This window comes from Bacillus sp. FSL M8-0025, assembly GCF_037975475.1.
Classification (GTDB): domain Bacteria; phylum Bacillota; class Bacilli; order Bacillales; family Bacillaceae; genus Bacillus; species Bacillus subtilis.
Window position 1 is genome coordinate 2,685,195 of sequence record NZ_CP150258.1, and the last position, 113,147, is coordinate 2,798,341.

Annotated in this window: 129 protein-coding genes, 1 tRNA gene, 3 pseudogenes, 1 riboswitch and 1 other annotated feature (2 of these 135 cut by a window edge); of the genes and pseudogenes, 16 read left to right on the plus strand and 117 right to left on the minus strand. The window is 44.0% G+C overall.

From position 1 onward, the window contains the following. From lon to ilvB, 12 genes are all read right to left on the minus strand, one after another. Positions 1 to 1,341: the 5' portion of an endopeptidase La gene (lon, locus tag MKX38_RS13870; RefSeq protein WP_003229618.1), read on the minus strand. It extends 984 nt beyond the left edge of the window; the window shows 1,341 of its 2,325 coding nt (coding positions 1–1,341); its start codon is at positions 1,339 to 1,341; its stop codon lies off the left edge, out of view. 180 nt (positions 1,342 to 1,521) lie between these two features. Next, entirely contained in the window at positions 1,522 to 3,180 is a 1,659-nt protein-coding gene (lonB, locus tag MKX38_RS13875; RefSeq protein WP_004398923.1) for an ATP-dependent protease LonB, read from the minus strand. Between the two features lie 151 nt (positions 3,181 to 3,331). Continuing rightward, positions 3,332 to 4,594, minus strand: a complete 1,263-nt coding sequence (clpX, locus tag MKX38_RS13880; protein ID WP_003229613.1) for an ATP-dependent protease ATP-binding subunit ClpX — start codon at positions 4,592 to 4,594, stop codon at positions 3,332 to 3,334. Between the two features lie 271 nt (positions 4,595 to 4,865). Continuing rightward, the gene (gene tig / locus MKX38_RS13885; RefSeq protein ID WP_014480469.1) at positions 4,866 to 6,140 is read right to left on the minus strand and encodes a trigger factor; all 1,275 of its coding nucleotides are present in this window, start codon (positions 6,138 to 6,140) and stop codon (positions 4,866 to 4,868) included. Between the two features lie 227 nt (positions 6,141 to 6,367). After that, entirely contained in the window at positions 6,368 to 7,372 is a 1,005-nt protein-coding gene (gene ddcA, locus MKX38_RS13890) for a DNA damage checkpoint antagonist DdcA (RefSeq protein ID WP_015483530.1), read from the minus strand. 118 nt (positions 7,373 to 7,490) lie between these two features. Then, the gene (leuD, locus tag MKX38_RS13895; RefSeq protein WP_339187436.1) at positions 7,491 to 8,090 is read right to left on the minus strand and encodes a 3-isopropylmalate dehydratase small subunit; all 600 of its coding nucleotides are present in this window, start codon (positions 8,088 to 8,090) and stop codon (positions 7,491 to 7,493) included. A 12-nt stretch (positions 8,091 to 8,102) separates the two neighbouring features. Next, positions 8,103 to 9,521, minus strand: a complete 1,419-nt coding sequence (gene leuC / locus MKX38_RS13900; RefSeq protein WP_003229604.1) for a 3-isopropylmalate dehydratase large subunit — start codon at positions 9,519 to 9,521, stop codon at positions 8,103 to 8,105. Between the two features lie 49 nt (positions 9,522 to 9,570). Further along, positions 9,571 to 10,668 carry a 3-isopropylmalate dehydrogenase gene (gene leuB, locus MKX38_RS13905; RefSeq protein ID WP_004399139.1) on the minus strand — a complete coding sequence of 366 codons (1,098 nt, stop codon included), beginning with the start codon at positions 10,666 to 10,668 and terminating at the stop codon, positions 9,571 to 9,573. Positions 10,669 to 10,688: 20 nt separating this feature from the next. Then, on the minus strand, positions 10,689 to 12,245 hold the full coding sequence (locus MKX38_RS13910) for a 2-isopropylmalate synthase (RefSeq protein ID WP_038427818.1): 1,557 nt from the start codon (positions 12,243 to 12,245) through the stop codon (positions 10,689 to 10,691). Further along, complete coding sequence (gene ilvC / locus MKX38_RS13915) at positions 12,232 to 13,260, minus strand: ketol-acid reductoisomerase (RefSeq protein WP_021480255.1); 1,029 nt, start codon at positions 13,258 to 13,260, stop codon at positions 12,232 to 12,234. Before ilvC ends, MKX38_RS13910 begins: the two co-directional genes overlap by 14 nt. A gap of 23 nt (positions 13,261 to 13,283) precedes the next feature. After that, positions 13,284 to 13,802: an acetolactate synthase small subunit gene (gene ilvN, locus MKX38_RS13920; RefSeq protein WP_004399096.1), complete on the minus strand. Its 519-nt coding sequence runs from the start codon at positions 13,800 to 13,802 to the stop codon at positions 13,284 to 13,286. After that, complete coding sequence (gene ilvB / locus MKX38_RS13925) at positions 13,799 to 15,523, minus strand: acetolactate synthase large subunit (RefSeq protein ID WP_004398643.1); 1,725 nt, start codon at positions 15,521 to 15,523, stop codon at positions 13,799 to 13,801. Before ilvB ends, ilvN begins: the two co-directional genes overlap by 4 nt. 121 nt (positions 15,524 to 15,644) lie before the next feature. Then, positions 15,645 to 15,891: a binding site (T-box leader), on the minus strand. Between the two features lie 447 nt (positions 15,892 to 16,338). Here ilvB and cotQ point away from each other — a divergent pair. Further along, positions 16,339 to 16,674 (plus strand): inner spore coat protein CotQ, encoded by a 336-nt coding sequence (gene cotQ, locus MKX38_RS13930; protein WP_004398743.1) that lies wholly within the window; start codon positions 16,339 to 16,341, stop codon positions 16,672 to 16,674. Positions 16,675 to 16,842: 168 nt separating this feature from the next. Further along, positions 16,843 to 17,298: a GNAT family N-acetyltransferase gene (locus MKX38_RS13935; protein ID WP_339187439.1), complete on the plus strand. Its 456-nt coding sequence runs from the start codon at positions 16,843 to 16,845 to the stop codon at positions 17,296 to 17,298. A 132-nt stretch (positions 17,299 to 17,430) separates the two neighbouring features. Here MKX38_RS13935 and MKX38_RS13940 read toward each other — a convergent pair whose 3' ends face one another. Then, the gene (locus tag MKX38_RS13940; protein WP_339187442.1) at positions 17,431 to 18,732 is read right to left on the minus strand and encodes a DUF1668 domain-containing protein; all 1,302 of its coding nucleotides are present in this window, start codon (positions 18,730 to 18,732) and stop codon (positions 17,431 to 17,433) included. Between the two features lie 217 nt (positions 18,733 to 18,949). On the opposite strand from MKX38_RS13940, the gene MKX38_RS13945 reads away from it, so the two are divergent. Continuing rightward, positions 18,950 to 19,771, plus strand: a complete 822-nt coding sequence (locus MKX38_RS13945; RefSeq protein WP_339187444.1) for a YsnF/AvaK domain-containing protein — start codon at positions 18,950 to 18,952, stop codon at positions 19,769 to 19,771. 63 nt (positions 19,772 to 19,834) lie between these two features. On the opposite strand, the gene MKX38_RS13950 is transcribed toward MKX38_RS13945, so the two are convergent. The 9 genes and pseudogenes from MKX38_RS13950 to MKX38_RS13990 all read right to left on the minus strand — a co-directional run bounded on the left by MKX38_RS13950 (position 19,835) and on the right by MKX38_RS13990 (position 26,385). After that, positions 19,835 to 19,908: transfer RNA gene (locus MKX38_RS13950), tRNA-Arg, on the minus strand. A gap of 129 nt (positions 19,909 to 20,037) precedes the next feature. Next, a complete protein-coding gene (locus tag MKX38_RS13955) occupies positions 20,038 to 20,547 on the minus strand; it encodes a metallophosphoesterase (RefSeq protein WP_015384295.1) in 510 nt (169 codons plus the stop codon). Positions 20,548 to 20,562: 15 nt separating this feature from the next. After that, positions 20,563 to 21,159, minus strand: a complete 597-nt coding sequence (locus tag MKX38_RS13960; RefSeq protein WP_015251523.1) for an XTP/dITP diphosphatase — start codon at positions 21,157 to 21,159, stop codon at positions 20,563 to 20,565. Positions 21,160 to 21,171: 12 nt separating this feature from the next. Next, positions 21,172 to 21,909 carry a ribonuclease PH gene (gene rph, locus MKX38_RS13965; RefSeq protein WP_003246039.1) on the minus strand — a complete coding sequence of 246 codons (738 nt, stop codon included), beginning with the start codon at positions 21,907 to 21,909 and terminating at the stop codon, positions 21,172 to 21,174. Between the two features lie 110 nt (positions 21,910 to 22,019). Beyond that, positions 22,020 to 23,120 carry a spore germination protein GerM gene (gene gerM / locus MKX38_RS13970; protein WP_021480263.1) on the minus strand — a complete coding sequence of 367 codons (1,101 nt, stop codon included), beginning with the start codon at positions 23,118 to 23,120 and terminating at the stop codon, positions 22,020 to 22,022. Between the two features lie 113 nt (positions 23,121 to 23,233). Beyond that, positions 23,234 to 24,052 carry a glutamate racemase gene (gene racE, locus MKX38_RS13975; protein ID WP_015251521.1) on the minus strand — a complete coding sequence of 273 codons (819 nt, stop codon included), beginning with the start codon at positions 24,050 to 24,052 and terminating at the stop codon, positions 23,234 to 23,236. Positions 24,053 to 24,059: 7 nt separating this feature from the next. Next, positions 24,060 to 24,500, minus strand: coding sequence for a MarR family transcriptional regulator (locus MKX38_RS13980; protein ID WP_003229573.1), 441 nt, complete (start codon positions 24,498 to 24,500; stop codon positions 24,060 to 24,062). 243 nt (positions 24,501 to 24,743) lie between these two features. Further along, a pseudogene (gene gerE / locus MKX38_RS13985) lies at positions 24,744 to 24,830 on the minus strand (spore germination transcription factor GerE); the annotation flags it as partial. Between the two features lie 31 nt (positions 24,831 to 24,861). Then, entirely contained in the window at positions 24,862 to 26,385 is a 1,524-nt protein-coding gene (locus tag MKX38_RS13990; protein WP_041339462.1) for a recombinase family protein, read from the minus strand. 132 nt (positions 26,386 to 26,517) lie between these two features. On the opposite strand from MKX38_RS13990, the gene MKX38_RS13995 reads away from it, so the two are divergent. Together MKX38_RS13995 and MKX38_RS14000 are read left to right on the plus strand one after the other, a co-directional pair. After that, positions 26,518 to 26,850, plus strand: a complete 333-nt coding sequence (locus MKX38_RS13995; RefSeq protein ID WP_339187448.1) for a YolD-like family protein — start codon at positions 26,518 to 26,520, stop codon at positions 26,848 to 26,850. 93 nt (positions 26,851 to 26,943) lie between these two features. Continuing rightward, positions 26,944 to 27,426 (plus strand): type II toxin-antitoxin system PemK/MazF family toxin, encoded by a 483-nt coding sequence (locus MKX38_RS14000; protein WP_250540607.1) that lies wholly within the window; start codon positions 26,944 to 26,946, stop codon positions 27,424 to 27,426. Positions 27,427 to 27,719: 293 nt separating this feature from the next. On the opposite strand, the gene MKX38_RS14005 is transcribed toward MKX38_RS14000, so the two are convergent. From MKX38_RS14005 to MKX38_RS14285, 57 genes are all read right to left on the minus strand, one after another. Continuing rightward, positions 27,720 to 28,541, minus strand: a complete 822-nt coding sequence (locus tag MKX38_RS14005) for an N-acetylmuramoyl-L-alanine amidase (protein WP_339187451.1) — start codon at positions 28,539 to 28,541, stop codon at positions 27,720 to 27,722. A gap of 45 nt (positions 28,542 to 28,586) precedes the next feature. Next, positions 28,587 to 29,006 carry a holin family protein gene (locus MKX38_RS14010; RefSeq protein ID WP_134983620.1) on the minus strand — a complete coding sequence of 140 codons (420 nt, stop codon included), beginning with the start codon at positions 29,004 to 29,006 and terminating at the stop codon, positions 28,587 to 28,589. A gap of 39 nt (positions 29,007 to 29,045) precedes the next feature. After that, positions 29,046 to 29,240 (minus strand): XkdX family protein, encoded by a 195-nt coding sequence (locus tag MKX38_RS14015; protein WP_213400007.1) that lies wholly within the window; start codon positions 29,238 to 29,240, stop codon positions 29,046 to 29,048. Then, the gene (locus MKX38_RS14020; protein ID WP_213400006.1) at positions 29,230 to 29,691 is read right to left on the minus strand and encodes a hypothetical protein; all 462 of its coding nucleotides are present in this window, start codon (positions 29,689 to 29,691) and stop codon (positions 29,230 to 29,232) included. The genes MKX38_RS14015 and MKX38_RS14020 overlap by 11 nt, the downstream gene beginning before the upstream one ends. A gap of 17 nt (positions 29,692 to 29,708) precedes the next feature. Further along, positions 29,709 to 30,950, minus strand: a complete 1,242-nt coding sequence (locus MKX38_RS14025) for a hypothetical protein (protein ID WP_339187456.1) — start codon at positions 30,948 to 30,950, stop codon at positions 29,709 to 29,711. 13 nt (positions 30,951 to 30,963) lie between these two features. Beyond that, positions 30,964 to 31,593 carry a hypothetical protein gene (locus tag MKX38_RS14030; RefSeq protein ID WP_339187458.1) on the minus strand — a complete coding sequence of 210 codons (630 nt, stop codon included), beginning with the start codon at positions 31,591 to 31,593 and terminating at the stop codon, positions 30,964 to 30,966. Further along, the gene (locus tag MKX38_RS14035) at positions 31,590 to 32,774 is read right to left on the minus strand and encodes a baseplate J/gp47 family protein (protein ID WP_339187461.1); all 1,185 of its coding nucleotides are present in this window, start codon (positions 32,772 to 32,774) and stop codon (positions 31,590 to 31,592) included. Before MKX38_RS14035 ends, MKX38_RS14030 begins: the two co-directional genes overlap by 4 nt. Then, complete coding sequence (locus tag MKX38_RS14040; RefSeq protein WP_169058002.1) at positions 32,758 to 33,114, minus strand: DUF2634 domain-containing protein; 357 nt, start codon at positions 33,112 to 33,114, stop codon at positions 32,758 to 32,760. Before MKX38_RS14040 ends, MKX38_RS14035 begins: the two co-directional genes overlap by 17 nt. After that, positions 33,111 to 33,458 carry a Gp138 family membrane-puncturing spike protein gene (locus MKX38_RS14045; protein WP_041339442.1) on the minus strand — a complete coding sequence of 116 codons (348 nt, stop codon included), beginning with the start codon at positions 33,456 to 33,458 and terminating at the stop codon, positions 33,111 to 33,113. The genes MKX38_RS14040 and MKX38_RS14045 overlap by 4 nt, the downstream gene beginning before the upstream one ends. Beyond that, a complete protein-coding gene (locus tag MKX38_RS14050; protein ID WP_041850224.1) occupies positions 33,458 to 34,423 on the minus strand; it encodes a hypothetical protein in 966 nt (321 codons plus the stop codon). The genes MKX38_RS14045 and MKX38_RS14050 overlap by 1 nt, the downstream gene beginning before the upstream one ends. After that, the gene (locus MKX38_RS14055; RefSeq protein ID WP_032722280.1) at positions 34,410 to 34,766 is read right to left on the minus strand and encodes a hypothetical protein; all 357 of its coding nucleotides are present in this window, start codon (positions 34,764 to 34,766) and stop codon (positions 34,410 to 34,412) included. Before MKX38_RS14055 ends, MKX38_RS14050 begins: the two co-directional genes overlap by 14 nt. Before the next feature lie 13 nt (positions 34,767 to 34,779). Then, complete coding sequence (locus MKX38_RS14060) at positions 34,780 to 35,334, minus strand: LysM domain-containing protein (RefSeq protein WP_015715399.1); 555 nt, start codon at positions 35,332 to 35,334, stop codon at positions 34,780 to 34,782. Further along, positions 35,335 to 39,993 carry a transglycosylase SLT domain-containing protein gene (locus MKX38_RS14065; protein WP_339187465.1) on the minus strand — a complete coding sequence of 1,553 codons (4,659 nt, stop codon included), beginning with the start codon at positions 39,991 to 39,993 and terminating at the stop codon, positions 35,335 to 35,337. A 158-nt stretch (positions 39,994 to 40,151) separates the two neighbouring features. After that, positions 40,152 to 40,448: a hypothetical protein gene (locus MKX38_RS14070; RefSeq protein ID WP_085186916.1), complete on the minus strand. Its 297-nt coding sequence runs from the start codon at positions 40,446 to 40,448 to the stop codon at positions 40,152 to 40,154. Positions 40,449 to 40,545: 97 nt separating this feature from the next. Beyond that, positions 40,546 to 40,941, minus strand: coding sequence for a DUF3277 domain-containing protein (locus MKX38_RS14075; protein WP_339187469.1), 396 nt, complete (start codon positions 40,939 to 40,941; stop codon positions 40,546 to 40,548). 14 nt (positions 40,942 to 40,955) lie between these two features. Next, positions 40,956 to 41,987, minus strand: coding sequence for a DUF3383 family protein (locus tag MKX38_RS14080; RefSeq protein WP_339187471.1), 1,032 nt, complete (start codon positions 41,985 to 41,987; stop codon positions 40,956 to 40,958). A 5-nt stretch (positions 41,988 to 41,992) separates the two neighbouring features. Next, positions 41,993 to 42,463, minus strand: a complete 471-nt coding sequence (locus MKX38_RS14085; protein WP_026113688.1) for a hypothetical protein — start codon at positions 42,461 to 42,463, stop codon at positions 41,993 to 41,995. Next, positions 42,420 to 42,809: a hypothetical protein gene (locus MKX38_RS14090; RefSeq protein ID WP_339187475.1), complete on the minus strand. Its 390-nt coding sequence runs from the start codon at positions 42,807 to 42,809 to the stop codon at positions 42,420 to 42,422. The genes MKX38_RS14085 and MKX38_RS14090 overlap by 44 nt, the downstream gene beginning before the upstream one ends. Then, the gene (locus MKX38_RS14095) at positions 42,809 to 43,312 is read right to left on the minus strand and encodes a hypothetical protein (RefSeq protein WP_339187478.1); all 504 of its coding nucleotides are present in this window, start codon (positions 43,310 to 43,312) and stop codon (positions 42,809 to 42,811) included. The genes MKX38_RS14090 and MKX38_RS14095 overlap by 1 nt, the downstream gene beginning before the upstream one ends. 4 nt (positions 43,313 to 43,316) lie before the next feature. Beyond that, positions 43,317 to 43,652 carry a phage head-tail connector protein gene (locus MKX38_RS14100; protein WP_144527349.1) on the minus strand — a complete coding sequence of 112 codons (336 nt, stop codon included), beginning with the start codon at positions 43,650 to 43,652 and terminating at the stop codon, positions 43,317 to 43,319. A 14-nt stretch (positions 43,653 to 43,666) separates the two neighbouring features. Continuing rightward, on the minus strand, positions 43,667 to 44,545 hold the full coding sequence (locus MKX38_RS14105; RefSeq protein WP_339187481.1) for a phage minor head protein: 879 nt from the start codon (positions 44,543 to 44,545) through the stop codon (positions 43,667 to 43,669). Positions 44,546 to 44,556: 11 nt separating this feature from the next. Beyond that, complete coding sequence (locus tag MKX38_RS14110) at positions 44,557 to 44,715, minus strand: hypothetical protein (RefSeq protein ID WP_339187484.1); 159 nt, start codon at positions 44,713 to 44,715, stop codon at positions 44,557 to 44,559. Next, complete coding sequence (locus MKX38_RS14115) at positions 44,715 to 45,638, minus strand: phage major capsid protein (protein ID WP_339187486.1); 924 nt, start codon at positions 45,636 to 45,638, stop codon at positions 44,715 to 44,717. The genes MKX38_RS14110 and MKX38_RS14115 overlap by 1 nt, the downstream gene beginning before the upstream one ends. A gap of 11 nt (positions 45,639 to 45,649) precedes the next feature. Beyond that, positions 45,650 to 46,228, minus strand: a complete 579-nt coding sequence (locus MKX38_RS14120) for a DUF4355 domain-containing protein (RefSeq protein WP_339187488.1) — start codon at positions 46,226 to 46,228, stop codon at positions 45,650 to 45,652. 75 nt (positions 46,229 to 46,303) lie between these two features. Further along, positions 46,304 to 47,695 carry a phage portal protein gene (locus tag MKX38_RS14125; RefSeq protein ID WP_339187492.1) on the minus strand — a complete coding sequence of 464 codons (1,392 nt, stop codon included), beginning with the start codon at positions 47,693 to 47,695 and terminating at the stop codon, positions 46,304 to 46,306. A gap of 11 nt (positions 47,696 to 47,706) precedes the next feature. Continuing rightward, positions 47,707 to 48,945 (minus strand): PBSX family phage terminase large subunit, encoded by a 1,239-nt coding sequence (locus MKX38_RS14130; protein WP_339187494.1) that lies wholly within the window; start codon positions 48,943 to 48,945, stop codon positions 47,707 to 47,709. Then, complete coding sequence (gene terS, locus MKX38_RS14135) at positions 48,938 to 49,630, minus strand: phage terminase small subunit (RefSeq protein ID WP_339187497.1); 693 nt, start codon at positions 49,628 to 49,630, stop codon at positions 48,938 to 48,940. The genes MKX38_RS14130 and terS overlap by 8 nt, the downstream gene beginning before the upstream one ends. A 45-nt stretch (positions 49,631 to 49,675) precedes the next feature. After that, complete coding sequence (locus MKX38_RS14140) at positions 49,676 to 49,906, minus strand: hypothetical protein (RefSeq protein WP_283933639.1); 231 nt, start codon at positions 49,904 to 49,906, stop codon at positions 49,676 to 49,678. Between the two features lie 252 nt (positions 49,907 to 50,158). Further along, positions 50,159 to 50,422 carry a hypothetical protein gene (locus tag MKX38_RS14145; RefSeq protein WP_268461418.1) on the minus strand — a complete coding sequence of 88 codons (264 nt, stop codon included), beginning with the start codon at positions 50,420 to 50,422 and terminating at the stop codon, positions 50,159 to 50,161. Positions 50,423 to 50,632: 210 nt separating this feature from the next. Next, the gene (locus tag MKX38_RS14150; RefSeq protein ID WP_339187503.1) at positions 50,633 to 51,319 is read right to left on the minus strand and encodes a hypothetical protein; all 687 of its coding nucleotides are present in this window, start codon (positions 51,317 to 51,319) and stop codon (positions 50,633 to 50,635) included. A gap of 129 nt (positions 51,320 to 51,448) precedes the next feature. Beyond that, positions 51,449 to 51,661 carry a transcriptional regulator gene (locus tag MKX38_RS14155; RefSeq protein WP_015715379.1) on the minus strand — a complete coding sequence of 71 codons (213 nt, stop codon included), beginning with the start codon at positions 51,659 to 51,661 and terminating at the stop codon, positions 51,449 to 51,451. A 261-nt stretch (positions 51,662 to 51,922) separates the two neighbouring features. Further along, the gene (locus MKX38_RS14160; RefSeq protein ID WP_339187506.1) at positions 51,923 to 52,069 is read right to left on the minus strand and encodes a hypothetical protein; all 147 of its coding nucleotides are present in this window, start codon (positions 52,067 to 52,069) and stop codon (positions 51,923 to 51,925) included. A 126-nt stretch (positions 52,070 to 52,195) separates the two neighbouring features. Beyond that, positions 52,196 to 52,711 carry a sigma-70 family RNA polymerase sigma factor gene (locus MKX38_RS14165; RefSeq protein WP_032722297.1) on the minus strand — a complete coding sequence of 172 codons (516 nt, stop codon included), beginning with the start codon at positions 52,709 to 52,711 and terminating at the stop codon, positions 52,196 to 52,198. Between the two features lie 13 nt (positions 52,712 to 52,724). Continuing rightward, positions 52,725 to 52,853 (minus strand): hypothetical protein, encoded by a 129-nt coding sequence (locus tag MKX38_RS14170; RefSeq protein WP_015715375.1) that lies wholly within the window; start codon positions 52,851 to 52,853, stop codon positions 52,725 to 52,727. Positions 52,854 to 52,964: 111 nt separating this feature from the next. After that, positions 52,965 to 53,273 carry a hypothetical protein gene (locus MKX38_RS14175; RefSeq protein ID WP_339187508.1) on the minus strand — a complete coding sequence of 103 codons (309 nt, stop codon included), beginning with the start codon at positions 53,271 to 53,273 and terminating at the stop codon, positions 52,965 to 52,967. Between the two features lie 184 nt (positions 53,274 to 53,457). Next, positions 53,458 to 53,667 carry a hypothetical protein gene (locus tag MKX38_RS14180; protein ID WP_339187511.1) on the minus strand — a complete coding sequence of 70 codons (210 nt, stop codon included), beginning with the start codon at positions 53,665 to 53,667 and terminating at the stop codon, positions 53,458 to 53,460. Beyond that, on the minus strand, positions 53,667 to 54,050 hold the full coding sequence (locus MKX38_RS14185) for a YopX family protein (RefSeq protein WP_339187513.1): 384 nt from the start codon (positions 54,048 to 54,050) through the stop codon (positions 53,667 to 53,669). The genes MKX38_RS14180 and MKX38_RS14185 overlap by 1 nt, the downstream gene beginning before the upstream one ends. Further along, positions 54,047 to 54,382, minus strand: coding sequence for a hypothetical protein (locus MKX38_RS14190; protein ID WP_164906408.1), 336 nt, complete (start codon positions 54,380 to 54,382; stop codon positions 54,047 to 54,049). The genes MKX38_RS14185 and MKX38_RS14190 overlap by 4 nt, the downstream gene beginning before the upstream one ends. Positions 54,383 to 54,722: 340 nt before the next feature. Next, a complete protein-coding gene (locus MKX38_RS14195; protein ID WP_010330964.1) occupies positions 54,723 to 54,971 on the minus strand; it encodes a hypothetical protein in 249 nt (82 codons plus the stop codon). Then, a complete protein-coding gene (locus tag MKX38_RS14200) occupies positions 54,968 to 55,474 on the minus strand; it encodes a hypothetical protein (protein ID WP_339187516.1) in 507 nt (168 codons plus the stop codon). Before MKX38_RS14200 ends, MKX38_RS14195 begins: the two co-directional genes overlap by 4 nt. 17 nt (positions 55,475 to 55,491) lie before the next feature. After that, positions 55,492 to 55,776: a hypothetical protein gene (locus MKX38_RS14205; RefSeq protein ID WP_339187519.1), complete on the minus strand. Its 285-nt coding sequence runs from the start codon at positions 55,774 to 55,776 to the stop codon at positions 55,492 to 55,494. Positions 55,777 to 55,807: 31 nt separating this feature from the next. Then, positions 55,808 to 56,014, minus strand: a complete 207-nt coding sequence (locus MKX38_RS14210; RefSeq protein WP_339187522.1) for an XtrA/YqaO family protein — start codon at positions 56,012 to 56,014, stop codon at positions 55,808 to 55,810. Between the two features lie 89 nt (positions 56,015 to 56,103). Then, positions 56,104 to 56,271: a hypothetical protein gene (locus MKX38_RS14215; RefSeq protein ID WP_164906330.1), complete on the minus strand. Its 168-nt coding sequence runs from the start codon at positions 56,269 to 56,271 to the stop codon at positions 56,104 to 56,106. Positions 56,272 to 56,390: 119 nt separating this feature from the next. Beyond that, positions 56,391 to 56,849 carry a DUF1064 domain-containing protein gene (locus MKX38_RS14220; RefSeq protein WP_032722306.1) on the minus strand — a complete coding sequence of 153 codons (459 nt, stop codon included), beginning with the start codon at positions 56,847 to 56,849 and terminating at the stop codon, positions 56,391 to 56,393. Beyond that, a complete protein-coding gene (locus MKX38_RS14225; RefSeq protein ID WP_339187526.1) occupies positions 56,836 to 57,135 on the minus strand; it encodes a hypothetical protein in 300 nt (99 codons plus the stop codon). The genes MKX38_RS14220 and MKX38_RS14225 overlap by 14 nt, the downstream gene beginning before the upstream one ends. Before the next feature lie 93 nt (positions 57,136 to 57,228). Further along, positions 57,229 to 57,342, minus strand: coding sequence for a hypothetical protein (locus tag MKX38_RS14230; protein WP_339189440.1), 114 nt, complete (start codon positions 57,340 to 57,342; stop codon positions 57,229 to 57,231). Positions 57,343 to 57,368: 26 nt separating this feature from the next. Next, positions 57,369 to 58,316, minus strand: coding sequence for an ATP-binding protein (locus MKX38_RS14235; protein WP_339187527.1), 948 nt, complete (start codon positions 58,314 to 58,316; stop codon positions 57,369 to 57,371). Beyond that, positions 58,201 to 58,899: a DnaD domain protein gene (locus MKX38_RS14240; RefSeq protein WP_339187528.1), complete on the minus strand. Its 699-nt coding sequence runs from the start codon at positions 58,897 to 58,899 to the stop codon at positions 58,201 to 58,203. Before MKX38_RS14240 ends, MKX38_RS14235 begins: the two co-directional genes overlap by 116 nt. A gap of 164 nt (positions 58,900 to 59,063) precedes the next feature. After that, the gene (gene recT / locus MKX38_RS14245; RefSeq protein ID WP_339187530.1) at positions 59,064 to 59,978 is read right to left on the minus strand and encodes a recombination protein RecT; all 915 of its coding nucleotides are present in this window, start codon (positions 59,976 to 59,978) and stop codon (positions 59,064 to 59,066) included. Beyond that, complete coding sequence (locus tag MKX38_RS14250) at positions 59,971 to 60,921, minus strand: YqaJ viral recombinase family protein (RefSeq protein ID WP_339187532.1); 951 nt, start codon at positions 60,919 to 60,921, stop codon at positions 59,971 to 59,973. The genes recT and MKX38_RS14250 overlap by 8 nt, the downstream gene beginning before the upstream one ends. Then, positions 60,921 to 61,109 carry a hypothetical protein gene (locus tag MKX38_RS14255; RefSeq protein WP_017696664.1) on the minus strand — a complete coding sequence of 63 codons (189 nt, stop codon included), beginning with the start codon at positions 61,107 to 61,109 and terminating at the stop codon, positions 60,921 to 60,923. Before MKX38_RS14255 ends, MKX38_RS14250 begins: the two co-directional genes overlap by 1 nt. Before the next feature lie 102 nt (positions 61,110 to 61,211). Beyond that, positions 61,212 to 61,415, minus strand: a complete 204-nt coding sequence (locus MKX38_RS14260) for a hypothetical protein (RefSeq protein WP_041351361.1) — start codon at positions 61,413 to 61,415, stop codon at positions 61,212 to 61,214. After that, complete coding sequence (locus MKX38_RS14265) at positions 61,375 to 61,593, minus strand: hypothetical protein (protein ID WP_339187535.1); 219 nt, start codon at positions 61,591 to 61,593, stop codon at positions 61,375 to 61,377. Before MKX38_RS14265 ends, MKX38_RS14260 begins: the two co-directional genes overlap by 41 nt. Next, on the minus strand, positions 61,590 to 61,847 hold the full coding sequence (locus tag MKX38_RS14270) for a YqaH family protein (RefSeq protein ID WP_339187538.1): 258 nt from the start codon (positions 61,845 to 61,847) through the stop codon (positions 61,590 to 61,592). The genes MKX38_RS14265 and MKX38_RS14270 overlap by 4 nt, the downstream gene beginning before the upstream one ends. Continuing rightward, a complete protein-coding gene (locus MKX38_RS14275) occupies positions 61,844 to 62,413 on the minus strand; it encodes a helix-turn-helix transcriptional regulator (RefSeq protein WP_043857004.1) in 570 nt (189 codons plus the stop codon). Before MKX38_RS14275 ends, MKX38_RS14270 begins: the two co-directional genes overlap by 4 nt. Positions 62,414 to 62,469: 56 nt before the next feature. After that, positions 62,470 to 63,198, minus strand: coding sequence for a phage regulatory protein/antirepressor Ant (locus tag MKX38_RS14280; protein ID WP_199680939.1), 729 nt, complete (start codon positions 63,196 to 63,198; stop codon positions 62,470 to 62,472). A gap of 46 nt (positions 63,199 to 63,244) precedes the next feature. Then, positions 63,245 to 63,385 carry a hypothetical protein gene (locus MKX38_RS14285; protein ID WP_017696669.1) on the minus strand — a complete coding sequence of 47 codons (141 nt, stop codon included), beginning with the start codon at positions 63,383 to 63,385 and terminating at the stop codon, positions 63,245 to 63,247. 123 nt (positions 63,386 to 63,508) lie between these two features. Here MKX38_RS14285 and MKX38_RS14290 point away from each other — a divergent pair, with 123 nt between their 5' ends. Continuing rightward, positions 63,509 to 63,751, plus strand: a complete 243-nt coding sequence (locus MKX38_RS14290) for a hypothetical protein (protein WP_257435909.1) — start codon at positions 63,509 to 63,511, stop codon at positions 63,749 to 63,751. On the opposite strand, the gene MKX38_RS14295 is transcribed toward MKX38_RS14290, so the two are convergent. Further along, the gene (locus tag MKX38_RS14295; protein ID WP_162835527.1) at positions 63,738 to 63,914 is read right to left on the minus strand and encodes a hypothetical protein; all 177 of its coding nucleotides are present in this window, start codon (positions 63,912 to 63,914) and stop codon (positions 63,738 to 63,740) included. The genes MKX38_RS14290 and MKX38_RS14295 overlap by 14 nt on opposite strands. A 10-nt stretch (positions 63,915 to 63,924) precedes the next feature. Then, positions 63,925 to 64,167: a helix-turn-helix transcriptional regulator gene (locus MKX38_RS14300; RefSeq protein WP_339187543.1), complete on the minus strand. Its 243-nt coding sequence runs from the start codon at positions 64,165 to 64,167 to the stop codon at positions 63,925 to 63,927. A gap of 142 nt (positions 64,168 to 64,309) precedes the next feature. Between MKX38_RS14300 and MKX38_RS14305 the strand changes: the two genes are divergently transcribed. From MKX38_RS14305 to MKX38_RS14315, 3 genes are all read left to right on the plus strand, one after another. Continuing rightward, positions 64,310 to 64,708: a helix-turn-helix domain-containing protein gene (locus MKX38_RS14305; RefSeq protein ID WP_339187546.1), complete on the plus strand. Its 399-nt coding sequence runs from the start codon at positions 64,310 to 64,312 to the stop codon at positions 64,706 to 64,708. A gap of 283 nt (positions 64,709 to 64,991) precedes the next feature. Then, positions 64,992 to 66,029 (plus strand): hypothetical protein, encoded by a 1,038-nt coding sequence (locus MKX38_RS14310; RefSeq protein ID WP_339187548.1) that lies wholly within the window; start codon positions 64,992 to 64,994, stop codon positions 66,027 to 66,029. 138 nt (positions 66,030 to 66,167) lie between these two features. Continuing rightward, positions 66,168 to 66,644: an ImmA/IrrE family metallo-endopeptidase gene (locus MKX38_RS14315; protein ID WP_041351351.1), complete on the plus strand. Its 477-nt coding sequence runs from the start codon at positions 66,168 to 66,170 to the stop codon at positions 66,642 to 66,644. A gap of 11 nt (positions 66,645 to 66,655) precedes the next feature. Here the strand turns inward: MKX38_RS14315 and MKX38_RS14320 are convergent, their stop codons facing one another. The 5 genes from MKX38_RS14320 to sdhC form a co-directional block, all read right to left on the minus strand. Beyond that, on the minus strand, positions 66,656 to 66,838 hold the full coding sequence (locus MKX38_RS14320) for a LuxR C-terminal-related transcriptional regulator (RefSeq protein ID WP_032722321.1): 183 nt from the start codon (positions 66,836 to 66,838) through the stop codon (positions 66,656 to 66,658). Positions 66,839 to 66,953: 115 nt separating this feature from the next. Further along, entirely contained in the window at positions 66,954 to 67,397 is a 444-nt protein-coding gene (locus MKX38_RS14325) for a thioesterase family protein (RefSeq protein ID WP_015251520.1), read from the minus strand. A gap of 60 nt (positions 67,398 to 67,457) precedes the next feature. Beyond that, on the minus strand, positions 67,458 to 68,219 hold the full coding sequence (gene sdhB / locus MKX38_RS14330; protein ID WP_003229569.1) for a succinate dehydrogenase iron-sulfur subunit: 762 nt from the start codon (positions 68,217 to 68,219) through the stop codon (positions 67,458 to 67,460). A gap of 2 nt (positions 68,220 to 68,221) precedes the next feature. After that, positions 68,222 to 69,982, minus strand: coding sequence for a succinate dehydrogenase flavoprotein subunit (gene sdhA / locus MKX38_RS14335; RefSeq protein WP_003229567.1), 1,761 nt, complete (start codon positions 69,980 to 69,982; stop codon positions 68,222 to 68,224). A 33-nt stretch (positions 69,983 to 70,015) separates the two neighbouring features. Then, positions 70,016 to 70,624 carry a succinate dehydrogenase cytochrome B558 gene (gene sdhC / locus MKX38_RS14340; protein WP_003222512.1) on the minus strand — a complete coding sequence of 203 codons (609 nt, stop codon included), beginning with the start codon at positions 70,622 to 70,624 and terminating at the stop codon, positions 70,016 to 70,018. 292 nt (positions 70,625 to 70,916) lie between these two features. Between sdhC and MKX38_RS14345 the strand changes: the two genes are divergently transcribed. Continuing rightward, on the plus strand, positions 70,917 to 71,363 hold the full coding sequence (locus MKX38_RS14345; protein ID WP_003222508.1) for a YslB family protein: 447 nt from the start codon (positions 70,917 to 70,919) through the stop codon (positions 71,361 to 71,363). A gap of 43 nt (positions 71,364 to 71,406) precedes the next feature. Here MKX38_RS14345 and MKX38_RS14350 read toward each other — a convergent pair whose 3' ends face one another. The 14 genes from MKX38_RS14350 to zapA form a co-directional block, all read right to left on the minus strand. Beyond that, positions 71,407 to 72,633 carry an aspartate kinase gene (locus MKX38_RS14350; protein ID WP_024572581.1) on the minus strand — a complete coding sequence of 409 codons (1,227 nt, stop codon included), beginning with the start codon at positions 72,631 to 72,633 and terminating at the stop codon, positions 71,407 to 71,409. A 125-nt stretch (positions 72,634 to 72,758) separates the two neighbouring features. Continuing rightward, positions 72,759 to 72,938: riboswitch (Lysine riboswitch) on the minus strand. A gap of 64 nt (positions 72,939 to 73,002) precedes the next feature. Continuing rightward, the gene (uvrC, locus tag MKX38_RS14355; RefSeq protein WP_032726341.1) at positions 73,003 to 74,775 is read right to left on the minus strand and encodes an excinuclease ABC subunit UvrC; all 1,773 of its coding nucleotides are present in this window, start codon (positions 74,773 to 74,775) and stop codon (positions 73,003 to 73,005) included. 135 nt (positions 74,776 to 74,910) lie between these two features. Continuing rightward, positions 74,911 to 75,225, minus strand: coding sequence for a thioredoxin (gene trxA / locus MKX38_RS14360; protein WP_003222500.1), 315 nt, complete (start codon positions 75,223 to 75,225; stop codon positions 74,911 to 74,913). Between the two features lie 322 nt (positions 75,226 to 75,547). Further along, complete coding sequence (gene abfB / locus MKX38_RS14365; protein WP_063335847.1) at positions 75,548 to 77,035, minus strand: alpha-L-arabinofuranosidase AbfB; 1,488 nt, start codon at positions 77,033 to 77,035, stop codon at positions 75,548 to 75,550. A 217-nt stretch (positions 77,036 to 77,252) separates the two neighbouring features. After that, positions 77,253 to 78,230: an electron transfer flavoprotein subunit alpha gene (etfA, locus tag MKX38_RS14370; RefSeq protein ID WP_004398999.1), complete on the minus strand. Its 978-nt coding sequence runs from the start codon at positions 78,228 to 78,230 to the stop codon at positions 77,253 to 77,255. A gap of 35 nt (positions 78,231 to 78,265) precedes the next feature. Continuing rightward, positions 78,266 to 79,039 (minus strand): electron transfer flavoprotein subunit beta, encoded by a 774-nt coding sequence (etfB, locus tag MKX38_RS14375; protein ID WP_014480500.1) that lies wholly within the window; start codon positions 79,037 to 79,039, stop codon positions 78,266 to 78,268. A gap of 14 nt (positions 79,040 to 79,053) precedes the next feature. Then, the gene (locus MKX38_RS14380; RefSeq protein WP_128993259.1) at positions 79,054 to 79,830 is read right to left on the minus strand and encodes an enoyl-CoA hydratase; all 777 of its coding nucleotides are present in this window, start codon (positions 79,828 to 79,830) and stop codon (positions 79,054 to 79,056) included. A gap of 14 nt (positions 79,831 to 79,844) precedes the next feature. Beyond that, entirely contained in the window at positions 79,845 to 80,429 is a 585-nt protein-coding gene (gene fadR, locus MKX38_RS14385; protein WP_003229547.1) for a fatty acid metabolism transcriptional regulator FadR, read from the minus strand. A 104-nt stretch (positions 80,430 to 80,533) separates the two neighbouring features. Then, a complete protein-coding gene (gene lcfA / locus MKX38_RS14390) occupies positions 80,534 to 82,216 on the minus strand; it encodes a long-chain-fatty-acid--CoA ligase LcfA (RefSeq protein WP_072175577.1) in 1,683 nt (560 codons plus the stop codon). 189 nt (positions 82,217 to 82,405) lie between these two features. Beyond that, positions 82,406 to 82,810, minus strand: coding sequence for a DUF350 domain-containing protein (locus tag MKX38_RS14395; RefSeq protein ID WP_003237674.1), 405 nt, complete (start codon positions 82,808 to 82,810; stop codon positions 82,406 to 82,408). Positions 82,811 to 82,824: 14 nt separating this feature from the next. Beyond that, a complete protein-coding gene (locus MKX38_RS14400) occupies positions 82,825 to 85,182 on the minus strand; it encodes an endonuclease MutS2 (protein ID WP_021480271.1) in 2,358 nt (785 codons plus the stop codon). A 20-nt stretch (positions 85,183 to 85,202) separates the two neighbouring features. Further along, positions 85,203 to 86,915, minus strand: coding sequence for a DNA polymerase/3'-5' exonuclease PolX (gene polX, locus MKX38_RS14405; RefSeq protein WP_015384310.1), 1,713 nt, complete (start codon positions 86,913 to 86,915; stop codon positions 85,203 to 85,205). 73 nt (positions 86,916 to 86,988) lie between these two features. Continuing rightward, the gene (locus MKX38_RS14410; protein WP_003229537.1) at positions 86,989 to 87,522 is read right to left on the minus strand and encodes a CvpA family protein; all 534 of its coding nucleotides are present in this window, start codon (positions 87,520 to 87,522) and stop codon (positions 86,989 to 86,991) included. Positions 87,523 to 87,528: 6 nt separating this feature from the next. Beyond that, positions 87,529 to 87,786 (minus strand): cell division protein ZapA, encoded by a 258-nt coding sequence (gene zapA / locus MKX38_RS14415; RefSeq protein ID WP_003229534.1) that lies wholly within the window; start codon positions 87,784 to 87,786, stop codon positions 87,529 to 87,531. Positions 87,787 to 87,919: 133 nt separating this feature from the next. On the opposite strand from zapA, the gene rnhC reads away from it, so the two are divergent. Next, on the plus strand, positions 87,920 to 88,858 hold the full coding sequence (rnhC, locus tag MKX38_RS14420; RefSeq protein ID WP_015251512.1) for a ribonuclease HIII: 939 nt from the start codon (positions 87,920 to 87,922) through the stop codon (positions 88,856 to 88,858). Positions 88,859 to 88,893: 35 nt separating this feature from the next. On the opposite strand, the gene pheT is transcribed toward rnhC, so the two are convergent. Both pheT and pheS read right to left on the minus strand, forming a co-directional pair. Further along, complete coding sequence (gene pheT / locus MKX38_RS14425) at positions 88,894 to 91,308, minus strand: phenylalanine--tRNA ligase subunit beta (protein ID WP_033882916.1); 2,415 nt, start codon at positions 91,306 to 91,308, stop codon at positions 88,894 to 88,896. A 15-nt stretch (positions 91,309 to 91,323) separates the two neighbouring features. Then, the gene (gene pheS, locus MKX38_RS14430; protein ID WP_004398818.1) at positions 91,324 to 92,358 is read right to left on the minus strand and encodes a phenylalanine--tRNA ligase subunit alpha; all 1,035 of its coding nucleotides are present in this window, start codon (positions 92,356 to 92,358) and stop codon (positions 91,324 to 91,326) included. Between the two features lie 81 nt (positions 92,359 to 92,439). On the opposite strand from pheS, the gene MKX38_RS14435 reads away from it, so the two are divergent. Beyond that, entirely contained in the window at positions 92,440 to 92,646 is a 207-nt protein-coding gene (locus tag MKX38_RS14435; protein ID WP_004398812.1) for a hypothetical protein, read from the plus strand. 66 nt (positions 92,647 to 92,712) lie between these two features. Here MKX38_RS14435 and MKX38_RS14440 read toward each other — a convergent pair whose 3' ends face one another. Then, a complete protein-coding gene (locus MKX38_RS14440; protein WP_015714484.1) occupies positions 92,713 to 93,459 on the minus strand; it encodes an RNA methyltransferase in 747 nt (248 codons plus the stop codon). A 118-nt stretch (positions 93,460 to 93,577) separates the two neighbouring features. Between MKX38_RS14440 and sspI the strand changes: the two genes are divergently transcribed. From sspI to MKX38_RS14460, 4 genes are all read left to right on the plus strand, one after another. Further along, positions 93,578 to 93,793: a small acid-soluble spore protein SspI gene (gene sspI / locus MKX38_RS14445; protein ID WP_021480275.1), complete on the plus strand. Its 216-nt coding sequence runs from the start codon at positions 93,578 to 93,580 to the stop codon at positions 93,791 to 93,793. A gap of 68 nt (positions 93,794 to 93,861) precedes the next feature. Next, on the plus strand, positions 93,862 to 94,968 hold the full coding sequence (locus tag MKX38_RS14450; RefSeq protein ID WP_339187554.1) for a CdaR family transcriptional regulator: 1,107 nt from the start codon (positions 93,862 to 93,864) through the stop codon (positions 94,966 to 94,968). 102 nt (positions 94,969 to 95,070) lie between these two features. Then, positions 95,071 to 96,483: a glycolate oxidase subunit GlcD gene (glcD, locus tag MKX38_RS14455; protein WP_339187557.1), complete on the plus strand. Its 1,413-nt coding sequence runs from the start codon at positions 95,071 to 95,073 to the stop codon at positions 96,481 to 96,483. Beyond that, positions 96,480 to 97,814, plus strand: a complete 1,335-nt coding sequence (locus MKX38_RS14460; protein ID WP_339187559.1) for a (Fe-S)-binding protein — start codon at positions 96,480 to 96,482, stop codon at positions 97,812 to 97,814. The genes glcD and MKX38_RS14460 overlap by 4 nt, the downstream gene beginning before the upstream one ends. A 38-nt stretch (positions 97,815 to 97,852) precedes the next feature. Here MKX38_RS14460 and MKX38_RS14465 read toward each other — a convergent pair whose 3' ends face one another. The 14 genes and pseudogenes from MKX38_RS14465 to MKX38_RS14530 form a co-directional block, all read right to left on the minus strand. After that, the gene (locus MKX38_RS14465; protein ID WP_339189443.1) at positions 97,853 to 98,221 is read right to left on the minus strand and encodes a VOC family protein; all 369 of its coding nucleotides are present in this window, start codon (positions 98,219 to 98,221) and stop codon (positions 97,853 to 97,855) included. Further along, a pseudogene (locus MKX38_RS14470) lies at positions 98,136 to 98,325 on the minus strand (hypothetical protein). The gene MKX38_RS14465 and the pseudogene MKX38_RS14470 overlap by 86 nt, the downstream one beginning before the upstream one ends. Further along, the gene (gene cstA / locus MKX38_RS14475) at positions 98,268 to 100,064 is read right to left on the minus strand and encodes a carbon starvation protein CstA (protein WP_014477607.1); all 1,797 of its coding nucleotides are present in this window, start codon (positions 100,062 to 100,064) and stop codon (positions 98,268 to 98,270) included. The pseudogene MKX38_RS14470 and the gene cstA overlap by 58 nt, the downstream one beginning before the upstream one ends. Before the next feature lie 152 nt (positions 100,065 to 100,216). After that, positions 100,217 to 101,719, minus strand: a complete 1,503-nt coding sequence (gene abfA, locus MKX38_RS14480) for an alpha-L-arabinofuranosidase AbfA (RefSeq protein ID WP_069322806.1) — start codon at positions 101,717 to 101,719, stop codon at positions 100,217 to 100,219. Positions 101,720 to 101,737: 18 nt separating this feature from the next. Then, on the minus strand, positions 101,738 to 102,583 hold the full coding sequence (gene araQ, locus MKX38_RS14485; protein ID WP_003229508.1) for an arabinose ABC transporter permease AraQ: 846 nt from the start codon (positions 102,581 to 102,583) through the stop codon (positions 101,738 to 101,740). Beyond that, positions 102,584 to 103,525 carry a sugar ABC transporter permease gene (locus MKX38_RS14490; RefSeq protein ID WP_003229507.1) on the minus strand — a complete coding sequence of 314 codons (942 nt, stop codon included), beginning with the start codon at positions 103,523 to 103,525 and terminating at the stop codon, positions 102,584 to 102,586. 35 nt (positions 103,526 to 103,560) lie between these two features. Then, complete coding sequence (locus tag MKX38_RS14495; protein WP_004399072.1) at positions 103,561 to 104,862, minus strand: ABC transporter substrate-binding protein; 1,302 nt, start codon at positions 104,860 to 104,862, stop codon at positions 103,561 to 103,563. A gap of 30 nt (positions 104,863 to 104,892) precedes the next feature. Further along, the gene (gene egsA / locus MKX38_RS14500) at positions 104,893 to 106,077 is read right to left on the minus strand and encodes a sn-glycerol-1-phosphate dehydrogenase (protein ID WP_003229504.1); all 1,185 of its coding nucleotides are present in this window, start codon (positions 106,075 to 106,077) and stop codon (positions 104,893 to 104,895) included. Continuing rightward, positions 106,074 to 106,892, minus strand: a complete 819-nt coding sequence (gene araL, locus MKX38_RS14505) for a sugar-phosphatase AraL (RefSeq protein ID WP_080348096.1) — start codon at positions 106,890 to 106,892, stop codon at positions 106,074 to 106,076. Before araL ends, egsA begins: the two co-directional genes overlap by 4 nt. Next, on the minus strand, positions 106,870 to 107,559 hold the full coding sequence (gene araD / locus MKX38_RS14510; protein WP_003229501.1) for an L-ribulose-5-phosphate 4-epimerase: 690 nt from the start codon (positions 107,557 to 107,559) through the stop codon (positions 106,870 to 106,872). Before araD ends, araL begins: the two co-directional genes overlap by 23 nt. Positions 107,560 to 107,575: 16 nt before the next feature. Beyond that, entirely contained in the window at positions 107,576 to 109,258 is a 1,683-nt protein-coding gene (gene araB, locus MKX38_RS14515) for a ribulokinase (RefSeq protein ID WP_003229500.1), read from the minus strand. Positions 109,259 to 109,271: 13 nt separating this feature from the next. Next, positions 109,272 to 110,762 (minus strand): L-arabinose isomerase, encoded by a 1,491-nt coding sequence (araA, locus tag MKX38_RS14520; protein WP_003229499.1) that lies wholly within the window; start codon positions 110,760 to 110,762, stop codon positions 109,272 to 109,274. A gap of 184 nt (positions 110,763 to 110,946) precedes the next feature. Beyond that, a pseudogene (gene abnA, locus MKX38_RS14525) lies at positions 110,947 to 111,912 on the minus strand (arabinan endo-1,5-alpha-L-arabinosidase AbnA); the annotation flags it as partial. A gap of 197 nt (positions 111,913 to 112,109) precedes the next feature. After that, positions 112,110 to 113,147: the 3' portion of a M42 family metallopeptidase gene (locus tag MKX38_RS14530; protein WP_003229495.1), read on the minus strand. 48 nt of this gene lie beyond the right edge of the window; the window shows 1,038 of its 1,086 coding nt (coding positions 49–1,086); its start codon lies off the right edge, out of view; the stop codon is at positions 112,110 to 112,112.

Genomic DNA, 113,147 nt, shown 5'->3' on the forward strand with positions numbered 1-113,147 from the left:
GTTTTGCTCTGGATCAAGCACTTCAAGCATAGCGGATGATGGGTCTCCTCTAAAATCAGATGACATTTTGTCAATTTCGTCTAATAAGAAGACCGGATTCAGCTTGCCCGCTTTTTTCATCCCTTGAATAATACGTCCAGGCATTGCTCCGACATAGGTCCGTCTGTGTCCGCGTATCTCTGATTCGTCCCGAACTCCTCCGAGTGAGATTCTGACGAATTTGCGTCCCAAGCTTTTTGCAATTGATTTGGCTAAAGACGTTTTTCCGACACCTGGAGGTCCTGCTAAACAGAGAATCGGGCCTTTCAGGGATTTTGTCAGCTTCTGGACAGCCAAATATTCTAAAATACGTTCTTTTACTTTTTCAAGCCCGTGGTGCTCTTCGTCCAAGAGACGTCCTGCTTCTTTCAAATCAAGCTTATCATCTGTTTCATCCGTCCACGGAAGAGCAACCAGCCAGTCGATATAGTTGCGGATCACAGAGCTTTCCGCAGAACTTGACGGAATTTTTTCATATCTGTTCAATTCTTTAAGCGCTGTTTCTTTCACATGATCAGGCATGCCTGCTTCTTCGATTTTTTCCGTCAGCGTCTGAACTTCGCCAGTTTTGCCTTCTTTATCGCCAAGCTCTTTTTGGATCGCCTTCATTTGTTCACGCAAGTAGTATTCCTTCTGCGTACGCTCCATCGAACGTTTGACGCGCTGGCCGATTTTTTTCTCAATCTCCAGCACTTCTTTTTCATTATTAATAAAATCAATGACCTTGTTCAGCCTGTCTTTGACATCAGCCGTTTCTAAAATATCCTGCTTATCCTTTAGTTTAAGGGGCAGATGAGAAGCAACGATGTCTGCCATTCTCCCCGGCTCTTCGATATCAGTAACCGCAGCGTACGTTTCGGCCGAGATTTTTTTAGAAATTTTTATGTACTGATCAAAGTGGTCTAGCAAAGTCCGCATCAATGCTTCGTCTTCTGTATCTTTTGAATCATCTTCATGAATAAGTTGAATGTCAACCGACGTGTAATCCTCGTGTTCATTGTATTTGACGATATGGGCGCGCTTGAGGCCCTCCACCAACACACGAATCGTACCGTTCGGAAGCTTCAGCATTTGCTTAATTTTTGTATAGGTGCCGACAGTGAAAATCTCGTCTTCACCAGGTTCGTCTATCGAAATATCCTGCTGAGTGGCTAAAAATATCATATGATCATGCATCATTGCCTGTTCAAGAGCCTGAACCGACTTGTCACGTCCTACATCTAAATGCAAAACCATCGTCGGGTACACTAATAAACCTCTTAAAGGGAGGAGCGGGATGCTGCGTTTTAATTCTTCTGCCATGTGACTGACACCTCCGTGACTTTAGTATGAACCATTATAATACAACTTTTTCATCCTTGTACAATAAACGGCATGGTTCCATTTTCTATAAAACAGTCTCCTCGTAGTATACCCTTTCTTTCTGATATGAAAAAGGAAAAGATGTCCTTCATGAAAAAAACCCTATTATCAAAATAGGGTTTAAACGGATTCTTTATTGATTTCGATATGAAACGGTTTTTGTTCCGTTGGCGGATTCACCAAAATTTCATCAAGCACTTCTTGGAACGTCTTCACTGCAATAATCTCGATCCCGTCAATCTGCTTTAAGATGGCCTGCTGATTTTCATATGGGATAATCACCTTTTTCGCACCGGACTGCTTGGCCGCTTTTATTTTCGGAATGACGCCTCCGATGGGTTTCACAAGACCGTTCAGGCTGATTTCGCCCGTCATCGCAACGGTATTGTCAATAGGAATTTTGTGTATCGCCGAGAAAATCCCCGCCGCCATCGCAATGCCTGCTGACGGCCCATCAATCGGAATCCCTCCTGGGAAATTGATGTGAATATCATAATCAGAAGGCTTCATTCCCATTGTCCGGAGCACGGTTAATACATTTTCAACCGAACCCTTCGCCATGCTTTTTCGCCTGATCGATTTTGATTGGCTGCCGATGCTTTCTTCTTCAGCTATTCCTGTGATGTTAATTGATCCTTTATCTTGAGCCGCGGTTACACTTACTTCGATTTCCAGAAGCGATCCGCTGTTAGGCCCATAGACTGCAAGCCCATTTACAATGCCAACCTGTGGTTCAACACCGATTTTTTGCTCGTGCTTTGGAGTAAGCTGACTGGAGTGAATGACCCATTCAATATCCTCAATCGTAATGTCCTTTCGATTCTCCGTTACAGCCATCCCCGCTGCGATTTGAATCATATTGACGGCTTCCCGCCCGTTCCGCGTGTAGCTGGTCAAAAGATCCAGTCCTTCTTCGGAGATATTTTTTTCAATTTTATCCGCTGCTGTTTTGGCAACCGTTTTCAACTCGTCCTTTTCAAGCTCGCGGAAAAAAACCTCCAAACAGCGGGACCGGATAGCTGGCGGAATTTCGTTTGGCATTCTCGTGGTCGCGCCAATCAAGCGAAAATCAGCCGGCAGCCCATTTTGAAAAATATCATGAATATGATTCGGAATTTGTGTATTTTCCTCACTGTAATACGCACTATCTAAAAAGACTTTTCTGTCCTCAAGCACCTTCAGCATTTTATTCATTTGAATAGGATGCAGCTCCCCTATTTCATCAATAAACAGCACACCGCCATGGGCATGGGTGACAGCTCCCTGCTTCGGCTGCGGAATCCCAGCCTGTCCCATCGCTCCGGCCCCTTGGTATATCGGGTCATGGACAGAGCCGATGAGCGGATCGGCAATTCCTCTTTCATCAAAACGGGCTGTTGTCGCATCGAGTTCCACAAAGACAGCCTGCTCTTTAAACGGTGATTGTTTATGTTTTTTTGCTTCTTCCAACACAAGCCGCGCAGCAGCCGTTTTCCCAACTCCCGGTGGCCCATAGACAATCACATGCTGAGGATTTGGCCCGCATAAAGCCGCCTTTAATGCTTTAATGCCGTCTTCCTGTCCGACGATATCTTTAAAGCTTTTGGGGCGGACCTTCTCAGATAATGGCTCGGACAAGCTGATAGCGCGCATTTTCCGAAGCTGCTCCATTTCCTTCTTTGATTCTTTATCTATCGTGACCTTTTGTGTCCTTTGATTTTTAAGCAAATTCCAAAAATACAAACCGATGATGATCCCAAAAAACAGCTGAATAAATAACGCGATCCCTGTCCAACTCATGGTGGTCCCTCCTGAAAAACAATTTATGTATCCAATTCATTCCTCTGATTGCTAGTATCTCCCATAGAAGACGGGAATAAACGTTTTTCCGGAAGAGTTGCATGCAAAAAAACCTCCTGAGTGTTACCACTCAGGAGGTTTGTGCTTATCTTTATGCAGATGTTTTATCTTGGCTTACCTCAGTGCCGTCTTTTAATAAGAGGCGAGGAGGCTCTCCGTGTGTCACAGTTGCCCCGGTGATTACACATTTTTCAATGTCATCACGAGAAGGCAGCTCAAACATCACATCAAGCATGATGCCTTCAATGATGGAACGGAGTCCGCGTGCTCCAGTCTTGCGTTCAATTGCTTTTTTAGCAATTTCAGAAAGCGCTTCTTCTTCAAACTCAAGCTCAACGTTGTCAAGCTCAAGCATTTTCTTGAATTGCTTAACTAGAGCGTTTTTCGGTTTTGTTAAGATCGCAACCAATGCTTCTTCGTCAAGCTTTTCAAGGCTTGCAATAACCGGAAGACGTCCGATAAATTCAGGAATTAACCCGAAACGGAGCAAATCTTCAGGAAGCACTTTTGAAAGAAGATCTTCTTTCTCAAGATCAGCAGCTTTATTGTCGGCACCGAATCCAATCACTTTTTGGCCTAAACGGCGTTTGATGATTTGTTCGATACCATCGAAAGCTCCGCCGCAAATGAACAAAATATTTGTTGTGTCAATTTGAATGAATTCTTGATGAGGATGCTTACGTCCACCTTGAGGCGGTACGCTTGCCACTGTACCCTCAAGAATTTTAAGCAATGCCTGCTGTACACCCTCACCTGACACATCACGTGTGATAGACGGGTTTTCAGATTTTCTAGCCACTTTATCGATTTCATCAATATAGATAATGCCTTTTTCGGCTTTTTCCACATCATAATCAGCAGCTTGGATGAGCTTCAAGAGAATATTCTCTACATCTTCACCCACGTATCCAGCTTCAGTCAAAGATGTAGCGTCCGCAATCGCAAACGGCACATTTAAAATGCGAGCCAATGTTTGCGCCAGAAGGGTTTTACCGCTTCCCGTAGGGCCGATTAATGAAATATTACTTTTTGAGAGCTCAACATCATCAACTTTGCTGTTAGAGTTAATGCGCTTATAGTGGTTATACACAGCAACAGCAAGTGATTTCTTCGCTTGATCTTGGCCGATGACATATTCATTCAAAATTTCACGAATTTCCTGAGGCTTTGGTACGTCTTTAAATTCTACTTCTTCTTCTGTTCCGAGTTCTTCCTCTACAATTTCAGTGCAGAGTTCGATACATTCGTCACATATATATACACCAGGTCCAGCTACAAGCTTACGAACCTGATCTTGTGTTTTTCCACAGAACGAGCATTTTAATTGTCCTTTTTCCTCGTTAAATTTAAACATTCTTTCACCCCTTAATCTTGTCTCACTTTTTCTTTTACCGGCAGAGCAAAAGAAAATGATTCTTGAAACGAACGAGTATGTATTGCATTTTACCATACTTTCCAAAAAGACGGTAACAATGTGTTTCTGACTTGCACATTCTATATGTATGACAAAAAGCAGCCCTGCATTAACTATATTGCCCCAAGAAAAAGAGATAACTCATAATTGTACAAAACAAGGCACGAATGATTCGCGCCCTGTTTTATTAGTACTATTATTATGCACCATATTAACGGTTTTCTACAAGAAAATCAATTGCTTTGCGAACTTTTAAATCTTCTTTCATCGCGTCAGTAGAACCGATGGCTTGTTTAATATTTTCAACAGGCATGTTGTATGCTTCAGCCATTTTAGTAAGCTCAGCATCAACTTCCTCATCTGATACTTCAAGGTTTTCCGCTTTCGCAATCGCCTCAAGAGTCAGGTTAGATTTTACGCGTTTTTCAGCATCTTCTTTCATTTGCTCTTTAAGCGCAGCTTCATCTTGACCTGAGAATTGAGTGTAAAGCTCAAGGTTCATGCCTTGCATTTGCAGACGCTGTTCGAATTCTTTCAGCATGCGGTCAAGCTCAGTGTCGACCATTGCTTGCGGAACATCGATTTCAGCATTTTCAGAAGCTTTCAGAACAAGCTCTTCACGCAATTTAGCGTCAGCTTCGTTTTCTTTTGCTTCTTCTAAACGTTTCTTAGTTTTTTCAGTTAATTCAGCGAGTGTTTCCACTTCTTCATCGATATCTTTTGCGAATTCATCGTCAAGCTCAGGAAGCTCTTTCGCTTTGATTTCGTGAATTTTCACTTTGAACACAGCTGGTTTGCCTGCAAGATCTTCAGCGTGGTACTCCTCAGGGAATGTCACTTCAACATCCTTCTCAGCACCTGCTTCAAGGCCAACTAATTGATCTTCGAAGCCAGGGATGAATGAACCAGAACCTACTTCTAGAGAGTAGTTTTCAGCTTTTCCGCCTTCGAATGCTTCGCCGTCAACGAATCCTTCGAAATCAAGAACAACTGTGTTTCCTTCTTCAACAGCGCCTTCTTCTTTTACAACAAGCTCAGCTTGACGCTCTTGAAGCGCTTTTAGTTCGTTTTGAACATCTTCGTCAGTTACAGTTGTGTCGTCTTTTTCAATGCCTAAGCCTTTGTAGTCGCCAAGCTTCACTTCAGGTTTTACTGTTACTTTCGCAGTGAAGATTAAGCTTTCGCCTTTTTCGATTTTTTCAACGTCGATTTCAGGACGGTCTACAGGCTCGATTCCAGCTTCTTCAACCGCTTTAGGGTATTCTACAGGAAGAAGAATATCCAAAGCATCTTGGTAAAGAGCTTCTACGCCAAAGCGCTGTTCGAATAATCCGCGAGGAATTTTACCTTTACGGAATCCAGGAATTGAAACCTGTTTAACTACTTTTTTAAATGCATCATCAAGTGCTGTTTTAAACGTTTCAGCATCAACTTCAACCGTTAAAACGCCTTCGTTGCCTTCTTGTTTTTCCCATTTTACAGACATGTGTTTCCCTCCAAAAATCTATTCAGGTTGTGTCGGTCTTCCATTCTAAAGCAATCATTCGGCTTCGTCCAACAAAAACAAAGCTGCCAAAGATCAGAATCATTATGTATAGATGTAAATAATGAACTGCAAAGCCTGTCCAACCGTATTTCTTATAACCCGTTATACACAAATACAACCACTATATTATAACATAACACATAGCGCTTTCAACTATATGGCGCGATTTACAAATAAGAAATTTCTTCAATATCTTTTAACATTGTGCAAGCTTCATCGAGTTCTCTGTCGGTAAATTCATACATCATATGAAGTTCTTCGCTTTCAATTTCAATCCCGTGCATCTCGTAACCGACTTTATGAAGGGCAGCCGCCCAAAGGTCAGCCGACAGCAATTTCGGCTGGAACGGATATAAAACGTACAAATGTCTTCTCCACAATTCTTCTACTGCTGCATATAAGGTTGGATTTTCATTTCCAAGTGTCTCATCCAGCACCCTGAGAACACGGTGCAGAATCGGCGCGGCATCAGGCGGAACAATCTCAGACGGTTCAATTGTCAACGACTCGCCAAATTTACTAATGTGTACAGGTTTACTGTACTCATGCTCAGCCAACAGCATGACAATCATCGTTTTGATAATCGGATGGGCTGAGGGGTCTTGAAGGATTGTTTTAAGCAATCCTGTATACTTTGCTACGTTACGGTCTTTCAAGGAATGAATGAGATTCATTTGCTCCTCAGGGCTTGCCAGCACTTTCTCAGTGTCAATTGTATCCTCATATTCTTCGGCCCAAGCCTCGTCCTCACGATCCGGATCGGTCATTTTCCGGCTGAAATCCAGCAGCTTATAAAATTGCTCGGCGCTTTCTGCCGGCAGCTGATTTTCTTCCAAAACGGCTTCAATGGTGCTTTTGACTTCTTCATATTTTTTGAGCTGAATTAAGATGGTCATGTACACCTGCAAAACCGTAAAATAATGGCCATAACCTTCTTTGAGCATCTTCTCGCACACGCTTTTTGCCTCTTCCAGCTCGCCCAGTTCTAAAAAGCAGATGGCCATCCCTAAGTGAAGATCGGATTCAGTATCATCATATTTCATCGCTTCTGAAAACAGTTCGAGCGCTTCTTGATACTTTTTTTCCTTTAGTGATGACATCCCTTTTTCCACAAGGCGGTCTTTCAGATGAGGAAAAGGAATAATTTTTGCGTTCTTCTTGTCATGCGTCATACCTATATTCCTTTCAGGCATTTATTTTGTTCAAGTGTATCAACACCTGTGAACAAACACAAGAAATGAAAGGTTTCACCAGGCAAAAAAAGCCGCCGGACAAATACCGGCCGCTTTTTCAGTCTTGAAGCCAAGAGCTTCTTTGTGATTCAAATTGCTTGATTTCATCTTCCAGCAGCAGCGTTAATGAAATTTCATCATATCCGTTGATCAGCATCTCTTTCCAATGTGAATCAACTTCAAATGAAATTTGATTGCCTTCACTGTCATGAATCAGCTGCTTTTCAAGGTCAACAGTCATTTGCAATGACTTGTTTTCATACTGGCCGACAAGCTGTTTCCAATTGTCATATGGCATGCGGATCGGAAGCATGCCGTTTTTAAAGCAGTTCTGATGGAAAATATCAGCAAATGACGGTGCAATAATAATTTTAAACCCATAATCATCAAGTGCCCACGGAGCGTGTTCACGCGATGACCCGCAGCCGAAGTTTTCTCCTGCTATTAAAATGGAAGCTCCTTGATAAACAGGCTGGTTTAATTCAAATTCAGGGTTCGGTTCACCATTCGCATCATATCTCCAGTCAAAGAATGCAAAACGCCCGTAGCCTGTTCTTTCAATCCTCTTCAAAAATTGCTTAGGAATAATCTGGTCTGTATCCACATTGATCCGATTTAATACGGCTGCTTTCCCCGTATGTGATTTCAAAGGTTCCATCTCGCGCACTCCTTACACAACTGTTTTTTCCTGATAAAACTTTCTGACATCAACGAAGTGTCCGTGAATGGCAGCCATCGCAGCCATTGCCGGGCTGACGAGATGTGTTCTTGCACCTTTTCCTTGTCTGCCCTCGAAGTTGCGGTTAGAGGTTGATGCACAGCGCTCTCCCTCAGGAACAACATCATTATTCATACTCAAACACATGCTGCAGCCTGACTCTCTCCATTCAAATCCAGCTTCCAAGAAAATCTGGTCAAGCCCTTCTTTTTCAGCCTGAAGCTTCACGCTTTGGGATCCGGGCACGACGATGGCCCTTACGCTGTCAGCTACCTTCTTCCCCTTGATCATGTCAGCAGCCTGGCGAAGGTCAGTCATGCGGGAATTCGTGCAGGAACCGATAAATACGTGCTCCACTTTAATGTCTTCAATTTTCTGATGAGGAGTCAGTCCCATATATTCATAAGCGCGAATCGCTTCTTTTTTATCATCTTCTGCAGAAAAGCTTTCCGGCGCAGGGACTTCAGAATCGACAGGAAGAACCATTCCCGGGTTAATGCCCCATGTCACCATAGGGGAAATTTTGTTGCCGTCAAGGACGATAGATTTATCGTAAACAGCGCCCGGGTCTGTGCGCAGCGCCTTCCATTCCTCTACGGCCTTGTCAAATTCTTCGCCTTTTGGCGTGTACTTGCGATTTTTGCAATATTCAAACGTCACCTCGTCAGGTGCAATCAAACCTGCTCTTGCTCCTGCTTCAATTGACATGTTACAAACAGTCATTCGTTCATCCATCGTCATATTTCTGAATACTTCCCCAGTGTATTCAATGACGTAGCCTGTGCCGAATTTCACACCGTATTTGCCGATGACAGCAAGGATGACATCCTTTGCCGTTACCCCTTTTTGAAGCGTTCCATCTACGCGCACTTCAAGTGTTTTTGGACGCTGCTGCCAAAGTGTCTGTGTGGAAAGGACATGTTCAACTTCACTCGTCCCGATTCCAAATGCAAGAGCGCCGAAAGCGCCATGTGTTGATGTATGACTGTCACCGCACACAATCGTTTTCCCTGGAAGCGTTAAGCCTAGTTCAGGTCCGACGACATGGACAATCCCTTGATCCACACTGTGAAGATCGGCAAGGCGCACGCCAAATTCCTCACAGTTTCTTTCAAGCGCCGTTACCTGGCGTTTCGCAACTTCATCCTTTATCTCAAAACGATTGACAGTCGGGATGTTGTGGTCCATTGTCGCAAATGTGTTTTGGGGTCTTCTGACCTTTCTTCCCTTTTGTCTCAAGCCTTCAAATGCCTGAGGAGACGTCACCTCATGAATGAGGTGCAAATCAATATAGAGAAGATCCGGCTTTCCCTCACCATGTTTTACAATATGCTGATCCCAAATCTTTTCGATGATTGTTCGAGGCATCATCTTTTATTTCCTCCCTCTACCTAGAGCTAAGACCGCTTAACGTAAGCTGTCACACATTAGAAATTGTATTTTCACTCATGATTGCTGCCTTAACTTCCTCTGTAATGGCCTGAGTGCTGCTGAACTCTTCACTCCGTGCCAAGTCTCTTGTTCTTTTTCCAGAAGCCAAGACTTTGTTTACCGCATCTTCTACAGCTTTCGCTTCCTCTTCAAGCCCGAAAGATGTTCTCAAAAGCATTGCCGCTGACAATATGGCTGCGAACGGATTTGCCATCCCTTTACCGGCAATATCAGGCGCGGAGCCATGAACAGGTTCAAACAGATGAAGGCCAGAGCTTGATAGGCTGGCTGACGGGAGCATTCCGAGCGAGCCTGTAAGCATGGACGCTTCATCGCTTAAAATATCACCGAACATATTTTCAGTCACCACGACATCAAATTGATTCGGTGCATAAATTAGCTGCATGGCCGCGTTATCCACAAGCATGTGCTCAAGCTTCACATCAGGAAACTCTTGTGCAACGTCCTCAGCCACTTCACGCCACAGCCGGCTTGATTCAAGAACATTCGCTTTATCTACAGAGGTCACTTTGCCTTTTCTGGCTGCCGCCATTTTGAAGCCCTCTCTGATCACTCGTTCAATTTCCGTTCGCTTATAAAACAGTGTATCTACTGCTTCCTGCTCACCTTCAGTGTTTACATAGCGTTTGCTCGGCTGGCCGAAATACAAGCCGCCTGTGAGCTCACGAACGATAACGAAATCAACATTATCTATATATTCTTTTTTCAAAGGCGAAGCGTCAGAAAGGCTTTCAAATACCTTCACAGGCCGTAAATTCGCAAACAAATCAAGCTGTTTTCTGATGCTGAGCAGCCCTTTTTCCGGTCTCAGTTCCGAAGGATTTTGATCCCATTTCGGTCCGCCGACAGCACCAAGCAATATCGCGTCTGCATTTTTACAAGCAGCAACGGTTTCCTCCGGGAGGGGGTTATGATGTTCATCAATAGCCGCCCCTCCAATCAGGCCATATTCAAATTCAAATTCATGGTTAAAGCGTTCGGCAACACTTTTCAGTACGTCTGTCGCTGATTCTAATACTTCAGGGCCGATCCCGTCTCCGGGCAATAGAGCAATACGTTTCTTCAAGTTAACCGTTCTCCTTTCTTTTATGATCCGACAGCTGTGTGGTTTTTCAATCCGCTCATATTCGACTGGAAAACCAATTGACGGTTGACTGCGTTCAAATAAGCTTTCGCTGATGCTTCTAATACGTCTTGCGCTATGCCCCGCCCTGCTGATTCTTTTCCGTTCACCAAAACTCTTACATACACCTGGGCAAATGCATCTTCGCCTTTTCTGTTAGACTGAATGCGGTAGTCTAAGAGCTCTACGTCCTTATCGATGCAGCGCTCAAGCGTATTGTAGATTGCTTCCACGCTTCCAGCTCCAGTTGCAGCTTCCTGAATAAGCTCTGCGTTTTCTTGATTTTTCAACGAAAGAGTAGCCGTAGGGACCTGACTTGTTCCGTAATGTACTTGAAGAGAAAGAAATTCATACCCAATCTTGCGATCTGTTACTTTTTCTTCTAAAATAAGAGAAACAAGATCCTCATCAGTGATTTCTTTTTTCTTCTCAGTCAACTCTTTGAACATCGTAAAGAATTTATTAATCTCTTCACTGTCAAATTGGAATCCTAAAGCAGTCAGCCGGTCTTTAAATGCGTGGCGTCCGGAATGTTTACCTAGGACAAGCGCATCTGCGGTTACGCCGACAAGCTCCGGTGAAATAATTTCATAAGTCGATTTTTCCTTTAAAAAGCCGTCCTGATGGATGCCTGATTCATGAGCAAATGCATTATCTCCAACAACCGCTTTGTTGCGCGGGACAGCCATGCCTGTCAGTTTGCTTACTAAATCACTTGTTCTCTTAATCTCGTTCAGTGTAATGCCTGTTTCGACTTGGTAGAAATCTTTTCTGGTATGGAGGGCTACGGCAATTTCCTCTAATGCCGCGTTTCCGGCTCTTTCACCGATCCCGTTCACAGCACATTCGATTTGATCAGCGCCATTTTCAATCGCAGCAAGAGAGTTTGCGACTGCCATTCCCAAATCATCATGACAGTGGGCTGAAAGCTTTGCTTTGTGAATGTTCGGAACGTTTTCCTTCATATACCTAAAGATATTTCCGTATTCCGCCGGAGCCAGGTAGCCGACAGTGTCCGGAAGATTGATAACACTGGCGCCTGCGTCAATCACTTTCTCGACAATTTCTGCTAGAAACGGCAGTTCAGTGCGGCAGGCATCTTCAGCTGACCATTGCACAATCGGAAAACGTTCTTTTGCGTATTTCACCATTTCAACCGCTCTTTCAATGACTTGCTCACGTGTCATTTTCAGCTTGTGCTTCAAATGAATGTCCGATGTCGCAATAAATACATGAATTCTTGGTTGAGCACCATCCTTTAACGCTTCCCAAGCAGCATCAATATCACCTTTTACACAACGGGCCAGACCAGTTACTGAACAATTTTTAATGGTTCTTGCGATTTCCTGAACAGCTAAAAAGTCACCTCGGGACGAAGCGGGAAATCCCGCTTCAATGATATCTGCCCCGAGTCTTTCGAGCTGCTTAGCTATGGCAAGTTTCTCCTGTGTATTCAAGTTCACTCCAGGGGACTGTTCACCATCACGAAGCGTCGTATCGAAAAAATTAATTTTGCGCAACGGAGACCACCGCTTCCTTCTTCTTGCCTTGTTTCACAAACGGCATCATTTCACGAAGCTTTCTTCCCACTACTTCGATTTGATGTTCGTTCTCGCTTGCATTGATAGCGTTGAAACGAGGACGGTTTACTTGGTTTTCGACGATCCACTCTTTTGCGAATGTACCGTTTTGGATATCTTTTAATACTTCTTTCATAGATTCTTTTACTTTAGCGTCCACAACGCGAGGACCTGATACGAAATCTCCCCACTGTGCTGTGTCAGAGATTGAATATCTCATTCCTGCAAGTCCTTCTTCGTACATAAGGTCTACGATTAATTTCAGCTCATGAAGGCACTCGAAGTATGCAAGTTCAGGCTGATAACCTGCTTCAGTTAATGTTTCAAATCCGGCTTTGACAAGCGCGCTTAATCCGCCGCAAAGAACTGCTTGCTCACCGAACAAATCTGTTTCTGTTTCTTCTTTAAATGTCGTTTCTAATACGCCAGCTCTTGCGCCGCCAATTCCTTTAGCATAAGCGAGGGCTTTGTCTCTTGCTTCTCCAGTCACATCTTGATAGATTGCGAACAATGCAGGTACGCCAGCTCCTTGCTCATATGTTCTTCTTACCAAGTGTCCCGGGCCTTTAGGCGCAACTAAAAATACATCTACATCCGCCGGAGGAACAATTTGATGGAAATGCACGTTAAATCCATGAGCGAATACTAATGATTTTCCTGCTGTCAATTCATCTTTGATTTCAGCTTCGTATACTTTTTGCTGCTGTTCATCCGGAAGCAGAACCATGATGATTTCCGCTTGGGCTGCCGCTTCTTTTACTGAAAATACTTTATGTCCGTCTTCTTGGGCTTGAGTGAAAGATTTTCCTGGTCTAACACCGACGATCACGTCTACTCCGCTTTCTTTAAGGTTCAGGGCATGTGCGTGGCCTTGCGAACCGTACCCGATAACCGCTACTGTTTTTCCAGCCAATACGTTCTCTTTGATATCACCGTTATAATATACTTTTACCATTTCAATCTCTCCCTTGTTATGTTTTATACAATAGATATTGTTTTATTGGATGACGCCTTTTGCTGGGTTCCCCTCGCAAAAGCCGTTGTACCTGTTCTCGCGATTTCTTTAATGCCATAAGGTTTTAATAATTCAATAAGCGCTTCAATTTTGTTAGATTCACCCGTCACCTGAACAACGATGCTGTCTCTGCTGACATCAACGACAGAGGCTCTAAACGGTTCTATGATTCCATTAATCTCTGTTCTCGTTGAAGGTGCGGAGACAACCTTGATTAAGGCCAGCTCCCTCTGGACAATCGATTGATTTGTGATGTCCGTAACTTTCAGCACATCAATCTGTTTGTTGAGCTGTTTCGTTAACTGTTCAACATCATTTTCACCTTCAACATGAACGACGAAGGTGATTCTGGAAACGCCGGCTGTTTCTGTGTGTCCAACTGTAATGCTTTCAATGTTGTAATGCCTTTTTGTGAATAGACCGGTGATCCGGTTTAGCACCCCGGAGCGGTTCACCACAGTCAATGTGATAATTCTTTTCAAGGTTTCACCCCCACCATTTCATGCAGCCCTTTCCCCGGAGCCACCATCGGGAATACTTTTTCTTCGCTAGCAACCCGCACGTCAATGACAACAGGTTCTCTTGATGTTAATGCCTCTTCCAGCTTTTCCTTTGCTTCCGCTTCTGATGAAATTCTGATGCCTTTAATGCCGTATGCTTCGGACAATTTGACGAAGTCAGGCTGAGAAGCGAATTTAGATTCTGAATAACGTTCTTCATAGAAAATTTCCTGCCACTGTCTGACCATTCCGAGACAAGCGTTATTTAAAATCACTACCTTGACCGGAAGATTTAATTCGCGAATAACATCGAGTTCTTGAAGCGTCATTTGGAATCCGCCGTCTCCGACAACCGCGACAACAGTAGCATCTTTTTCGGCCAGCTGTGCGCCGATCGCCGCCGGAAGACCGAATCCCATCGTTCCAAGTCCGCCTGACGTGACCCATTTATCTGCTTTTTGGAACGGATAAAATTGCGCTGACCACATTTGATGCTGGCCTACATCCGTTGCGACAATGGCCTCTCCTTTTGTAAATTGATGAATATATTCAATCAATTTCTGAGGTTTAAAACCTTCTTCTTCATTATCTACATACCAGAGCGGATACTCTTCTTTCCATTCGGCGAGCTGTTTTTTCCATTCGCTTGAATCGCTTTGTTTGCCGTCTTGTTTGATCAGCTCCTGCAGGACAATTTTGCTGTCTCCGACTACAGGAATCTGTGTTTTCATGATTTTTCCGATTTCAGCTGGATCAATATCGATGTGAGCAATCTTTGCGTTTCTGGCAAAGTGTTTCAGGTTTCCTGTGACACGGTCATCAAAACGGGCGCCGATACTGATTAATAGATCACATTCATGAAGGGCCATATTGGCTGTATAAGTACCGTGCATCCCCGCCATCCCTAGGAAAAGCGGATGGTCAGCCGGGAAGCCTCCGAGTCCCAAAAGGGTGTGTGCCACAGGGATTTGCTGCTGTTCAGCATAATTTTTTAATTCTTCTGACGCTTTTCCGTGCAGTACGCCCGCACCCGCCAGGATCACCGGTTTTTTCGCACTGCTCACGGCTTCCACAAGCTTGCGGATCTGCAAATAATTCGGCTCTGTTGTCGGCTGGTATCCCGGGAGATTCATCTCATGATCGTAGCTGAATTCTCCTTCAATTGTTGCTACATCTTTCGGAATATCAATCAATACAGGTCCGGGTCTTCCAGTTGTTGCAATATGAAACGCTTCTTTAATGATGCGCGGCAGATCTTCCGGCTGGCGAACCTGGTAGCTGTGTTTTGTCACTGGCATCGTAATCCCTAAAATGTCCGCTTCCTGAAATGCATCGCTCCCGATTACAGAGGTTGCTACCTGCCCTGTAAAGACGACTAACGGCAATGAATCAATCATGGCATCAGCAAGGCCTGTAACAAGGTTTGTCGCTCCCGGTCCTGACGTGGCAATGACGACACCCGGTTTTCCGGAGACTCTTGCGTATCCCTCCGCTGCATGAATTGCTCCTTGTTCGTGACGGGGAAGGATATGTACCAACCCTGAATTGTATAGCTTATCGTAAATCGGAAGCACAGCCCCGCCCGGATAACCGAAGATCATTTCTACTTTCTCTTTTTTTAATGATTCAATCAGCATTAATGCTCCGCTCATCGTCTGTGTACATTCGGCAGATGCTGAATCCACCTGTACATTAGTCCCCATTTTAGTTCCTCCTTTTGGATTTTCATCCTTTAAAGATCATCTTTTCACTAGCTAGATAGCTGATTATTCAATAAAAAAAGCCCTTCCGCCCACAATCAGCCGCGCAGTAACTGCGATAGCTAAAAGGGGCGAAAAGGCTTTTCTTTCCGCGGTACCACCCTTGTTTACGGCCTGTTAATCGGCCGTCTCATGGATATTTCTATCCGCTTTAGTAACGAGTGAATCAAGTTCACCCGGCCAAGTCCTACTGTCATTTCAGACTGGCACTCTGAGGCGAGTTCACCTTGTAAAGCTTCGCCGGTTCTCAGCTAACCCGGTTCTCTGTGGAAAGCTTTATCAAGGCTACTTATCCTCATCTGCGCTTTTCATATTCAGCCTTCGGAACGGCTTTCCAGCTGTTCAAGAAGGTCGTTCGTTTTTCATTTTTTTAGAATCATACTGCGATGATTTTCGCTTGTGAAGCTTGCATTTATCTTTTGTTGAACTCATATTACGCCGCTTTGGACGCAGTGTCAACAGCATTTTTTAAAATTATTAGACAATTTTGATTAATCAATCTATATTGTATACGCTTTCATTATTGGTACAAAAGGAATTGCAAATGTTAAAAGTTTTTATAATTTTTTTATTAATCTATCAAGAATACACCAGAATTATTTAATTTTATATAAACATGGAAGATTTTATAACACGATATGGTTCGTATATGGATTGAGTCTGACAGATCATCTTGCAATCCATTTCAATTTCGGATAGGCACTTCTCTTGTTCCCTCGGCATACATTAATGATATCTTGCAAAGAAAAGGTGATACGATGAATAAATCATTTGCAGACATGCAAGGATTTCCTGCGGGCTTTCCAAGCTTCCCCAACTTTCCGCAGCAGTACTATCCTGCTGTCCCTCCCTTTTACCAGCAAAGCCAGCAGCCATTTGGAGGCTACGGATACGGACAGCCGTTCAGTCAGGCATACAGCCCGTTAACCACTCCCTCTGGAATGTACTCCTCATTCCCATACGCTTCAGGATTTTACGGACAGCAATTTTCAGGTGCAGGCTTTAGCGGCCATGGCGGCAGCTTAAGTGCTCCAGCGATACATGCCGGCGGATTCAGCGGGGCGCCAGGCGTACACGGAGGCTTTAGATATTAAAGAATACCACAAGGGCCGAACATCTATTGCGGTCCTTTTATTGTTTTAAAACGACTTCACAAATACAGTCACATTTTCTGTCTTTATATTTGGAAACAGGATGGAATATGATTAAGATGAATTGAACGATATTCTGCACAATCCGTAAGTTTTCGAGGAGGAATAAAATTGCATATAAAAATAGACGATTTAACTGGACGTCAGGTGGTTTCACTGGTGAATGAGCATTTACATAGCATGACGCTTATGTCCCCGCCAGAAAGCATTCATGCCTTAGGTCTAGAAAAACTAAGAGGGCCTGAAATAACATTTTGGAGCGCATGGGAAGGTGATGAACTAGCTGGCTGCGGAGCGCTAAAAGAACTGGACACCCGGCATGGAGAAATCAAATCAATGCGAACATCTGCATCACATTTAAGAAAAGGCGTTGCCAAACAAGTTCTCCAGCACATCATTGAAGAAGCCGAGAAACGAGGTTATGAGAGACTAAGCTTAGAAACGGGTTCAATGGATTCATTTAAGCCGGCAAGAAAATTGTATGAAAGCTTCGGTTTCCAGTATTGTGAACCGTTTGCAGACTATGTTGAAGATCCAAACAGTGTGTTTATGACGAAGGAATTGTGAGACGATTTTATAAGGATAGATAAGTGCAGGGGAAGGTCTGTCTATCTCTTACCGTTTTCCCTTCTAACGTTTAATAGAGTAAGTCAACAAAAACCATCCAACATTGCATTGGATGGTTTTTGGATGGATGGTTTATTTATATTTATTTACTTCGTACATCAAAATATTTTTAAACACAACATAATCCTTTTTACTTTCAAAAGGCCCTTTGTTGTTGTCATGCTCATCTATTTCATAAAAGCCCGGTCCCTCTCCGGCATCACGCTGCTTGTACCATTTGAGGAATCCGTTCACTTCTTTCATAGACAGCTGATATTCTTTTTGCAAACCGTTTACCATGGTGACAACAAGAAGGGCGTCTCCGTCTTCTGCTGAGTTATCCTCAGAAGGTGTTGTTGATCCTTTGTCCTTATCTCCTGAATTGCCTTCAGAAGGTGTTGTTGATCCTTTATCCTTATCTCCCGGAGTTTCCTCTGAATCGGATGGTATGTTTAAATCCTTCAATGAAATTGACATTACTGATTTAAATTTAGAGGCTGCACTTCCAGTAAAACTGGATGTTTCCTCTCTTCCACCGATTACGTAAAGAGTATCATCAATGACGGCAGAAGAATGAGCCATTCTGTAGGGGGCTTTAGGGTTTTTTACCGCTGTAGCTGATTGACTTTTAGGATCGTACACCTTAATTCGGTTTACCCCTCCAGTCATCAGAATTTTTCCTTTGTAAGTAAGAGCAGAATAATACCCTGCTGTGAATCCTTTACCATTTTCTACCCATGTGTCTTTTTCTGGATCATAAACATAAACGATTTGGGGTATATAATGCGTTCCGCCAAGAATATATAGTTTATTATCAATTACTGCAGTAGAAGCTCCTGTTACTTCATAATTTAAATTCTGTTTTTTCTCCCATTTTTTCGTTTCGAGATCGTAACTGTAAGTCGTTGCATATCTAGAATTTTCATAGGCCACAACATATATTTTCTTTCCTATAGCTTCTGCATAAATCTTATAAGCTGGAACTTTATTATTTCCAAAGGGAAGATCATCTAATTTTTCCCATGTATCTTTTTTTGGATCATAAACTTCTACTGTCTTGACAACTCCATCGTTTGACCTTCCACCCATGACATAAATTTTACCGTCAACTGTAACAGTTGCAGCACCTCCCCTCTCTGTGGGCATGTCGGCTTTTCTTGTCCATTCATTTGTTTTAGGATCATAGACAAACGTTTGATTCCCATAAGCACCTGGTTTTACAGTTCCGCCACCTATCACATATATCTTTCCATCTACTACACCGTTGCTTGCGCCGACACGCGGCTCAGGCAAATCTGCTCTTTCTTTCCATTCAACTGTTTCAGCGCTAACTGTTTGGAGCGATTGAAACAGCGTAATAACGAATAAGAAAAAAACAACGAACCATTTTTTCAAAAGAAAACACTCCTTTGTTTAATTGTTTCACAAAACAAATATCGGCAAGACTATGAATTTTTTCATATCTTTTCCTGTATATTCATTTTTCAGGAAATTCTAATTAAAGTTTTCTCTAAAAAACTCGGATGTTTTCAATCTTGTTTATTTTAAAGAGCAGCGGGAATTACAAACGACATGAACGATATAATGCAAATTCATAAAGGAGGAGATTGATATGAAAAGCATAGTTGGTGTATACGATACCCCGCAGGAAACCATCGCAGCGATTGAAGGCTTACTCACAAAAGGCTATGATTCTGATGACATTTCTGTTGTGACAAGTCGGCGAGATACAGATTATTTGGAGTCACGTACAGGAACAGAAGTCAATCAAGCCATCGATGCACATCAGGACGAATCTGAATCTTTTTTCGATAAACTGAAAGATTATTTCACAATGGATGATACTGCTACACACAGCAAAGCATTATCCGACTTGGATATTAAAACTGATGAAATAGACAAGTATCAAGAAGATTTGGATGACGGAAAACTTCTGGTAGCCGTCGATACAGATGCAGATGTAATCGCTCCTATTGATAACGGCAATGCCCTTTCAGGCGGCTTTTCAAGCACAAATGAATTGGATTATACAACGAAAGAAGAAAAAACGATGCCGCTCCGGGAAGAACAGCTGAAAGTCGATAAGGAAGACGTTCAAACCGGCGAAGTAGAAATAGGAAAAGAAGTGAAAACAGAAAAAAGAGATATGGACATTCCTGTGAGACATGATGAAATTTATGTCGAACGCCGTCCAGTGGATGAAAATAAAACGGATGCTTCTCCCGTCAACGATTCGGAAGAGATCAGAGTTCCAATCGTTGAGGAAAAGCTTGAAGTGACTAAAAAACCGGTTGTCACTGATGAAGTGGTTGTCGGCAAACGCACTGTTGAAGAAAATGAACATATTTCTGAAACTGTGAAAAAAGAAGAACCTCGTCTGAATAAAGAAGGAAAAGTTGACGGCTTGGATGATGATCCGTTAAATAACAAATGAAAATCATAAGCCGACAACAAAAAACCTCAAATCCTAAATGGATTTGAGGTTTTTCTTTTGGTACGTCCCAGGAGAGATTCGAACTCCCGACCGACGGCTTAGAAGGCCGTTGCTCTATCCAGCTGAGCTACTGGGACACGTTTTGTTTTTTGTTTTTCGCTTTAACTATCAGCGACAAGATTTATTATATATGGGATGCAATAATAAGTCAACGGTTTTTTAGAATTTTTTTCATAAGGAAGAAAATTTTCTTCCTCATGACATTTTCATAGTGTGACTCGGTTTTGCAGATCCTCAATTTCATTGCCTGCTTGGTCGTAAAAACGGACTGTCGCAGCATCATTTTCTAATGTCAGTATAGCATAGCTTTCTGTCCTGCGCACCCTCGGAAGCCGGATGCTACCTGGGTTAATCATCAGTTTGCCCCGCAGCACTTCGCTTCCCGCGATGTGCGAATGCCCGAAGCAGATAATATCCGCTCCGAGCTCCTCTGCACGATAGTATACGTTTAACAAGGTCTGTTTTATACCGTGAAGGTGGCCGTGTGTGACCAGTATTTTTCTTGAACCGGCAGTCAGTAGAAGCTCGTCCTTAAAATCGCCGGCAAAATCGCAATTGCCTTTTACAACCGCATAAGGCTCCAATGCAGGATGCCTCGTTTCAAGCTCAGAGTCCCCGCAATGAATCATGAGATCAACTTCTGCCTCATGCCGTTTCGCAATGGTTTGGAGTTCTTCTTCAAGCCCATGGCTGTCACTGATAATCAGCACGTTCATGTACAAGCTTCCTCCTTATGCCTCCAAAAGCTTAGACAGCTTTTTAAGCGCGTCAGCCCTATGGCTGATTTTATTTTTTTCATCACTTGTCAGTTCAGCCATTGTCTTATCTTTATCTTTCACGATAAAAATTGGGTCATAGCCAAAGCCATATTCTCCTCTCGGTTCTTCGGCAATATACCCTTCAACATGGCCTTCGACTGTTTTTGTTTCCTCACCGGGAATACTCACGGCCAGTGCGCAGCGGAAACGGGCGGTGCGCTGTTCTTTTTCGATACCTTTCAGCTCGCTGAGCACTTTTTCGATATTTGCCTGGTCGTCTTTCTGTTCCCCTGCATAGCGGGCTGAATAAACCCCGGGCCTGCCGCCAAGATTATCGATGGATAGACCGGAGTCGTCCGCAATCACCATTTTGTTCACTGCTTTGGCAACAGCTTCCGCTTTCAGAATGGCATTTTCTTCAAATGTATGGCCTGTTTCTTCAATTTCCTCTGTGAATCCAATTTCAGCTAAAGATTTGACATCATAGCCTCTTGGCTCAAGAATTTCTTTGAATTCCTTCACTTTTCCCGGATTATGTGTCGCAATAATTGCTTCTTTCATGATGATCAAGCCTTTCTGTCTTTATTTCAGTTCTGGCAGAGAATCACCCAGCACTTCTTTTTGCTTGTCAATCAGCTCTTGAATTCCTTTTTCCGCAAGACCCAGAAGACCGTTCAGATCCTCTCTTGAAAAAGTCGCCTCTTCCCCGGTTCCCTGCAGTTCCACAAAACGGCCGCTGCCTGTCATGATGACATTCATGTCAACTTCAGCCGAGGAATCTTCTTCATAATTTAAATCTAACAAAATTCCCTGTTCCTTATCAATTCCAACAGAGATTGCAGCAAGAAAATCAGTGATCGGATTTGTCTTGATTGTTCCTGCTTTGATCAGCTTGCCAATCGCAATCGCCATAGCAAGAAATGCGCCTGTAATGGAAGCTGTTCTAGTTCCTCCATCAGCTTGAATAACATCACAGTCAATCCAAATCGTCCGTTCACCGAGCTTTTCCAGATCTACAACAGCTCGAAGCGCGCGGCCGATCAGGCGTTGGATCTCCATTGTTCTGCCGGAAATTTTCCCCTTAGAAGATTCTCTGATTGTTCTTTGGTTTGTTGCCCGCGGCAGCATGCTGTACTCTGCTGTAATCCAGCCTTTCCCTCCGCCCCGCAAAAACGGCGGTACGCGGTCCTCAACAGACGCGTTGCAGATTACCTTAGTATTTCCCGCTGTTATTAGAACAGAACCTTCCGGATGGCTGATAAAATCCAGATCGAATGTGATTGGACGCAGCTCATCGTGTTGTCTTCCGTCATGTCTCATGTTTTACCTCCGATTGTATGTACATAAACCATTTTTGTCCCGGAATTGAATAAAGAAAGAGGCAGCCGGAACGCTAACCTCTTTCTTTCTAGTATATCAAAAATCCCAATTTAAAAACTACCCGTATTCACTTGAGATGGTCTGGAGACCGGTTCTGTGAGCTTTTCGCCTTTTTCATTTACCAGCTCTGATTTTCCGTTCACTTTAACAGACACGCCTTTTATATCCGGCTGCTCCGTTAACGTGAGCACAATGCTGTTCAGCACTTCTGAAGAAATCATTTTCGTCTTCTCATCGGCGCTGCCGAATATAGATTGATTGAAATCCAACGTCACGCGCCCGTCTTTGATTTTCGGTTTGCTGACCAGCTTTACATCTTCACTGAAGTCTGTTAACAGCCCGCTCACCTTGCTTGGGCCTTTAGCCAATTCATTAATGGCTGCTGTGATGTCGTCTTTTTCCGAATTGTCGATTCGTTTCGTCACCGGCACGTAGTATTCACTGTCTTCATTTTCCGCCAAATAGTAGACTGTCAGCGGATGGGTAGCAGTGAGATCATTTACACCGGCTGTTTCCAAATTAATGCCGTCTTTGCGGCTTAAATCATCTGAGATCGGTGTCCCTCCTACAGGCATCTCCTTCAGTTCATGCCCGTTTATTCTCAGCTTCACTTTATCTATCGAACTAAATTGCGTCAGCGTCCACGTCACAGACTGAACGATTTTCTGTTCGTCTTCTTTCTTATAATTTTTGAACTCATTAGAGAAATCAGCTATCGCCGTTCCATCTTTTTTGATGTCAACGTTAACGGTGGTGTCAGCCGGCAATACAGCTCTGAAGCCATTCGGAAGAATTTCAGACACAGGCCCGCCCTGTACGAGGTATTCAAGCGCCTGCTTAGCCGTGCTCTCACTTTTAGGGAGAGGCAGCGTTTGCGCAACAACATACCCGTTTTTATCAATGAGATAAAGCTCCCTCATGACAGTAGATGAGGCTTGATCCGCTTTTGCGGTATCGCTTTTTTCACTTTCTGTTTTTTTGGCTGCTGTTGTATTTGAATTGGCACCCGCTTCATCGTTCACGAATGTAACGTCTTGAGGCGGATCAATTTCCTCGGCTGCCTTATCAGATTGAAACAAACCGCATCCGGATAAAAGCAAGGCAGAGGTGAGACAAGTGGCACCAATGACTGCAGGTCCTTTTTTCAGCATACTTTTCCCTCCTAAGGATGTTTGTACTATTATGTATACGAGCCTCTTTAGGAAATAGACCGAAGAATTCCGGCAAAACAGAAAAAACCCGCAACATACCGTTGCGGGGAAAACTATCTTCTAATCGGTTCTTGCAGCGAGATGCATTCCACATGGCCCACCTCATGACCAAACCAATCGTCTGCGATTTTCGCAAACTGATCACGCGCTCCTGTTGTCAAGAACTGATGATCCGGGGCATTCGCAGACTGGTTCAGCAGCCCTTTATACGAGAGAATCGTGCTGACTTCCCGGGCTGTTTCATCGCCGGACGAAATAATGTTAACGTGTTCTCCCATATATCTTTGAATGGCTTCTTTCAAAATGGGATAGTGGGTGCAGCCTAAAATCAGCGAATCAATCGATGTATCTTTTAACGGATACAGCGAGGTTTTGACAATCTCGTCTGCTGTTTTGTCAAGAAACTTCCCGCTTTCCACAAAAGGCACAAGCAGCGGGCAGGCAAGGTTTTCAACCTTCAGATCAGGATTTAATGCCAAAAGCGCCTCTTCGTACGCATTGCTCTTAATCGTATTCTCTGTGCCGATGACACCGATATGCTGATTATCCGTCACTTTTATCGCTGCTCTCGCACCAGGCTGAATCACTCCGACCACCGGTATACCGACGCTTCGCTGGATGTCATCCAATGCGATCGCTGTTGCTGTATTACAGGCGATCACGAGCATTTTGATATGGTGGTTTTCGAGTAAATAATTCGTCAGCTCCCACGTATATTGAAGCACCTCTTCTTCAGGACGCGGCCCATAAGGACACCGTTTCGTATCCCCGACGTAGATAATATTTTCTTTAGGTAGCTGTCTCATGATTTCCTTCGCAACGGTTAAACCGCCAACCCCGGAATCAATGACTCCTATTGGTTGTTCCAACAAAATCGCCTCATTTTCTCTTCATTTCATGCTGCAGTTTCATCAAAGATTTTTCGAAGATGGCTATTTCTTCATCTGTAAACGATTCGAACATATCACGCAGATATTCCTGTCTTTTTGTAATGACCTCTTGGATAATACGTTCTCCTTCAGGCAGCAGATGTATCCGGACAACACGTCTGTCCGCCGGGTCCTTGACCCGCTCAACAAGCTCATTTTTTTGCATGCGGTCGATTAAGTCCGTTGTCGTGCTGCATGCCAGATACATTTTGCCCGATAATTCACCGATTGTCATATCTCCTAATTCATAAAGCCATTGCAAGCCGACAAATTGCGGCGGCGTAATCGCATATTGGTTAAGGATTTCTCGTCCTTTTTGCTTAATGATCGCGGCAATGTGGCGGAGTGACTTTTCAATATCCGCAACATGCTCCAAAGGTTTTGATGTCATTTGTCCATCCCTCACTCAAGGATCTCTTACGCACAAAAGCGTTCCGTGTCTATTTTCCTTCTTTTTTGAAGAAAATGCAAGACTCGCAGGAGAGAAATAGAGGACTTTAGTCAAACAACATCAAGAAATAAAATTTATTTTATGACTTGCCTACGTTTTGCACAGCATTCCAAATATGGTTTCGAATGTTCCAACAAACAGCAATAACCGGCTCCTTCCTAAAAGAAGGAATACCGGCAAGGATTAAAGCTCTAGCTCACCCATTCTAAGAAGCTCAACAACGGCTTGCGAACGCCCTTTCACACCCAATTTCTGCATGGCATTTGATATGCATATCTATCGCAAACTAAAACAATAATAATCACTTGAATTTATAATGGAAATCGACTGTTCCATCCTCGTATATTACAAGTTTATCAATAAGCGCTGAAAATGCTTCGAATAAATCCTGATCAGTTCTTTCCAGCTGTGCGAATGCATTCTTAATATTTGATATGTCGATTGTTTCTTCTTCCTCACGCTCAAGCATGAACAGCTTATCGTTCAGTTTTTCAATTTGTTCTTCAAGCTCTTTTCGCTTCGCCTGGAATTCCGTCTTAGTGATCAACTGATCTTCCAAGTACAATTCGATTAGACGTTTTTTCTTGTTTTCTGCATTTTCGATTTCTATTTTCGTTCGCTTGATCCGGTTTTTCTTCTGCTCTTCAAAATCAGATTTTACATCCAGTTTTAACTTCTTGCCCTTTTGTTTCAGTGTTTTAATAACAAAAGCCCGCAAGTCCTTATATTGCATCGGAGCATGATTTACACAAAGAGCAGTTCCACCTCGTCTGTAGGCGCTACACTTCAAATAATTAAACTCTTTCTTCTCACGTTTCTGATTGTATTTGTACGACGGTAGCACAACCATATTGCAACCGCACACACCACATTTCATCATTCCTCGTAGCTCATTCCGAGGGTTAAAACGCTTTTTACGCATCTTGTGTTCTTTGTTATTAGCTTTCTCATACTCTTCTTCTGATATGATCTTAGGACACCAGTCTTTGTAAACAGTCCATTTTTCTTTTGGGTTGCGGATAAATTTTTTCCGTCCCCCTATTTTGACTTGAGTATGTCTATTGGCAATAAACACGCCACAATAAATAGGATTCTTTAAAATCGTTTGTACTGTAGACAGCTGCCAAAACTCAGTCTTTTGAGGCTTTACAATGTTTCCAAGTGCCAATTCTTCGTTAAGCTTGAGAACGATCCTTTTATGTCCATATCCATGATTATTATGAAGATCAAAAATAAAACGTACGACTTTTGCTTCTTCTTCATTGATAGCTAGGAATTTACCTTCTTTCTTAAATCCAAAAGGTACACGGCCGGAATGTTCACCACGGCGGGCTTTTGCTGCTAGTGCCCCACTGGCTGCCACTGAAATTGTTTGAGGGTATTGGGCTGCAAACATTGAAAACATTTCAAATTTCATTGAGTTTTTGCCTTCATATAGGCTATCATAGCCCTCTTCAAGCGTCACAACTCTTACACCGTGAGCCAATAAAACCTCTCGAATTTCAAGGGCATCTTTAAGATCACGTGCAAGCCGGCTGATTGATTTAAAAACAACCATCTTCAGCTTTCTTTTTTGCGCCTTATCTAAAATGAGTTGCATTGCTTTTCGATCAAGCAGCACTGTCCCGCTTATCCCATCATCTAATTGGATTGCTTCATCTTTCCATTCGTAATTATTTTTCTCAATCCAATGATGACAAATATCAATTTGGTTGGCTATTGATGTCACCTGTTCATCTTTTTCTGAGGAAACCCGTGCGTAAACTGCATAAGGGTAATCTTCATATTTGATGATCTCCTGTGTTTCTGTCTCTTTGAAGAACACTAAACCACCCCATTATTTTGCATTTGGTACATTTTAGTGTGATTATAGCATAATGATTACGAACCTCCTATACTTTTCCGGTTGATTTTAGAACATTTGTTCTTGTATAATTTGTTCAAGGAGTTGATCAGAATGAACGAGGGTATTTATGATAAAAGATGGGAACAAAAATTTATTTTGCCTGAGCAAAGGACAGCGCTATTAAATAGGAAGAAACAAGTCCAAAAAATTGAAAAACCCATCCTAGATGAATACCAATTGGAAGATATGGCCCGTGTTATTTGCGAGGCGATGGAATTCAACTCGGTTCTGGTCATTGGTGTATACAGAGACGGTTTTATCGAAGAAGTAACAGGACATGTTCATTACATAGATGAAGTGAAACAGAGGTTACATATGAAGGATTTAAAAGGTGATACAAATTTTATTAATTTAAGTTCCATGATAAATGTTGAAATGAGATAACCTACTGACTTTTTAATAAATTCCCACTTTAATTCTCTTTTTATTTTAAAAATCATTTATAATTAAATGATACTAAAAAAAGGGATGGTCAAATTGTCAGAAAATCAGTTAGTGATTACTAAACATCAGAAGCTTGAAGAGTGGAACATCAGAAAAAAAGAGTTAGCAAAAAACTGGATTGAAAACAAACAAAGTTTAAGAGGCAGGGGCATTGTCCAAGGTGGAATTTATTTGTGTGAGCTTGGGGAAAATTTAGGCTCTGAACAAAACTCAAATATCGGAGAAGACAGGCCGGTGATAGTTTTATCAAATAATACTATCAATTCAACTGGTGAAAATATTATTGTTGCGCCTTTATCTAAAACTTTAAAATTTAGAAAAGGAACCAACATTCCCAAATATAGAAGTCATTATTTCTTATTCACAAAAAAATATTCATTTTTGACTTATGATTCTGCTATTAAAGCTGAAGAAATGAAAGCTGTAAGTAAGGTCAGATTAAACAAGAAGTTAGGCGAAATTTCTAAAGAGGACTTTAAAAGAATAATTACACGAGTAAACTGGACGATTTCATAACTGATTGTTGACAAAACACCAAAACTGCAGTATATTATAGACAAATACTTCGTCCATCATAGTCATGGACAATTCGCACGCTCATGAATGCGTGATTCTGTCTGAAAAAACCGGATTGTTTATCTAACATTCGGTTTTTTCCTTTATAATAGTGTATTTTAGTGTTTTTTTTCGATAAATTGCATATGATAAATTATACTTCGCTCGTCTCGTCACGAGCAAATCACCCTGGGTATCATACTCAGGGGTTATTTATATAAAAGCCCTCAATTCATGAGGGCTTTTTTTTATCCTTATTTGAGCAAAGCTTCAAGCTTCGCTTTCGTTTTCGGTCCATAAATGCCATCAGGATTTAAACCATTCATCAGCTGGAACCGTCTGACAGCATCGGCTGTTTTCGGTCCATAATAGCTATCAATCCCGAAGTTTTTGGCTTTCTTATCCGGATAGAAATGCAATGCCGCCAGCGCTGTTTGAATCTGTTCAACAGCAGCGCTGTGCATCAATGGGCTTTTCACTTTAAAAATGCCGGAAGGCAGATTAAAAGATGATTTCTTTTTGCTTGAACTTGATTTTTTCACTGCCTTGGATGAAGTTGTTTTATTGCTGGATGACTTGCCACCAAGTGCTTTTAATTCAGTATCAATAGCCGCTTTAACCTCATTCCAGCGTCCCTCGTCTAAAATACGGTGAGGGCAATACTTTCCGCTCCAATCTTGGTGCTTTCGCACTCGATCAATACCCCATCCGCGTTCTTTAAGCAGCTGAGCAACAAACTTGATAGCCAACTTTTCAGCAGCCCTGTATTTAGGCCCTCCTGACTTGCTGTAGCAAATTTCTACGCCAATAGACTTACGGTTCCCGGTGCCGTTTTTGCCGTCTCCTGTGTGCCATGCATTGCGATCTGTTGGGATGCCCTGCCTTACCTCTTTGTCATCAACAGCAAAGTGGAAACTCGTTGAACTTGTGTTTCCGATCATATAGCTGACCTCATTAGCAGCAGATGCATCATTGTAAGTGTTATGAATGGTGATGTATTCCGCGGCCATCGGATTAGGGCATTTTAAAGCGTATTTTGCTTCTGATACAAGGTTCTTTTTCACTGCAATTGTCATGAAAATCTCTCCTATTCTGTTTTTGAAATAAAAAGAGCCACTGGTTTACCCAGCAGCTTGTTCATCTTTTGTTGTTTGTTTATTTTCTTCTTCAATTACATGAAGTCGGTCCGTAATTGCAGCCGGAATCTTTACGCCGATCTGTGCCAGGTTCTCCGTAATAGAAAGCCCTTCATTGGCGATATAAAAAAGAACGGTTCCAAATGTGAGAACACCGTTCAGGTTGAGAATTGTATCAATAATGTTTGCCACAATAACCACCAAAAAGCTGAGCATTTTCCGGACGTAACCGAACCAAGCGCTTCGGCTCCGCAGCTTCTTAAATTTCCATGCCTTGATTACGCCTGTTATGACGTCAATAATGCTGAGAACCAGTAATAAATCGAGATATTTCACACCTCCAAACAGATATATCCTCGCTAAATCCAATGTTTCAAAATTAATAAACACAGTCGTTTCCTCCATTTCTTGTTATCACCTCCTTAGAGGCAAAATAAAAAAGCCTTATTGACTGGCTTCTGTCGTTTCCTCGTATGGTTGACCTGTTACTTGTTGGTATTGGTCATGTGTAATGTATTGTGCCTGAACACCTTCTTTCAAGTCATCAACGGAACAATCGTTAAATGCCATAGCCTGCTTTACCATGGCTGTTGTGGCCCATTTGTAGAACAACGCAAATACCCAGAAATTAAGATTCACTTGTCATTCCTCCCTTTAAATAGAGAACATCTAATTTTAAAGATGCAACTTGCTCACCTAAAGATTGATTCAAAGTTTCTGCTTCTTTTCTTGCTAGCACTTCCGCAGTCAATTGTACGCCTAAAGCATTTTGAGCCAGCTCAGCCTGTTTTCTTGCCAGTTTTTCGTCTGCCAGCTGCTGCCCAAGTGTTGCAAGCTGCTCTGCTATAGGATTAGTTTCAGGAATACTGCCTTGTTTTAGCTGCTCTTTGTATTCTTCATCAGCAGTTTCAACCCATGTTTGTTTTTCCTCATCGAATAAAGGCCGCCACATCCCTTCTCCATTTATTTCTGGAGGAATATCAGTGGCATTTGCCGGGATAATATATCTTCCTGACTCTCTATCGGGGTGTAACTCAATCGGCCTTCCTAAATAGATTTTATCCTCACCATATGGGTATATTAATTTCATACTTCTCCCTCCTTTCTTTAGGTTAGAGGAACAGCTAAATCAATATAATATCCATTCACATTTGACTCAGTCTTAGCCATTACACCTGTTAATTTCATATCACCAGTTGCATATATAATAATCTTGCTGTAACCAGTCGTGCCGCTAGTGGAAACCAGTTTCACAACTCCTTTACTTGGGGCACTAGAAGACGGGATACTAGCAAAAATTATCTCTCTTTCAGTAAGTACGTGACCATTGAGGTGCAGAGTGTTCCCAACTTTTCGATACTGTAGTGGTCTATCGCCTGAAGTTGCTCCGTTTTTATAAGGAACATTTAACCACGGGACATTGTCAATATCATTTTCAGTAAGAAGTCTCTTCCAGCCAGACCAGCCTAAATTGCCGTCAACATAGTTTGAATACATATTATTCTTATAATCTATGGCCACGACATAACCAAATGTTCCGTTACCATTACTATCAATGGATGTGAAATGAAAAAAACCTCTTGTTGATAAGGTGGAGGGTGCATTTGTCGGCTTTCCTGTTGAATAAAATGTCCCGAACGTCTTGCCTGCTTTCACAATTTTGTCCAAAAAATCGTCCGTATCAGCAATTGATACTAATACCCCTCCAACATCATTTGTAATTTTAGATAGTTGAGCACCGTTCCATTTTGTGCGTTCTGCTGCAGATATATGTGCAGTAGTATCATTTGCATGTGCATCAAATTCAGTTTTTGTTGCCTGTCTATCATTGGTCACATTACCGAGCCCGACTTGGCCCTTTGTCACTCCATGAGGGTTGCTTTTATTATTAATGTGTTGATCCGTATACGTTTTTGCGTTTTTTTCGGCTGTATCAGCCTTGTTTTGCGCGCCTGTAGTCGTTTCCTTCGCATTCCAGTTTGAACGCTCAGTGGACGTAATATGGCGTGTTGAATCGTTATTGTGTGTGTTGAATTCTGCCTTTGTTGCTTGCTGCACGTTGTCTACGTTCCCCAAGCCCACTTGCCCCTTTGTGACTTGGTTGGGGTTATCTCTGCGGGCAGCCAATTCATCTGTATATGACTTTGCTTTATTTAAAGAAGAAGTGACGTCATCCTGCGTTGCTCCGATCTCTTGCAATTCCTTCAATGCTTGATAGGTGGTATTTTGAAACCAGTTGAACCAATCCGCAGGGGGATGGTCCATTGGTTTGTATCCTTCATCAATGGAGGACTGCGGGGGCCGCTGCCCGGCGTTCCCCCATTCAGGTAATTCTTTTGTAAAAGGCATATAAAATCACTCCTTAAATCGGTAAAGGGTAATCATCTTCAGGCTGAAAGATTCCGCCGAGTGTTCCCCCGTCTGTCCCGTCTGTTGAAAATCCATATTGACTCGTTTCTATAGAATCAGCAGAGGATGAAAAGCGAAAAGTTCCGTTTAAATCCACATAAGCCACCCGCACGCCTGCAGCTACTGTTTTTTGAACGATATTCGAAAACTGTGTTGCACTCATTCCAACTTTGCTCAATGCCTCAATGGGTGCCTTTTTTACGATAATGGCAGCCGGTTCATCTTCATTGTTTTCCTTGCTGCTGACAATGTGTATTTCACTTGGCTTGCAGTTCAGTGTTTTGGCTAAAGCTTCAATGATCCGGTTTGTGGTGCCATCTGATACATTTCTGGCAACCTTGCCGCGAATAAGCACTCGATAAATTTCATCAGTGGCACGGCCCCGATCCTGCGACACGTTGTCACCAAGTAGATCCAGAGCCTTTCCTTTTGCTGCGTCAATATCCCGCCAGTTCTCAGCCGTAATCAGTGCGCTTTTAAGTGCTGTCAACTGTTCATCGACAATTAAAAAAAGCTTACCGATATTGCTCTTTTCATCTTTCAAAAAGGCATCGGTCAGCTTTCCTATTAAGTCTTTAATCATATGAGATTCACCACTATTTCATCAAAATGTACCTGGGCAACCTCTTTAGGTTCAATCTCAATGTTTGACTGTGAAAGGCTTGTCACATCTTTCCCCATCTTGATTGTTACATCAGAGACACCATCTACTTGATATACCGCGTTGAATAACTGCGACAATATAACATCATCGCCCATTTGTGAGCCGGTATAGTAAGAGCCGTTCGCATCAATTCCCCCGATTTTATAAACGAGGTTGTTTTTGATCTGGCTCACTCCATCAATGGGGAAAGAAGCATTTGTTTTTAAATCCAGCTGCAGATATATTTTGACTTCCCTTGCAAAATCAAATTTGACGGCATGATCAAGCCCGCTGGCGTCTGTTATCGTAACAACTTGCTCTCCAACCGTTTCAATTCCTGCAGCAACACTGTCAAACAGTGCTTGCGCAACATCATCTTTTGTGCCGCCAAGTACATAAGCATGAATGCTTTTAGGCGGGTTACCGTCTGCATCTGTCTGCATGGTATTATTGGCAACAATGTTCGCTGAACGGACGCCTGAAACGTTTAGCAGGGCTGAAATAATACCTCCGTTAGTAGATGCTGAACTGCCTTCCACAGATTTCTTTATACGTGCCCTGAATTCCGAATCTGTTTCCTCGTCAGCACCGCCGGCCGATGGTTCCGGATTTGTAACTGAATACACGCCCTCTGAGGGCTCTGCCTGCACGGTAATGCTATTTGCCGCAACATTGTTTATAACGCCCTTAGAAAGCGAGACAGCCGTCCCTGAGCCTGTCCCATTAGCCTCAATTACAACGTCTTCGATCAATTCAAAATAGATGCCTGATTCCGTAGTAAACTGAGTTTGTTCTTCAATTACGATGCCGGGTTCTCCAGTAAAGGACAGAGTCACAACTGACTCCGCAGCTGGCTCCCGGGTGATACCCGAGTTGCTGCCAAGACGATCGAGCTGCACGCCCTCAGACTTACTGACAAAGCCGCTGTTATAAACCCTTTCTGCAATATCCCACAAGCCGGCCAGAAACCAAGCAAAGATACGAATAATAATTCCTAATGGCGTTTTACTGGATGTGTTTACATCCTCCCCGAATTGTTCCCGAGCCCGGTCCTCCATACTATCAACAAGCTCGGAATAGGTTTGCCGTTGAAAGCCCGTTTCATCAAGCAAGATCAACACCCCCTATCTCAATTGTTTCTTCATCCTCTTTTGTCATTTTCACATGCACTGCAAGACTGCGAGACTCTTTATCCATTAAGAAGTTCACCGATTCCACACTGGCAATACGCTCTTCTTGAGAAATGGCATTTATAATGTCATATTGCGCCTCTTCTTGATCAAACTGCTTTCTTAAAATGTTGCTGCGATCAAGGCCGACATGTTCATCAAGCTCAAACTCTCCTAAACTTGTTCTAAGGATCATTTCTACTGATTGAGCCAGCTCAGCATCCCCTTCAACCATTTGCAGCTCCCCATTTTCAAAACAAATATCCCCGTCTTTAAGTTTGAGAGTCTTCATCCTTCCCACACTCCTATGACAACCGGATCGTTTATGCTGTGTGTGCGCCTCGAATCAGGATCAAAGGTTTTATTGCCGTCCAGGTTATCCAGTGAACGTTCAGCAAATGAAACAAACACGCAGGACCCAACTTTAATATCAGCTTCGACGTGTTTCAAAACAGGCGCATGCTCGATTAAAGGGTATTCATGTAGGTACTCACCATCATTGGTTTGAAACAGCAATTTCAGATCGGCAGTGTGTTTCTCAGCATTGTAATTTACAACCCGTGCTGGCGCCGTTGTATGGATTGATTGTTTTATCCGCTGTTCGAATCCGTCAAAGAACTTTGTCGCTTTACTCATTAAATCACCCTACATTCTGTGAAAAAGTCTTTACCATCAAAGGAATGAGAGCCATCTTTCACACGATATTTTCCTTTCGCTGTCTTGCTGTTTATTTCTATGATTGAAGCAACTGCGATACGATGCTGTAAAAGGCATTTCACCTTATACCCTTTGAGATCATCTTCCTCAAATTGTTCTGGCGTTTCCACCAGTCCTGTTGCTTCTTCGAGCTTGAAACGTTCGTCATCTCCTTGACTGAGTGGCCGAATAACAGGACGGCCGCGCCGATAATACATGACTGCCCCAGCATCATGAATGACCTCTTCAAGATTGTTTTCAATCAATCCGGTGACACGATAGCCTTTTTTATAAACTTTATTTTTTGGCAGAATGATATTTTTCACTTTAATACCAAGCACACGCAGAAGCTTATCGACAATTTGCCTTGAGGTTGTGCCAGCCTTGAACGTGATTTTCATGTATCTCTTACGGTATCTGACCTCTGTTCGAGTGCCATAATTTCGGACCGTTTTATATGTCCGGCCGTTCTTGTCTTTTTTATAAGTCACCACAGGCTTTGCGAGCTTGTACCGCTTTTTCACGTAATATTTTTCAGCAGGATCAGCGTTTTCAGTGGTTACTTTCATATGGGTGTAATCATCGCCATCTTTTGAATAGATGGCCGTTACCTTATTCAAACCGTCCCGATTATTCAGCACCTTGGTAACTTTACCGATAGTTAAAACACCGTAATCGTCTTTATAACCAGCTTGAACAGTGATAGTGCTGCCTTTTTTAATTTTGCTGATTGAATCTTTGCTTAGGTTGTATATTTCAACCTTTGTTTCATTCGGTTTGAAGTCATCATCAAACGGGACCTCAAAATGAATCTCTAAGTCCTTATAATCGAAAGTGGTTTGTGAACTGCCGTTATCTATCGTGACCTTAACGACGCGCCCAAACAGCATTTTATTCGTCGCCATCGTCTTCTCCCTCCGCATCGTCCGAGACATCATCAATATAAAGAAACACGGTTTGCATAAAATTCTCGTATGTAACCCGTGTTTCTGTATTCGATTCATCCATAGGGATTAAGGAGGGTGCCGGCAGCTTCTCGTTTACAATGTCTTCCCACAAAGGGACGTTCAAAATCAATTTTTCACCCAGCACGATTGGTTCCATGTCCTGATCGTATAAATCAAGTGAGAAACTATCGTCTGTCTGGTTGTAATTGATACGCAAAATAAACGTGTCATCTGCTAAATCAAATTCAAACTGCTGTGGTATGTCCTCTTTGTCAAAAGGAATGTAATCTCTCGATGCCACGCCTTTCCCTCCTTCATCTGATCCTCATTTTGACCCCTATCGGAATTCTTCGATCCGGCCAGGGATTCAACCGACGCAAAGCATTTACAGTGGTGCCGTATTTACGAGCGCATCCCCAGTAAGTGTCACCCTTCTTGACCTTGTGGTATAGCTTGCTGGATTTTTTTGTTTTCTTCTTGCTGGCTTTCTTCTTTTTCCCGGCTGTTTTCACTTTCTTTTTGACCCACGGGCTTTTTGCAATACGGATTTCTTGCAACTCAATTGAAATAGCAAAACCGTTTGTGTAATCGCCTGTGTCGCGATCTATCTTTGTGATGATCACATTTTTAGCAACCTTACGCCCGGTATAAGTCAAAAGAGTTCCAGCATAAGCCTGCTTTTTCAGATATTCATAATCACTATTTGCTGTTTTGCCTAATAAATAGCCAGAGACTGTTGTCGTCTCTGGCTTTCTTTGTACATGGTCCGTGATCGGGACCCCTTTTTCAACGGGATATGAAGTAACCTCCACATCCGCGCCGTCAGATTCCTTTTCGTTTACAAGATTAATCTTTCCGAGCTTCGCCAATTAATAAGCCCCCTCTGGTGGATAAAGCGACTTCAGCATGTCGAAAACTTCGTCAAATGTTTCAGTTACAGCCTTTTTCACCTTTGTTTCTGCCCCTTCACTGCCGCCCTCAACTTTTACGTTGATCGACGGGTTAAACGTGATATTGACAGATGAACTGTTTGAGCTTGTAGCAGCCTTTTCTGGTGTGTAACCAGTATCCGCGCCAAGCTCCCGACCGAGTGCAGCATACATTCCGAGTGATTGGTTTCTGTATCGTGGCTCAGTTGTGATGACATACTCCCTAAAGCCGTTTTCACCAAGCGCAGCAACTTGTGGGCTGTTAATGACTCCACCTGTCGCATAACCTCTATACGGCCCACCATGAGCCATAGAAACGAGCCCAGGGTGTTTTAAAATACCGCCGTATCTGCTGTTCAAATAGTTGATAGCAGCAAGGATCTGGTCAACTGGATTTTTGATATTTCCGTGACCCGGTTCCTTGTTTGCGTTGAATGTACTTGGTATAAACTGCATAAGCCCTTGTGATGGATGGCCAGCTTTCGCATTCGAATCCCAATTGTTCACGACATTAGGATTCCCGCCTGATTCTTTCATGGCAATGGTTTCAAGTGCGCCAGCATATTCAGAGCCAAGGCCCTTGATTGATAGCGCTTGAGCTACCCACTTTTTGACGGCTTTTGAGCCGCCACCTGAAAAGCTTTCAGCGTAACTGGACATTTTGCCTTTAACAAAACCAACGGCCTTATCTTTGACAAAGTTAAAAGCCCCTTTTGCGATATCACCGAACGAGCCAGCCATAGAAGGTGCAGAGACACCCATTTTTTCTAAGACTTTTGTTAAAAGCTTAGATGGGTGTCCGATGTAATCAAAAACATCAAGAGCAACATCTTTCACTTTGCCGGCAACGGATTTTACACCATTCCATGCTTTTGTGAATATATTTCCTTCTGTGCCTTTTGCGTAAGCCGGAACTCCCTCTAAAGCAGCCCTTGTTTGTTTTGCAGATAATACCTCAGTGCCTTTCGGAAGATTCATCAGCGTATCAGTTGCAGGGCTGAGTCCCACATGACCTGATGGAGTCCGATACATTTCAGGGCCAGCGTTTGCCCCTTTACCGTCTCCCAGTATCGCTGGGCCTCCGGGGTGTCCTCCGGTTCCATGTGCATATTTAGGTACTTCCCATTTTGGGATATGCTTATCTTTCAAACCGATCTTATCAAGGACCCAGTTTACTCCGCCGATTACACCATTTACGCCTTTTCCGAGTGCTCCGGCAAGTTTGTTCGCTAAGCTAGTCACACCAGACACAGCCTTATGAGCCATGTTCTTAATTCCATCACCGATTCTGCCCGGTAATTTCTTGGCCCCTTCGACTAAATCATTGAAACGATCCATAACTTTCTGACGTAAATCAAGCGCCAATAACGCGACTTTATTTTTTATATAAAGCCATCTATCAGTGATTGCTGAACCCATATTGCTTACAAGCTTTTTCACCATGCCGACAGCACTAGAAAAAATTTGCTTCACTCCGTCCCACATCATACGGAAATTCCCAGTGAATAAGCCTTTGAAAACCTTCACTATTCCCATAATAATGCCGATTGCACCCTGAATAATCGCAATGATATTTTTAAGTGCAACTTGAATTATTGAGAGCACAACCGGGAACACAGCAGTCACGATATTTAGGATGAAACGGATCGCCGGAATGACCACAGTTGTAATGATATTCGCCAGAAATTGCAAAAGAGAAACAACAATCGGAAGTACCGCTTGTATGATTTGCATGATCTGCGGGAATACCTGCTGCACAACTTGAATCAAAATAGGAAGTGCTGCTTGCGCCAACTGTAAAATGATTGTTGCCGCTACAGTAAGCAATTGAGCCACGATTGGAAGAACAGCCATGATGACCTGTTTAATAATCGGGAACACTTGCTGCACCGCTGATAAAATTAACGGGAGCACTTGAACCGCTATTTGTCCGATGGATGAACCTAATAGCTGAATCAATTGCAAAACAATCGGAAGAGCTTGTTGCACAATGCTCAGGATCAACGGGAACGCAAGCTGAATCATCTGGACCAAAATCGGTAAGGCATTTTGCACAATTGAAACAAGGATTCCTGAGAAACTGCCTATCAATTGAATAATGATTGGCAGCACTGCATTAATTACGCTCAGAATGACTGGGAAAATTGTCTGGAAGCCTTGAACAAGTAACGGCAGGATGCTGCTTGCTATTTGCAAGACACTTGTCCATAAAGTACCCGACAACTGCATCCAAGCTGAAAGCAATTGCTGAATCAGTGGCATGATTTGCGGACCGATTGTCTGGAACGTTTGCGAGATAGCTGCAGCAAACAAAACAAGCGTGCCGCCTATTTGAACGAAAGCCTGCTGAAGTTGTCCGGCCAGCTGCTGAAACTGTGGCGTCAATTGCGTGACTAATTGCCCGAAAGACTGTTGAAGCGTGTTGATGATTGGCTGCAGTGCCTGAAAAACAGTCGTTAGAACAGATTGTACCGATGTCCATGCCGTCTTTAAGGCCTGGCTTACATTTTGGTTTGTTTGTTGCATGCGATACAAGGCGCCGGCAACACTCAAAATAGCACCGACAGCCACACCGATTGGCCCTGACACTCCGAGGAATGCAAGTCCGATCGCCGCGACAAACGGAGCAACAAGAGAAACCATTCCTTTAAAGCTGGATAGACCGACTTTCAACTGCTCCATGAATCCTTTTACGATGCCGTTTAGACCGTCTGACAGCCCTTTTCCGAAGAAATCAGAGACTGTCTTTCCGGCATTATGAATGAAGCCTGACACGGTTTTCACAGCCGTTTTATAGGCCGACTCAATTCCAGCCACTAACTGTGGATGCGATTCACCGAGACGATCCCATAATTTCAAGGATTCAGCCTGCATTTTATGAATGGCTGTGATCGCCACGTTTTGTGCGTCCTTGAATCCTTTCATGAAGGCAGGCTTTAACCCCTCAGCCTCTTTGATCATCGTATGAAATGCACCGACAACCGCCGATTTCCCCATGTTAGCAAAGCGTTTCATCGCGTCTGTCGCTGGCTTGAATCTTTCCTGAAGCTTATCGAAATTCTTGTACAGCAAATAAATGCCGGTTACAAGGAGAACGATTGCCCCAGCTACGACATACACCGTGCCCGACATTGCTGCCAAACCGGTTACAACTGGACCAATGAACATCCACAAACTGCTGAGAGCTCCAAGGAACCCATTAACTAACCCTACCCCTATCGCTAGTGGCGATAAAAGTAGGGTTAAAACAGGGATGAGAAGCATAAACCCTTGGATCATTTTCGAGAGTACAGGGTGCGCCTCATTAAACTGAATGATCAGCTTCGCAACGGCCGTAATGCCCTTGTATATCGCCATCGCAAACGCCGCAAACACTTCGATTGCTGGCTGAATGGCTTTCAGTAGTGTACTGCACATCTCTTCCCATGCTTTTGAATAGCCGGGAACTGTTTGTGTTGCCGCTTTATGAAGCCCTTGGAACATGAAAAAGTTTGTAAAAGCCGCGCCCAGTGCCACCATTTGAAAACGCATATAACCCTGAGTAATCATCATTGTCATATCGTTAAGCTCTTTCATGTTGGCAGTAGGTCCGAGCATTTTCAGAGCCAAATGCGCAGCAGTACCCTGCTTTGCCATGTTCTCAAGCGTATTCGATACGGCAAGCCCCGCTTTATTGACTTGATATAACGGGTTTCCCATTCGGTCATAGTTCGCCGCGATCTTCTCGGATTGAGTGGACCGGGCCATCAATGTCCCTACAGTCTGCAGCATGCTCATGCGCATCATTTTGTTGTTTTTCATCATGTTGTCTGTTACTTGCTTGTGAGCACGTCCTAGCCTGTATACTTCATCCATAAACTGCTGATTGGTACCGGACCAGCTGTCCATCTGGTTCCCTAGCTGAAAGAAACCATACTGGGCTCGGATTAATTCATTCCGGAAACCGTTCATGCCGTATCGTTCTTCATACCAAGCTCGACGCATTTCATTGAGCATTTGTATTGTATCGGCTTCTAGTCCACGGGTGGAGCCGCGCAAAAAGTCCATTTCCCGACTATACTGCCGGATTCCCCGGTAGTCCGGGGCAGGGACAGCTACCGCCGCCACGTTATTCTGAACACTTTGCGTGTTCTGCTGCGTAACGTTTGCTGCGGGCGTACCGATACGGCTCATATCGACGTTATTCAAATTCTGCCTGAGTTGATCAATTGATTCATTGGCGTTTGTTATCGACGTCTGATCAACATTGATATTGACCTCAGACGGAAGGCTTTGAATAAGTCGGCTTGTCTCTTGTACCTGAGTATTCAGCTGGCTCAAACGGGATGTAACTAAGTCGATTTGAGGCCCTAGCCGTTCAATTGTTTGGCTGGCAGTTTGCAACGATGAGTTGTCCAAAATCATACTCATATGGATGTCTCTAAAATTCCGCTGTTGCCTTTGAACCTGAGCCATCCGTGTACGCATCTGTGAAAAACTGCCGCCAGCATCGCCGACATGATCAACGAGTCTATCTATTTGCTGATTTGCTCTTTCTAGAGGGGAGGTATCAACGTTCAATTCAACGTCAATATGCGTACTTCTCAATGCGTCTGACAACGTTCATACCCCCTCATTTCTTCTTGTTCCTCTTGTTTTCTTGCTCAATATGGATGTCGAGGGCTGCGTTTGCTTCCAGCAGCGTGTCGAGATCCATCGCCGCGACCTCCGAGAAGGAAAACTTCTCAGACATCACGAGCCGATACATAGGCCAGTTATCACGCGCCTTCTTTTTGTAGAACTGTTTCGGCTTCGGTTTCGGCGCTAAGAAAGGTTTGAACCTCTTTCATCAGCTCAAGGAAACCAGGTTTCTTATCAAAATAGTCATAGCTTACTTTCGGTTCAACAACTACTTCTTTCATGTACAGTTCATACAGTTTCGCAGACGAAAACATCCCTGTATTGATATTGATAGCCTCATCGTTAAATTCAATTGAACGACGTGTTCCCGGGTGTTGAAGAGTGTACTCAGTTTCGTGGATAGTTACTTTCTTTTGTTTACCGAATTTTGACATAGGTTTTCCCTCCGCTTGTTTAGTTTGCATATATTGAAAAGCAGCCCTATTGGACTGCTTTCGCGCGTTTGATTTCTTCTTTTTTGCCATAGCTTAATTACTGTTCCAATACTGTATAGTCAAAGACTTGAATCTCGAACTCACGATCTCCAATCTCGTCACTGAATTCTGCATCAGCAGGCTTTTTGACCATCGCTTCTGTGCCGCCGATTTTTTCCTGTCCGCCCGTAACCCAGATAGGGAAACGCTGGGCCGTGTTTGCCATTTTATTCAGGTATGGTACAAATGGCGATCCCATGGAAAGAGTCAGTGTAATTGTTCCGAGTGGGTTGTTTTTCGTTGCAACACTGACATCACCCTTGGCGCTGACTTTCGTCGAGAACTTTTCTTCATCTTTGGAACACGAAACCATTGTGCCCTCGGAATAACCAGTTACGATCTTCCCGTCAATGTTCGTGTTGACTTCATTTGCATCATAAACGTATGCTGCCATTGTTTAGATCCTCCTTAAATTGAGATTTCACCAGTAATTTCAGCAGAATGAACCGCGCCAGCCAGCTCAAAAGTAAATGACAGGCCGTCATATACACGATTTTTTCTGTTTTCATCTGTGATTTGATCACGGGTTTTAGTGCTAATTGAATACACTGGCTGCCCGTCTGCATCTTCGGCAACAATGCCATTTGCAAAGGCTGTTTGCAGAACGTTTGTGACCTGTACACTCAGCAATGAAAAACCAGCATTCGAGAACGGGATTTTGCCGTTGTTTGAGAATGCTGATTGAATTGAGGTTTCAATATTCAATTTCACCCAGTCTTTGCCGTGCAGCACGTCGATATATTCCCCGGATGCAGTAATGCCCTCGGATGTCTCGTTGTGGCCCGCTTTGGTTACATAAGCAATAGCCCCTTCTGTATGCAGCTTTTTCAACTCGTCTGCCTTAATATCTTGAGGCGTGATACCTACGATATTTTTAAACTTCCAAGTTACTGATCCCACCGTATGAGAAGCAACCGAACCAACAAGCCCGGCATCTGGATGCTCGTCATTTAATGGGTGATAGAAAACGATTGTGCGGTCCTTACCTTTGTAAGAAGCAACTTCTTCCCGGTCAGTTACCTGTAAAACTACAAATTTATATGATTTCTCTTCCATCGCTTTTGCCGCTTCCATTCGTTCGTCTGCTGTAGCATCAGCAAGGATCAAGAAGTGCCAGTCCTTGTCGAAATACTCGTCAAACGCATTCCGAATGGAGAATGTTGCTTGTGTAGCAGCTCCTTCTTCTGGTGTTTCTGTGCTGCCTCCATAAGTACCGATGGCAACCTTTGAAGGTGCATTGTCACCCTGCGCAAAAATAGCCGCAGCCTTTTTATATGCTGCTGTGGTTTCCGCATAGTCTGCCTTAATGGCTTCTAATGAGCCATATTCTTTATATGTGTTGTGTCCGTCTACCTTCGCAAGAATCAGAGGTGTTCCCAATCCTTTAAGGCTGGACGGTTTCACTAAGTCAATTTTGACTGTAACGTCACTAAGTGGCATATGATTTACCCTCCTGTATTTTCAATTCGCACAGAGTCGAAAACCTCTGCATTCGCTTCACCATGAGACACACGCGTTCTAAAGCGCGTATCGAAGCCGTGACGGCGTTCTGTGTCAATCGTGATAAATGTATCTCGATTACCGAAACCGTCGTTCCTGACCCACGCCAGCCCATTATCATGAAGCTTTTGACGTGCTTCAGCTGTTTTGAAGTACGCCGCTGTTTGTTGAGCAAGAGAAATGGCCTCGATATGGCTGTTTGAAACCCATGTAAAAGAGAAAACAAGCTCGATGTCTTCCGTTAACACTCCCTGTTCTTCAATGCCTCTATGTTGGGGCAAATACGGGGATGTCACGGTATACGTACAAAAAGGATAGACAGGTTGTTTCCCTGTACCATTTGCAACGATAACGACATGGCCTGTTTTCTCTCTAATCAGTCCCAAGACTGTTTGTATTATGCTGTTGTAGTCCATCTGAATTGATCACCGCCTTTAAGATATAGCTGTTGAAATCGGCATACGTCCCATAAGGCGTCATTGCTTCAATATCAAAGGTGGCACCATCAAAAAGCACCTGAGCTTTCAGGGGAATCTCCTTCTTGATAAATAGCTGCCTGTCCATAGATGTAAGTCGACCGCCAGATTGATAGATCAATTGAGACTGTAAAGGAACTATTGCCCCTCTTTCCTCTGATTTTGTCGGTTTCGGTGGCACCCATTCGCCAAGATCATCGTATGAACCCTCTTCAGATGGAATAAGCAATGTAAAATCAACGCTGTACCGCTTAATCAGATCAGAAAAAATGAAATGATTACCCATCAGCTTTCAACCTCATAATCCATAGAGCCAATCATTTCCCCGGTATCAACCAATGGATTTGAAGAGCCCTTCTCCTCGGTTGTAAATGGATGGTTTGCCGGGTTCCGCAAGTCTCGGGCATACACTTGAAGCCGCCCTTTCGCAAGCAGGCCGACTGTTTCCATAATGTCTTTCATTGAATCGCCATTCTCTAATGCTCTTTCGACCAGATCCTCTACCTTTTGAACGATCTCTTCCTCGTTCTCGTCCCATCCAGCACGGATGAAAGAACGCTCCGGAATGTTGATATATTGAGTTTCTTTCTTGAGGTACAGCCCTTTTGCAGCAAGATAGTTCCGCATGCGATCAGTTACAGCAATACGGCAGCCGAATTCGTGAACAGCCGCGATCATTTGCCGCTCACTGTCCAATATTCCGACTTTCACCTTACCGACGGAACCAAGGTTTCTTATGACTTCTGGAATACGGTTGCTATCTCGTACCCGAATGTTTCGACGTGCCATTTGATCACCTCAGTGGTTTAAAACGAATTTTTTTGTAAGGCCGAAAAAAATCAAACGCAGGTTTATACCTTATGTCATCCGCCGTGTAAGTCTTGCTCATTCCGCCAATTGATTCAGACTGAACACCTTTCGGGCTGTCCCGATCAATTTCAATCATGAGAGCAATCCCTTTCTTCACAGGGCCTGGTAATGATTCAACACCATCTGGCCCAATAAAAGAGTTATTGCACTCCTCCTTAACGAAAGAAATCGCGTCTGCAAGGTCTATTTGTAGCTTTGCATCCTGGGATGTGTCATCAGCTGGAATCCCTAACCTGACTTTTAATTCTGCCAAGTCCATTTCTCTCATTCCTTTCAAAGAACCGGTTCATATGTCGCAAAGCATCGGCAATTAATATCATTTGATGGATCACCGCTTTGCCCCGGCGCTTCTGCTGTTACATGAACACCATTTTTATTGATGCCAAGATCAAACAACTGATTGACCATGCGTTCCTGCCCTTCTAAATGGACATGATCCGCATGTTTTGTCTCACGAACTCTTTCATCACCAACGTTGTGCCAGATTTTTTTCATGTTGATGCCCCGCGACTGAGCTTTTTTAGCAGCGTCAAGCGTTGCTTTTTCCCTTGTGCGATGCATTTCTGTATTGGCTATGCGCTTTGATCGGTTGTAACTCAGGCCGACATCAGTCTGCAGCTCCTTCGCTACCTGAGCAAAGCGTTTCCGCTCAATAAAACCACGTTCTATTGTCTTGTTAATCTGCTGTATTGTCTTTTTGCGATCAGTTTCAATGGCTTTGTCCATTTGTTTACTTTTAATAGCCCGCTGAACGTCTCCGGGAGCCCATTCAGCAGGTAAATTCATCTGATTCAGTGTTGCTTTTGGCCGCGCAAGTTTGATCCCTAACGCAGCCAGAACGCCAAGGATCAGCCAGCTGTAAGATGATTCGTAGGTTTCTTCAAGAAATTCTATTATCAAAGCTTTAACTTTCGCTGAAAGATCACTAATCAACGATGTGATTTCCCGCTTTATACGGTTTAGATCACCGTGTCGATTAGCGTCAGCAAGTGTCGGTTCTTCGATTTGATCAAGCTTGACGAATAACGCAGTCAGCTTTGACAGCACATCTTTTGAAGCACGCTGAAAAAGCCGCTTGAGTTTCCGTAAGAATTCCTTAGTTTTACGGTTCAACGGCTTCAAAAGCTCTTTTTCAGTTTGTTCTTTATCCACCGCCTACCCTCCTACTCTTCGACTGTTTCTTTGCCGTCAGACTCTGTTGTGTCCTCGGCTTCTTTTTTACTTGTTCCTTTGTCTAATTTAAAGCCATGAGCCTTGTAAACTACCTCGAAAGCACGTTCAGTGACTTCTAATGTCTGTTTGCCCTTCTTAATTCTGACCATTATGCGCCAGTCCCTTCAGCTGCAAGAGTTAACGCAGCGAATGCATCTTCAGCCAATGTCATGAAACCGACTTGCTGAGTTACACGCAGCGCAACCATATCTTGTTCGAAAAGGCTGACAGGTTTTCCATCTGGTCCCGCAATTGTATGAAGTGTTGCATCCTCTGAAATTGAATATTCCATACCTTGAGGAATACCATAACGCGCATAATCCCAGTTACCCGTGAGTAAGTGCGCCTTGCTATAATCCCAAGAATCTGAATTGACGTAGCCAATTGGTAAACCTAAAGCAGAGTTAGTGGCTCCTGCTCCCGGATCATTAAAGATAGGAGTACCCTTGTCATCTACAGCGCCTCTCAGTGGCTGTTTAAAACGTCGTGTTGTGGTAAATCCGTTAGGATCTTTGTCAGCTTCTTCAATCAAAGAAATAACACCGTTTAATTCTTTGTAAAGGTTCCCTAAAGATCCTAATTGCACTTTATTCCCGCTTTTTTCGATTTTCTCAAAAATTGAAACATCTTCACCGAAAGGAGATCCATTTCCGAATAATGCAGCTTGGTCAAATTTCAACGCAAATGCTTCAGCGATAGGAGTCTGCATGCTTGTAAAAAAGTCCTTTACCGAATAGCGTAAAAACTCTTTTGTCACAGGAATAATAACACCAATCTTTTTAGAAACCATTTTAGCTGTTAACCATTCCGCTTTTGATGTCTGGATTCGCTCACCTTCTCCAACCCAGTAAGCCCCTGGTCCAGATGCTAAATAAGTAAATATTTTTTCTGTCTTGTCCATTTCTTCGTATTTTGCCAATTGTGTCACAACTGATTTAGTCATGAATTCCTTTAAAACAAGTGTTCCTTCTTCTACTGGTACTGATCCTGTTTTTGCATCTTGCATCAGTACATTGTTTGGATTGAATGCCATGATAGTCCTCCCTATTGTCTAATGTTTACTGATTTTGCGAGTGCCCCAATATCAACAGACCCGCTGGCAGGTGATGAATCACCCTTTTCAAAGCTACTGCCGCTCTCTTGGAACTTGGATTCAATAGCTTTTTGAACTGCAGCTGTGTATTTCTCTTCAAACACACCGAGATTCTTCATAGTCGTTTCTTCATCCTCACCGATAAAGAATTCCACTACGTCTGCCGGCAGTTGCTTTTCAGAAGCATAAGAGACAGCTTTGTTTAAAAGCTTTTCACGTTGTGCTGCTGTCTTCTGATCTTCCAGCTCTTTTTCAAGTTTCCTGATGCGTTTCTGTTCCTCGGTTTCTTCCGGATAAAGCTCTTTAACCTTTGCGTCAACTAGAGCATCAAGGTTGTTCGCTTTCCATGTCTCAAGGCCTTTCGTAAAATGGGAATCCAGCCTCGGCTGAATGAGTCGTTTTCCCTCTTCTGTCTCAAGGAACCCTTTCACCTTATCTGCTGATACGGCCGAAAGTTCTCCTACAAATGCTTTTACTTCTTCATTGTCTTTATTCTCAGCAAGAAACTGCTTGATTTCTTCAATATTCACTTATGATCAACCTCCGCGCCGTACAGTACGAGCCTGCACGTCAAAGTTTCCCGGCTTTTAAGGACTTCCGGCAGGTCAGTTATCGTCTTCATCATTGTCCTTTTCATCATCAAGATCATAGGCATCTTGTTCAGCTTTCATTCTCTCAATCTCATATTGAACATCATCAACGAAAGAAAGCATGGAAAGCCGTGTTTCTTCGCTTACCTGACCTTTTAGTTCTGCAGCAATCTCGGCTTCTTCAAGGATATTTGACGGCAGATTCCGTTTAAATGAGAACCAGACCTTCAAATAATCATCAGGTTTCACTTTACTCTTTTTCGCCCATGCAGAGCAAAGCAACTTGTACTGATACCGCAGAGCAGCAGTCATTTTCCGCTCCATTGTGATGCACTTGTTCTCAAGGGCCATCAGCTTGTATTTCATTGCAACGCCTGTCACATTCCCGCCGAATGATTCATCAGAGAAATTGACCGACTTTGCAAAACGGAGAATGTTTTCTTCAAGCCTGTTCAGGTGGTTTTCGATCATGGTGTCGTTAATGTCTTTTGTAAGGAATTTCACGTCATCATTTTCCCCGAACAATTCAAAAACACCGTTCTTTTTCAGTTGCTGGATTTCTTCATCATCCATACCAGCGCCCTTTAAAATCAAATAAGCCAGCCGCAGCTGCTCGATCTCGTTTGATGCATCAGAAAGAGTGCGATCGTATGCATCTATAAGTTGGATCACCTTTTCCGCATCGCCCATCTGTTCATCATTATTAGGCAATCCGAACAAAGGACAGTAATCAAACATGTGTGGCTTCTTTTCAAGCAAAATCCAGTTGCCTTCTCTTTTTTCAAAGAAATATGCTTTCTTATCATCATAAAACGTCACTTTTTCACGCTGGACGCTGTCATTCTTAACCCAGTCAAAGACTGTATAATATCTCAGTGCAAAAGAAGGCTCTGTGATGTCATTCTCAGCGATAAAGACAGCTTCCCAAGGGTTAACATTCGCAACTCTTTCCGAGCCGTCAGGAGCAATATACGCAAGCCTAGCACCATAACCACTGATGGCCGCTTTCTTACCCCATTCGCTATCAGCATCAGCAATGTTATTCACGGTATTAAACCGATTGATTTGCTCAGTCAAGGCTGTATTTTTGTTTTCCCCATCTTTCTCCGTCTCGTAAGAGATTGGGTGACCAAACATATACCCAACCTTTGTATCCACTATCTCGGCATCAAAAGCATTATTGAGGCGATTGTTTACCAGGTGGTCAATACGCCGTACCGCTCCTGTTTCAAAATTCTCGAACTGAGCTGCCTCACGCTGTAAGATTGGAACACCAGCAACGCTTGTTTTATAACGTTCATACTGAGCTATGGCTTTTTCTTTGATCGGCTTATGCTCGGTTATGATCTGATCAATGATGGTGCCGTCTATCTCATTATTCCGAAGATAATTTAAAAACTTGTTCATCTTCTCACCTCCTACAATCGCACACGCTTTTTGATTGGCTCCATGCTATAACGGAGCGCATCAATGAAATGGTTATATTCATCGACAGGCTTATTGATAAGCTTGTCGTCTTTGTTTTTGTCCCACACATAGTTACTAAATTCCATTGCAGCATTCGAACATTTCGGATGAATAAAGATTGTGAACTGCTGCAGGAACTGGATGCCTGCTTTAATACTGTCAGGCCCCTTCTCAGCTGGCTTGATCTTCTTTAGGCCGTATTTACGGAGCTCTGCTATACTTTTTTGTTCGGCTGAATCAGCGATGATTAATTCTTTTCTGTAACCCATATCAGTGATGGTTTCTGCTATCTCGTTATTTAAGAGCCCGGGCTTATACATTTCATCGAAAATATAAAGTTCACGGTTTTTGATATCCACCAACGAACAAGCCAGGGCAGAAGGATCTGTTGTAAATCCAAAGTCCAAACCGAAAGCCGATTTGACCCCTTCACGCTTGGCTATTTCAAAACGATCAAAGGCAAATTCACGCCAGTTAGTAAAGATGGCACCTTCCGCAATACCCCATTCGCCCAAACCTTCAATTTTGTAACGCCGTAGATTGTTCTTTTTCATCCAGTCAAATAGCTGCCGGTCATCATCACCTAGAAATTCATTGCATTTGTAATTCGTAGTGAGAGCCAGAATATTGTTATCTTGGACATCAAAAAAACGCCGCTTCAACCAGTGTTTTTCATTCCACGGGTTAAATGACAGCGTAATTTGCTTAAAATATCCGGGTGGCAATTCACCCCGAATACTCATATCAACTTTGTTAAAATCGTCTTCGTTTAATATCTGATATGCTTCCTCAAACCAAGCCCAGCAGAGATATCCTACATCAACTGTGATTGAAGTTACACTCATTGGATCATCTAAACCACGGAACAAAATCTTCTGTCCTGTCGGCTTGTATCGGATTTCTAACGGGCTTTTAGTCCATTCCCATAGGTGTTCAACTTTAAGGCGTCTAATAGCCCATTTAAGCTGCGCATATGTTGAATCTTTGTGATCTTTGAAGACTTTCCTTACAACAAGCGTATTTGCTTGAGGGAATTGCATCATGCGGTAAATAATGTTCAGTGCAGTTGTGGTGGATTTTTTAGAACCACGGCCGCCCTTTACCACTCGATAACGCCCTTCATAATTCCAGAAGGTTTTATAACCGCCGCCCACAATCTCTTTTAAACTCACGCGAACAGTATTAATCATCTAAATCATTCACAATCTCAACTTTTATATCAGCGCCACCATTTTTAACAACTGCTCTTGTTTTCTCGATATTCAAGCGCATTTGCTCCAATTTAAGGCGCCGCTCGTCTGCTTCGTGTGCCAGCTGGTCAAATTGCTTGATCAAACCCCTTAGCTCTCCCATTGCCCGTGATTGAGCATTCAGGAAGGTTGCATGACGATCCCAAGCGAATTGAAACTCCCATTCTCGCTCATCACCAAACATACCTGGCTTCTCTTTTTTCAAAACTTTAGTCATGTCGTCCTTATCTTGCACGAACATGATCTTTTGCGCTCTTATAATCGCAGCATATTGAATCTGAATTTGATCCCATATCATGTCAGCAGGCGAACGCTCTTGAATCTCTTCCATGATCTCAAGTGTTTCTTCTGGCAGGAATTTAGAGAAAAAGCCGTGAGTCACAGCGTTTTGATTGCCCGCCGGAGCCGCACCGCCTTTGTTTCCTATTGCATTTTTGTTGCCGGGCTGTCCACCTTTTTTTGTGTGCACACTTTTTGAAATGGGTGCACCCTTTTTTCTTTCCCAACCATGCCGCTGTTTCCACGATTTGATGGTGTTCACCGACACCCCATACTTTTCGGCAAGGTCCTTGTATTTCATGCCTTTGACGTAATCCTTATACGCCTGAATGTGCTTTTCGGGCATCTACATTCACCGCCGCCTCCTTCTGATTCGTGTTTGTTTTGGAGATTATTTTCTCGGGATGAACTCGTCATCGTGTGCAAGCTGATGAATAGTGTCTTTCCCTATTTCCGCAAGTCCCACAGCCTGTATATATGATTCTGCGTCGTATACAGTCATCGTGGTGCCATCCTTCATGTTGAAAGTAGCGACATAGCCATCTATCTCATGAAAGTTCTGCTCCATCCAATTAATCAGTCCGTTAGTAGGACCAGGAAAGACTCTCTTCACATTACTCATATAGCTCCCGCCTTCATCAATCCTTTTTGGTATTGAAGGTTATCCCGTGAATACATACCGCAGTCCAAAAAATAAATCCCATTGTCATAAACGGGTGTGCATAAATTGTCTCCATGCTATTCCTCCTTCATATTCTCTCTAAACCAAGCCCAAACTCAGAGGCTGTCAGCCGCCAATTGTCTGATCTGAGATTCATTGGACCCGGTTTACAGAGAACATAAAAAAGCACCCCGAAGGATGCTTTTTGAGATTTTATAATTGTCTTGAGGTTCTTTCTGCAAAAATAAGCAAGTTTTCTTTTGGTGACAACAATTTTTCAACAATCTTATAATAACTTACAGAACCGAAACTATTGTATTGGTTCACGTTATATCTAACGAAACTGTTTGTTAATAGCATGTCTTCTTTCTTAAATTCTTCCGTAATTTCAATACAGCTGTTTTCTTCAATCAAAAAAATAGCATTCGAATGTTGATCAATAAACTTCCAATCAACGGATTGAATTAAATTTTCCAAATTATTCACCTCCCCCACCTTATTATCGGCTAAGGAGTGTGACAAAGGAACTATTTGCAAAATTTGTCGAACGAAAGCACCCTTCATAAATAGGTGGCAGTCGTAAGACAAAAAAAGCATCCCCAAGGGATGCCTTATTTAACCAAATCTCTTAATACTTTAATTGTATGGAATCATTCGCAAAATTTGTCGAACAAAGACAAAAGAATATCACTTTTTGTTTCTTTTTTTTCGGTTCTTTTTTGTATGTGTTTCTATTTGCACACTTTCAGTTTTTTTGTTTTTCTTCTCTTCAGTTTCTAATTCTTCAATTGTTTCTTCTAATAGCATTTTATAAGTACGTAGTTTTCTATAATAATTAAGATTTTTTGTCACAATCCATATCCATAGACCGATTAAAATTAATAATAAAATTCCGTTAAATATTACTATATACCTTCCGAAGGTTAAACCCGTTTTCACAATAGTATCTAAAAGTTCTGTCGGATCTATAGAATGTTTTTTATCAATATTTACTGCTATGTTGGAGAAAGCATTAAAAGTGTTAAAATAAAACGTAAAAATACCTATTAGAACACTGATGAGACTCGTAAATAGTGATGTATATATAGCAAATGGGATAGTTTTAAAAGAGGAAATGTCCCCTGAAACTTTAAGGCTGTTATTCAATCTGGAAATTAATTTTTTTATTTGTTTTGGTTCTAGTTTCTTTTTGACTTTCTTTTTAAAATCTTCTCCACTTTTAATATTGGAATCCTTTTTATAAGGTGTACCGAAATGCTCTAAGTATTTAGATACATGAGTTACTTCGTCAAACGGAATTTCTCTAATTTGACGATTATCTTTTTTTCGATAATTAAACACTTTTCTCCATAATTCAACCGCTAATTTTTTCACTATATCACCTCCTATATTTTATCGGACAGACGACAAAACTTCGAACTGCTTGCAAAATTTGTCGAACGAAAGCTCTATTCAAAAAGTCAGTCTTAAGACAAAAAAAGCACCCTTTAGCTGCGGGTGCAATCAACGTTTCTTTTTATAGCCTTCAATGTCTTTTCTCAAGAATAGGCGATCTCTGTTTGTAGTTTTAATTGGAATCAATGTTTTGTAATCAACCAGCTGCTTGAGGTTCTGCCGGCTGCATCCGATTATCTCAATGGCTTCAGATGTCGTTATGACTTCTTTATCCATGAATTCTCTCAACTCGTCAATACTTTCAAAAACAAACCTAGTCATTCCGCGTGTTCCTCCATTTAAGGATGATATTTATTATAGTGATTACCAACCAGCTAAGAGCCAAAACCATTGTAATGATATCCAAAGTACCAAGATGATCATAGTCAAAGTTTGCAAACACTGTCACGAACAGAACAAAGAATATTACTGTTGACCCGTCTACTAATTTTTTCATATGATTGAGCATGGAATTTTACTGTTATACTGTAACAGTAAAATGTTATAATAAGGTGAGGGGAAGTGAATCCCCTCGGTGACTTATTAGCGACGTTTCTTCTTGGCGGGAGAACGTCGTTTTTTGTTTTTATTATCCTTCATTTCCTTGATGTTCTTGACCATCGTTGTAATTCCGGTAAGGATTGCAACCAGCCAAGCCAAGTCCCGAAGGATAATTTCAACCATTTCCATGCTCTTTCAACACCTCCTTTCGATACTTTAATTATATCAGTTATATTTACCACCGTCAATATAATTACAGAGAAAATTTAGGTTTTTTACCAAAAAATATTGTTTTTAGACAAAAAAACAACCTATTCATGCTAAACAGAATAGGCTGTGTTCTGCTCTATTTTTCATTTTCAAACGGGAACGCTCAATGTTTTTCTGCACTGTTCCTTTTTTAATGTTCAGCAGCTGGGCGATCTCTTCGAAAGACATGTTTTGCACAGTGTGCATGATGAATATGTCCTTTTCTCTTTCAGTAAGAACAGAAAGAGCATCAGCAATTCTTTCTTTGTCCCAATCGCTTACCTCTCCTTCTGGCTCCTGATTGATCGCATATTCTTCTGGCATCGCATCAATGATACGAGGATCAGCAAGAATCGTTCTTTGGTAAACGTCCCTTCTGTCAGCTCCCCTGCGTGCTCCTGGTTGTCTCCCGTTCTGCAGCCATTCGAGAGTGAATTCAATATCACTGATCATACTGCCAATGATTTTCTTATCGTTCTTTTGTTCTGCTGTCATTTCAATTTCTGGTGTTTCCGAGAATGCTCGGTACATCTTTCTCGCTTCTTTTAACGCTCTTTTGTATTCAATGATTAAATCCTGCATGTTTATCCTCCTCTTATTTACGCTTAAAAGCGCCGCCTTTGCCTCTTCTGAGTGTTTGCCTGTCTTGCCCCATCATTTGCCGCCAAAACCGCTCAGAACGCTCCTGCGCGTTTTTATTGGGCTTTTTCTTTTCCTGTTTCATGTCATCCCTCCGCTCAAATAAAAAACGGACACCAAACAAACAGCTAATGCTGTAAGTTCAGTGTCCGCAGGCTTTCCGTCTTGGACCTATATAATTTTGTATAGTATCTCCTTACCAATCATTCCGTCGATCTTCAATGACTTTGTATTGTTCTTCTGTTAATGCGATGTGTACTGGCTCATAATACTTTTTAATGTCCGAAGCATCTGGTCCGAATTTTAATTTCCCTAAAAATCTATAAAAATCCTCAACATCGCTATCATCAGATATACTTTTATCCTTCCTCACGATTACAAGAGCATCAGTAATGTCCTCTACACTTACATCCAATCTTTCATCTGACCAATCACCACAATCAGGTCCATCACATAAAAATCTTTTTTCTTTGTCTTTTGCTTCGAATACAATAGCTGGAATCATGACTCCGCGCCCTCCTTCTCTTCCGGCGGCCACCATCCACGAACCAAGTACCCACTGATAGCCGCGGTAACTGACACACAGTTTAATCTCAAACTCGGATTGTCGAAATAATACGCCAGAATTATTCCTATGGAATCGGCAACGGCCGACATTATGAGAAGCATCAATACTCTAAATGCAAATTTCACTCCGCGCCCTCCTTCTGACATGCGGAGCATAGAGTTTCAAAGCCGTTCCCCTTCTCCGTGAATGTGTAATCATGGTGCAAAGCGCCATTCATATGCCCCTCCCACGATAACGGATGCCCTACATTTAAAACCTTCTCTTTGCCGCACTTGTCGCAAATAACAACCGTTTTGTATATAGTCTCAACCACTTCTTTATGAAATGCCATCACTCCGCACCCTCCAATAACTCAGGATTTTCATAAGGATTGCCGCCGATATCGCATTCATCCCAATCTATACAATCATCAAAATAAGTGTAATTTTTGGGGAATTTAAGCCCGAACCGACCATCTATATAAACAACGATCATCGGTTCATTATCTATCATGTCGATGTCGTATTCATAAATCATTTTTCCGTTCTTATCCTTCAACCCTGTGCCCCACATGAGAACCGACCCTTTTTCATGACTCCCTGTAATGAAATGTTGAAACCCGTAACTATCTTTACGCCACAAAGCCCACTGATCACCGATGATCCCCAAACTTATCCCTTCATCATCCCAATAATGCATCTGCTCGCCGTCCCAAACTCTGTATGCTGTGTTCATAGAAGCGAACCGTCCATGATAAGGACTTCAATTTCAGGGTTGTTGAAAGTCCCTGAAATATAGGTGTAAGACATCGGCTCTCCATCTTCACCCTTTGTTTGCGAATACTTAATAAGCGCATAGTCTCGTTCCACTTCTCGGATTTCATCGTCTTGAAAATTTTCGTAATCGTCCGTGTCAGAAATATACTCGTTGTAAATCCTTTCAGCATCCGCCTCGTCTTTCGCTTTGATAAGCGCGTAATATGGATCATTGATTTCATAGAATTTCATTGTTCTTCCTCCTTTAATTGTTTGGACGACTGAAATGATCGGGTTGTCTGTGTGGTTCATTCCGCTGCCCCCGGTATAACTTTTTTGATCAATTTCAAAGCGAGAGAAGCTATGTCTTTCACATCTGTTACGCGGAAACATTTTCTCTCTTCTGTATCGCACAGAGGAATTTTTATGGCTATGTTGGACTGTTCATAGATTTTATATGTGCTAGTTTTTCTATTGCACAATGCACATGGTTTACTTTCCGTTGATGAGATGCTCCCTATTTTCACGCTATTTCCTCCTCAACGCCCATGCTGCAGCCACAATGCGGGCAGCGTGCATCTGGGCGGATTATTATATCTAATTCGTTGTGACCACATTCAGGGCAGCTGTATTCGATCATGCTGTCATCCCCCTATTCCCAGCCGACTGCGATTGCAAAGAATAAAACCAAAACCATCGCCCCAATGAGCCAGCCATTCGTCTTATCACGCTTTGCAATGATTGTTTCATCACCGATCATTTTCAGATCGTCTGACTTTGCAACAAGCACCGGTATGTAATCTGGATGCACTTTCAAATATTCCGCCGCCTGCTCAACTGTCATCGCTTCGTCCTTCGTGGCTTTGACTGCCCGCTGAAGCTCAACTTGTAAAGGGATCATTCTGCAGCACCTTCTTTCCCAAGCGAATCCCAATCAAACGTTTCAAGAATTTTAAGCAACCGTTCAACTTTTGGTGCTCTCCAAGCTGTCATAGCGTACGTATGAACCTTTTTCGTATAGTGGTAATGATTTTGTTTTATGTGTTGTTTTGCCTCCGCTTTAGTTAGAAACATTGTATTTTGATAGATGTGATGAACCTCTGTTTCTGGTATCAGATCAGCGCCACTGTCAACATAATCATGTATCCAATCTAATGCGGAAACTTCACAATCTATATCTTCCATCGCTTCTAACGCTTCTGAAGACAATTCATCATTCTCCTTGATGTCTTTTAGATAACTTTCCAGTTCATAAGATTCGCCATCTTCAGGGATGTAAACAGAAAAGCGTTCCGCATTATCCTCTGAAGTCCGAATCCATTTATAATCCCCTACAGACCAAAATCGGGGTGCAGCTTGAGAGTCATGATCCTGTGTTCTCAATTCATTTTGAAGCTCTTTCAAAAATTGAATATCCTTGTTCATTTCACATCACCCTCCAATTCATTTTGGGCAACTGTTATCGCGAAATTGAGATTGGTAATGATCTTTTCTAATGCCTGTTTGTATCGTTTCCTATCCCCGCTTAAATGCTGAATGTCCTTTTGAGCCTGCCGGAACTGATGAACCGTTACTTCCTGCTGACGTTTGTTTTCCTCGATGATTTCCTGCTGCTTAACAGCTAGTTCAGCTTGCTCAATAAGCCAAGCAATTTCCTTTTGAGGAATGTATGTCAGTTTTTTTAAACGTTCAATTCTCTCTTTCATGTCGTTCCTCCCCCGCAGGGGAAAGCCCCTGCTATTTGAATTTGTGGCCGATCCTATAATCTAAACGAGACAGACCGCCCTTAATTGTTTGAATGATTGTTTCACCGTGTTCTGGGGCATCAAGGACATGTGCAGTGCCCTCGTTCCCATCTAAAATAAGAATCTGTATTTTGCCCGGCTTAATTGCCTGTTCAATTGTTATATCTTTGCTTAAATTAATTTCCTGTGGTTTGTTCACCTAGCGCGCCCCCTGTGCATGTGCTATGATAGAAGTACCAGTTCATATCAAAGCTCCGGGGCATACGCTTCGGTGCTTTTTTTGTGTGTTTAATAGTGATCCGGTTTCCATCCAGCCATTGTGAATGATGGCGATGGTTTCAATTCCTCCCGGTAGACGATCGGATGCTTTTTCACGTATTCGGCCAGCTGTTCCGGCGTCATCTTCCATTCTTCAACCGGTCCTGGCTTGTAAGGATTGATGCTTTGCTGTTCCATGGTATCTACCTCCTGAATTGATTTTGGGAATTTCCGTGCCGCCGAGTTTCTTGCAATCAGAACCCATTCGGCTGGCGCATGCCTTAAACTGAGAGCAACGTGTCATACAGGCCATGAGCTTATCTTCTTCCTGCACCCACAACGGCCGATCGTCTGCGATTACCACGTTTAACAGTGGACTTTCCCGCCTTTCTTTTCAGTTTTTTCAGCTCGTCCAGCTCGATGAAGCCGAGTGACTTATCCAGAGCCAGCACCTTAAGTGGCGTATCATAAAGCCGCTCATACAACTTGCGTTTGATGGCAAATTCCTTTGTTTCCACACCCTTGATGTCAATGATCTCTATACTGCCGTCCAAGTTATGAACCTCAAAGTCTGCAATATATTCAATCTTCCGAAAAGTTTTGCCGTTCTTTTTGAATGCCTCTTGCAGCAGGAACCGTGGCTGCAGCTTAAAATCCTTTATCTGCTTGCTCACCTTGAGCCATTTCAGCTGCTCATAGTATTTGGCTTCGGCAATGCTGTGGAACGTGATGCCGTCTACCTGTGTTTTTCTGGCGCCGTACTTATTTGCTGGCATGTTGTGCCTCCTGAAGCTTATTCTTTTGCTCTGCAATCTCCATTTCTGACATGCCGCAATCAGAACAACATTCATAGTCCGGTATCTGCAAATGCTCTTCTCCCGGCATGGTGCAGTAACTCATTTCCATGTGCTTATGTTCACAGGATTCCTGACGTTTTTTCTGTTCTTCCTCTCTGACAACCGGGCAATATTCTCTTTCGTGCAGCCTTGCTCCGTGCTTTGTCATCATTCGCTTTCCACAAAGTTCACACTGGTAAAGCGTCTGATTTTCTAACACTTTCATTCTCCTTACCTCCCGTCATTCTCTTCCCATTGCTGAATTTGCTTTTCCTTGTATGGCGCCGTGAGTATGATGGCTGGCAGCAGGATCACCACTTTAAGCACTGCGCATCAGCTCCATTTGTCTTATCTTTTCCTCAAGCACCCGAATAGCCGGTGTGAGGTCCTTGCCGCCCTTTTGTTCAGCAGGCCCGAACAAATACATTCCCATGGATCCATTAACGTTCGTTTTCTCCTTCAATCCCAATCACCCAATCTATGGTTTAATTCCATGCGGTTGCCCTGAATGATCACCGTGTAATACTTGCACATCTGGTAAATCCGTGATCCAAGCGCCTCGTCAACGTCTAGCAGTTCGTCCGTTGTGAGCTCAGAAGAGATCAGCAGAGGTTTATGGTTCAGGTAGCGATAATTCACAACTGACTGGATCTGTTCGGCTTGCCATTCGGTTGCCCTTGGTTTCCCGTCAACTGGCTTGAATAGGTCATCAATGAACAGCACATCTGCTTTTCTCATAGCGTTCAGCTTTGTTTCCAACTGGTCAAAGTCAGTTTTCAGATCACTCATGCCCTCAACGTAAGGGAAGTACAGACAGTGAGTCGATTTCTTCTTAATAAGATTGTTCATGATGGCCGTTAACAGATGGGTTTTGCCGCTGCCCGGCTGTCCCAGTAGCGCAATGCTATTGGCACGCTCTCCCTTAATCTTTTCAAAGTCTTTGAAGTATTCGACCGCACATTCATAGGCATCTTTGATCATTTGGGGCTTACCGTCTAATTTGAAGTTACCGAACAGAAGCTGCTCAAATTTCTCAGTAATTCCGCTGGCTGCCATGAGCTTCGCTATTTTCTTTTGTTTCACACACTCACATTGTTTCGAATACGTCGTTTTCCATTCCCGAGCCTTATCTGGCGTGCAAACCTTTCCCGCAAGATAATCTTCTTCAAGAACCATTTCATCAAGTGATAGGCTGTCCAATGGTTTGTGTTCTTTTCTCAGCCGCAGCTCAGTATCTTTGTGAACCCGGTAGATCACAACGCCGCGATCCTTGCAATCGGAACACTCATACTCAACCTTTTCTTCTGATGCGGCCCGTTCTGTTTCCCAGGAACGCGATCTTGCTTGAAGCCCCTTCATCATTGCTTGGAACGCTGTGTCTATACTGACTGCTTTGTTTATTGCCATACTGTTGTTTCTCCTTTCTCTTTTGGCTTAATGGGTTGGACAGGATCGCCTCAATGTAGTTCAAGCCAACGTTGCTGCCTTTATTTCTGAAAGCCTTTTTCATTGCCTCTATGACCTTCTCTTCGCCGTAATCATCCACCATGTAGCCGATTCTTTGCGCCTCAATGGAGCCGATAGAACGAGCGACCTTATTTTCAAATAGCTCAAAAGCATTTTTCATTTTGGGATCAACCTCCTGCGTTTCTTGGGGTACTGCTATCGGTTCGGGAACTGGCTTTTCAGATGGTTCCTGCTCCGATACAGGCGTTTCAAATGAGATCAGCCTGTATTGCCCTGCCTTTCTCCCCTGCGGCTTATATTCGATTCTCTTAAGATCAATCAGCATCTTTCTGTGTTTGATCAACGTGTTTTCGGAAATCTCAATCTTTGCTTGCAAAGTGGTGTTTGAAGTGGTGAACCACTCCCGCCACCCTGCCTTATTGTTGATGTGCAAGAGATGAAACCATAATGCTTGAGTTGTAGCAGACAACGGATTCGTTTCTAGCCAATTCATGAAGCCGTTCATTTCTTTCAGGTAGTTCATGGCTCACCTACTTCCTTTCACACAGTGCTGTCATTCCGCTGATGCGGACTAAACGCAAACCAGGTTCATTTGTTCTGAGATAGCCTTCAACATAAGCACGGAACAGCTGCGCGCGATTCGGCGCCCCTTCCGCTAGCCACTTGTAACAGAAGGGGATGCCGACCTTAATCAAATGGGAGGTCATCGTCGCTGATATCTACAGGCTTACCGTCAAAAGGGTCAGCATCCTGTGCGCTTGGTTTTTCATTTGGCTGTTCAGGCTCACTCAAAAGCTGATTTCCGCCTAAATCTAAAACATTATCGTCATATACGGATTGAGCTTCTGCTGTAATATCTTTTCTAACCGTCTCGTCTTGAGCTACTTGTTTTTGAATCTCAATACTGATCGGCAGATACTTCCACATTCTGCGAATAACTGTTTTCTTCGCCATTTCTTCATAGTCTGTTTGCCATGGCCCGTTATCTTTTGATTTGCTTCTCAAGCGAACATTTTCAATATCTTGTTTGCTGAATACATCGAATTGATAACCGCCGTCTTTAAAGTGAGCAACTGCATAAACATGAGTCATTTCGCCCCTGTGTCCCGTGCTCGGCTTATGAACCAGCTTAGGATGCAGCCCCAGTTCGTAGTCAAATTCGTCTTTTTCATAAACTGCATGAGCATATATGCTTTCGATATGTCCCGAACGCCTGGCGAGATCAATCATTCCTTTATAGCCGATTATGAATTGAACCTCTTTTACCCATTGATCCGGTGCCCCATTTTGCCCTTTGATCTTTTTGTTAAACGGTACAAAATAACAATGCCCAACCAATCCAGGTTCAAGTCCTAATTGAGCTGACTGCATGACTGCACCGAGCAATGAAGCTGGGGAACACTGCTGTAATCCCGGGTTGCTTCTAATAGTTGTTAAAGCAATTCTTGTGATCCGTTCAGGTGTGATATGTTCAGGTAAAGCCTTTTGAAGCTCCGGTTTCATATCATTGAGATAATCTGCTAACGTTTTAGGCTTATCCTCTTTTTGTACGCTATTCACTTTGTTTGCTAACTGATTGCGAACGTCGTCGTTTTTAGCCATTGTCTTTTAACTCCTTCACGCTGAATCTTCTATGAGTCGATACTTTACTGAATTTTTCAAAGAGCTCAGGGTGTTCAGCAGCAAATGCTTTTGTATCAAAACGGTTCGTCGTTACGGTTCTCCAAGTAACAAGCGCTTTTTCAGCATTGCCTACCTCATACTCCCCGAGCATTCCTTTTAATTGGTTCTCAGCTTCTTTGAGCCTTTCTTTGGCTTCTTTCTCCTCAGCCTTAGCTGATTTGTATTGCTCAATTAGCTTATTTGCCGCCAGAGGAAGCTCTGTTTCATCTTCGAATCCTACAGGGTACATATGCGTTAAAAGCTCAGCAGAAGCCTCAGAACCATCAAACATAGGAGGGATCTCATTCTCAATATGGTTTTTCCAAAAGTCCTGTTCAATTTGAAGCAGGTATGCAATGAGCTCTTCGTCTCGTTCAACCTTTTTGTAAACGAACTTGTTGCCGCCAATCAGAACAGCGATCCACCAAGCACTTAACCCGGTAACAGCCATATAATGCTGACATTGAACTAGATACGCGTCCGGTACCTCTTCGCCGTCCCATTCACCTTTTAGGTATTCTGATGCTGTTTTGCATTCCAGTCCTGCTCGTTCGCCGACTATTAATCTATCAACGTTCGCAAGCATAAACGGGTAATCAGGATGCTGTAAGATTGCTTTCCGCCGCCGCACCTTCTTGCCAGTCCTCTTTGAAAATTCACGGGCAACGGTTTCTTCGTGAATGTGCCCCCAATATGCTGCCTCACTGGTTATATGCTCTTGAGGTGCCTGGCCGAGCTTGTCCAGATAAACTGACATTGGCGTTTTCCACTTACTCAGCCCAGCAATTGCGGCAGCATCAGAACCCCCGATGCCAGCGCGCCGAGCCTCAAGCCATTGATCCTCCGTCATGTTGTCCGTAGGCATGTAAACTTGTGCAAGCATCAGAGTAGCCCCACCTTTCTTTTGTACTCTTCCGCGCCAAGCCGCTGCCATTCTCGGTAGTGATCCATTGAAGGGAAACTAAACTGCGCTTTACCGTTTTTGGCGAATACAATTGAACCGCCGACCTGTCTCAAACGTTGCTGATCCTCCGCACGTTCGCTGAATGCCACTTTTACTGCTTTAGCCATGTATAAAACCCCCATTGATTTTCTTGAGGCTATCTGGTAGAATATAGTTATATGAGTTTTCAGATAGCCTTTAATTAAGTCCACTTGCCAGAGTGGGCTTTTTTATTGCTCATTTTTAAATTCAAAACCAAGATGCTCCTTTAGGTACCGCTCAAGGTTTTCCCTCAAGATGACTTCACCCTCAGCACTATCTATCACGTAATCATCGAAAGGCGTTACTTCATCCCCGAAAAAATCCTTTTGTGTTTCCGGCTCAGTCAGCCCGTCATGCCAATTGTTCAGAATCATCGGGTTCTCGACTTCCATTTTCCTCAGCTCCTTCTTTTGCTTTAGCAAGTTCAGCAAGACTGTCGATTGCATTTTCTAAAGAGTAAAATTCCTTATGCAGAATGCTCACAGCTCCTTTGATATCTTCCTCTGAATAATTCGCGTTTTGGGCATGTCGCAAGAAGCTTGCAGCCAGCTCAAATTTTCTGAGATTCATCCCAAACACCTACTTATCACTGCCAAGTTGATGCCGCGCTGTTGCATTTTCATAACTGTTTCATGCAACCTCGCTTTATTCGCCAGTCGGCTGATATCCTCAGAAAGAACTTTGATACTTCCAGCTAGACTCGTAGCCTCTTCGTAATCTCCATCACGTAAAGCCTCTAACAACATGATTGAAAGCTCTTCCGCTGAGTTGATTTTTCTTGCAGCTGACTCTACATCCGACTTCAAAAATTGATTGGTTTTCATACTAATACCGCCTTCCTTTCTTCTTGTTTTGCCATTGCAACCCGATCCATTAATGCTTTACGCGTCCACCTATCGGCCAGCTCTTGCATGCTTAAGCCGTGACTCCGCACTAATGAGTAAATCAGCGTTTTATTTGCTGGGATCAGATCAAATATTTGTTTGATGTCTCCCATCGGTATATCATCTGTCCTTCCGGGTCGATCATTTGCCAGCCAACGTGCCAGATGTTTTGTCGCTTGCAATGCTTCTTCTAGCTGATGAATCATATTGATAACTGCACTGCTTGCACTCTCGTTTAACGCTGGATCAATAGGCGCCGCCGCTGTCGGATGAAGCTTAAACAAGAAATGCACTAGATCAATGTGTTCATAGGCTCCGCAAGCTTCAAACCACTTGATACACAGATCAGGCGTAAGAGGAAAAATACCGTTTTCCACATTGGAGACATACGATTGATCTCTATTCCCAATCACCTTGCCAATTTGATACTGCGACAATCCTGCCCTTTTGCGTTCTCGCCTGAGAATGCTTGGTAAATTGTCCATATTGTATGGATTGTTCGACATATGTTTGCCCCCTGATATATTTAGTTTTAACTGGTAAAATTTAAGTAATGAAGGAACTAGCTGGCTTGCTGTTTTTTCAGCTTATTGATGATGAAGGCTTGTCCCTTCGGAGTGATGCGCATTGTCAACCAAGACTTCGGCGTCCCGTTTACTTGACGCACCCCCTGTGCGATCTCAAAGAAACCTCGCTCGATGTATTCCTGGTATGGCTCATTCTTGTTGGCCATGATCATCTTCCATTCGCGCAGCTTCTGGAACAGTCGCTTTTCACCAATCATGATGCCGTTTTTCGAAGCAAGCTTCGCCAGTTCTCTCACAAGCAATGATTTTTCAGCCGCCATGCAACTCTGTGCAAAGTTGACAAGTGGTTCCTGAATCTTCAAAGTTTGTTCAAGTTGCTGCCGTTCTTCCTGCTCACTGATCCATCGCTTTGCCCGGCTGACTGGATCTTCGATCATGTAGGACGGCTGAGTCATTTTTTGAAGCTCGGCTTCCATCCGGTTAAATTCGGCAATGTATTTTTCTTTGAATAGCGCTGCTTTGGCGCCCGTGTAACCAAAAACCAAAAATGTGAGTCCGTCACGTTTTATCAAATATTTTTTCAATGCTCGCCCTGTTGGATCTTGATAATCACTCAACGAAAAATTTCGTTCAGTAAACTCTTTAGAGCAATTAAGCGTTTCAATGCTTTTTATTACATCAGCGTGTCGTTTTCCGAATACCTCAGCCACTGTCAGGCTGTCTGTTACGGCTTGGTTGCCTTCAATAAAAACAATTTGATTCATGCTGTTACCTCCTTGCTTGTCCACCAAAAAAAGGTGAAGCAGAATATTAAGCGTGAAGCCTTAATTCTTTTTTAGAAGTGAAGTACGGCTCAAGAGCTTTACGGAAGCACTCTTCTCTGTCCATCGTTCCGTAATATTCTTTGCCCATCTTGATGTTTGTTGTTTTTTTCTTAGTTTGTTTCGCCATGTGATCACCTCACGTCAGTGTATTCGTATTGGACGGTTGGACTAACCATGGATTTTTCTGTTTTGTAATCTATCAGCCTTTCACTTGTGGTAAAATCTTCAACGGGAAAGGTGGTGTAAATTTATGGCTACTCATGTATATGCTTGTCTTTGCGGTGAGTGGGTTAACTTGTCAAGTGACCCGGACTGCAAAATGGGTGATCGTATGACTTCTCCCAACATATGGTGGGAAGAAGATGCGAGAATTTTTAGCCCTATTAGTAAAGAACAAGAGCATACGATGTATCAGCAGGATTTTGTTCACATCAATTACAAAAATGCTGATTATCGTATTCACCCGATGTTCATTCAGATCAAGCATTCCTAAATTCACGTTTTAAGTTAATTTCTAATAGTTCTGAGTCGTCAAACTGCACTTTGGCGACTTTAGAACTGAACAACATATCTACATGTTGTTTGATCCGATTCCATTCAGACTGAGACATACCATTCAACAAATCGTTTAATTGATCTATCTTCTTTTGATTCATGTTTTCACTCCTATGCTGTGTGTGTTTCCAAATTACACATTATGTGACATTCATCGTCAAAAAAATATGTCCAATCGAAATCAAGAACACCTGCTATGCTTTTAGCAACTTGTGGCGTCGGATTCCGAGCTCCTGATTCAATCATTGCATATGTTGTTCGTGCAATTTTTGCTTCTTCCGCGACTTGTTTTTGAGTCATTTTGAGTTCTTGTCTAAGTTTTTCTAGCCATTGACGTTTTTGTTTAATATACATTTTCTCACCTCCGTGTCACGTATCGTGTAACCATATAATAATACACATACTGTGACTTGTAAAGAGGAAATTACACAATTTGCGAAATTAGTGTATTGTCACAAATTGTGACGTTATAATAATCAGGAAAGGAGCGTTTATTATGCTTGGTATGCGATTAAAAAAACTCCGTAAGTCAAAAAGCTTAGAATTAAATAAAGAAATTAAGCAAGAAGAAGTGGCAAAAAATATAGGAGTTGGCAGAACCACTTATGCGATGTATGAGCAGGATAAGCGCCAGCCTGATTATGAAACTTTAATTAAACTTGCTGATTATTATGAAGTCACAACAGATTTTCTCTTAAGAGGAGAAAGTCAGGAGGCTAAAGATAAAATCTTCAACGAAGAAGCAAGAAAGATTCTTGAAGATCCTGATACTCTCGTAGCTGCTGCTGATGGAAAGATAACAGCTTCAATTTTGGAAGCAGCTCAACGAATTATTGCTGAGCAATTAAAATCAGGTAGACAACCCGGAGATATAAAAAACGGGAACAAAAAATAACTACATAACGAACTCTTTATCTTTATTTATTATTATTGTTTAGTTTAGTTTAATTAATGCTGAACACTTCGCCTCAAAATTTGAGGTAAACCATTCAGTTGAAACCATTTCAACCTCAATTTTTGAGGTGATCCATGAGGTTATTTCTGCATTCAACCGCAAATTTTGAGGTAAAACATTCAGGGTTTTTCACTCAGATTTTAGAGAGAAAAAGTAAAAAAATCCTTTATTTAGACGATACAAAGAAAGAGATTGCACTTCATTATAAAAGGGGAAATTACAATTGAAAAAATGGTTATTAGGTATTGGAGCATTGACTCTTAGTTTTTCTTTAGCTGCATGTAGTTCTGACTCTTCAAGTAGTAATGAAAAATCTTCTTCAAGCAAGACAAGCTCACTTAGTGCTGAGGACCAGTTTAAAAAAGATGCAAAATCATATGCCTATGCAAAAGTAAATAGCGCCGGCATTAAGAAAGGGACAAAAATTGTCATTGAAGGCGATGTTACTTATGCCGATAACGTCAATGATGATGGGGATACAGTTTCTAAAAATGTTGAGTTTACTGTAAGTAAAAATAGCGATGGATCTGAAGTTTACACAGTAAGCAATAAAAGCGCTGATAAGTTCAAACTAAACGATACGGTTAAAATTTATGGTACATATGAAGGCAGAGCTGAAGGAAGTGCCCTTCCTAAAGTGAAAGCCGTGTACGTCGATAAAATTGATAAAGAAAAAGAGCAAGCTAAACAAGATGCTGCACTAAAAGAACAGTTTGAAAAAACTGGCGAAGGTGATATTGAAGGACTGGGCCACGTTAAAGATATCGGCGTTGGATATAACGACGAAGTCGGAATTGACGGTAAAGACACTCCTATAAAACCTGTTACTATGGGCAGCATGAAGCTTTATATTAACAGTGTGGACGTTCTCGAAATTCAACCAGATGCTGATGCAAAATCACTTTATTTCAATGATCAAGATAAAGTTCGGGCTATTGTAGTCGATATGAAGGCCGAAAATACTTCTTCTAAGGACGTAACGTTTGACCCTAACCAAGCTGTTATTGTTACAAATACAGGAGAACAGCTTGAATCTGAAATGGGGTTAATGGGTGAAGTAGGCGGAGACTTCTTAGGGAAAGTTAAAAAAGAAGGCCAGGCATGGTGGATACTTAAAGATAATTCAAAAGATATCACTAGTTTGAAAATGATTATTTCTCCTCCAAGTGATGCAAAAACCTATGATGATTTAGGAAGCGAGAAAAGACTAGATTTTGATATCTTGAGTTTTGAAGAAGCTAAGAAAAAAGATTCAAATTAAATTGAGCCCCTAAAGGGGGCTTTTCTTTTCGCTAAAAAGGGAACATACGTTTGTTCACCTTCGACAAAATAGGTGATAAGATACAATAAAGTCCATGATAAAAGTCACATCTTTGGTTACTTAAGGGAGGTTTCATCTTTGAGATACACTAACAGCCATTTAGAAGATTGGATTGAACAGTTGTACAAAGACATCAACATTTTAAAGCCGCATGAGATTAATTTTGATAGGATTGCTCAGGCCTTGGACATCTTAATTGTTTACAATCCGGAAACGAGTTTTGCCTTGCGATTCAACGGCATGTATACAATTTCTTTAGATTCACGAAAGACACGACAGGAACAGTGGCTGGATTTTGCTCATGAGGTTTGCCATGATTTTAGACACATGAACGATGATAAGATCATGCCTGCTTCGTGGAAACGATATTTAGAGTACCAGGCCAATTATTTTGCTTATCACTTTTGTATACCTACTTTCATGCTCCGAGCAATGGACATCCCCCGTAATCTATACGACGCAGTTCAAGTCATTGCCGATGCCTTCAAGGTTCCAGAGTCATTTGCGATGACCCGCATCAATATGTACTTCAATAAAAAACGACTCATCATATAAAAAAAGAGCCTCTAAAGGGCTCTTAGTTTGCGACCAGTATGCATACCATTTGAAATATGGTTTCGAACGGTTTTCTCACTGATAAATAGCTCGCTTGCAATCTCCTTTGTTGTCTTATCTTGAACGAGCAATTCGAACACTTCTCTTTCTCTTTTCGTTAGCAGCGGCTTCGATTGAAATTCTTTCTCCTTCAAGTATTGTAACCCTCCTTGCTAAGGTGAGAGCGAATCAGAAACGAATGGGTTTTGATATAGTCGAGATATCATATGTAAGAAGGGCGCAGGAGGTGACGTTTACAAGATAATTAGTTTATCGTGTATGAAGAAGCGTTTCTTTCTCCTCATCCGTCCAGCTGACAGCCTTGCCGCTTTCCTTTGAGACTTGAACCATCACGACTGCCCCGGTGAAGCAGGGCTCGCCTTCGAGGTTTTCTCCGAGATAGTGCAAGGTAAGAGATGAACTGCCGACTGCGCTTGTTTTCACATAGATACGCAACTCTTCATAAGGCATGACTTGGCGCAAATAATCGCATTGCTGGCTTGCCACGACTGTCATGGTCTGTTTGTTTTCACTCATCATATTCAGCTTTTTAAAATAAGAAATCCGCGCCTCCTCAAAATATATAAAAGGGGTTACATTATTCATATGCCCAAACATGTCTGTCTCGGAAAATCTTACGGATACCTCATTGAAAAAAGAAAAGGATGTTTTCCATTCTTGAAACGGCATATCAATATAAGCGGGAAGCTTCATCTTTTTTCATCTCCTTATTGTTTAAAAAAACCTCTCCCATGCGGAAGAGGTTTTTTCTTCTTATACTCTGTCGCTTCCGAAGAAATTGCGGAACGCTTGTAAGTTTGTATCTCTATTCAAGGCTGCAATCGAAGTGGTAAGCGGAATCCCCTTTGGACAGGATTGAACACAGTTTTGCGAGTTGCCGCAATCTGCAAGGCCGCCTTCATCCATTAATGCTTCTAATCGTTCAGATTTATTCATGGCGCCTGTCGGATGTGCGTTAAACAGGCGGACTTGCGACATCGGTGCAGGCCCCATGAACTTCGATTTGCTGTTCACATTCGGGCAGGCTTCGAGGCAGACGCCGCATGTCATGCATTTTGATAATTCATATGCCCATTGACGGCGTTTTTCCGGCATTCTCGGCCCCGGTCCTAAATCGTACGTACCGTCAATCGGTATCCACGCTTTTACTTTTTTCAATGAATCAAACATTCTGCTGCGATCAACCTGCAAATCACGAACGACTGGGAATGTTTTCATTGGTTTTAAACGGATCGGCTGTTCAAGCTGGTCGATAAGCGCCGTACAAGACTGGCGGGGTTTTCCGTTTATGACCATTGAACATGCGCCGCATACTTCCTCAAGACAGTTCATATCCCATGTGACAGGGGTTGTCTTCTCACCTTTGACATTAACCGGATTCCGGCGGATTTCCATCAGAGCGGAAATGACGTTCAGATTCGGGCGGTATGGAATCTCAAATTCTTCATCGTAAGGCGTGCTGTCGGCTGTATCTTGACGTGTGATAATAAATCGTATGGTTTTTTGTTCACTCATGATTATTTCGCCACCTTCTTCTTCGAGTAATCCCGTTTCCGAGGCGTTATCAGTGATACATCGACATCCTGATACTCAAATTCCGGCGCTTCATACGGGCTTACATGTTTAGCCATTGTTGTTTTGAGCCATTCGTCATCATTACGTTCAGGATAATCCGGTTTATAATGGGCGCCCCGGCTTTCATTACGGTTGTATGCGCCAAGGGTAATCACCCTCGCAAGCTGAAGCATGTTCGAGAACTGGCGTGTGAACATCGCTCCCTGGTTGCTCCATTTTGTCGTGTCATTGATGTTGATCTTTTTGAAGCGCTCCATTAACTCCTGAATTTTGTCATCGGTTTTCAAAAGCTTGTCATTATGGCGGACAACCGTTACGTTCGCCGTCATCCACTCACCGAGCTCTTTGTGAAGAACATAGGCATTTTCGGTTCCGTCCATACTCATAATATCAGCCCATTTTTCTTCTTCTTTCTTAACGTGAGCGTCGAATAAAGATGAAGACATGTCTTCCGCTGAAGATTCTAAGCCGTTTACATATTTCACCGCATTCGGTCCGGCCACCATGCCTCCGTAAATCGCAGACAGCAGGGAGTTCGCTCCCAAGCGGTTGCCGCCGTGCATAGAATAATCACATTCCCCAGCCGCAAACAGTCCAGGGATGTTTGTCATTTGATCGTAATCCACCCATAAACCGCCCATAGAATAATGGACCGCAGGGAAGATTTTCATTGGAAGCTTACGCGGGTCGTCTCCCATGAATTTCTCATAAATCTCAATGATGCCGCCAAGCTTAATATCAAGCTCTTTCGGATCTTTATGAGACAGATCGAGATATACCATGTTTTCACCGTTAATGCCGAGCTTCTGGTTCACACACACATCAAATATTTCGCGTGTCGCAATATCACGCGGCACCAGGTTTCCGTATGCCGGATATTTTTCCTCCAGGAAATACCATGGTTTGCCGTCTTTATATGTCCACACGCGACCGCCTTCACCACGCGCTGATTCACTCATCAGTCTTAGTTTGTCATCGCCCGGTATGGCTGTCGGGTGGATTTGAATGAATTCTCCGTTTGCATAATACGCTCCCTGCTGATAAACGATTGATGCAGCAGATCCTGTATTAATCATGGAGTTCGTTGATTTTCCAAAAATGATTCCCGGTCCGCCCGTCGCCATAATGACAGCGTCTGAACGGAAAGATTCAATTTGCATGTTTGTCAGGTTTTGCGCAACAATTCCGCGGCAGGTTCTGTCATCATCTAAAACAGCGCCAAGGAATTCCCAGCCTTCGTATTTTGTGACCAGACCCGCAACTTCGTATCTGCGCACTTGCTCGTCCAGTGCATAAAGCAGCTGCTGTCCCGTCGTCGCACCCGCATAAGCCGTTCTGTGATGCTGTGTACCCCCGAATCGACGGAAATCAAGCAGGCCTTCAGGCGTCCGGTTAAACATAACACCCATCCGGTCTAATAAGTGGATGATCGAAGGCGCCGCTTCACACATCGCCTTGACCGGCGGCTGGTTGGCAAGAAAGTCTCCCCCGTATACCGTGTCATCAAAATGTTCCCACGGAGAGTCACCTTCCCCTTTTGTATTGACCGCTCCGTTTATGCCGCCTTGCGCACAAACTGAATGAGAACGTTTGACAGGAACGATGGAAAACAATTTAACCGCCATTCCTGATTCCGCTGCTTTAATTGTCGCCATGAGGCCGGCAAGACCCCCGCCGACTACGATAATGCTTGATTGACTCATGATAGCCCCTCTCCCTCTAGTAATCTAGTACTCTTAAACAAATGCAAAAATCGCTTTTAAGCCTACGTATGACAGTGCAACAAAAATAATCAGCGTAACGTATGTCGAAATTCTTTGAGAACGAGGCGTTACCGTGATGCCCCATGTAACAGCGAAAGACCATAAACCGTTCGAGAAGTGGAAAATTGTTGATAAAACACCGACAATGTAAAAACCAAGCATAGCCGGAGAGCTCAAAATATTCGCCATCATGTCGAAATTGACCTCAGCACCCATTTGTGCTGCAATGCGGGTTTCCCACACGTGCCAGCTGACGAAAATGAGGGTGATGATACCGGTTACACGCTGCAGGACGAATAGCCAGTTTCTCATGTAGCTGTATTGGCCTGCGTTATTTTTCGCAGTAAACGCTATGTACACACCATAAACTGCATGATAAATTAATGGTAAGAAGATAATAAAAATTTCCAAGGCATACCTGAAAGGCAGACTATCCATAAAATGAGCAGCGCTATTGAATGCTTCAGCGCCCCTTGCGGCAAACTGGTTGACGACTAAATGCTGAATAAGAAAGATGCCGACCGGTATGACGCCAAGCAAGGAATGCAATCTTCGAAAATAAAACTCTCTGTTCCCAGACATTACTTTACCCCCTGTTTGATAAGTGCGAAATGTGCTAAATCTCTTCCCCCACTTCTTTCAATTGTAAGCACTTTATTAAGATTTATTGACAATTTCATTTTACTCCTCCCTCAAAAGGGCGTCAAGAAAACGCGTACATAAATTATAATTTTCCGAATTGATTAGTTGATTGAAAAATTTTATTTTATCAATATATATTTCTTGCTTAATTTTTCATAAGAATTACAGGATCATTCTGTAATCCTCCCCCCTGTTTGAGCTATAATATACGCAGGAGAGAGGGGAGACAGATATGAAGTCTAAATTTGAAGCATCTATTGACAACCTAAAAGAAATTGAAATGAACGCCTATGCCTACGAACTAATACGAGAGATCGTTCTCCCAGATATGCTTGGCCAAGATTACTCTTCCATGATGTATTGGGCAGGAAAACATCTCGCCCGTAAGTTTCCTCTTGAATCATGGGAGGAATTTCCGGCCTTCTTTGAAGAAGCGGGCTGGGGAACCCTCACCAACGTAAGCGCTAAAAAACAGGAGCTTGAATTTGAACTTGAAGGGCCGATCATTTCCAACCGGCTTAAACATCAGAAAGAACCTTGCTTTCAGCTGGAGGCTGGTTTTATCGCTGAACAAATTCAATTGATGAATGATCAGATTGCCGAATCATATGAACAAGTGAAAAAGAGAGCCGATAAAGTGGTTCTGACTGTGAAATGGGATATGAAAGACCCAGTGTAATCAAAAAGGCGGTGACTGCATAGTCCCGCCTTTTTGATTGTCATTACACAGCTGAAGGGTGTTTTGAAAGCTCAAATGCATCGTGAAGCGACTCGACTGCTTTCACCATGTCATTTTCGCTTACGACTGTTGACACTTTGATTTCAGATGTGCTGACCATTTTGATTAAAATGTTTTTTTGCGCCAGTACAGCAAACATTTCAGCCGCTACACCGGGATTTGAGACCATGCCGGATCCAACAATGGATACTTTAGCCAATTTGCTTTCTGTCTCGATTTTCTCAAATTCCAGCGCGTCTTTATACTCTTCAAGCACTGCAACGGTTTGGTCTGCATCTTCTGTTTTGACAGAGAAGGAAATTCCAGTCTTGTCCTCGGCCTGCGTTTGGATAATGATATCCACGTTTATGTTTCTTTTGGCAAGTGTCGTAAAAATAGTAGACAAAGTTGTCAGGCCGCTAGTCAGCCCGTAAATGGTTACTCTTGTGATTTGATCTTCAAATGCAATGCCTCTGACAATTAAATTCTGTTCCATGGATGATTCCTCCTCAATTAATGTTCCCGCTTCGGTTTCTGTACTTGAACGCACTTCTAACGGCACTTGGTAATTTTTCGCGAACTCAACTGCTCTTGGATGAAGAACGCCGGCGCCTAAATTGGCAAGCTCAAGCATTTCATCGTATGAGATGCCCGCAAGTTTTCTCGCTGATTTCACATAGCGCGGATCGGTTGTAAACACGCCTGGCACGTCTGTGTATATGTCACATTTATCAGCTTTTAAAGCGGCAGCCAAAGCAACTGCTGTTGTATCTGAACCGCCCCGGCCCAATGTCGTAATTTCACAATCCTCTGTCATGCCTTGGAATCCTGCAACAATGACAATTTTTCCCTTTTCAAGCTGGTCTGCTAAAACCGATGTGTCGATATCTGTAATTCTGGCGTTTCCGTGAATGGCCTCCGTACGGATTCCCGCCTGCCAGCCAGTATAAGACACAGCGTCATAGCCTTTTTCCTGCAATGCCATTGAAAGGAGTGAAATCGTGACCTGCTCGCCTGTCGCCAGCAGCATATCCATTTCGCGTTTGCTCGGCTGGTCAGAAATAGCTTTTGCAAGGCTGACCAATTCGTCAGTGGATTTTCCCATTGCTGAAACGACGACAACGACTTGATGGCCTTTCTGTTTTTCTGCAATTGCGCGGTTTGCCGCATTTTGAATTTTTTCGACTGAGCCGACGGAAGTGCCTCCGAATTTTTGTACAATAAGACCCATGTATTACCACCCTTTACATTTTGGTTCGTGCGGGTGAGGAGAAAGAGCGCTTTGTCCACAATAAAAAAAGCAATGAGAGGAATACTCTCATTGCTTATCAATTAATCATCATAAATGATTATGAACAACGAGATAGCCCTCCAAGAAAATGATTTCTTGACAGCCTTACATTTATTCAATGCACGGCCAGCAAATAATACCGATGGGGTTTTATTTGCTTCGGCGACGCTCCCCTTTCAGCCTTTTTCACAGAATCCATCTTTCTCCAAAGGCATACTCTTGAAGTTCGCACCTCTATCTTCACCATATAACACGATCTAACTATGAAATTAGTTCACATTTTATCAGATCTTATTTAAAAGGACAACATTATTTTTGCAATTTGTCGTAAAGGAGCTGAGCCGCCGCTGCGGGAACACCGGCTTTTTTGATGTCCTCAAGGCTTGCTTCCTTCATTTTTTTAACGGAACCGAAATGCTTTAACAGCATTTTCTTTCTTTTCTCTCCGATACCCGGGATGTCGTCCAAAACGGATTGAAACGCGCTTTTTCCGCGGATTTGCCTGTGAAAACTGATTGCAAAACGGTGCACCTCGTCCTGAATGCGCTGCAGGAGATAAAATTCCTGGCTGTTTCGTTCCAGATACACCACCTCCAGCGGCTCACCGATCAGTAAATTTGAGGTTCTGTGTTTTTCATCTTTCGCTAAACCAGCGATCGGGATATCCAAGCCGAGTTCATTTTCAATGACATCCCTTGCTGCGTTGATCTGTCCTTTTCCTCCGTCAATGATGATCAGATCGGGCAGCGGCAGATTCTCACGAAGCACTCTCGTATAGCGTCTTCTGACAACCTCTCTCATAGAACCGTAATCATCCGGTCCTGTAACAGTTTTGATTTTATATTTGCGGTATTCCTTTTTGTATGGTTTGCCATCGATAAACACAATCATCGCGGAAACCGGGTTTGTCCCCTGTATGTTTGAGTTATCAAACGCTTCAATTCTGTGCGGCGTATAAATATTTAATGCCTCACCTAGTTTCTGCACAGCCCCGATTGAACGCTCCTCGTCGCGTTCGATTAAAGAGAATTTTTCTTTCAATGCGATTTTCGCATTTTTATGGGCAAGCATGAGCAGTTCTTTTTTCGGGCCTTTTTTCGGCTGGTGAACGTTTGTTTCCAGCAGCTGCTCGATCATGGATTGATCTACGCTGTCCGGAACTAAAATCTCCTTCGGAAGGAAGTGGTTGTTTTTTGAATAGAACTGCCCGATGAACGTGAGGAACTCTTCATCTGCTTCCTGATAAAGCGGGAACATGCTGACATCGCGTTCAATGAGCTTCCCTTGGCGGATGAAAAAGACCTGCACGCACATCCAGCCCTTATCGTACGCGTACGCGAATACATCACGGTCGACTAGATCGTTCATCGTCATTTTTTGTTTTTCCATTGTTGATTCAATATGGGCCATTTGGTCACGAAGCTCTTTTGCTCGTTCAAACTCAAGATTCTCAGCAGCTTCATGCATTTTCTCTTCAAGCTCTTTTTTGACCTCATTATAGCCGCCCCTTAAGAAACGTGTAATGCTTTCAACCAGCTCTCTGTTCGTCTCTTCGGAAATATCCTTTACGCACGGAGCGAGGCATTGGCCCAGATGATAGTAAAGGCACACTCTGTCCGGGAGCTTGGAGCATTTTCTGAGTGGATACAGACGGTCGAGCAGTTTTTTTGTTTCCCTTGCTGCCTGTACATTCGGATATGGCCCGAAATAGCGCCCTTTGTCTTTTTTGACATTGCGGGTGACAATCAGCCTTGGGTGGCGTTCATGGGTGAGTTTTATGAAAGGATAGGTTTTGTCATCTTTGAGCATGACGTTGTATTTCGGATCATGCTTTTTGATCAGATTCATTTCTAAAATAAGCGCTTCAAGATTGGAGGACGTCACGATATATTCAAAATCCTCGATTTCCGTCACAAGCCTTTGGGTTTTCGCGTCGTGAGAACCGGTGAAGTAGGAGCGCACTCTGTTTTTCAGCACTTTTGCTTTCCCTACGTAGATCACAGTCTGCTGCCGGTCCTTCATAAGATAACAACCCGGTTGATCAGGAAGGAGGGCGAGTTTTTCTTTCAGTTGTTTGTTCATATGTTACCCTTCCTTATGTTTAATCCTTTATTTCCAGTTTAACACGAACGTTTGTTTTTCTCTATAATTCACAATTGGCGAATAAAAAAAGCGATCCCTCAATCGGAATCGCTCTGGCATGTAAGCAGCGGAAAATTAAAGATGTTTGTTTACAAGCTCTTGAAGCGCTTCTTTTGGTTTGAAGCCGACTGAAGTTTCAACTACTTCGCCGTCTTTTAACACAAGAAGAGTCGGGATGCTCATAACGCCGTATTTTCCGGCAGTTTCTTGGTTTTCGTCTACATCGATTTTTACGATTTTCAGTTTGTCTCCCATTTCTTGATCCAATTCTTCAAGAACAGGTGCAATCATTTTACAAGGTCCGCACCAAGGAGCCCAGAAGTCTGCCAGTACGACGCCTTCGCTTGTTTCAGCTGAGAAAGATTGATCAGTTGCTTTTACGATAGCCATTATTGAATTCCTCCAATGTGAAATGATGATTTTTAGTATAGCATCTCCCATTCGTTCACGCTATTTTAATGCTTACAAATTATTTTTTCCTGATCACAGCCGGTTTACTCATTTTTATATGGTTGAATGGGATATGCTCTTTTTTTAAAACACAAATCTGATAATGGCCCCGATCACTACAATTGCCCCAATAATCATTAAAATGGTACGAAGCATAAGATCACATCTCCTCTTCACTGTCATGTACTTTACCATGCCCTGCCGGAGCTGTTTTAAAACCTGAAAAAGAGCGCCGGCATGAAGCTCCGGCGCTCTTGCGCGATTAAGAATCGGCACGCAGCGTAAGTAAGACGACTGACATTGGCGGGAGTTTTACTTTCAGTTTGTTTTTGCTGAGCGTGTATTGTCTGAAGGATTCCGGTTTGACATGATGAGGATCGTCAAACGTGTTATGCGCATTCATTTTTTCTGCCGTGAGAATGACTCCGGAATGGTCCGCTGCCTTGTGTAGGCCCCTCAGCTCGATTTCCGCCTCCGCTTTGTTTTGGTGATCGATGTTGCAAATAGTGATATTGATATCACCTTCAGCTTGTTTCGACGCTGAAATGCTGATTTGCGGAAGCGTTTCACCGTTCCATTCATAGTCGGCAGACATTGTCTCTGTGGCTAAAAGAGAAGCGTCCTGGTGCACCTTAAACATATTGAATACATGGTACGTCGGTGTCAAAAGCATCCGCTCTCCCTCAGTCAAAATCATCGCTTGAAGAACGTTGACCGTTTGGGCGATATTTGTCATTTGCACCCGGCGGCAATGCTGATGGAAGATGTGGAAATGAGAAGCCGCCACCAGCGCATCACGAATGGTATTTTGCTGATATAAGAAACCGGGATTCGTGCCTGGCTCGGGATCAAACCACGTGCCCCATTCATCAATAATCAGCCCGACCCGCTGCTCCGGATCGTACCGGTCCATAATCGTGCCGTGTTTTTGAATCAATTCATCGATGTATTTGGCTTTTTTCATCGTAATAAACCATTCATCTTCCGTGAATTCTGTGGCTGATCCTTTGCCCTTCCAGAAATCCCCCGGAATCGTGTAATAATGAAGACTCAACCCGTCCATCAGGCCAGCGGCTTTTTTCATAAGCACATCCGTCCAATTAAAATCATCCACATTTGCGCCGCCTGCAATTTTATAAATGTCATTCCCGCTGTAATTGCGGACATAAGTCTGAAAACGCCGGTACAGATCTGCGTAGTATTCGGGATGCATGTTGCCGCCGCAGCCCCAGTTTTCATTGCCCACGCCGAAATATTTCAGCTTCCAAGGCTCTTCTCTTCCATTTTGTTTTCTCCAGTCTGACATCGGCGTGCCTTCTTCAAATGTCATATACTCAATCCACTCCGCCATTTCCTGAACGGTTCCGCTTCCGACATTGCCGCAAATATATGGCTCGCATTCAAGCAGCTCGCAAAGCATCATAAATTCATGCGTTCCGAATTCATTTGATTCAATTGTACCGCCCCAGTGAGTGTTCAGCATTGTCTTACGGTCACCGACACCGTTTGCCCAATGGTATTCGTCCGCAAAACACCCGCCCGGCCACCTGAGGACAGGAATGTGCAGCTGTTTGAGCGCCTCCAGCACGTCCTTTCGTATCCCGTTGATATTGGGGATGTCTGAGTCCGTTCCAACCCAGATCCCCTCATAAATCCCTCTTCCTAAATGCTCAGCAAAATGACCGTATATATTTTTGTTAATGGTTCCTTTTACGATATCTGTTTGAATCACTGCTTGATGTTCAGACATGCCTCTGATCATTCCTTTCATACGGATATGAAAAGCACCACAGTCAAATATGTGATCTGTCTTTTGCCTGAGGAGTCAGCATGAATGTAAGCGCTTTTAAAGTAACCATATTATATATGTTCGTACATGTCAACGACATTTTCTATTGTTTTTATATTTGTACGTATGTATTTATAAATATGAAAAAATCCCGAACTTTTAAAGTCCGGGATTTCCTTTATGAGTGTATATTCAATTGTTTGAATTCCTCAGTTAATAACGGGACAACTTCAAATAAATCACCGACGATGCCGTAATCCGCTATTTTAAAGATATCGGCTTCGGGGTCTTTATTGATGGCGACGATCACCTTGCTGTTTGACATGCCGGCCAAATGCTGGATGGCGCCGGAAATGCCGCATGCAATGTACAAATCCGGAGTAACGACTTTCCCGGTCTGCCCGATTTGGAGAGCATAATCGCAATAATCAGCGTCACATGCCCCGCGAGAAGCCCCGACTGCGGCCCCTAGCACCTCTGCAAGCTCCTGCAGCGGCTGAAATCCTTCCTTGCTTTTGACTCCTCGGCCGCCCGCAACGATAATTTTCGCTTCGGAGAGATCAACACCGTCCGCCGTTTTTTTCACGACCTCTTGGATAACAGTGCGGAGGTCAGTAAGAGAAACATCAATGCTTTCGATGCTCCCCGATCTGCTGGTGTCTTTTTCTGAAGCTTGAATGTTATTGGGGCGAATTGTTGCAAAGATCATCGGATCGGTTGAAATGACGCGTTCAAAAGCTTTCCCCGAGTAAATCGGCCGTGTGAACACAACATTCCCTCCGGTAACGCTTACATCTATAGCATCAGAAATTAAGCCTGTTTGCAGACGGGCAGCAAGCTTCGGTGAAAGATCCTTGCCCATTGCCGTATGCCCGAAGATGACTGAATCAGGATTTTCTTGCTCGATAACACCTCTCATGACCTGGCTGTACCCGTCTGCCGTGTATGTTTTCAGCTTCGGGTCCTCAGCGGTAAGAACTTTATCTGCTCCGTAATGAATAAGCTCTTGTGCAATGCTTTGTACATTTTCACCGATGAGAACACCGATGACTTCTCCATCTCCTGAAATGGTTCTTCCTGCAGCTATTGCTTCAAAGGTGACATTCCGCAATTCCCCATCGCGTATTTCTCCAAGCACAATCACTTTTTTTCCCATTCTAACATCCCCCTGTTTCTTTGAATGTCCAAGTTTTAAATGACTTTAGCTTCGCTGCGGAGCAATGAAACAAGCTCTTTTGCCTGTTCAGCAGGCTCACCTTGGAGAAGCTTCCCGGCTTCTTTTTTCGGCGGCAGAAAACGTTCAATGGTTTTCAGCTTTGGTTCAGCATCCTCTTCGTCCAGATCAAGATCATCAAGTTCAAGCTCTTCAAGCGGCTTTTTCTTAGCCTTCATAATTCCCGGAAGCGATGGATAGCGCGGCTCGTTTAAGCCCTGCTGAGCTGTGACAAGCAATGGGAGCGTCGTTTTGATTTTTTCAACATCCCCTTCGACGTCCCTTTCTGCTTCTGCATCAGTGCCGTTGATTTCGAGTTTGGTGATCGTAGTGATACACGGAATGTCCAGTAGCTCGGCAAGCCGAGGCGCCACTTGTCCTGATCCTCCGTCAATGGCAACATTTCCGCCGAGAATCAAATCAAACTCCTGATCCTTCATATAGTGGTATAAAACTTGAGAAATGGAATATTGGTCGGGTTCTTCAAGATCATCTTCTATGTTGATTAAAACAGCTTGGTCACAACCCATGGCAAGCGCCGTACGCAATTCTTTCTCCGCTTCTTCACCGCCGACCGTGACAGCGGTGATCGTGCCGCCATGCTTTTCCTTCAGCTGGATGGCTTCTTCTATCGCGTACTCATCATATGGATTAATGATCCATTCCGCTCCGTCATCCTGAATCTTTCCTGTTTCAATGACGATTTTTTCTTCTGTGTCAAACGTCCGTTTCATCAGTACAAATAGATTCATGATCATATCCCCTTTTATTCGCCTTTGAACTGAGGCTTTCTTTTTTCGAGAAATGCCTGGATGCCTTCCTTGGCGTCCTCTGACTCAAATGCTTCCCCAAATCGCTTTGCTTCAAGCTTTAAGCTGCCTTCATAGGAATACACCTTGTTGGAATAAAGAAGTTCAAGCAAAGATGCCAGCGTTTGCGGGCTTTTCTCTGCAAACTTAGCGGCAAGTGCTTTTGCTTTTTCAATCACTTCTGCCTCATCTTTCGCTCCAATTGAGACAAGTCCGAGATCAAGCGCTTCTTTTCCGGATATCGGTTCTCCTGATCCGATGAGCTCCAGTGCTTTGGCTGTACCGACATATTTCGGAAGGCGCTGTGTCCCTGCAAAACCTGGAATGATACCGAGATTAAGCTCCGGGAGCCCCAGCTTAGCATCTTCTGCCGCGATTCTGATGTGACAGGCCATTGCAAGCTCCAGCCCGCCTCCGAGAGCAGCGCCGTGAATCGCTGCGATAATCGGTTTTGGAAAACTTTCGATTCTCTCCATTAACTGCTGGCCGCGCTCAGCGAGCAATGAGGAATCCTCATTGCCTTTAAGCGATGTAAATTCTTTAATATCAGCGCCGGCTGAGAAAAATCTTCCCTCGCCGTGAATGATAATGCTTCGTACGCCTGCATCTGTCTCACATTGATCAAGACAGGAAGACAGCTCTTCTAATATCCGGCTTGAAAGCGCGTTTGCCGGCGGATTGTGAATCGTCAAGACTGCCACAAATTGATCAACCGCAAGTGAAATTGCATTCATAGGACAGAACTCCTTTACTTATTGTGAATTCCGGATACCAATAATTCTAAAACGCTGTTTGAAAGCGCAACGAGATCGTACTTTTGGTCATTCATCACCCAAGTTGTCACAGTTTCGTCAATCGTTCCAAAAATCATCTGCCGGGCGAGGCGGACATCGAGGCCTTCTTTTATTTCGCCTGATTGTATACCTTCCGTCAAAATGCCATCCAAAATATTTAAGTAGCCTTTTAATATTTCGTTGATTTTTTGGCGCAGCTCCAAGTTGGATTGGCGGAGCTCAAGCTGCGTGACAATCGCGAGATTATGGTCACCCGCTAAAAGGGAAAAATGCTTTGAAATCACAAGCGCCAATTTCTCTTTCGCTGTTGCTTTTTCTTTAATGTCCTCTTCCATCCGCTCAATAAATTGACCCATTTTTTCTTTGAAAAGAGAAATTAAAATATCTTCTTTGTTTTTAAAATAGAGATAGATGGTGCCGTCCGCTACTCCGGCTTGTTTGGCAATTTTGGATACCTGTGACTGGTGGTAGCCGTTTTCTGCAATGACTTCTACTGCTGCATCAATAATCTGCATATACTTTGGCCGTTTTTGCTTCAATGTTCATCGTTCCTTCCTATAGAAATGAATGACTATTCATTCATAATTTCATGATAAGAAGGATTTTCAGGTTTGTCAAGTTTATTCATAGGCGTTCTCTTTTTTTATTTGATATGATGATTTTCGGTTTCTTCTTCAAGTAAACGCCTTCTTAAAATTTTTCCCACCGCCGTTTTCGGCAACTCCTTTCTGAAGTCATAGGCTTTGGGCACCTTATAGGGAGCTAGACGTGATCTCGCAAAAGCGTCCAGTTCTTCTGCATCGGCTTTTGCGCCTTTCTTTAATACGACAAATGCTTTTACTGTTTCTCCCCTGTAGGAATCGGGAACGCCTGCAACAACAATTTCCTGGATGGCTTCATGTTCATAAAGCGCTTCTTCTACCTCACGCGGGTAAATATTGTAACCGCCGGCAATGATGATATCCTTCTTCCTGTCAGCAATATAGAAAAAGCCTTCTTCATCCATATAGCCCATGTCCCCGGTGAACAGCCAGCCATCTCTCAGCACTGCGGCGGTTTCCTCTGGTTTATTCCAGTATCCTTTCATGACTTGCGGACCTTTTACAATGATTTCTCCATGCTCATACGGAGCGGCAAGCTCACCCGTCTCTTCAGAATAGATCGCAGCGTCCGTACTCGGCCAAGGACAGCCGATACTGCCCGGCTTGTTTTTTCCCCAGATAAAGTTGGCGTGCGTCACTGGGGATGCCTCAGACAAACCATAGCCTTCCACAAGCTTTCCGCCAGTCACCTTTTCAAATTTCTGCTTTACCTCCACGGGGAGCGCGGCTGATCCGCTAAGACAGCTTTTAATGGATGACAGATCATAATGCTGCAATTCGGGGTGATGCAAAAGGCCAATGTAAATTGTCGGTGCGCCAGGAAAGAGCGTCGGTTTGTGTTTGTCGATGATTTTCAGTGTTTCGAGCGGATCAAACTTAGGAAGAAGAATCATTTCGAAGCCTAGTTTAATCGAATAGTTCATGACTGCCGTCAGTCCGTAGACATGAAAAAATGGAACGATGCCCAGCACTTTTTCAGCGCCTTCTTTCACGTCATACATCCAAGCGGCGCACATTTCAGTATTTGCCAAAATATTTTGGTGCGTGAGCATGACCCCTTTTGGAGCTCCGGTTGTTCCTCCGGTATACTGGAGGACAGCGATATCATGCTCAGGATCGATCTTCGGGATTGTCAGGAGTTCAGTTTTTTCCTGCTTCATACTGGAAGCGAACGTGTGAATGTTAGCTGTTTTGTCAAAGTCGATATGCACTTTTTGTTTTTGCGTCAGCGGGTAAAGAATATTTTTCGGAAAAGGCAAATAGTCTTTTACGCTGGTTATCAAAATCTGGTCAACTATTGATAACGTTTTCATTTTTATTGCCTTCGGAAAAAGCAAATCTAAGGTGATGATTACACTTACCTGAGCATCTCTAAGCTGGTATTCAAGCTCATGCTCGGTATAAAGCGGATTCGTCTGCACCACGATGCCACCGGCAAACAAGACGCCATAATAAGAAATCACTGTTTGCGGGCAATTGGGCAGCATAACAGCCACTCTGTCTCCTTTTTGCAGGCCATTGCACTGCAAAAAAGCTGCAAGTTTAAGAGCATCCGTCAGAATGTCATGAAAGGTGAGTTTTTTTCCATAAAACGATATTGCGGTTTTATCAGGGAATCGTGCGGCGGAGTCTGTCAGGATGGATTGCAGGGTTTTATTCGGCAACGGGAGCTCATGCGGGATATCGTTGGGATACTCGGCAAGCCACGGCTTTTGAGACTGCATAAAACCTCCCCCTTTCGATTTTAGAGTTCCACCTTATCATTATAGCAGATGGACGGCAAAAAAAAGAAAAAGAAAGGTAAATCTTTCTTTTTCTCATAATATGAACAGATATATAAGACCAATTAACAAAAAGATTCCCGCCGCGGCGAGCAGTACTTTTGCAAGCTTTTCCATTTATTCTCCGTCCCCTTATATTCCGGCTGCCACCACAAATGAAAGCCCGACAGAAATGACAAATGAAATAAAGCCGACAGCCCGGTTATCATTTTCGATTTCCTGATCAATTTTAAACCGCGGAGTCAAAAACTCAAAAATAAAGTAGCTGATCAGAAGCATAACAAACCCGTAAACGCCCCAGCCGATCATTTGCAGCAGCGAATTATGCTGAGAGATGGAATGCTGAAATACGTTTGCGATCCCCAAAATTTTTCCGCCGGTCGCCATTGCCACCGCAAGATTTCCTTTTTGAATCTCTTCCCAGTTTTTATAAGCCGTCACCAGCTCAAACACAGTCAAAAAGAGGACGAGGCAGAGAACCGCGACACTGTAATATGCCGCGATTTCCACAAGCTCGTTTTCCCAAAAATCACTCATGGCCATACTCCCTTTTATTTTAGTTCAACAACCGTAACGCCTGATCCTCCCTCACCTGCTTCACCGAAACGGGAACTTTTGACGCTGCGGTGGTTTTTCAGAAGATCCTGTACGCCTTTTCTTAAAGCGCCGGTTCCTTTTCCGTGGATGATTGACACTCTTGGATATCCGGCTAACACCGCATCATCCAAGTATTTTTCAACCCGGCTTAGGGCATTTTCATAGCGTTCGCCGCGGAGATCAAGTTCAAGCGATACGTGATAGTCCTTTCCCTTGACCGCTGTAATGATTTTTTCTTTTTTTGGCTCCGGAGCTGATTTGATAAACTCCAGATCTTTTTCTTTTACTTTCATCTTTAAAATACCGATTTGGACATTCCATTCATTGCCGCCTGTTTTTTCGAGCAATGTTCCTTTTTGCCCGAAAGTGAGGACTTTCACCTCGTCGCCAGGCTTAAAGTCGCGTTTTTGCGCTTTCGGCTTCTCCGGTTTCTTGGACTTTTCAAAAGCCGGCATAGCGCCTTCTAACCGTTTCTTCGCGTTAATCAGCTCGTGATCCTTGAAGGATTTGTGTTCTTCTTTTATGGAGCGCAATTCATGAATAATGTCCTCGGCTTCTTTCATTGCCGCTTTTACTTTTTCAGCAGCCTGCTGTTCTGCCTCTTCAAGCATTTTGTCTTTTTTGCTGTTAAGCTCGATGATTTGCTGCTGCAGCTCTTTATGCAGTTTTTCCGCTTCTTTTCTGATTGATTCTGTCTCAGAAAGCTCTTCTTCCGCACGTTTTTTGCTTTGTTCCAGCGACGCAATCATCGTATCGACTTCGTTATGCTCGGCCGTCATTTCTGACTTCGCCTGCCCGATGATATGGTCCGGGAGCCCGAGGCGTTTTGAAATTTCGAAAGCATTGCTTCGACCCGGCACACCAATTAAAAGTTTATAGGTCGGTGACAGCGTTTCGATGTCAAATTCAACGCTGGCATTCATGACGCCTTCTCTGTTATAGCCGTACGCCTTCAATTCCGGATAATGCGTCGTAGCTAACACTCGTGCATTGGTGCGATGCACGTCATCCAAGATGCTCATGGCGAGGGCCGCCCCCTCCTGCGGATCTGTCCCTGCACCAAGTTCATCGAAAAGCACAAGGCTGTTTTCATTGACCTGTTCTAAAATGCCGACAATATTCACCATATGGGATGAGAACGTACTTAAACTTTGCTCAATCGACTGTTCATCACCGATATCAGCGAATACGTGCTCAAATACTGCCGCTTCTGACCCTTCATCTGCCGGGATATGAAGACCTGACTGCGCCATTAAGGTTAGCAGGCCTAACGTTTTAAGGGTGACTGTTTTCCCCCCGGTGTTTGGCCCTGTGATGACAATGGTTGAAAAATCGCGGCCAAGCTCGATGTCATTGGCAACAACCTGATCAGGCGGAAGCAATGGATGGCGGGCTTTTTTCAAACGGATAAAGCCGGTGTCGTTCATAATCGGTTTTGTCGCTTTAACCGCTTTTGCATATCTAGCTTTTGCAAAAATAAAGTCAAGCGTCTGCAGCACTTGCAAATCTAGAAATAGCTCCTCTGTATACTCTGCCGTTTTCTCTGTCAGCACACGCAAAATCCGTTCAATTTCTTGCTTTTCTTTCACTTTCGCCTGCTGAAGGGAATTGTTCATATCTACAATCGCCTGCGGTTCAATGAATAGTGTCGCACCAGAGGATGAGGTGTCGTGCACAATTCCTCCATAGCTGGATCTGTACTCCTGTTTGACCGGGATCACAAAGCGGTCATTCCGAATCGTAACAATCGTATCAGACAGCATTTTCGAAGCGGAAGAGGAACGCAGCATCGACTCTAACCGGTCTCTGACTCTTGATTCGAGTGTTCTGAGCTGTGTGCGGATTCCTCTTAATGTTTCCGATGCATGATCAAGCACTTCTCCGTGATCATCAATGCAGGAATTAATGTCCCGCTCTAAATCGGACAGCGTGATAAGCTGTTCAGCATGCTGATGGATCAGCGGAATGTCGACACCGTCTTCAGCCATTTGGGTGATAAAATGTTTCATTTGTTTAACTGCATAAAGCAGGCCTGAGATTTCAGTAAATTCAGAAGGACTGAGAACGCTGCCGATTTCCGCCCGTCTTAACGCTCCTCTGATATCTACAAGGCCGCCAAATGGCGCTTGCCCTCTCAGCCGGATAATGTCAGAAGCTTCGTCTACTTCATCCAGCTGTTTTTTGATTTCGTCTATAGAAGCAGAAGGCTTAAGCTCGAGAAGCATTTCTTTTCCGAGCGATGAAGCGGCATGCCCAATAACCTGTTCTTTCACTTTATGAAATTCAAGAGCTGATAATACTTTTTGCTGCACGATTGTGTGAGCCTCCTTACTTAATCGTTGCGCTTCAGAAATGCCTCTACGTCTTTAAGCGACCGGGCATTCAGAACGTTTTTCGTTTCCGTCCATCCTTTGCGCGCGGCAGTAACGCCAGTTTTCATATCGTCTAACATCTCAATATTATGGGCATCAGTATTAATCACCAATGTAACCCCTTGTTCGTTTGCTTTCATTAAATGCTCTGTGCGCAGATCAAGGCGCGCAGGGTTGGCGTTGAGTTCAAGCGCCGTATTTGTTTTCCTCGCAAGCTCAATCAGCTGATCAATATCGATTTCGTAACCGGCCCGTCTGCCGATAAGGCGCCCGGTCGGGTGTGCGATAATGTCAACATGCTTGTTTGTCAGTGCCGTCTCAAGCCGTTTCATAATCACGTGTTCCGGCTGATTAAAACTGGAATGAATCGATGCAATAACGATATCCATTTCCGCAAGCACATCGTCATCATAATCGAGCGTACCGTCAGGCAGGATATCCATCTCAACGCCTTTCAAAATACGGAAGTTTTCAAACTCTGCATTCAGCGCGTCAATTTCTTTTGCCTGCTGCTTAAGTCTTTCTGCAGTAAGCCCGTTGGCGACCTTTAAATATTGTGAGTGATCGGTGATCGCCATGTATTGATAGCCTTTTTTGATGCAGGCTTCAGCCATCTCTCTGATCGAAAATGCGCCATCGCTCCACGTTGAGTGCATGTGGAGATCACCTTTGATTTGCCCGGGCTCTATCAGTTCAATGCTGTCGCTGTAGGTTTCCACTTCCTGTCCGCTTTCACGAATTTCCGGCGGAATCAGCGGCAGGCCGAAGTGCGCATAAAATTCACGTTCACTCGGAAATGTTTTGATCTCTCCGGTTTCAACTGTCTCAACGCCGTATTCACTGATCCGCTCGCCGCGTTCTTTGGCGATTTGGCGCATCTTAATATTGTGATCCTTTGATCCCGTAAAATGATGGAGGGTTGTCGGAAACTGCTCTTCCGTCACAAGACGGAAATCGACGCTTGTTTCATATTCAAAGGAAAGGATGACGGACACCTTCGTATCTCCGCTTGCGATCACGCTTTTGATGTTTGGCAGCTCAAGAAGCTGCTCTCTTACTTCAGCCGGATGATCTGTAGCAATGATATAATCCAGATCCTTCACCGTTTCCCGCGCTCTGCGGAGACTTCCGGCACGAGAAAATTTGATGATATGCGTAAATTGAGAAAGATGCTCCTCAATTTCCCGCGCGATCCGGAGGGCGTAGCCGATCGGGAACCGTTCAGGCTGTTTTCCGGCTTCCCCGAGCGCCTGTAATATTTTTTCTTCCGATTTTTTGCCGAAGCCCGCAAGACCCTGGACCTTTTGCTGCTCACAGGCTTCCTTCAGAGATTCTGCATCGTGTACGCCGAGCTCTTTATACAGCTTTGCGATTTTTTTGCCGCCGAGCCCCGGCAGCTTCAATAAAGGCACGAGTCCTTCCGGCACTTCTTTCTGAAGCGATTCGAGCGTGCTTGACTTTCCTTCATCTATATACTCTTTAATGACGCTGTACGTTCCTTTTCCAATGCCGGACAGCGACATCATATCGTCCATTTCTGATAAGCTTCGGTCGTCCTGTTCCAGAGCTGCCGCCGCTTTTCGGAAGGCGGATACTTTAAACGGGTTGTCCCCTTTGAGTTCCATATAGACTGCAATGGTTTCAAGCAGCCGGATAATATCTTTTTTATGCATATCATAACCCCCAGACGTTCACATATGTTTCCATCATACTTGAAAAAAACTTCTCCGGACAAGAGAAGTTTTTTTATGCCCCGTACTGTGTCCACAGCTCTTGTAAAAGCCCTGACAAGTACGGTGTATGGTTAATGATCACATTTGCGAGAGACGATTGCCCCATCATTTGCTGCAACGCGTCTACCGGCAGAACGGATGCGACATACAGCAGCACAAATGTAAATAAATAGACTTCTAGAAAACCGAGAACGGCTCCCAGCATCTGGTTGATTTGTTTAATCACCGGAATGCCGGCTACAATACTCAGGAACGAGCCGATGATTCTCAGTAAGATTTTAGCAATGATAAATAAAACGATAAACGCAATCGCATTATAGTACGCTGCTTCCAAATTCCCCGTAAAAAAAGAAAGAGCCGGCTGTCCCGCTGAAAAATCGGGTGCGGGAATCCAATGTAAATGCGGTGCCACGTTTTTATAGAATAAAGCCGCAAAGGCAATTGATAAAATAAAGCTCGTCAAGCGGATAAACTGCAGGATAAAACCGCGTTTTAACCCCAGTAAAGTCCCCATCAGGAGCAAGATTAAGATGATGATATCTAGCATAGTTGTTCAATCCTTTTCTTTAAGCTGACGCTCCAGTTTTTCACATTTCTCTTGTAATTTGACATAATCGTGCACCACATTTACCGCTGTCAGCACTGCAAGTTTATTTATATCAAGGTATGGATTTTTTTCATTGATTTCTCTCATTTTATCATCAACAATTCCGGCGACATACCTCATATGGGCTCTGCTTTCTTCACCGACAATCGTGAAGTGCTGGCCGTAAATGTCAACGGTTGTTTTTGTTTTTTTGCCGTCAGACAACGTTTCTCCTCCATTCCGCGAGAATCCTAGTTCTTATCATAACACGTTTATTAAATGAATGGAAAGACGAGCCTCCCGCTGTTATGATACACTGGTATATACAGCGAAAAGTGTAAAAAAAGGAGATTATTACGTGTCCCATTCAGTGATAAAAGTATCGTTGTCTGCTATTGACCAAATGAAAATGACATACAGCGGTTCGCTTACAGCCTCTGTTCCGCAGGGAGCCGTTTTTCAGGCGAAACCGCCCGGCTGTACCATTACAGCATATCAATCCGGCAAGGTCTTGTTTCAAGGCAAAAACGCAGCGGCAGAATCCGCGCGCTGGGGAACAGCAGAGCCGGAAAAGAAGAAAATGGCCAAAAAGCCGGCTGATCCCCGCTATGCCCCTCCGGCAGATATCGCCGGAATGTCTGTTATCGGTTCTGACGAAGTCGGAACCGGAGATTACTTTGGCCCAATGACGGTTGTATGCGCGTACGTCGACAAAACCATGCTTCCTTTAATGAAGGAACTCGGTGTTAAGGATTCTAAAGATTTAAAAGATCCGCAAATCATCGAGATTGCCCGAAACCTGATCAAAACTATTCCATATAGCCTGCTGGTTTTAAAAAATGAAAAGTATAACAGCATGCAGGAAAAAGGCATGAGCCAAGGGAAAATGAAAGCATTGCTGCACAATCAGGCGATCACCCATTTATTAAGGAAAATGGATGGAATAAAGCCTGAGGCCATTTTGATTGACCAATTCGCTGAGCCAGGCGTCTACTTCAATCATTTAAAGGGCAGAGACATTGTGAAGGAGCGGACCTATTTTAGCACAAAAGCTGAAGGTATTCACCTGGCTGTCGCCGCTGCTTCAATCATTGCAAGATATTCATTTTTAATGGAAATGGATAAACTGTCACGCGAGGCAGGAATGACACTTCCGAAAGGAGCCGGTCCGCACGTTGATGAAGCGGCCGCCAAGCTGATCCTCAAAAAAGGGGCATCTGCACTCAGAACCTTTACAAAACTCCATTTCGCCAATACGCAAAAAGCGCAGCGCCTTGCTGATAAAAAACGCTCATAGAAAAAAGCTTGCAGATTTCTCTGCAAGCTTTTTTATCAGCCTCTTAAAACAGCTTGATATGTGTCTTCTAACGCTTTCAGCACTTTGCTGTGCGCCTTTGTCACTTCTTCTTCAGTCAGTGTTTGTTCAGGATTGACATACTGGAGTGAGAAAGCGACTGACTTCTTGCCTTCCTCCATATGCTCTCCTTCGTATACGTCAAATACGGTTACCTCTTTCAGAAGCTTGCCCCCGGCCTCTTTAATGACGCTCTCGAGCTGTCCGCTTGTGACGGTTTTATCTGTTACAAGAGCAATATCACGTGTCACAGACGGATATTTCGGAATCGCCGTGTAAACAAGAGGTGCTGTTTCTGCTGCGAGCAACGCATGAAGATCGAGCTCAAATACGTATGTTTCCTTTATATCCAGTTCTTTTTCCAATGAAGGATGGACTTGGCCGATGAAGCCGATCAGAGAACCATTCAATAAAATGTTCGCTGTTCTGCCCGGATGCAGCTGTTTGCGTTCAGACTGTACAAATTCAATGCTTTCTAGGACGTTGAGTTTGTCTAACAGCCCTTCCACAATTCCTTTGACAACAAAGAAATCAACTGGTTTCTTTTCTCCCTGCCATAGCTGTTTGCGCCATAATCCGGTAACAGCTCCTGCTACGCGTTCTGTTTCAACAGGTTTTGTGTCCTCTTCCTTCGTCAGGAAAACGGAGCCAACTTCGTACAGTGCAACTGAGTCAGTCTGCCTCGCAAGGTTGTAAGAAACAGAATCAAGCAGATTCGGAACAAGACTGTGTCTGAGAATGCTTCTTTCTTCACTCATTGGAAGCGCAAGCACAGTATTCAGTGATTTTTCAATCGCAAACGCTGCCGCTTTCTTCTCGTTTGTCAGTGAGTAAGTGATGGCTTGTGATAAGCCTGCGCCTTCAAGGAAGCGTCTGACTTTACGGCGTTTTGCCTGATATGCCGTTAATCCGCCTGTAGTCCCCGCTGTCTCAGGAAGCGTAGACGGAATGTTATCGTAGCCGTACAGTCTTGCCGCTTCTTCGATTAAATCCTCTTCTATTGTAATGTCGCCGCGGCGTGATGGGACAGTCACAACGAGAAGTTCACCCGCTTCACCGACCGTAAAACCGAGACGTTTATAAATGCTGATCAGTTCTTCTTTACTGATCGTCAGGCCTAGAACGCTGCTCACTTTGTCAGCAGATACGTGAATGTTATTTGCTTCGATTGTCAGGTGATCTTCCTCAACTGTTCCAGCAAGCACCTCACCGCCGGCATACAGATGGATCAGCTGCGCAGCCCGTTCTGCTGCAAGACGTACGCGCGCCGGATCAATTCCTTTTTCAAATCTTACGCTTGATTCACTTCTCAAACCAAGGTCTTTGGAAGCCTTGCGAACCGTCTGCCCATTGAAATACGCAGCCTCAAGCAAAATCGTTTTCGTATCTTCCTGAACCTCTGACTCTGCTCCTCCCATGACACCCGCAACGGCCTGCGCTTTCGTTCCGTTTGTAATGACAAGGTGATCGGCGGACAGCTTACGTTCTTGATCATCAAGAGTTACGATCATTTCATTCTCAGCTGCTTTTCTTACTACGACTTCCTTAGAGCCAAATCTGTCATAATCAAACGCATGAAGCGGCTGTCCGTATTCCAACAGGACAAAATTTGTGATGTCAACGACGTTGTTGTGCGGACGAATGCCTGCATTCATCAGCTTTGTCTGCATCCAAAGCGGTGACGGAGCAATCGTGACATTTTTAATGATTTTTGCAGTGTACAGCGGGTTCGCTTCTTGATCTTCAATTTTGACTGAAATGTAATCAGACGCTTGTTCTGAAGCAGCCGGGTAATCCGTTTGCGGAAGCTTTACCTCAGTGTCTAAAATCGCGGCAACCTCGTAAGCAACACCAAGCATGTTCATGGCATCCGCGCGGTTTGGCGTTAAACCCAGCTCAAGAATCGCATCGTCAAGCTGTAAAGCCGCTAAGGCATCGCTTCCTGTTTCAGCGTCATTAGGGAATACGAAAATGCCTTCTGCATACTCCTTCGCCACAAGTTTGCTTTCGATACCAAGCTCCTGTAAGGAACAGATCATGCCATTTGATTCTTCACCGCGAAGCTTGGCTTTTTTGATTTTGAAATTGCCCGGCAGCACCGCTCCGACTGTTGCAACTGCGACTTTTTGTCCCTTATCCACATTCGGCGCGCCGCAAATGATTTGTACAGGGGCTTCAGCTCCGATATCCACAAGGCACTTATTCAGCTTATCAGCATTCGGGTGCTGCTCGCGCTCCAGCACATGGCCGATGACAACGCCTTTGATGCCTTCTCCTTTGTATTCAATTCCTTCAACCTCAATACCGGCTCTTGTAATTTTTTCAGCAAGAACAGCCGGGTCCATGCCTTTTAAATCAACATAATCCTCTAACCATTTATAAGAAACAAACATCCTTGCATCCTCCTCTTACGCCTGTTTAAACTGCGAAATAAATCTGACATCGTTTGTATAGAAGTGGCGGATATCATCAATGCCGTATTTCAGCATCGCGATGCGCTCAACACCCATTCCGAATGCGAAGCCCTGATATTCCTTCGGATCAAAGCCAGCCATTTTAAGCACGTTCGGGTGAACCATTCCGGCACCGAGGATTTCAATCCAGCCTGTTCCTTTACATACTGAGCAGCCGTTTCCACCACATTTAAAGCATGTCACATCCACTTCTACTGAAGGCTCAGTAAACGGGAAGAAGCTTGGGCGGAGTCTGATTTCACGGTCTTGCCCGAACATTTTTTTCGCAACGAGTTCAAGCGTTCCTTTTAAATCACTCATGCTGATGTTTTTGTCAACGACAAGCCCTTCAATTTGCATAAATTGGTGAGAGTGCGTCGCATCATCGTTATCACGGCGATATACTTTACCCGGGCAAATGATTTTAACGGGACCTTTGCCTTCATGCTTTTCCATCGTCCGTGTTTGGACAGGAGAAGTTTGCGTTCTCATCAAAGTTTCCTCTGTGATGTAAAAGCTGTCCTGCATATCGCGCGCAGGGTGTTCTTTCGGAAGATTGAGCGATTCGAAGTTGTAGTAATCCGTTTCAACCTCTGGCCCTTCCTCGACTGTGTAGCCCATACCGATAAATAAATCTTCAATTTCTTCAATGACAACAGTGAGCGGATGGCGGCCGCCGACTGCAACAGGGTTCCCCGGCAGCGTGACGTCAATTGTCTGTCCTGCAAGCTTCTGTTTCATTTCCTCTTCTTCAAGCTTCTCGTTTTTGTCAGCAATCGCATTGGCAATACGCTCCCTTACTTCGTTCGCGAGCGCCCCCATTTTTGGACGTTCCTCAGCAGAAAGCTTGCCCATTCCGCGCAGCACTTCTGTAATCGGCCCTTTTTTTCCGAGATATTGCACCCGAATATCATTGACAACCTTCAATGAGCTTGCCGCTTCTACTTGTTCTAAAGCTTCTTGTTCCAGCTGTTTTAGCTTTTCTTCCATTTTGCATCCTCCTTTTATGTAAACAAACCGTCATATGTCTTTGGAAAATAAAAAAAACCCGTCCCTTGTACAAGGGACGAGTTGTGGCCGCGGTACCACCCTTATTTCAGACAGACTGATGCTGTCGTCAGCTTCATTGACATAACGGAATCAGATTCCGGTTCACCTTTACGCGCAGTGTACGCGGTCCCGGCGACAACTCAAGAGGTGAAGCCAATTTCCGGCTGCGTTAAAAATGCTCTCAGTCAGCGGCATTTTCTCCCTGGAAAGCAGTTGATCAGAAATTGAGGTCCTCTGTCACGGTTTTTGAAATATTATGTTCTATTATAAAGAAATCCAACGCTTGGCGCAACACTATCCTCGCAAGTGATACACGAGGATGGCAGCCGCAACCGCAACGTTTAGTGATTCAGCCTGTCCGTAAAGCGGCACGTACAGGTTCAAATCCGTTTTTTCCAGCAATGCAGCATCCACCCCTGCACCTTCATTTCCTACAATGAGCGCAAAGGATTCAGACTGAGGAATCTCCTGGTAAGGCGCTCCGTTTTGCAGCGCCGTGCCGTATACTTTTACGCCCTCTGCCTTCAATTCGTCCACATATGAAGGCAGGTTTCTTCTCACAACAGGAATATGGAAGTGAGATCCTTGAGCAGATCGCAGTGTTTTTCCGTTAAAGGCGTCCGCCGTGCCGTCACCGAGTACAACTGCATCCAAACCGGCCGCATCAGCCGTTCGAATCATTGTGCCAAGGTTTCCCGGATCTTGAACAGCGTCAATCAGCAGCACCTTGCGTGCCGTTGCCAGCTTTTCTTCAGGCATATGGCACACAGCGGCAATCTGCTGCGGCGTTTCGGTTTCAGTCACAGCTGAAAACGCATCTTCACTCAGCATATAGCACTGGATACCAGTCTCTAGATCTGAAGGAATCTTCGTTTCATCCTTTACAAGGATTTCTTTCACAATGCCCGGGCTTTTCAACGCCTCTTCAACGAGGTGTTCTCCCTCTATCAGAAATGTATTTGTTTTTGTTCGTTCTTTTTTTGTGTGAAGCTTTTTCCAATCCTTCACTTTTTGGTTTTTTGCCGATTCTATTTGTTTCACTGTCTATGTGGCGCTCCTTTTTTTAACATAGTGTTATTATATCGCAAGAACAGCACATAATAAACCAGGTGCAGGGTTAGAATATACGTATTACATTTTAGAAAAAGGAGCGTTTTACATGGATCTTAATTTACGTCATGCCGTCATCTCCAATGTCACCGGCAATAATCAGGAGCAGCTTGAGCATACAATCGTAGATGCGATTCAAAGCGGTGAAGAAAAAATGCTTCCAGGGCTCGGCGTTTTATTCGAAGTCATTTGGCAGCACGCATCCGAAAGTGAGAAAAACGAAATGCTGAAAACGCTTGAAGGCGGATTAAAACCCGCCGAATAAGACATGAAACCGGGTGACAGCGCCCGGTTTTTTTCTTATATAATAAAAACATGATGAGGGGGAACGCCATGTTTTTACAGCCGTTATTAGCGAAAAAAATTATTGCTGAAGTTAAAAAAATGTACGAACGTGAAGTCATTATTGTAAACACGGACGGTCTTATTATGGCAGGCATAAACGATGAGCGTGTCGGACAATTTCATGAGGGAGCGCTTATCTGCGCAAAAGAAAGACGCAGCGTGATTATTACAAGAGAAGATGAAACAAGGTTAAAAGGAGTGAAAGCAGGCATAAACCTCCCTGTATTTTTTGACCATGATGTGATTGCCGTCTTCGGGCTGACAGGTGAGCCTGCAGAGATTCAGCCATTCGGAGAACTGCTTCGAAAAATGACAGAACTGTTCATTAAGGAATCGCGGCACTTAGAGCAATCCCAGTGGCGTGAGAGAATGCTGGAGTCCTTTATGATCGATTGGCTGCAATTAAAGGAGTGGTCTCCCAGTTTTCTTGAGAAAGCTCAGCTTCTTGGTGTTGACCTTTCTTCCCGGCGCCAAATGATTCTTATTCAGGGGTATGAGTGGTCACGTCATGATATTGAACAAATGGCACGCATCTGGAAATCATCGTACCCTGCGGATTTGTTCATCAGGTGGGGAAATGAACGGATTTTGATTAATCATGAAGTGCCGCAGCATGAACAAAGGGATCAGCTTTTACGGAAGATCCTTCACATTTGTTCGTTTGCCAATACCGCAAGCAGCCAATATACAGCAGCTGGCGCCGGAAGGGCTGTCGCAAGCTCCAGCCTGACAGATTCATACGAGCAAGCGGAAAAAGCGCTGGCTGTCAGCCTTAAGCGAAAAACGCCCATATTTGAAGAGGATCTGAAGCTTGATATGTGTCTGACGGAAATCAGCCCGGGAACCCGAAACGAATTTCCGCAAAGAGTATTAGGAGAGGCACTAGAGCATCAGGAACTTATGAATACGTTACGGACTTTCTTTCATCACGATTTGTCTTTGAAACAAACCGCAGAAGATATGCATATTCATATCAATACATTGCGTTATCGTCTGGCTAAGGCTGAACAGCTGACGGGTTTACGTTTTGACCGTACCGAGGACGTCGTCACGATGTACGTCGCCCTCTATTTTTTAGATCAAGATACAAAATAGAGAGAGTTTCAGTTTCATTTTTTGTATGTTTCTCCATGGAAGGCTTTGCTTTTTTTCTTTTACAATAGATTGAAAGCGTTTTTTGACAGGGGGATGGGTGAAATGATCACCAAGGATGTAAAGGAGCAGCTGATTCGGGTCTCCGGACCAGAAAACTTTGATGACTCGAATGCCGGCCGTCTCGTCTATTCATATGATGCGACGCCTCAGTATCAGTCTATGCCTGATGCCGTGATTGCTCCGAGGAATACTGATGAAGTATCACGCATTTTAACAATTTGCAGCGAACATCGAGTGCCGATCGTTCCAAGAGGATCAGGGACAAACCTGTGCGGCGGCACGTGCCCGACTGAAGGCGGACTTGTGCTTCTCTTTAAGCACATGAACCAGATTCTTGAAATTGATGAAGAAAATTTAACTGCCACAGTTCAGCCGGGCGTCATTACGCTGGATATGATCCGCGCGGTTGAAAGCAAAGGCTTGTTTTATCCGCCTGACCCGAGTTCTATGAAAATATCAACCATGGGCGGAAACATCAATGAAAATTCCGGCGGGCTCCGCGGATTAAAATACGGCGTCACCCGCGACTATGTTATTGGACTGGAGGTTGTGCTCGCAAATGGTGACATCATCCGCACCGGCGGAAAACTCGCAAAGGATGTGGCCGGATACGATCTCACACGTCTTTTTGTCGGCTCAGAAGGAACACTCGGCATTGTGACAGAGGCAATCGTCAAGCTCGTTCCAAAGCCAGAAACAAAGAAGACGCTGCTTGCCCTTTATGAAAACATCGATGCCGCTGCTCAAACGGTATCGGACATTATTGCCGCAAAAATTATACCCGCTACGCTTGAATTTCTCGATCAGCCTACACTATTGGTGATTGAGGATTATGCCAAAATCGGACTTCCGACAAGCGCAAAAGCAGTTCTGTTAATTGAACAAGACGGGCCATTTGAAACTGTTGAACGGGATATGGAAAAGATTGAGGCGATCTGCAAAAAAGGCGACGCCGTTTCCGTTCAGACCGCACAAACAGAGGAGGAAGCGTTTGCCCTGACTGAAGCCCGGCGTTCTGCACTTTCTGCCCTAGCCCGCCTCAAACCGACGACGATTTTAGAGGATGCGACCGTTCCTCGCTCAGAAATCGCCAATATGGTTAAAGCGATTAATGATATTGCTGCTAAATATGATATTTCCATCTGCACCTTTGGCCATGCGGGAGACGGGAACCTTCACCCGACATGCACGACAGACATAAGAAATAAGGATGAAATGGAACGTGTCGAACAGGCTTTTGCCGAGATTTTTGAGAAAGCGATTGAACTTGGCGGGACGATAACCGGAGAGCACGGAGTCGGGGAAATGAAAGCGCCTTACTTGGAAATGAAGCTGAAAAAAGAAGGCATTGATGCGATGAAAGCGTTGAAAGCGGCATTTGACCCCCGGAACATATTAAATCCCGGCAAAATGTTTGCGAAAGATGCCAGAAAACGTGTGGTGGCGGAAAGATGACAACAGAAAAAGAAATGAAACAGATCCAAAATGAATTTAAAGAGCGTATGGATGAAGGAGAGTTATTAAATTGTATGCGCTGCGGCTTCTGTCTTCCTTCCTGTCCGACCTATATCGAATCGGGATTTCAGGAAACACACTCTCCGCGTGGGCGCATCGCCTTAATGAAAGCCGTAGCCGACGGTATGATTGAACCGGATGAAGATGTCGAACGGTCGCTGTCACTTTGCCTCGGCTGCCGCGCCTGTGAGCCTGTATGCCCGTCTGGCGTGAAATACGGGCAGCTGCTTGAGGAAGCCAGAGATATTATCCACCAAAATAAAAAACACTCTCTTGGTGAACGTGTCATGCGAAAGACGGCTTTTCACGAGCTGTTTCCGCATCAAAACTGCATGCGCTCAGCTGTAAGCCTTATCGGTTTGTATCAGCGTTCAGGACTGCAAACCGCTGTGCGAAAATCAGGCATGCTTCGGGTCCTGCCTGAGCATTTGCGGACGATGGAAGCTGTTCTTCCTGATGTTCCAAAAAGCAAAGACATGAAACATCGGCCGCGTTTCCTGCCGTCCATTGGCCCCATGAAAAAACGGGTCGCCTTTTTTTCGGGCTGCTTAATGGATACAATGTTTTTACCGACCAATAACGCCACATTGAAGCTTTTACAGCTGGCAGGCTGCGACATTGTCATTCCTCCTGAACAGGCTTGCTGCGGGGCGCTTCATGGACACAGCGGTGAAAAAAACACAGGGAAAGAGCTCGCGAAACAAAATATCGCTGCTTTCGAAGCATTAGACGTGGATGCAGTCATTACAAACGCAGGAGGATGCGGAGCCTTTCTCACTGAATATGATCATTTGCTGAAGGATGACCCTGAGTGGTCGGAACGGGCTGCCGCTTTTGTTCAAAAGCTGAAGGATTTTTCTTCTATTTTGGTTGAACTCGATTTCCATCAAATGGATCTAGCACTCGAGACGCCTCAGGTCGTTACCTACCAAGATTCATGCCACCTAAGAAATGTAATGCATACGTCGCTTGAGCCCCGCCAGCTTCTTAAAAGCATCAAAGGTGCTGAATTCAAAGAAATGGAGAAAGCAGACAGCTGCTGCGGGTCAGCGGGAATTTACAACATCGTCGAAGCTGAAATGTCTATGAAAATACTGGACAGCAAAATGGCTGCCGTTAAAGCAACCGAAGCAATCCTCATTGTAACAGCAAATCCCGGCTGCCTGCTGCAGATGAAGCTCGGCATTGAACGCGAAGGACTAAGCGGTAAAGTCAAAGCCGTTCACCTGGCTGATTTGCTATTGGAAGCAGCCAGGCACAAAACATCATGAGAAAGCCCAAAACAGACATTGTTTTGGGCTTTTGTGCGTTATTCCATCGGACTGCAAATTTCGATATAATGTCCATCCGGATCAGCGATATAGGCGACCGTCTGCCCCCATGGTTTCACTTTCGGCTCCCCGATAATCGATACGCCTTGTTCTCTCATCCTTTTGATGACCGCTTCTACATTTTCAGTAACAAACCCGATTTCAAATGTGTTTGAAGCAGATGTATCCGGAATGTCCAGCGCCGTGATGTCACTGGCGCTTTCCCGGGTATTAAGCGCCAATATCGTAGACCCTGTTTCAAATTCGACATACGTGCCGTGTTCAGCACGAATCGGCAGTCCTAAAATATCCCGGTAAAAATGAATAGCCCGCTGGCTGTCCGATACGTATAGAATAAGATATTTCATTGATAGATTCATTGCCAACCCCCCTCAGCATTTTTCAATAGTCCTTCTAGCCCGGTATAGATGCTTCCATCCTTAAGCTCGGATCTTTCCACATCTGCGCCCATTTTTTCACAGCCGCCACGATAATGATGAAGCCTAACACCAGCATGATGATAGATAATACGCCATTCAATACACTATATCCTGCTGCTTCAGGATTGAGATACACATTGCGCACCATCCAATAGCCCGCATAATTGACAGTGACATATAAATAGGCAAGCGGGATAAGACAGGTCAGAATGTACCGGCGTTTATCGGCTATTTTCAGCACGATCGTCGCTCCGATAATCAGCCCCACTGAAGCCATCAGCTGATTAGAAACGCCGAACAGCGCCCAAATGGAACCGATATCTCCTGAATACAGCAAGTACCCCCACATCAAACAGGCAAGCGCGCTGGCAAATACAGAGCCCGGAATCCAGTCTGTTTTCTTCAGCGGCTTATACACCTCCCCGAAGAAGTCCTGGATCAAATAACGGGCGACGCGTGTGCCGGCGTCAATCGCTGTTAAAATAAAGACCGCTTCAAACATAATGACAAATTGGAAAAAGTATGAGGCCAAATGGCTGAAAAACGGCATTCCGGTAAAAATATAAGTCATCCCCACCGCAAGCGTGACGGCTCCCCCTGTTCTTCCTTCTAAGTCCAAACCGATTTCCCTGCTCAATTCAGGCAAATGTACGACATTCATGCCAAGCGTACGGAAAACCTCAGGCGTGCTGTTAATCGCAAAGTAATCAGCAGGCTGTAAAGCGGTCGCTGCAATCAGCGCCATGATGCCGACAAGACACTCAACAAGCATTGCGCCAAACGCAACCGGCTTCATATCACTCCATTTATTCAGCATTTTCGGTGTCGTTCCTGAGCCGACAAAGGCATGGAACCCAGAGATCGCCCCGCAGGCGATGGTTATTGAGATGAACGGCCAGACAGGCCCTGCCAGCACCGGCCCGCCGCCTTTTACGAATTCTGTAAACGCAGGGAACGGAATGGACGGATTGACGACAAACACACCAACAATCAAAGCGATAAAAACACCGATTTTCATAAAGCTGCTTAAATAATCACGCGGAGCAAGAAGCAGCCAAACGGGAAGCGCAGCAGCAAAAAACGCGTAAACAGGAAGCGCGATTGCAAGCGTTTTCGTATCTAGCGTTAAAAAGTCACCGAGCGCGGTAGTCTGTACCCATGGACCAATAAAGACTCCTGCCATTAAAAAGAGAAAGCCGACCGTTGAAGCGAGCTTTAAATTTCCCGTTTTCTTATAAAATAAGCCCACACCCATCGCAATCGGAATCGTAATCCCTACCGCAAATGTTCCCCATGGATTACGTTCAAGCGCATGCAAGACAACCATCGACAGGCCCGCCATTGTGATCGTGATGATAAACAGCATGGACAGTCCTGTACAAAATCCTGCAACAGGGCCAAGCTCATCCTTCGCCACTTCCGACAGCGATTTTCCGTTTTTGCGCATCGATGCAAACAACACCACAATATCATGGACGGCTCCCCCAATTACCGCCCCGATTAACAGCCACAATAATCCCGGCAAATAGCCAAACTGCGCCGCCAGAATTGGTCCGACCAGCGGCCCGGCCGCTGCGATCGCGGCAAAGTGGTGGCCGAACGAAACCCATTTATTTGTAGGCACATAGTCTTTCCCATCCTCAAGCGCATGAGCAGGTGTTGGCTTGTCATCATTCACTTTGAGAACCTTCACCATCATAAATGTTCCGTATAAACGATAGGCAATAGCCAAAATACACATTGATGCTATCACAATTGTAACCGCATTCATTTTCTCCCATCCCCTTTGCTGTTTTTCATAAATATATCATAATTTCATGGTGAAAAGCGGTCATTTTTTCCTATACAAAAAGCCGGCTTGAACGGGCCGGCTCGTGGCAGTTGAAAGACAAGCCGGAGATTTCTCTCCGGCTTTGCTTATTCTTATGACTGTTTTTTCAGGCGGATCACATTCCAGGAAAGCGGCGTGAAATGAGCAGTTAAGCCGTTTTCGCTGACAGACGATGATCCGTTGGAATGCGGAACGACATTTTTTCTGTTATACTGGTTTGTTGCTTTGATATCCTGATGCTCAAGTACGATGTGCTCTGCGATTTGGTAGGATTCAAAGCCTCTGAGCGAAATCTCCGTCTCCATCTGATCCTCAGCCTTGTTTACCGCAAAAATAGTGAGTGTTTCTTCCTCTTCAGAGTACACAACAGCAGCATCAACATATGGCACATCAGTGAAATCAGAACAATCGTACTTAGGAGAAGAAATAAGCGGTTTCAGTGACTCGCCCCTTCCGTAAACAGAAGCATGCATGTATGGATAGAAAATCGGCTGTCTCCATGCTTCTCCGCCTTTTTCCGTCATGATCGGCGCGATGACATTGACAAGCTGTGCAAGACACGCAATTTTCACACGGTCTGCGTGCTGCAGCATCGTAATGAGCAGAGAGCCGACTAATAAGGCATCTTCAAAATTGTAAATATCCTCTAAAATCGGACGCGCAGTGATCCACGGCTCGACTTTTTTATCAGCCTCATTTGAGTGGTACCAGACGTTCCATTCATCCAGAGAAAGATTGATTGTTTTCTTGCTGCGTGTTTTTGCTTTTACATAGTCACAGGTCGCAGCGACTGATTTGATAAAATGATCCAAATCCATAGAACGTGCCAAGTAGTTTGGCAGATTGTTATCCCGGTTTCCGTAGTAAGTGTGAAGAGAGATATAGTCGACATGCTCATACGTATGCTCAAGCACCTTCGCTTCCCAATCGATAAAGGTCGGCATACCGCTGTTTGAGCTGCCGCAGGCAACGAGTTCAATTGATGGGTCAACCCACTTCATGACCTTTGCTGTCTCTGCGGCAAGCCGTCCGTATTCATCAGCTGTTTTGTGGCCGATCTGCCATGGTCCATCCATTTCGTTTCCTAAGCACCATGTTTTGATGCCATACGGCTGTTCATAGCCATGCGATCTTCTTAAATCACTCCAGTAAGAGCCTTTCGGATGGTTGCAATATTCAACGAGATTACGGGCGGCATCTATGCCTCTTGTGCCAAGGTTGACGGCCATATTGACCTCAGTGTTCACCTTTTTTGCCCAAGATAAAAATTCATTTGTTCCCACTTCATTGGTTTCTGTCGTTTGCCATGCCAAGTCAAGCCGTCTCGGGCGGTTTTCGACTGGTCCGACACCGTCCTCCCAGTTGTATCCGGATAAAAAGTTTCCGCCCGGATAGCGGATGATAGGAACCTGTAATTCTTTGATCAGCGACTGGACATCTTTTCTAAATCCATCTTCATCCGCTTCAGGGTGATCAGGCTCGTATATGCCTTCATATACCGCACGACCCATATGTTCGATAAACGAGCCATAAATCCGTTTATCTACTTCACCGATTTTATATTCTTTGTCTACAATCATTCGCGCTTTTTTCATCACACGTTTCCTCCTTCATTAACCTTTGACTCCCCCTACCGTCAGGCCGGAGATAAAGTACTTTTGGAAAAACAAGAAAATGATAATCACCGGCAAAATCGCAAATACTGAGCCGGATATAAGCATGTCGTAATTATTTCCATAAGGGCTCAGCAAGCTGGACAGCCCTATTGGAAGCGTAAACATTTCTTTCGACCGAAGCACAATCAGCGGCCACAAGAAGTTGTTCCAGCTGTTTAAGGACTGAAGGATAATCATCGCACCGAAAGCCGGTTTCATCAGCGGTGCCATAATCCTGAAAAAGATGCCGAATTCCGTACAGCCGTCCATCCTTGCAGAGTCCAGCAGATCTCTTGGAAGGCCAAGAGCATATTGCCTGAAAAAGAAAACAGCAACAGGTGAAACGATAAACGGCAATATGACACCCGTATATGAATCGATCAAGTGCAGTCCGACAGTAAGTTTAAACAGAGGAAGCATCATCACTTCCAGCGGAACCATCATAATAATCAGCACAAGAACAAAGATGATATTTCTGCCCTTAAAATCATAAACCGCAAGCCCGTACCCGATCATCGAAGAAAAAAACAGAGTGAGCACAGTCGTAAAAAGTCCGAGTACAAGACTGTTAAAAAACCATTTGAAATAAATGCTGCCGCCATTAAACAGAAATGTGTAGTTATCAAAACTCATCACTTTTGGATCAATATCAAGATTCAGCCCCACACGCAAAAGCTCAGATGACGGCTTTAATGATCCTAAAAGCAAACAGAAAATCGGAAAAAGATACAATAGGCTCAGCATCATAAAAAACAGGGTCAGCGCAATTCTATAAACGCTAAACTGAGGACTGTGCCGCAACATTTATCCCTCCCCCTTAAACGAGCCTGACAGCTTTAATGAAATCAGGCTGACAACAAGGATCACAATCAAAAGCACAATGCCGATGGCCGCTCCGTATCCCATTTCATTGTAGGCAAGTCCCTGCTGATACAAATATCCGACAAGCGTCAGACCAATATTACCCGGGGAATTATTCTGCCAAAGGACGTAGCTTTCCTCAAACATCCTGAAGCCGCCGATGATGCTGATGGTCAGCACATATACGGTTACAGGCTTGAGAAACGGCAGCGTGATGTGCAGAAATTTTTTCATTGTATTCGCGCCGTCTATATCAGCGGCTTCGTACAGCTCTTTCGGCACATTTTGCAAACCTGCTAAAAAGTAAAGGATGTTGATTCCCATCCATCTCCATGAAGCAAGCAGCACCATCAAAAACATGCCGGTATGTTCATTGTTCATCCAGTTCTGAGGTGAAAAGCCGAGTTTAAGTAGGATGGAATTGGCCAGAGACGTTTCCATTTCTCCGAAGATCAGCCGAAAAATGATCCCCGCGACAATGGTTGAGGTCAATGCCGGGATAAATAATGCTGATTTAAATATATTTCTAAATTTGACCAGCTTTGAATTCAGGAATATGGCCAGAAGCAATGGAACAGGAATCAGCACGATCAGCGTCCAAAAGGTGTATTCCAGCGTATTCCAAAGGGCGGTATAGAACGTCGGGTTGTTTAGCGCTGTATAATTAGACAATCCGACAAAGGACACCTCTCCCGGCAAAATTCTTTGGAAGCTCATGATGAAGACACTAATGATGGGGTATAGAAAAAATACGAGAAAGGATAAAACGAATGGCGCTGTAAACAGATAGGGCGCCGCTTTTTTTGAATAAAACAGATCTCGCCAGCCTGATTGTTTCGCAGCTGAAGGAACGGGATGAACCGTTCCCGTTTTCACAGGTTTCATGAGAACCTCCCCGCTTTCACTTTTTGAATGGGATTCTATTTCTGTTTCAGTTCACCTGCCGCTCTGTCCAAGGCTTGTTTAGGCGTTTTTTGCTGAGATTTAAGCGCGTCGAACAATACGCTTCTGTTGACAAGGTCTGAAGCCTTGGCAAAATCCTCATGTAAATAAATTGGATTGATTTCATCCTTGATATCGAGCAGCACAGAAAAAATGCCTGTTCCGTTTTGGAAGTAATCCGTGTATTTGTTTTTCTCTTTCAATTCCTTGGAGCTCCAAACATCCCAGCGAAGCGGGTCAAAGCCGAGTACGCTCCAGAGTTTTTTATTTCCTTCTTCAGAGCCCTTCGCAAAGGCCAAAAACTCTTTTGCTAACTCAACATGCTTGGATTGCTTCGGTACAACAGTTGCCGTACCGCCCAAACCTGCCGAGCGGTCGCCCCCCTCTTTCCATGCCGGGAGCGGTCTGATGGCAATCTTCCCTTTCAGATCAGGCATATAATCGATAAATCTTCCCATATACCAAATCGGCATGAGAACTGAAGCAGCTCCTCCTTGGTTCATAAAGCCGTAGTATTCTTCACTGTGATGCCCGCCGCCCGGCGCAGGAATCATCGTTTTATCATTGATCATGTCTTTTAAATATTGAAGTGTTTTTACGTTGGTGTCATTATTGAGGATCAGCTTGCCGTTTTTATCAAAATAGCCTGAGTTTTGCTGTGAAATCATAGATAAGAACGTTGCGGAATCATTTGTTTCCACCGTTCCCATCGGCTTCCCGGTCACTTTGCGCACTTTCTGTCCGGCTTTATGGTAATCATCCCATGTTTTAATATCGTCAGGATTGACGCCGGCTTTTTTCATCACATCCATGTTATAAAACATGACCGTTGTCCCTACATGTGTATCGAGTCCGTAAAGCTTTCCGTTTTTGCTGTACAATGTCAGCCGCGCCTCAACGAATTTATCGCGATCCTTTTCAATCAGCGGAGTCAAGTCGGCAAGCGGTATGTCAGAGCCCTTCAAAAAGTTTGAAAAACGGGCCAATTCGACATCTGCAATATCAGGAACGCCTTCTCCCGCTATTAGGGAGATAGATAAGTTATCGTGCATTTGTCCATATGGATAAACGACCGTATTCAGCTTAATTTTGCGGTCAGGATATTTTTTGTTCCATTCCTTCACCATTTCCACATAGAACTGCTCATGAAGCCCGTTAAATGTCCAAAAGGTCAGCTCAGTTTCACCCGATTTGCCGGATGATTTTTCTGCTGAACACCCGGCAATGACTAATGTCAGCAACATCATGAGCACAAGAAAACAGACAGTCATTTTTTTCATCTGCGTTACCCCTTCCATTCGAGGTGCGGGCTATTCATATAGACCATGGTTGATCAGCGTTTTGTTTTCATTGATGATTCTTAATCCGGTGCATCGGTCTCTTAAGGTGTGCGCGTGTCTGAAGGCATTTTTGACGGAATCCTGCCCGACACCGATTTCGTCAAAATACGCAGGGCCTCCGGCTGATCTCAGCCAATCAGCCAGCACTTCTCCTCTCGGGAGTGTTTGATAAGCCGATTGGATGGCTTCCCGGCGGCTTGGTGAAAATTCGTTCAGCCCGTCATCCTGAGCGAGCTTTCTGTATGTGTCAGTTAATAAAACAGCGGCACAGCCCACCTTTGCCCCATGAAGAATCTGAGGCCGTTTTTTCTCCATTAACTCCATTTCAATCCAATGTGAAATATGATGCTCGCCGCCTGATGCCGGTCGGGAATGATCTAATGCCAGCATGACAAGCCCCGATACAAGTAAAGACTCCATCAAAACCCGTATGCCAGTTTCCGTTTTCATCGCAATGTCTTCTGTGTGTTCAATGCAGGCAGCAAGCGCCTCCTGAACGATCTTAGCTCCTGCAGGCGAATAAGGCTCACCGGCAAGATGCCGGGATATTTCCCAATCTGCTAAAGACGTGATTTTACCGAGCATGTCACCAAAGCCAGCCGCCACCATTGACTGCGGTGCCGCTTTTAATAGATCCAGATCAGCGAACAGCGCAGATGGGGCCTTCGTTTGAATGGTTGTTTTCGTGCCGTATAAAATAATCGGCGCACCGGCTGATGTAAAACCGTCTACAGATGGAGCAGTCGGATAAGAAATAAACGGCAAATCTCTTTGAAACGCCGCAAAGCGGACGATATCATGAATCGTGCCCGAACCGACTGCGATCATGACATCCGTTGGTTGTTTCGTATGGATCAGCACATGAATGAGCGATCGTTCATCAGCTGTCACATCTCCGGCTTCATTTTCTGGAATGATCAGGCACTCGGCCTGAAATCCTTCTTGATTCAGTCGGTTTTCTAAATCAATTCCTGCAATGCGGTGTGTATTCGCGTCGCAGACAAGGACAATATGTTGATTGTTTTTTCGTTTTACATAATCCAAAAGCGAATCAGCTGCTTGCTTACCGAGAACAATTTCTTCAACTTTTATAGGCAACGTCTTTTCTCCGGCGTTTTCAAAAGCACGCTGAACGTCAGCTGCGATACGATTCATATCAGAATCCCCTCCTCAGCCAATTTGGTTACATCCTTAATAGAATCCAGCACATAATCCGGCGTGTACAAACGCTGTTCACCCTGTTTCGCAGAACCAGTTAGCACTAAGGCGCTTTTCATGCCATAAAGCTTCCCCATCGCAATGTCAGATTCAATGCTGTCTCCTATAATCATGCATTCATGTGCGGACAGCCCCATTGCTGTACAGGCAGCCTCCGCCATCAGCCATGACGGTTTTCCGACAACAAGTTCAGTCTTCGCTTGTGCAGAAGTCTCAATTGCCCCGATCATTCCGGCCACATCAATGGCATTTCCGTCTTCGTTCGGAAAAGAGCGGTCTTTGTTTGTAGCGATAATACGAGCGCCGCCGGCAGCCGCTTGAAAGGCTTGATTTAAATCGTCGTACGTGAGCGTTTCATGAAGGGAGATCACGAGCCAATCCGCTTCCTTCGGTTCGTTCGCGTTCTGCACACCGGCCAGCCTCAGCTCGTCAACCAAGCCTTGCTCCCCAAGCACCCATACCTTTGAAAAACGATAATGTTTTTTCAGAAAAGCCGCTGTCACGCTTGATGACAGAACAATGTCGTTTACGTCCGCTTCAATCCCCGCGCCGAGAAGTTTTTTTCTGCACATGGCACGGGAGATATTCCCCCGGTTGCTTAAAAAGACGATTTTCTTTCCCATTCTCCTAAGCGTTTTGATCGCTTCTCTTGCTCCTTCGATCAACTCATTTCCTCTGAATACAGTACCGTCCAAGTCAATCAGAATGCCGGCCGGTGACACAGGCGTATCATGACTGGCCATAATACGCATTTGCTCCGTGTTTTCGATAAAAATGCTTTTCATGCAGAACTGTATTGATTGGGGTTACATCCTTGTTCAGCATAATGGAGTGATAGGCCATTTCGGCAACCGTTTCTAATACAACTGCGTTATGAATGGCATTTAAGGCGTCAGTGCCCCAGCAGAACGGTCCGTGATTATTCACGAGCACACCCGGCACCTGTTCGTAATTATGATGCTGAAAGGTTTCCGCTATGACTTTTCCTGTATTCAGTTCGTAGTCATGAATGATTTCTTCATCATACATTTCTCGAGTACATGGAATCGCACTGTCAAAATAATCAGCATGGGTCGTGCCTAACGGAGGGATGTCTCTGCCCGATTGTGCCCAGCTTGTCGCCCATTGAGAATGGGTATGGACAATTCCCCCGATATTCGGAAAGGCTTTATATAAATAAACATGGGTAGGTGTATCTGAAGAAGGTTTAAGCGAGCCTTCGACGACCTCTCCATCAAGGTTCAAAACAACCAAGTCATCTGCTGTAAGGTCGCTGTATTCGACTCCGCTAGGTTTGATGACAATTCTTTCTTTTTCACGGTCAATACCGCTGACATTTCCCCACGTAAAGGTTACCAGCTGATGCTCTTGAAGCTTCAGGTTGGCAGCCAGCACTTCCTTTTTTAATGTTTCAAGCATGCTCCATCACCCTTTATCAATTCTTTTTGGCGGCAGATGAAAATTGAAGATTTTTGATCGTTTTCAGCCGCTTCATGACATGGTTTTCTTTTCCGAAATAATGAACCAGCTCTTTATATTCAGCGTACAATTTTTCATAAACCGCGGCGTTTTCGGCATTTGGCGTATAAGTTATATCTTTCAGTTTTCCCATGTTCGCCGCTGCCTTTTTGATATCATCGTAGCCGCCTTTTTCTTTGCCTGCTGCAAGCGCGCCGAAAATGGCAGATCCTAAGGCTGGGGCTTGCGGTGAACCAGAGATTTTAATGTCCATGTTTGTCACATCCGCATAAATCTGCATGACAAACGGGTTTTTCTCAGCTATTCCGCCGGCTGCGAACAGTTCCTCAATCGGAACACCGCTTTCTTTGAATGTTTCGATAATCATCCGGGTTCCGTAAGCTGTCGCTTCAACTAACGCTCTATAAATCTCTTCAGGCTTCGTCAGCAGTGTCATGCCAAGCAGCATCCCTGTTAAATCTGCATCAACAAGAGTTGAACGGTTTCCATTCCACCAATCTAAAGCAAGCAAGCCGCTTTCACCAGGCGCTTGATGGTTTGCTTTCTCACTCAGCAGCTCATGAACGCCAATGTTTTTTTCCTTTGCTTCCTCTTGATAAGCTGGCGGGACACATGTTTTCACAAACCAGTCAAAATGATCGCCGACACAGGACTGCCCGGCTTCATATCCCGCATAGCCCGGGAGAATTCCGTTGTCCACAACGCCGCACATTCCTGGAACGATATGCACCTCTTCACCAAGTAGAACATGGCACGTCGAGGTTCCCATAATCATCAGCATTTTCCCTGGCTCTGTAATGCCGACCGCCGGTACCGAAACATGAGCGTCCACATTGGCAACCGCAACAGCCGTTCCCGGGAGAAGCCCTGTCAGCTTTGCCATTTTTTCAGTCAGACTGCCGGCTTTTTCTCCTACTGAATGAATAGAACCTGACAATTTGTCCTTTGTAATCGTTTTCATTGAAGGATTTAATTTCTCAAAGAAATCATCTGACGGATACCCCGCTTTTTCACTCCACATCGCTTTATACCCTGCGGTACAATTGCTTCGCTTGAGCGAGCCGCACAGCTGGTACACGATCCAGTCTGCAGCCTCGATGATCCGGTCAGCCGCTTCATAAATGTGAGGCGCTTCCTCGGCAATTTGCATGACCTTTGGAATCATCCATTCTGATGAAATTTTTCCTCCGTACCGCTGTAAAAAAGCCTCTCCTTCTTCTTCCGCGATTTGATTGAGCCGATCAGCATGTTTTTGGGCCGCATGATGCTTCCAGAGCTTCACATAGCTGTGCGGCTCCTCTTCATATTCAGGCAGCATGCATAACGGCTGCCCGCTGCTGTCAATAGGAAGGATCGTACATGCCGTGAAATCAATTCCAATCCCGATAATGTCTTTCGGGTCAACGCCCGTCTGTTCGAGTAAAGACGGAATGGTTGTTTCCAAGACTTCGAGGTAATCAGCAGGGTGCTGCAGCGCCCAGTCACGCGGCAGCTTTTGACCCGTTTTTGGAAGGACGGTATCAATGACAGCATGCCTGTATTCTTTTACAGCAGCCGCAAGTTCCTCCCCTGTTTGGACATGAACCAGCACTGCTCTTCCTGATAAAGTTCCAAAATCAACCCCTATTGTGTAAGCCATGTGACATCCCCCTTTACTTTTGAAGCCGGTAAAGCGCCTCGTTCCATTTTAACTCGTGTTTCAGTTTATGAATTGTCGTATCACGGGAAATGAGAACACTTTCGATTCCCGCCATTTCCGCCCAATCAAGCATTTGCTCCGCTGTCAGTTCATAAGACAGGCAGGTATGGTGTGCACCGCCGGCTAAAATCCATGCCTCCGCTGCTGTTTTCAATGACGGCTCCGGCTTCCAGAGAACACGGGCAACCGGTAAATTCGGCATGTCTTTTTCAATTTCCTGGCCGTTGACTTCATTCAGCACAAGGCGGAAACGCCCGCCAATATCAACAATGCTAGCTTGAATGGCAGAACCGCTGATGCCGTTAAATACCAAACGCGCAGGGTCCTCTTTGCCGCCAATCGAAAGCGAATGAACCTCGATTTTCGGCTGATCCAAAGCGACAGTCGGACACACTTCAAGCATGTGAGAGCCCAGAATCATTTCATTTCCCGGTTCAAAATGGTACGTGTAATCTTCCATGAAGGAAGTTCTTTTTCCTTTAGCCATGATTTTCATCATCCGTACAAGGGCCGCTGTCTTCCAATCTCCTTCACCGGCAAACCCATAGCCTTTCTCCATCAGGCGCTGAACGGCAAGTCCCGGCAGCTGTTTCATTCCGTGCAGCACTTCAAACGATGTCGTAAACGCTGTGTATCCGCCTTGCTCAAGAAAAGCGGTTAATCCAAGTTCAATTTTCGCCTGTTCTTTAATGGACGCTACCTTTGCTTCGTCACGTTTTGTTTCCTCACTGATCACATATAGTCTGTCATACTCGGCATAAAGCGTGTCAACCTCGTCGTCCGTAATGCGATCCATCACTTCAACGAGATCCCCGATGCCATATCCGTCAACCTGCCAGCCAAATTGAATATGCGCTCCCACCTTGTCTCCGTCCGTTACCGCGACATGACGCATGTTATCTCCAAATCTGGCAACCTTAATATGTCTGCTTTCATTTAATGCAGCCGCCGTATCCATCCACTGGGACATTTCTTTTTTCACTTCTTCATCATCCCAATAGCCGGCAATGACTTTTCGGCTAAGCCCCATTCTCGAGTTGATGTAACCGTACTCTCGATCGCCATGCGCGGATTGGTTGCTGTTCATAAAATCCATGTCAATCGTACCCCACGGGATATCGCGATTATATTGGGTATGCAAATGCATAAGCGGTTTTTGATAAGAGGAAAGGCCTTCTATCCACATTTTTGCAGGGGAAAATGTGTGCATCCATGTAATGATGCCAGCACATGTCTCACTGTACTCCGCTTCTCTTAACAGCTCTCTAATGGTTTCCGGTGAAGTGACGACGGGCTTATGAGTGATTTTATATCTGGAAGAAATCCCGCTGAGCCCCTCACAAATGCTTTTAGCATGCTGATCTACGAGTTCCAGCGTCTCTTCCCCGTATAGGTGCTGGCTTCCTGTCACAAACCAGAATTCATAATCCTTTGTCTGAAGCATGTAAACTGCCCCTTTCTCATAAAATAAAACGCTTTCAAATACAAAAGATACGTACTAATGATAGAAAATAAACCTATAAATAAATATTTGTACGAACAATTTTATTATAGTAATTGACTATTATACTGTCAATCTTTTCTTTTAAAAAAAGCCGGGGGCAGAGCCCGGCTTTTTGATTCAATCCGGACGGCCAGCCCGAGCTCCAATTCAAATCATTGATAAGAAGCTTTGGAATGCCGTTGTCATTGGCATCATAGGCATGGCGAACAAGAATGTTTCCGTTCACAATATCCTGGCCTCCAGGTCCTTTCCATTGGTCATTGCCCGAATCCAAAATGGTGCCTCCGCCTTCAAGCATGCTTTTTCCGCTTTTATCAAGATAAGGGCCTGTAATGTTTTTGGATCTTCCGTAAGCAATTTTGTACGTACTGTTTACCCCGTCACAGCATTTATCAAATGAGACCATTAAGTAGTAATAGCCATTTTGATACGTAAGAGTAGGAGCCTCAAGCGCCCCGCCATTATTCGGTCTGGCAGCAATCGAATAGAGCGAGCCTGTAGGCTTCATCGTACTCTTATCGAGCTTAGTCAGCTTAATGCCGCTCCAAAACGAGCCGAATGCAAGCCACGGGTTGCCATCCTTGTCGAATGTCAGCTCCGGATCAATGGCGTTATAATTATTTGAACTTGTCGAACGAATCACCAAGCCCTCGTCCTTCCAGCTCCCCGAACTGATGCTTGTTGAAGATGCCAGGCCAATGGCAGATGTATTGCTTCCAAAAGAAGAAACGGAATAATACAGCCAATACTTGCCGTTATAGTATTGGATGTCCGGCGCCCACTGGTTTTGACCATAATTCGGCACATAATTGGACCACCACGATAGCGGTGTACTGAAAATGGATTTTTGTACGGTCCAATTTTTAGCGTCTGAAGACTTCAAAACCCGCAGTCCCCGTTCTTCAGTAAGCCCTGTTCCGAGCGCATACCATGAGCTCCCCTCTTTAATCATAGTCGGGTCATGAAGCAGCTCATTGGATGCACCCCAAAACGCTGCCTCTGCGGGAGCAGCAGAAGTGAATATCAAACCTGCAGCCAGAGCTGCACTCGAAAAATGTAAGAAACGTTTCCATGTTTTTTTCTTTTTCAATTTTGTTTAACCTCCTTTATATTAGAAAGCGCTTACAAATTAGATTGTTTATCCTCCCTTCCTGTCAAATCGAGCTGCGTATCGTATATCGTCATGTTCAGGAAATTTTCGGTATCCCCTTTATTGTAGTCACTATGCTGTAATTTGTACAGACAAAAAAATAGAATCCGCCTCAATAGGCGGATTCTTCCGTATCTTTATTGGTACGTAATTTCGTCAACCGTTTTTCGGTCTAACTTCTTAATGACTTCTGTAATTAACTTTACCGCGTTTTCATAATCATCACGATGCAGCATGGCCGCGTGCGTATGAATGTAGCGGGTTGCAATGGTAATGGACAGCGCAGGAACGCCATTTGCCGTCAAATGGATGGCACCCGAATCAGTTCCGCCGCCGGCAATGGCATCAAATTGGTACGGAATGCCGGCTTCCTCTGCAGTTGCCACAACTGCATCACGCAAACCTTTGTGAGAGACCATGGATGCATCGTAAACGATAATCTGCGGGCCTTTGCCCATTTTGCTCTGCGCTTCCTTCTCGGAAATGCCAGGCGTGTCTCCTGCTATCCCTACATCAACACCAAACGCAATATCAGGCTGAATGGTGTGTGCAGCCGTTTTCGCTCCCCTCAGCCCAACTTCCTCCTGCACGGTTCCGACGCCATACACTATATTTGGATGGTCTGTGTTTTGTAAGTTTCTTAACACATCAATTGCAATCGCACAGCCGATGCGGTTGTCCCACGCCTTTGCGAGTAGGAATTTTTCATTGTTCATGACCGTAAATTCAAAATGCGGAACGATCATATCTCCCGGAAGTACCCCCCACTCCAAGGCTTCTTCCCGGCTTGAAGCTCCAATATCAATAAACATGTCTTTTATTTCCACTGATTTTTTTCTTGCTTCAGGAGACAAAATATGAGGCGGCTTAGATCCGATAACCCCAGTGATTTCTCCTTTTTTTGTGACAATGGTGACCCGCTGGGCAAGCATAACCTGAGCCCACCAGCCGCCAACGGTTTGAAAACGGATAAAGCCTTTATCTGTGATTTGTGTCACCATAAAGCCGACTTCATCCAAATGTCCGGCGATCATAATTTTCGGGCCGTTTTCTGCACCAGTTTTTTTGGCAATTAAACTGCCCAGGCGATCTGTTGTCACCTCATCAGCAAATGGTTCTATGTATGATTTCATCACTTGCCTTACTTCTCTTTCATTGCCCGGTATGCCTTTTGC

Excerpts from the sequence above, each read along its gene's own strand:
- lonB (WP_004398923.1), bottom strand. The coding sequence starts at position 3,180 with ATGAGTTGGACAGGGATCGCGTTATTTATTCAGCTGTTTTTTGGGATC.
- clpX (WP_003229613.1), bottom strand. The coding sequence starts at position 4,594 with ATGTTTAAATTTAACGAGGAAAAAGGACAATTAAAATGCTCGTTCTGT.
- tig (WP_014480469.1), bottom strand. The coding sequence starts at position 6,140 with ATGTCTGTAAAATGGGAAAAACAAGAAGGCAACGAAGGCGTTTTAACG.
- ddcA (WP_015483530.1), bottom strand. The coding sequence starts at position 7,372 with ATGACGCATGACAAGAAGAACGCAAAAATTATTCCTTTTCCTCATCTG.
- leuD (WP_339187436.1), bottom strand. The coding sequence starts at position 8,090 with ATGGAACCTTTGAAATCACATACGGGGAAAGCAGCCGTATTAAATCGG.
- leuC (WP_003229604.1), bottom strand. The coding sequence starts at position 9,521 with ATGATGCCTCGAACAATCATCGAAAAGATTTGGGATCAGCATATTGTA.
- ilvC (WP_021480255.1), bottom strand. The coding sequence starts at position 13,260 with ATGGTAAAAGTATATTATAACGGTGATATCAAAGAGAACGTATTGGCT.
- ilvB (WP_004398643.1), bottom strand. The coding sequence starts at position 15,523 with ATGGGGACTAATGTACAGGTGGATTCAGCATCTGCCGAATGTACACAG.
- cotQ (WP_004398743.1), top strand. The coding sequence starts at position 16,339 with ATGAATAAATCATTTGCAGACATGCAAGGATTTCCTGCGGGCTTTCCA.
- MKX38_RS13945 (WP_339187444.1), top strand. The coding sequence starts at position 18,950 with ATGAAAAGCATAGTTGGTGTATACGATACCCCGCAGGAAACCATCGCA.
- MKX38_RS13955 (WP_015384295.1), bottom strand. The coding sequence starts at position 20,547 with ATGAACGTGCTGATTATCAGTGACAGCCATGGGCTTGAAGAAGAACTC.
- rph (WP_003246039.1), bottom strand. The coding sequence starts at position 21,909 with ATGAGACATGACGGAAGACAACACGATGAGCTGCGTCCAATCACATTC.
- gerM (WP_021480263.1), bottom strand. The coding sequence starts at position 23,120 with ATGCTGAAAAAAGGACCTGCAGTCATTGGTGCCACTTGTCTCACCTCT.
- MKX38_RS13980 (WP_003229573.1), bottom strand. The coding sequence starts at position 24,500 with ATGACATCAAAACCTTTGGAGCATGTTGCGGATATTGAAAAGTCACTC.
- MKX38_RS13995 (WP_339187448.1), top strand. The coding sequence starts at position 26,518 with ATGAACGAGGGTATTTATGATAAAAGATGGGAACAAAAATTTATTTTG.
- MKX38_RS14005 (WP_339187451.1), bottom strand. The coding sequence starts at position 28,541 with ATGACAATTGCAGTGAAAAAGAACCTTGTATCAGAAGCAAAATACGCT.
- MKX38_RS14010 (WP_134983620.1), bottom strand. The coding sequence starts at position 29,006 with ATGGAGGAAACGACTGTGTTTATTAATTTTGAAACATTGGATTTAGCG.
- MKX38_RS14020 (WP_213400006.1), bottom strand. The coding sequence starts at position 29,691 with ATGAAATTAATATACCCATATGGTGAGGATAAAATCTATTTAGGAAGG.
- MKX38_RS14025 (WP_339187456.1), bottom strand. The coding sequence starts at position 30,950 with ATGCCTTTTACAAAAGAATTACCTGAATGGGGGAACGCCGGGCAGCGG.
- MKX38_RS14030 (WP_339187458.1), bottom strand. The coding sequence starts at position 31,593 with ATGATTAAAGACTTAATAGGAAAGCTGACCGATGCCTTTTTGAAAGAT.
- MKX38_RS14040 (WP_169058002.1), bottom strand. The coding sequence starts at position 33,114 with ATGAAGACTCTCAAACTTAAAGACGGGGATATTTGTTTTGAAAATGGG.
- MKX38_RS14045 (WP_041339442.1), bottom strand. The coding sequence starts at position 33,458 with ATGAGTAAAGCGACAAAGTTCTTTGACGGATTCGAACAGCGGATAAAA.
- MKX38_RS14050 (WP_041850224.1), bottom strand. The coding sequence starts at position 34,423 with ATGGCGACGAATAAAATGCTGTTTGGGCGCGTCGTTAAGGTCACGATA.
- MKX38_RS14070 (WP_085186916.1), bottom strand. The coding sequence starts at position 40,448 with ATGTCAAAATTCGGTAAACAAAAGAAAGTAACTATCCACGAAACTGAG.
- MKX38_RS14075 (WP_339187469.1), bottom strand. The coding sequence starts at position 40,941 with ATGGCAGCATACGTTTATGATGCAAATGAAGTCAACACGAACATTGAC.
- MKX38_RS14080 (WP_339187471.1), bottom strand. The coding sequence starts at position 41,987 with ATGCCACTTAGTGACGTTACAGTCAAAATTGACTTAGTGAAACCGTCC.
- MKX38_RS14085 (WP_026113688.1), bottom strand. The coding sequence starts at position 42,463 with ATGGACTACAACAGCATAATACAAACAGTCTTGGGACTGATTAGAGAG.
- MKX38_RS14090 (WP_339187475.1), bottom strand. The coding sequence starts at position 42,809 with ATGGGTAATCATTTCATTTTTTCTGATCTGATTAAGCGGTACAGCGTT.
- MKX38_RS14095 (WP_339187478.1), bottom strand. The coding sequence starts at position 43,312 with ATGGCACGTCGAAACATTCGGGTACGAGATAGCAACCGTATTCCAGAA.
- MKX38_RS14100 (WP_144527349.1), bottom strand. The coding sequence starts at position 43,652 with ATGGACTTGGCAGAATTAAAAGTCAGGTTAGGGATTCCAGCTGATGAC.
- MKX38_RS14110 (WP_339187484.1), bottom strand. The coding sequence starts at position 44,715 with ATGGTCAGAATTAAGAAGGGCAAACAGACATTAGAAGTCACTGAACGT.
- MKX38_RS14115 (WP_339187486.1), bottom strand. The coding sequence starts at position 45,638 with ATGGCATTCAATCCAAACAATGTACTGATGCAAGATGCAAAAACAGGA.
- MKX38_RS14125 (WP_339187492.1), bottom strand. The coding sequence starts at position 47,695 with ATGAACAAGTTTTTAAATTATCTTCGGAATAATGAGATAGACGGCACC.
- MKX38_RS14130 (WP_339187494.1), bottom strand. The coding sequence starts at position 48,945 with ATGATTAATACTGTTCGCGTGAGTTTAAAAGAGATTGTGGGCGGCGGT.
- terS (WP_339187497.1), bottom strand. The coding sequence starts at position 49,630 with ATGCCCGAAAAGCACATTCAGGCGTATAAGGATTACGTCAAAGGCATG.
- MKX38_RS14140 (WP_283933639.1), bottom strand. The coding sequence starts at position 49,906 with ATGAGTAATGTGAAGAGAGTCTTTCCTGGTCCTACTAACGGACTGATT.
- MKX38_RS14155 (WP_015715379.1), bottom strand. The coding sequence starts at position 51,661 with ATGACTAGGTTTGTTTTTGAAAGTATTGACGAGTTGAGAGAATTCATG.
- MKX38_RS14160 (WP_339187506.1), bottom strand. The coding sequence starts at position 52,069 with ATGGAAATGGTTGAAATTATCCTTCGGGACTTGGCTTGGCTGGTTGCA.
- MKX38_RS14165 (WP_032722297.1), bottom strand. The coding sequence starts at position 52,711 with ATGCAGGATTTAATCATTGAATACAAAAGAGCGTTAAAAGAAGCGAGA.
- MKX38_RS14170 (WP_015715375.1), bottom strand. The coding sequence starts at position 52,853 with ATGAAACAGGAAAAGAAAAAGCCCAATAAAAACGCGCAGGAGCGTTCT.
- MKX38_RS14175 (WP_339187508.1), bottom strand. The coding sequence starts at position 53,273 with ATGATTCCAGCTATTGTATTCGAAGCAAAAGACAAAGAAAAAAGATTT.
- MKX38_RS14180 (WP_339187511.1), bottom strand. The coding sequence starts at position 53,667 with ATGGCATTTCATAAAGAAGTGGTTGAGACTATATACAAAACGGTTGTT.
- MKX38_RS14185 (WP_339187513.1), bottom strand. The coding sequence starts at position 54,050 with ATGAACACAGCATACAGAGTTTGGGACGGCGAGCAGATGCATTATTGG.
- MKX38_RS14190 (WP_164906408.1), bottom strand. The coding sequence starts at position 54,382 with ATGAACCACACAGACAACCCGATCATTTCAGTCGTCCAAACAATTAAA.
- MKX38_RS14195 (WP_010330964.1), bottom strand. The coding sequence starts at position 54,971 with ATGATCCCTTTACAAGTTGAGCTTCAGCGGGCAGTCAAAGCCACGAAG.
- MKX38_RS14205 (WP_339187519.1), bottom strand. The coding sequence starts at position 55,776 with ATGAAAGAGAGAATTGAACGTTTAAAAAAACTGACATACATTCCTCAA.
- MKX38_RS14215 (WP_164906330.1), bottom strand. The coding sequence starts at position 56,271 with ATGGAACAGCAAAGCATCAATCCTTACAAGCCAGGACCGGTTGAAGAA.
- MKX38_RS14220 (WP_032722306.1), bottom strand. The coding sequence starts at position 56,849 with ATGCCAGCAAATAAGTACGGCGCCAGAAAAACACAGGTAGACGGCATC.
- MKX38_RS14225 (WP_339187526.1), bottom strand. The coding sequence starts at position 57,135 with ATGAAAGTGTTAGAAAATCAGACGCTTTACCAGTGTGAACTTTGTGGA.
- MKX38_RS14230 (WP_339189440.1), bottom strand. The coding sequence starts at position 57,342 with ATGGGAATGTATTTGTTCGGGCCTGCTGAACAAAAGGGCGGCAAGGAC.
- MKX38_RS14235 (WP_339187527.1), bottom strand. The coding sequence starts at position 58,316 with ATGGCAATAAACAAAGCAGTCAGTATAGACACAGCGTTCCAAGCAATG.
- MKX38_RS14240 (WP_339187528.1), bottom strand. The coding sequence starts at position 58,899 with ATGAACTACCTGAAAGAAATGAACGGCTTCATGAATTGGCTAGAAACG.
- recT (WP_339187530.1), bottom strand. The coding sequence starts at position 59,978 with ATGGCTAAAAACGACGACGTTCGCAATCAGTTAGCAAACAAAGTGAAT.
- MKX38_RS14250 (WP_339187532.1), bottom strand. The coding sequence starts at position 60,921 with ATGCTTGCACAAGTTTACATGCCTACGGACAACATGACGGAGGATCAA.
- MKX38_RS14255 (WP_017696664.1), bottom strand. The coding sequence starts at position 61,109 with ATGGCTAAAGCAGTAAAAGTGGCATTCAGCGAACGTGCGGAGGATCAG.
- MKX38_RS14260 (WP_041351361.1), bottom strand. The coding sequence starts at position 61,415 with ATGGAAGTCGAGAACCCGATGATTCTGAACAATTGGCATGACGGGCTG.
- MKX38_RS14265 (WP_339187535.1), bottom strand. The coding sequence starts at position 61,593 with ATGAATCTCAGAAAATTTGAGCTGGCTGCAAGCTTCTTGCGACATGCC.
- MKX38_RS14270 (WP_339187538.1), bottom strand. The coding sequence starts at position 61,847 with ATGAAAACCAATCAATTTTTGAAGTCGGATGTAGAGTCAGCTGCAAGA.
- MKX38_RS14275 (WP_043857004.1), bottom strand. The coding sequence starts at position 62,413 with ATGTCGAACAATCCATACAATATGGACAATTTACCAAGCATTCTCAGG.
- MKX38_RS14280 (WP_199680939.1), bottom strand. The coding sequence starts at position 63,198 with ATGAATCAAATTGTTTTTATTGAAGGCAACCAAGCCGTAACAGACAGC.
- MKX38_RS14285 (WP_017696669.1), bottom strand. The coding sequence starts at position 63,385 with ATGGCGAAACAAACTAAGAAAAAAACAACAAACATCAAGATGGGCAAA.
- MKX38_RS14290 (WP_257435909.1), top strand. The coding sequence starts at position 63,509 with ATGGCTACTCATGTATATGCTTGTCTTTGCGGTGAGTGGGTTAACTTG.
- MKX38_RS14295 (WP_162835527.1), bottom strand. The coding sequence starts at position 63,914 with ATGAATCAAAAGAAGATAGATCAATTAAACGATTTGTTGAATGGTATG.
- MKX38_RS14300 (WP_339187543.1), bottom strand. The coding sequence starts at position 64,167 with ATGTATATTAAACAAAAACGTCAATGGCTAGAAAAACTTAGACAAGAA.
- MKX38_RS14305 (WP_339187546.1), top strand. The coding sequence starts at position 64,310 with ATGCTTGGTATGCGATTAAAAAAACTCCGTAAGTCAAAAAGCTTAGAA.
- MKX38_RS14325 (WP_015251520.1), bottom strand. The coding sequence starts at position 67,397 with ATGAAGCTTCCCGCTTATATTGATATGCCGTTTCAAGAATGGAAAACA.
- sdhB (WP_003229569.1), bottom strand. The coding sequence starts at position 68,219 with ATGAGTGAACAAAAAACCATACGATTTATTATCACACGTCAAGATACA.
- sdhA (WP_003229567.1), bottom strand. The coding sequence starts at position 69,982 with ATGAGTCAATCAAGCATTATCGTAGTCGGCGGGGGTCTTGCCGGCCTC.
- sdhC (WP_003222512.1), bottom strand. The coding sequence starts at position 70,624 with ATGTCTGGGAACAGAGAGTTTTATTTTCGAAGATTGCATTCCTTGCTT.
- MKX38_RS14345 (WP_003222508.1), top strand. The coding sequence starts at position 70,917 with ATGAAGTCTAAATTTGAAGCATCTATTGACAACCTAAAAGAAATTGAA.
- MKX38_RS14350 (WP_024572581.1), bottom strand. The coding sequence starts at position 72,633 with ATGGGTCTTATTGTACAAAAATTCGGAGGCACTTCCGTCGGCTCAGTC.
- uvrC (WP_032726341.1), bottom strand. The coding sequence starts at position 74,775 with ATGAACAAACAACTGAAAGAAAAACTCGCCCTCCTTCCTGATCAACCG.
- trxA (WP_003222500.1), bottom strand. The coding sequence starts at position 75,225 with ATGGCTATCGTAAAAGCAACTGATCAATCTTTCTCAGCTGAAACAAGC.
- abfB (WP_063335847.1), bottom strand. The coding sequence starts at position 77,035 with ATGTCTGAACATCAAGCAGTGATTCAAACAGATATCGTAAAAGGAACC.
- etfA (WP_004398999.1), bottom strand. The coding sequence starts at position 78,230 with ATGGGAAAAAAAGTGATTGTGCTTGGAGAAATACGCGATGGGGAATTG.
- etfB (WP_014480500.1), bottom strand. The coding sequence starts at position 79,039 with ATGAATCTATTTGTACTGATGAAACGGACGTTTGACACAGAAGAAAAA.
- MKX38_RS14380 (WP_128993259.1), bottom strand. The coding sequence starts at position 79,830 with ATGAATGCAATTTCACTTGCGGTTGATCAATTTGTGGCAGTCTTGACG.
- lcfA (WP_072175577.1), bottom strand. The coding sequence starts at position 82,216 with ATGCAGTCTCAAAAGCCGTGGCTTGCCGAGTATCCCAACGATATCCCG.
- MKX38_RS14395 (WP_003237674.1), bottom strand. The coding sequence starts at position 82,810 with ATGAGTGATTTTTGGGAAAACGAGCTTGTGGAAATCGCGGCATATTAC.
- polX (WP_015384310.1), bottom strand. The coding sequence starts at position 86,915 with ATGCATAAAAAAGATATTATCCGGCTGCTTGAAACCATTGCAGTCTAT.
- MKX38_RS14410 (WP_003229537.1), bottom strand. The coding sequence starts at position 87,522 with ATGCTAGATATCATCATCTTAATCTTGCTCCTGATGGGGACTTTACTG.
- pheT (WP_033882916.1), bottom strand. The coding sequence starts at position 91,308 with ATGTTTGTTTCTTATAAATGGTTAGAGGATTATGTTGATTTAAAAGGC.
- pheS (WP_004398818.1), bottom strand. The coding sequence starts at position 92,358 with ATGGAAGAAAAGCTAAAACAGCTGGAACAAGAAGCTTTAGAACAAGTA.
- sspI (WP_021480275.1), top strand. The coding sequence starts at position 93,578 with ATGGATCTTAATTTACGTCATGCCGTCATCTCCAATGTCACCGGCAAT.
- MKX38_RS14450 (WP_339187554.1), top strand. The coding sequence starts at position 93,862 with ATGTTTTTACAGCCGTTATTAGCGAAAAAAATTATTGCTGAAGTTAAA.
- glcD (WP_339187557.1), top strand. The coding sequence starts at position 95,071 with ATGATCACCAAGGATGTAAAGGAGCAGCTGATTCGGGTCTCCGGACCA.
- MKX38_RS14460 (WP_339187559.1), top strand. The coding sequence starts at position 96,480 with ATGACAACAGAAAAAGAAATGAAACAGATCCAAAATGAATTTAAAGAG.
- MKX38_RS14465 (WP_339189443.1), bottom strand. The coding sequence starts at position 98,221 with ATGAAATATCTTATTCTATACGTATCGGACAGCCAGCGGGCTATTCAT.
- cstA (WP_014477607.1), bottom strand. The coding sequence starts at position 100,064 with ATGAATGCGGTTACAATTGTGATAGCATCAATGTGTATTTTGGCTATT.
- abfA (WP_069322806.1), bottom strand. The coding sequence starts at position 101,719 with ATGAAAAAAGCGCGAATGATTGTAGACAAAGAATATAAAATCGGTGAA.
- araQ (WP_003229508.1), bottom strand. The coding sequence starts at position 102,583 with ATGTTGCGGCACAGTCCTCAGTTTAGCGTTTATAGAATTGCGCTGACC.
- MKX38_RS14490 (WP_003229507.1), bottom strand. The coding sequence starts at position 103,525 with ATGAAACCTGTGAAAACGGGAACGGTTCATCCCGTTCCTTCAGCTGCG.
- MKX38_RS14495 (WP_004399072.1), bottom strand. The coding sequence starts at position 104,862 with ATGAAAAAAATGACTGTCTGTTTTCTTGTGCTCATGATGTTGCTGACA.
- egsA (WP_003229504.1), bottom strand. The coding sequence starts at position 106,077 with ATGAATCGTATCGCAGCTGACGTTCAGCGTGCTTTTGAAAACGCCGGA.
- araL (WP_080348096.1), bottom strand. The coding sequence starts at position 106,892 with ATGCGTATTATGGCCAGTCATGATACGCCTGTGTCACCGGCCGGCATT.
- araD (WP_003229501.1), bottom strand. The coding sequence starts at position 107,559 with ATGCTTGAAACATTAAAAAAGGAAGTGCTGGCTGCCAACCTGAAGCTT.
- araB (WP_003229500.1), bottom strand. The coding sequence starts at position 109,258 with ATGGCTTACACAATAGGGGTTGATTTTGGAACTTTATCAGGAAGAGCA.
- araA (WP_003229499.1), bottom strand. The coding sequence starts at position 110,762 with ATGCTTCAGACAAAGGATTATGAATTCTGGTTTGTGACAGGAAGCCAG.